Origin of the sequence: Thalassolituus marinus, from assembly GCF_020320395.1 — a bacterium.
In the GTDB taxonomy this organism is placed as follows: Bacteria; Pseudomonadota; Gammaproteobacteria; order Pseudomonadales; family Oceanobacteraceae; genus Venatoribacter; species Venatoribacter marinus.
This window is the reverse complement of the sequence record NZ_JAEDAH010000013.1, coordinates 1-97,110: the sequence shown is the minus strand read 5'-3', so window position 1 is coordinate 97,110 and position 97,110 is coordinate 1. Positions and strand designations below refer to the sequence as shown.

Annotated in this window: 92 protein-coding genes and 1 other RNA gene; 76 read left to right on the top strand and 17 right to left on the bottom strand. The window is 52.6% G+C overall.

Features of this window, described 5'->3' with window-relative positions; all coding sequences use genetic code 11:
- The first annotated feature begins 150 nt into the window (after positions 1 to 150).
- Positions 151 to 942, top strand: coding sequence for an MOSC domain-containing protein (locus I9W95_RS03405; protein ID WP_225671858.1), 792 nt, complete (start codon positions 151 to 153; stop codon positions 940 to 942).
- Here I9W95_RS03405 and I9W95_RS03400 read toward each other — a convergent pair.
- The 3 genes from I9W95_RS03400 to gltA all read right to left on the bottom strand — a co-directional run bounded on the left by I9W95_RS03400 (position 934) and on the right by gltA (position 3,800).
- Entirely contained in the window at positions 934 to 1,512 is a 579-nt protein-coding gene (locus I9W95_RS03400; protein ID WP_225671856.1) for a hypothetical protein, read from the bottom strand. The two genes, I9W95_RS03405 and I9W95_RS03400, sit on opposite strands and share 9 nt — an antisense overlap.
- A 44-nt stretch (positions 1,513 to 1,556) precedes the next feature.
- Positions 1,557 to 2,444, bottom strand: a complete 888-nt coding sequence (locus I9W95_RS03395) for an NAD(P)-dependent oxidoreductase (RefSeq protein WP_225671854.1) — start codon at positions 2,442 to 2,444, stop codon at positions 1,557 to 1,559.
- Between the two features lie 78 nt (positions 2,445 to 2,522).
- The gene (gene gltA, locus I9W95_RS03390; RefSeq protein WP_225671853.1) at positions 2,523 to 3,800 is read right to left on the bottom strand and encodes a citrate synthase; all 1,278 of its coding nucleotides are present in this window, start codon (positions 3,798 to 3,800) and stop codon (positions 2,523 to 2,525) included.
- Between the two features lie 391 nt (positions 3,801 to 4,191).
- On the opposite strand from gltA, the gene sdhC reads away from it, so the two are divergent.
- From sdhC to I9W95_RS03335, 11 genes are all read left to right on the top strand, one after another.
- The gene (gene sdhC, locus I9W95_RS03385) at positions 4,192 to 4,566 is read left to right on the top strand and encodes a succinate dehydrogenase, cytochrome b556 subunit (protein WP_225671851.1); all 375 of its coding nucleotides are present in this window, start codon (positions 4,192 to 4,194) and stop codon (positions 4,564 to 4,566) included.
- Entirely contained in the window at positions 4,560 to 4,910 is a 351-nt protein-coding gene (gene sdhD, locus I9W95_RS03380) for a succinate dehydrogenase, hydrophobic membrane anchor protein (RefSeq protein ID WP_225671850.1), read from the top strand. The genes sdhC and sdhD overlap by 7 nt, the downstream gene beginning before the upstream one ends.
- A gap of 3 nt (positions 4,911 to 4,913) precedes the next feature.
- Positions 4,914 to 6,689, top strand: coding sequence for a succinate dehydrogenase flavoprotein subunit (sdhA, locus tag I9W95_RS03375; protein ID WP_225671849.1), 1,776 nt, complete (start codon positions 4,914 to 4,916; stop codon positions 6,687 to 6,689).
- 15 nt (positions 6,690 to 6,704) lie between these two features.
- Entirely contained in the window at positions 6,705 to 7,415 is a 711-nt protein-coding gene (locus tag I9W95_RS03370; RefSeq protein WP_225671848.1) for a succinate dehydrogenase iron-sulfur subunit, read from the top strand.
- A 284-nt stretch (positions 7,416 to 7,699) separates the two neighbouring features.
- Positions 7,700 to 10,537 carry a 2-oxoglutarate dehydrogenase E1 component gene (locus I9W95_RS03365; protein WP_225671847.1) on the top strand — a complete coding sequence of 946 codons (2,838 nt, stop codon included), beginning with the start codon at positions 7,700 to 7,702 and terminating at the stop codon, positions 10,535 to 10,537.
- A gap of 33 nt (positions 10,538 to 10,570) precedes the next feature.
- Entirely contained in the window at positions 10,571 to 11,788 is a 1,218-nt protein-coding gene (gene odhB, locus I9W95_RS03360; RefSeq protein ID WP_225671845.1) for a 2-oxoglutarate dehydrogenase complex dihydrolipoyllysine-residue succinyltransferase, read from the top strand.
- Between the two features lie 22 nt (positions 11,789 to 11,810).
- Entirely contained in the window at positions 11,811 to 13,253 is a 1,443-nt protein-coding gene (lpdA, locus tag I9W95_RS03355) for a dihydrolipoyl dehydrogenase (RefSeq protein WP_225671844.1), read from the top strand.
- Positions 13,254 to 13,389: 136 nt separating this feature from the next.
- Positions 13,390 to 14,553 (top strand): ADP-forming succinate--CoA ligase subunit beta, encoded by a 1,164-nt coding sequence (gene sucC / locus I9W95_RS03350; protein ID WP_225671842.1) that lies wholly within the window; start codon positions 13,390 to 13,392, stop codon positions 14,551 to 14,553.
- A gap of 3 nt (positions 14,554 to 14,556) precedes the next feature.
- Positions 14,557 to 15,429 (top strand): succinate--CoA ligase subunit alpha, encoded by an 873-nt coding sequence (gene sucD, locus I9W95_RS03345; RefSeq protein ID WP_225671840.1) that lies wholly within the window; start codon positions 14,557 to 14,559, stop codon positions 15,427 to 15,429.
- A 143-nt stretch (positions 15,430 to 15,572) separates the two neighbouring features.
- A complete protein-coding gene (locus I9W95_RS03340; RefSeq protein ID WP_225671838.1) occupies positions 15,573 to 16,157 on the top strand; it encodes a hypothetical protein in 585 nt (194 codons plus the stop codon).
- An 89-nt stretch (positions 16,158 to 16,246) separates the two neighbouring features.
- Positions 16,247 to 18,133 carry a propionyl-CoA synthetase gene (locus I9W95_RS03335; protein WP_225671836.1) on the top strand — a complete coding sequence of 629 codons (1,887 nt, stop codon included), beginning with the start codon at positions 16,247 to 16,249 and terminating at the stop codon, positions 18,131 to 18,133.
- A gap of 62 nt (positions 18,134 to 18,195) precedes the next feature.
- Here the strand turns inward: I9W95_RS03335 and I9W95_RS03330 are convergent, their stop codons facing one another.
- From I9W95_RS03330 to I9W95_RS03320, 3 genes are all read right to left on the bottom strand, one after another.
- Entirely contained in the window at positions 18,196 to 18,672 is a 477-nt protein-coding gene (locus tag I9W95_RS03330) for a flavodoxin family protein (RefSeq protein WP_225671834.1), read from the bottom strand.
- 61 nt (positions 18,673 to 18,733) lie between these two features.
- Positions 18,734 to 19,654, bottom strand: a complete 921-nt coding sequence (uspE, locus tag I9W95_RS03325; protein WP_225671832.1) for a universal stress protein UspE — start codon at positions 19,652 to 19,654, stop codon at positions 18,734 to 18,736.
- 49 nt (positions 19,655 to 19,703) lie between these two features.
- Positions 19,704 to 20,618, bottom strand: coding sequence for a LysR family transcriptional regulator (locus tag I9W95_RS03320; RefSeq protein ID WP_225671830.1), 915 nt, complete (start codon positions 20,616 to 20,618; stop codon positions 19,704 to 19,706).
- Positions 20,619 to 20,737: 119 nt separating this feature from the next.
- On the opposite strand from I9W95_RS03320, the gene leuC reads away from it, so the two are divergent.
- From leuC to I9W95_RS03235, 17 genes are all read left to right on the top strand, one after another.
- The gene (gene leuC / locus I9W95_RS03315) at positions 20,738 to 22,156 is read left to right on the top strand and encodes a 3-isopropylmalate dehydratase large subunit (protein WP_225671828.1); all 1,419 of its coding nucleotides are present in this window, start codon (positions 20,738 to 20,740) and stop codon (positions 22,154 to 22,156) included.
- Positions 22,157 to 22,168: 12 nt separating this feature from the next.
- On the top strand, positions 22,169 to 22,810 hold the full coding sequence (gene leuD / locus I9W95_RS03310) for a 3-isopropylmalate dehydratase small subunit (RefSeq protein WP_225671826.1): 642 nt from the start codon (positions 22,169 to 22,171) through the stop codon (positions 22,808 to 22,810).
- Between the two features lie 77 nt (positions 22,811 to 22,887).
- Positions 22,888 to 23,973 (top strand): 3-isopropylmalate dehydrogenase, encoded by a 1,086-nt coding sequence (gene leuB, locus I9W95_RS03305; RefSeq protein ID WP_225671824.1) that lies wholly within the window; start codon positions 22,888 to 22,890, stop codon positions 23,971 to 23,973.
- 3 nt (positions 23,974 to 23,976) lie between these two features.
- A complete protein-coding gene (gene asd / locus I9W95_RS03300; protein ID WP_225671822.1) occupies positions 23,977 to 25,110 on the top strand; it encodes an aspartate-semialdehyde dehydrogenase in 1,134 nt (377 codons plus the stop codon).
- A gap of 255 nt (positions 25,111 to 25,365) precedes the next feature.
- On the top strand, positions 25,366 to 28,590 hold the full coding sequence (locus I9W95_RS03295) for a FimV/HubP family polar landmark protein (RefSeq protein WP_225671820.1): 3,225 nt from the start codon (positions 25,366 to 25,368) through the stop codon (positions 28,588 to 28,590).
- A gap of 104 nt (positions 28,591 to 28,694) precedes the next feature.
- Positions 28,695 to 29,516 (top strand): tRNA pseudouridine(38-40) synthase TruA, encoded by an 822-nt coding sequence (truA, locus tag I9W95_RS03290; protein ID WP_225671819.1) that lies wholly within the window; start codon positions 28,695 to 28,697, stop codon positions 29,514 to 29,516.
- A gap of 58 nt (positions 29,517 to 29,574) precedes the next feature.
- Positions 29,575 to 30,222 carry a phosphoribosylanthranilate isomerase gene (locus I9W95_RS03285; RefSeq protein ID WP_225671817.1) on the top strand — a complete coding sequence of 216 codons (648 nt, stop codon included), beginning with the start codon at positions 29,575 to 29,577 and terminating at the stop codon, positions 30,220 to 30,222.
- Positions 30,188 to 31,414 carry a tryptophan synthase subunit beta gene (gene trpB, locus I9W95_RS03280; protein WP_225671815.1) on the top strand — a complete coding sequence of 409 codons (1,227 nt, stop codon included), beginning with the start codon at positions 30,188 to 30,190 and terminating at the stop codon, positions 31,412 to 31,414. Before I9W95_RS03285 ends, trpB begins: the two co-directional genes overlap by 35 nt.
- Before the next feature lie 256 nt (positions 31,415 to 31,670).
- Entirely contained in the window at positions 31,671 to 32,474 is an 804-nt protein-coding gene (gene trpA / locus I9W95_RS03275; RefSeq protein WP_225671813.1) for a tryptophan synthase subunit alpha, read from the top strand.
- A gap of 6 nt (positions 32,475 to 32,480) precedes the next feature.
- The gene (locus I9W95_RS03270; protein WP_225671811.1) at positions 32,481 to 33,737 is read left to right on the top strand and encodes a bifunctional folylpolyglutamate synthase/dihydrofolate synthase; all 1,257 of its coding nucleotides are present in this window, start codon (positions 32,481 to 32,483) and stop codon (positions 33,735 to 33,737) included.
- Complete coding sequence (locus I9W95_RS03265) at positions 33,722 to 34,276, top strand: SPOR domain-containing protein (RefSeq protein WP_225671809.1); 555 nt, start codon at positions 33,722 to 33,724, stop codon at positions 34,274 to 34,276. Before I9W95_RS03270 ends, I9W95_RS03265 begins: the two co-directional genes overlap by 16 nt.
- 188 nt (positions 34,277 to 34,464) lie before the next feature.
- A complete protein-coding gene (locus I9W95_RS03260) occupies positions 34,465 to 34,959 on the top strand; it encodes a CvpA family protein (protein ID WP_225671807.1) in 495 nt (164 codons plus the stop codon).
- Positions 34,960 to 34,991: 32 nt separating this feature from the next.
- A complete protein-coding gene (gene purF / locus I9W95_RS03255; RefSeq protein ID WP_225671804.1) occupies positions 34,992 to 36,512 on the top strand; it encodes an amidophosphoribosyltransferase in 1,521 nt (506 codons plus the stop codon).
- 15 nt (positions 36,513 to 36,527) lie between these two features.
- The gene (locus I9W95_RS03250) at positions 36,528 to 37,742 is read left to right on the top strand and encodes an O-succinylhomoserine sulfhydrylase (RefSeq protein ID WP_225671802.1); all 1,215 of its coding nucleotides are present in this window, start codon (positions 36,528 to 36,530) and stop codon (positions 37,740 to 37,742) included.
- A gap of 149 nt (positions 37,743 to 37,891) precedes the next feature.
- Positions 37,892 to 38,815 carry an AAA family ATPase gene (locus I9W95_RS03245; RefSeq protein ID WP_225671800.1) on the top strand — a complete coding sequence of 308 codons (924 nt, stop codon included), beginning with the start codon at positions 37,892 to 37,894 and terminating at the stop codon, positions 38,813 to 38,815.
- On the top strand, positions 38,815 to 39,792 hold the full coding sequence (locus I9W95_RS03240; RefSeq protein WP_225671798.1) for a DUF58 domain-containing protein: 978 nt from the start codon (positions 38,815 to 38,817) through the stop codon (positions 39,790 to 39,792). Before I9W95_RS03245 ends, I9W95_RS03240 begins: the two co-directional genes overlap by 1 nt.
- Complete coding sequence (locus I9W95_RS03235) at positions 39,785 to 41,791, top strand: transglutaminase family protein (protein WP_225671796.1); 2,007 nt, start codon at positions 39,785 to 39,787, stop codon at positions 41,789 to 41,791. The genes I9W95_RS03240 and I9W95_RS03235 overlap by 8 nt, the downstream gene beginning before the upstream one ends.
- Here the strand turns inward: I9W95_RS03235 and I9W95_RS03230 are convergent.
- Positions 41,788 to 42,441, bottom strand: coding sequence for a DUF6436 domain-containing protein (locus I9W95_RS03230; protein ID WP_225671794.1), 654 nt, complete (start codon positions 42,439 to 42,441; stop codon positions 41,788 to 41,790). The two genes, I9W95_RS03235 and I9W95_RS03230, sit on opposite strands and share 4 nt — an antisense overlap.
- 116 nt (positions 42,442 to 42,557) lie before the next feature.
- On the opposite strand from I9W95_RS03230, the gene I9W95_RS03225 reads away from it, so the two are divergent.
- Both I9W95_RS03225 and I9W95_RS03220 read left to right on the top strand, forming a co-directional pair.
- Complete coding sequence (locus I9W95_RS03225) at positions 42,558 to 43,448, top strand: thioredoxin domain-containing protein (protein WP_225671792.1); 891 nt, start codon at positions 42,558 to 42,560, stop codon at positions 43,446 to 43,448.
- Positions 43,449 to 43,595: 147 nt separating this feature from the next.
- On the top strand, positions 43,596 to 44,630 hold the full coding sequence (locus I9W95_RS03220; protein ID WP_225671790.1) for an NADP(H)-dependent aldo-keto reductase: 1,035 nt from the start codon (positions 43,596 to 43,598) through the stop codon (positions 44,628 to 44,630).
- A gap of 14 nt (positions 44,631 to 44,644) precedes the next feature.
- Here I9W95_RS03220 and I9W95_RS03215 read toward each other — a convergent pair whose 3' ends face one another.
- Positions 44,645 to 45,922 carry a BaiN/RdsA family NAD(P)/FAD-dependent oxidoreductase gene (locus tag I9W95_RS03215; protein WP_225671788.1) on the bottom strand — a complete coding sequence of 426 codons (1,278 nt, stop codon included), beginning with the start codon at positions 45,920 to 45,922 and terminating at the stop codon, positions 44,645 to 44,647.
- Between the two features lie 64 nt (positions 45,923 to 45,986).
- Entirely contained in the window at positions 45,987 to 47,330 is a 1,344-nt protein-coding gene (locus I9W95_RS03210; RefSeq protein ID WP_225671786.1) for an MATE family efflux transporter, read from the bottom strand.
- A gap of 264 nt (positions 47,331 to 47,594) precedes the next feature.
- Between I9W95_RS03210 and I9W95_RS03205 the strand changes: the two genes are divergently transcribed.
- From I9W95_RS03205 to I9W95_RS03195, 3 genes are read left to right on the top strand one after another with little or no spacing between them, the layout of a single operon-like run.
- A complete protein-coding gene (locus I9W95_RS03205; RefSeq protein ID WP_225671783.1) occupies positions 47,595 to 48,149 on the top strand; it encodes an elongation factor P hydroxylase in 555 nt (184 codons plus the stop codon).
- A 12-nt stretch (positions 48,150 to 48,161) separates the two neighbouring features.
- Entirely contained in the window at positions 48,162 to 49,553 is a 1,392-nt protein-coding gene (gene rhlB / locus I9W95_RS03200; RefSeq protein WP_225671782.1) for an ATP-dependent RNA helicase RhlB, read from the top strand.
- A 34-nt stretch (positions 49,554 to 49,587) separates the two neighbouring features.
- Positions 49,588 to 50,088, top strand: coding sequence for a hypothetical protein (locus tag I9W95_RS03195; protein WP_225671780.1), 501 nt, complete (start codon positions 49,588 to 49,590; stop codon positions 50,086 to 50,088).
- Here I9W95_RS03195 and I9W95_RS03190 read toward each other — a convergent pair.
- The 3 genes from I9W95_RS03190 to I9W95_RS03180 form a co-directional block, all read right to left on the bottom strand.
- Positions 50,066 to 50,812, bottom strand: coding sequence for an alpha/beta fold hydrolase (locus I9W95_RS03190; protein WP_225671778.1), 747 nt, complete (start codon positions 50,810 to 50,812; stop codon positions 50,066 to 50,068). The genes I9W95_RS03195 and I9W95_RS03190 overlap by 23 nt on opposite strands.
- Before the next feature lie 5 nt (positions 50,813 to 50,817).
- A complete protein-coding gene (locus I9W95_RS03185; protein ID WP_225671776.1) occupies positions 50,818 to 51,537 on the bottom strand; it encodes a TorF family putative porin in 720 nt (239 codons plus the stop codon).
- Between the two features lie 99 nt (positions 51,538 to 51,636).
- On the bottom strand, positions 51,637 to 52,686 hold the full coding sequence (locus tag I9W95_RS03180; RefSeq protein ID WP_225671774.1) for a M14 family zinc carboxypeptidase: 1,050 nt from the start codon (positions 52,684 to 52,686) through the stop codon (positions 51,637 to 51,639).
- 56 nt (positions 52,687 to 52,742) lie between these two features.
- Between I9W95_RS03180 and I9W95_RS03175 the strand changes: the two genes are divergently transcribed.
- The 4 genes from I9W95_RS03175 to miaE all read left to right on the top strand — a co-directional run bounded on the left by I9W95_RS03175 (position 52,743) and on the right by miaE (position 56,425).
- A complete protein-coding gene (locus tag I9W95_RS03175; protein ID WP_225671772.1) occupies positions 52,743 to 54,557 on the top strand; it encodes an ABCB family ABC transporter ATP-binding protein/permease in 1,815 nt (604 codons plus the stop codon).
- A complete protein-coding gene (xni, locus tag I9W95_RS03170) occupies positions 54,554 to 55,327 on the top strand; it encodes a flap endonuclease Xni (RefSeq protein ID WP_225671770.1) in 774 nt (257 codons plus the stop codon). The genes I9W95_RS03175 and xni overlap by 4 nt, the downstream gene beginning before the upstream one ends.
- Before the next feature lie 61 nt (positions 55,328 to 55,388).
- A complete protein-coding gene (locus tag I9W95_RS03165) occupies positions 55,389 to 55,805 on the top strand; it encodes an acyl-CoA thioesterase (protein WP_225671768.1) in 417 nt (138 codons plus the stop codon).
- Positions 55,802 to 56,425, top strand: coding sequence for a tRNA-(ms[2]io[6]A)-hydroxylase (gene miaE, locus I9W95_RS03160; protein ID WP_225671766.1), 624 nt, complete (start codon positions 55,802 to 55,804; stop codon positions 56,423 to 56,425). The genes I9W95_RS03165 and miaE overlap by 4 nt, the downstream gene beginning before the upstream one ends.
- On the opposite strand, the gene I9W95_RS03155 is transcribed toward miaE, so the two are convergent.
- Positions 56,426 to 56,605 carry a hypothetical protein gene (locus I9W95_RS03155; protein WP_225671764.1) on the bottom strand — a complete coding sequence of 60 codons (180 nt, stop codon included), beginning with the start codon at positions 56,603 to 56,605 and terminating at the stop codon, positions 56,426 to 56,428.
- Positions 56,606 to 56,777: 172 nt separating this feature from the next.
- On the opposite strand from I9W95_RS03155, the gene I9W95_RS03150 reads away from it, so the two are divergent.
- The 5 genes from I9W95_RS03150 (at position 56,778) to I9W95_RS03130 (ending at position 61,059) form a co-directional block, all read left to right on the top strand.
- Entirely contained in the window at positions 56,778 to 57,695 is a 918-nt protein-coding gene (locus I9W95_RS03150) for an alpha/beta fold hydrolase (protein ID WP_225671762.1), read from the top strand.
- A 51-nt stretch (positions 57,696 to 57,746) separates the two neighbouring features.
- Positions 57,747 to 58,211: a DMP19 family protein gene (locus I9W95_RS03145; protein WP_225671760.1), complete on the top strand. Its 465-nt coding sequence runs from the start codon at positions 57,747 to 57,749 to the stop codon at positions 58,209 to 58,211.
- A 45-nt stretch (positions 58,212 to 58,256) separates the two neighbouring features.
- Positions 58,257 to 58,616 carry a diacylglycerol kinase family protein gene (locus I9W95_RS03140; protein WP_225671758.1) on the top strand — a complete coding sequence of 120 codons (360 nt, stop codon included), beginning with the start codon at positions 58,257 to 58,259 and terminating at the stop codon, positions 58,614 to 58,616.
- Positions 58,617 to 58,669: 53 nt separating this feature from the next.
- Positions 58,670 to 59,230, top strand: a complete 561-nt coding sequence (locus I9W95_RS03135; RefSeq protein WP_225671756.1) for a chalcone isomerase family protein — start codon at positions 58,670 to 58,672, stop codon at positions 59,228 to 59,230.
- Positions 59,231 to 59,442: 212 nt separating this feature from the next.
- Positions 59,443 to 61,059, top strand: coding sequence for a response regulator (locus tag I9W95_RS03130; RefSeq protein WP_225671753.1), 1,617 nt, complete (start codon positions 59,443 to 59,445; stop codon positions 61,057 to 61,059).
- A 4-nt stretch (positions 61,060 to 61,063) separates the two neighbouring features.
- Here I9W95_RS03130 and I9W95_RS03125 read toward each other — a convergent pair whose 3' ends face one another.
- Positions 61,064 to 63,451 (bottom strand): Lon protease family protein, encoded by a 2,388-nt coding sequence (locus I9W95_RS03125; RefSeq protein ID WP_225671751.1) that lies wholly within the window; start codon positions 63,449 to 63,451, stop codon positions 61,064 to 61,066.
- Between the two features lie 107 nt (positions 63,452 to 63,558).
- Here I9W95_RS03125 and ybfE point away from each other — a divergent pair, with 107 nt between their 5' ends.
- From ybfE to I9W95_RS03075, 10 genes are all read left to right on the top strand, one after another.
- Positions 63,559 to 63,828, top strand: coding sequence for a LexA regulated protein (ybfE, locus tag I9W95_RS03120; RefSeq protein ID WP_225671749.1), 270 nt, complete (start codon positions 63,559 to 63,561; stop codon positions 63,826 to 63,828).
- A gap of 96 nt (positions 63,829 to 63,924) precedes the next feature.
- Entirely contained in the window at positions 63,925 to 64,497 is a 573-nt protein-coding gene (locus I9W95_RS03115; protein WP_225671747.1) for a hypothetical protein, read from the top strand.
- Between the two features lie 73 nt (positions 64,498 to 64,570).
- Positions 64,571 to 64,667: signal recognition particle sRNA small type (gene ffs / locus I9W95_RS03110), an RNA gene on the top strand.
- Between the two features lie 82 nt (positions 64,668 to 64,749).
- A complete protein-coding gene (gene dnaX, locus I9W95_RS03105; RefSeq protein WP_225671745.1) occupies positions 64,750 to 66,711 on the top strand; it encodes a DNA polymerase III subunit gamma/tau in 1,962 nt (653 codons plus the stop codon).
- A gap of 18 nt (positions 66,712 to 66,729) precedes the next feature.
- A complete protein-coding gene (locus I9W95_RS03100) occupies positions 66,730 to 67,056 on the top strand; it encodes a YbaB/EbfC family nucleoid-associated protein (RefSeq protein WP_225671743.1) in 327 nt (108 codons plus the stop codon).
- A gap of 3 nt (positions 67,057 to 67,059) precedes the next feature.
- Positions 67,060 to 67,584, top strand: coding sequence for a recombination protein RecR (gene recR, locus I9W95_RS03095; protein WP_225671740.1), 525 nt, complete (start codon positions 67,060 to 67,062; stop codon positions 67,582 to 67,584).
- Positions 67,581 to 68,762 (top strand): ribonuclease D, encoded by a 1,182-nt coding sequence (gene rnd, locus I9W95_RS03090; protein ID WP_225671738.1) that lies wholly within the window; start codon positions 67,581 to 67,583, stop codon positions 68,760 to 68,762. Before recR ends, rnd begins: the two co-directional genes overlap by 4 nt.
- On the top strand, positions 68,743 to 69,027 hold the full coding sequence (locus I9W95_RS03085) for a YcgL domain-containing protein (RefSeq protein ID WP_225671736.1): 285 nt from the start codon (positions 68,743 to 68,745) through the stop codon (positions 69,025 to 69,027). Before rnd ends, I9W95_RS03085 begins: the two co-directional genes overlap by 20 nt.
- On the top strand, positions 69,024 to 69,464 hold the full coding sequence (locus tag I9W95_RS03080) for a YcgN family cysteine cluster protein (protein ID WP_225671733.1): 441 nt from the start codon (positions 69,024 to 69,026) through the stop codon (positions 69,462 to 69,464). Before I9W95_RS03085 ends, I9W95_RS03080 begins: the two co-directional genes overlap by 4 nt.
- Positions 69,452 to 69,805, top strand: coding sequence for a hypothetical protein (locus tag I9W95_RS03075; RefSeq protein ID WP_225671731.1), 354 nt, complete (start codon positions 69,452 to 69,454; stop codon positions 69,803 to 69,805). Before I9W95_RS03080 ends, I9W95_RS03075 begins: the two co-directional genes overlap by 13 nt.
- Before the next feature lie 80 nt (positions 69,806 to 69,885).
- On the opposite strand, the gene I9W95_RS03070 is transcribed toward I9W95_RS03075, so the two are convergent.
- On the bottom strand, positions 69,886 to 70,086 hold the full coding sequence (locus I9W95_RS03070; protein WP_225671729.1) for a hypothetical protein: 201 nt from the start codon (positions 70,084 to 70,086) through the stop codon (positions 69,886 to 69,888).
- Here I9W95_RS03070 and I9W95_RS03065 point away from each other — a divergent pair.
- The 16 genes from I9W95_RS03065 to I9W95_RS02990 all read left to right on the top strand — a co-directional run bounded on the left by I9W95_RS03065 (position 70,075) and on the right by I9W95_RS02990 (position 85,992).
- On the top strand, positions 70,075 to 70,746 hold the full coding sequence (locus I9W95_RS03065) for a YEATS-associated helix-containing protein (protein ID WP_225671727.1): 672 nt from the start codon (positions 70,075 to 70,077) through the stop codon (positions 70,744 to 70,746). The two genes, I9W95_RS03070 and I9W95_RS03065, sit on opposite strands and share 12 nt — an antisense overlap.
- 23 nt (positions 70,747 to 70,769) lie before the next feature.
- On the top strand, positions 70,770 to 72,989 hold the full coding sequence (locus I9W95_RS03060) for a vWA domain-containing protein (RefSeq protein WP_225671725.1): 2,220 nt from the start codon (positions 70,770 to 70,772) through the stop codon (positions 72,987 to 72,989).
- Positions 72,990 to 73,094: 105 nt separating this feature from the next.
- Positions 73,095 to 73,937: an AAA family ATPase gene (locus tag I9W95_RS03055; RefSeq protein ID WP_225671723.1), complete on the top strand. Its 843-nt coding sequence runs from the start codon at positions 73,095 to 73,097 to the stop codon at positions 73,935 to 73,937.
- Positions 73,938 to 73,942: 5 nt separating this feature from the next.
- A complete protein-coding gene (locus I9W95_RS03050) occupies positions 73,943 to 75,124 on the top strand; it encodes a vWA domain-containing protein (RefSeq protein ID WP_225671721.1) in 1,182 nt (393 codons plus the stop codon).
- A gap of 109 nt (positions 75,125 to 75,233) precedes the next feature.
- Positions 75,234 to 75,950, top strand: coding sequence for an SH3 domain-containing protein (locus tag I9W95_RS03045; protein ID WP_225671719.1), 717 nt, complete (start codon positions 75,234 to 75,236; stop codon positions 75,948 to 75,950).
- Complete coding sequence (locus I9W95_RS03040) at positions 75,947 to 76,558, top strand: hypothetical protein (RefSeq protein ID WP_225671717.1); 612 nt, start codon at positions 75,947 to 75,949, stop codon at positions 76,556 to 76,558. The genes I9W95_RS03045 and I9W95_RS03040 overlap by 4 nt, the downstream gene beginning before the upstream one ends.
- Positions 76,528 to 77,022 (top strand): peroxiredoxin family protein, encoded by a 495-nt coding sequence (locus I9W95_RS03035; RefSeq protein ID WP_225671716.1) that lies wholly within the window; start codon positions 76,528 to 76,530, stop codon positions 77,020 to 77,022. Before I9W95_RS03040 ends, I9W95_RS03035 begins: the two co-directional genes overlap by 31 nt.
- 7 nt (positions 77,023 to 77,029) lie before the next feature.
- Entirely contained in the window at positions 77,030 to 77,530 is a 501-nt protein-coding gene (locus tag I9W95_RS03030) for a hypothetical protein (protein ID WP_225671714.1), read from the top strand.
- 5 nt (positions 77,531 to 77,535) lie between these two features.
- The gene (locus I9W95_RS03025) at positions 77,536 to 79,521 is read left to right on the top strand and encodes a tetratricopeptide repeat protein (RefSeq protein ID WP_225671712.1); all 1,986 of its coding nucleotides are present in this window, start codon (positions 77,536 to 77,538) and stop codon (positions 79,519 to 79,521) included.
- An 88-nt stretch (positions 79,522 to 79,609) separates the two neighbouring features.
- Positions 79,610 to 82,342 carry a tetratricopeptide repeat protein gene (locus I9W95_RS03020; RefSeq protein WP_225671710.1) on the top strand — a complete coding sequence of 911 codons (2,733 nt, stop codon included), beginning with the start codon at positions 79,610 to 79,612 and terminating at the stop codon, positions 82,340 to 82,342.
- A complete protein-coding gene (locus I9W95_RS03015) occupies positions 82,323 to 82,952 on the top strand; it encodes a tetratricopeptide repeat protein (protein ID WP_225671708.1) in 630 nt (209 codons plus the stop codon). Before I9W95_RS03020 ends, I9W95_RS03015 begins: the two co-directional genes overlap by 20 nt.
- Complete coding sequence (locus I9W95_RS03010; protein ID WP_225671707.1) at positions 82,949 to 83,254, top strand: hypothetical protein; 306 nt, start codon at positions 82,949 to 82,951, stop codon at positions 83,252 to 83,254. The genes I9W95_RS03015 and I9W95_RS03010 overlap by 4 nt, the downstream gene beginning before the upstream one ends.
- A 104-nt stretch (positions 83,255 to 83,358) precedes the next feature.
- Positions 83,359 to 84,006 (top strand): MotA/TolQ/ExbB proton channel family protein, encoded by a 648-nt coding sequence (locus I9W95_RS03005; protein WP_225671705.1) that lies wholly within the window; start codon positions 83,359 to 83,361, stop codon positions 84,004 to 84,006.
- 11 nt (positions 84,007 to 84,017) lie between these two features.
- Positions 84,018 to 84,530: an ExbD/TolR family protein gene (locus tag I9W95_RS03000; RefSeq protein ID WP_225671703.1), complete on the top strand. Its 513-nt coding sequence runs from the start codon at positions 84,018 to 84,020 to the stop codon at positions 84,528 to 84,530.
- Positions 84,527 to 85,033 carry an ExbD/TolR family protein gene (locus tag I9W95_RS02995; protein WP_225671701.1) on the top strand — a complete coding sequence of 169 codons (507 nt, stop codon included), beginning with the start codon at positions 84,527 to 84,529 and terminating at the stop codon, positions 85,031 to 85,033. The genes I9W95_RS03000 and I9W95_RS02995 overlap by 4 nt, the downstream gene beginning before the upstream one ends.
- The gene (locus tag I9W95_RS02990) at positions 85,033 to 85,992 is read left to right on the top strand and encodes an AgmX/PglI C-terminal domain-containing protein (protein WP_225671699.1); all 960 of its coding nucleotides are present in this window, start codon (positions 85,033 to 85,035) and stop codon (positions 85,990 to 85,992) included. The genes I9W95_RS02995 and I9W95_RS02990 overlap by 1 nt, the downstream gene beginning before the upstream one ends.
- 53 nt (positions 85,993 to 86,045) lie before the next feature.
- Here the strand turns inward: I9W95_RS02990 and I9W95_RS02985 are convergent, their stop codons facing one another.
- Positions 86,046 to 86,519, bottom strand: coding sequence for a MaoC/PaaZ C-terminal domain-containing protein (locus I9W95_RS02985; protein ID WP_225671697.1), 474 nt, complete (start codon positions 86,517 to 86,519; stop codon positions 86,046 to 86,048).
- Positions 86,447 to 87,424 carry an alpha/beta fold hydrolase gene (locus I9W95_RS02980; protein ID WP_225671695.1) on the bottom strand — a complete coding sequence of 326 codons (978 nt, stop codon included), beginning with the start codon at positions 87,422 to 87,424 and terminating at the stop codon, positions 86,447 to 86,449. Before I9W95_RS02980 ends, I9W95_RS02985 begins: the two co-directional genes overlap by 73 nt.
- Positions 87,425 to 87,661: 237 nt before the next feature.
- Here I9W95_RS02980 and I9W95_RS02975 point away from each other — a divergent pair, with 237 nt between their 5' ends.
- The 7 genes from I9W95_RS02975 to I9W95_RS02945 all read left to right on the top strand — a co-directional run bounded on the left by I9W95_RS02975 (position 87,662) and on the right by I9W95_RS02945 (position 96,911).
- Complete coding sequence (locus I9W95_RS02975) at positions 87,662 to 89,341, top strand: AMP-binding protein (RefSeq protein WP_225671693.1); 1,680 nt, start codon at positions 87,662 to 87,664, stop codon at positions 89,339 to 89,341.
- A gap of 121 nt (positions 89,342 to 89,462) precedes the next feature.
- Entirely contained in the window at positions 89,463 to 93,380 is a 3,918-nt protein-coding gene (gene hrpA, locus I9W95_RS02970; protein WP_225671691.1) for an ATP-dependent RNA helicase HrpA, read from the top strand.
- 119 nt (positions 93,381 to 93,499) lie between these two features.
- Positions 93,500 to 93,904, top strand: coding sequence for an HvfA family oxazolone/thioamide-modified RiPP metallophore (locus I9W95_RS02965; RefSeq protein ID WP_225671689.1), 405 nt, complete (start codon positions 93,500 to 93,502; stop codon positions 93,902 to 93,904).
- Complete coding sequence (locus I9W95_RS02960; RefSeq protein WP_225671687.1) at positions 93,904 to 94,752, top strand: HvfB family MNIO-type RiPP peptide maturase; 849 nt, start codon at positions 93,904 to 93,906, stop codon at positions 94,750 to 94,752. Before I9W95_RS02965 ends, I9W95_RS02960 begins: the two co-directional genes overlap by 1 nt.
- On the top strand, positions 94,745 to 95,482 hold the full coding sequence (locus I9W95_RS02955; protein WP_225671685.1) for an HvfC family RiPP maturation protein: 738 nt from the start codon (positions 94,745 to 94,747) through the stop codon (positions 95,480 to 95,482). The genes I9W95_RS02960 and I9W95_RS02955 overlap by 8 nt, the downstream gene beginning before the upstream one ends.
- A gap of 1 nt (position 95,483) precedes the next feature.
- Positions 95,484 to 96,098: an HvfX family Cu-binding RiPP maturation protein gene (locus tag I9W95_RS02950; protein WP_225671683.1), complete on the top strand. Its 615-nt coding sequence runs from the start codon at positions 95,484 to 95,486 to the stop codon at positions 96,096 to 96,098.
- A 57-nt stretch (positions 96,099 to 96,155) separates the two neighbouring features.
- Positions 96,156 to 96,911: an MlaA family lipoprotein gene (locus I9W95_RS02945; protein WP_225671681.1), complete on the top strand. Its 756-nt coding sequence runs from the start codon at positions 96,156 to 96,158 to the stop codon at positions 96,909 to 96,911.
- The last annotated feature ends 199 nt before the right edge of the window (positions 96,912 to 97,110 follow it).

Genomic DNA, 97,110 nt, shown 5'->3' with positions numbered 1-97,110 from the left:
AGAGGGGTAAGGCCCCTCTATGAGGACAAGGGGCCTGGAATATCTCACAAAAGTTCAAATAAAAATTTGTGGGACAGCAGTGGCCGAATGGCGGTTTTTTTATGCCCATTTAAAATATGGGCGTGTATTGTTGTGGCATCAGGAGGACTAATGATGCTCACCGTTTCCCAGTTATTTATATATCCGATCAAATCCTGCGCCCCAGTGGCTGTTGAACAGTTGACGTTTGATGAGTACGGCCCTGAGGGCGATCGCCGTTTTATGCTGGTGGACGAATCCGGAAAGTTTCTGACTCAGCGCACATTGCCGGCGATGGCTTTTATTTCGCCGCAAGTCACCGATACTGGCTTGCTGGTGACTGCACCCGATCAGCCGGATTTAACGGTGTTGTATCCGCTGGATGGTGAGGAGCAGAGGGTTGTTGTGTGGAAAGACGAAATGTCTGCAGCGGATTGTGGTGAGGAGGCTGCGCTATGGTTCAGTCAGTATCTGGGAGTTCCTGCAAGACTGGTTGCCGTTTCTTCCGCTACCCAGCGTCAGGTGAGCAGAAAGTACGCTGAGGAAGGTGATATGGTGGGTTTTGCGGATGGCTATCCGCTACTGGTTGCCTTGCAGGAGAGTCTTGATTACCTGTCCGGTGTGGTTGGCAGAGCTCTGGATATAGAACGTTTCAGGCCAAATATTGTTGTTCAGGGGGCGGCTGCATTTGCTGAGCGGGAATGGCAGAGACTGCGTGTCAATTGCGGTGAGATACCCTTGGTTAAACCGTGCGAGCGTTGTGTTATACCGACGCGGAATCTGATTACTCAGCAGCGAGAGGCTGATGTTCTGGCGGCGCTGAAAGAATATTGCCGTCTGGATGGGAAAATTATTTTCGGCCAGAATGCGCTGCTGCGGAATATCGATGTACTGAGTGTCGGAGATAAACTGACCTCAGAATAACTCGATATCGTCGTCGGTTCCGAAGTTGTCGTCCGACTGTTTATCGAAATGATGATGGTAAATTTCCAGCGCTTCAGCGACGGAATGCCCGGCCATGATGTGCTCAAACATAATCCGTTCGGCTTCCATGGTGTAATTGCTTTTAATTTTGCTTTGCAGAAGACTCCAGGGTGCTGGCAGATAGCGTTGTCCGGGATCTGCTATCAGATGGCCCATCTGTTCAAGACTGTCACCAACATGATCCAGGCGCTGCGTCAGGCGGTCGTAAAACTGGAAGGCAATAATGGCCTGCTGAATCTCGGCCTGCAGGTCATGGGCAATTTTTCCAACCTCAACAGGGATGCTATCGGCAGCCTCTGTGGCCATTTTCAACAGGCGCTGGGTGTTGTCCGCCATTGCGGTAAAGCTGCCAGTCAGTTTGTCGATAGATTGGCTGCCTTCCTGCAATGATGTATCGATCTGGGCGATGGCGAGCGCCAGCATGGCCAGCGTTTCACTGACCTGACTCCAGTTCACTTCATTGTCATTTGCGGTGCGAATGGCGCCCAGCGAGTGCTTCTGTTGATTCATGGTCGTCCCATCAAAGTCCATAAATCAAGCATAGAAGATTTTTTCTATTCCGCACTGCCTGTCATGCTTTTCTGTAAGCGGTAGAGCAGGGCTGATGTATCGAACTCTCCGGCTCCCATAGCCTGTAATTCCTGATAGTAGCGATCGACCTGTTCTGTGACTGGCAGGCTGATACCCATCTGACTGGCTTCGCTCAGGCAGATTTCCAGATCCTTGTGCATCCAGTTGACGGCAAAACCATGGTCATAGCTACCATCGAGCATGGTCTGATAGCGGTTGCTCATTTGCCAGCTACCGGCTGCGCCCTGAGATAACAGTTTCATAACCTGCGGGACATCCAGTCCTGACTGCTGTGCGAAATGAACGCCTTCAGCCAGCCCCTGAATTAATCCGGCAACGCATATCTGGTTAACCATTTTAGCTTTCTGGCCGCTTCCTATCTCCCCCATATGCTCTATCGCACGAGTGTAGGGTGCGGTGAGCTGTTTAACTTGTTCAAAAACAGTCGCTGAGGCACCGCACATAATGGTTAACTGGCCGTTTACAGCACCCTGCTGTCCACCGGATACCGGTGCGTCGGCGAAACGCAGACCCAGAGAAGCACAGTGACGGCCGATGGACTGCGAGAGGCTGGCTGAGGTTGTGGTGTGGTCAACGATCAGGCAATGCTGCGGCAATTTACTCAGTAGTTTCTGCTCATCAATCAGAATGTTCTGCACGTCTTCATCGCGCCCAACGCAGAGGAATACGGCGTCGAGCTGAGTCGGAAGCTGACTGAATTCAGTTAGCTTTTGGCCGGAGAACTCACTGATCCACAGTTCTGAGCGACCGACAGTGCGATTAAATACCGTTACCTGGTGCCCGGCTTCAGCAAGATGCCCGGCCATGGGGTAGCCCATATTACCAAGGCCGATAAAAAGAATGTTTGCCATGGCTGCATGATTCCCTGAGGTTAAAAGAAACAAAAAAGCCGCTCTGAGGAGCGGCTTTCATGGTGCGTTACCTGACGATTAAGCCGGGTAGTCGCGCTTTGGATGACCAGTGTACAGCTGACGTGGACGACCAATACGGTAGTCGCTGCTGATCATTTCGTTCCAGTGAGCAATCCAGCCTGGAGTACGGCCAGTTGCGAAGATCACAGTGAACAGTTCGGTAGGAATACCGATCGCTTTCAGAATGATACCGGAGTAGAAGTCTACGTTCGGGTACAGACCACGCTTCACGAAGTACTCGTCTTCGGTAGCGATTTTTTCCAGTTTCATAGCGATTTTCAGCAGTGGATCATCTTCCATGCCCAGTTCAGCCAGAACTTCGTCACAAGTCTGCTTCATCACTTTAGCGCGTGGGTCGAAGTTCTTGTAAACGCGGTGACCGAAGCCCATCAGACGGAATGGATCTTCTTTATCTTTCGCTTTGGCAATGAACTTGTCGATGTTGGACTCATCACCGATTTCTTCCAGCATGTTCAGTACTGCTTCGTTAGCACCGCCGTGAGCAGGACCCCACAGAGCAGCAATACCAGACGCAATACATGCGAATGGGTTAGCACCGGTAGAGCCAGCCAGACGTACGGTAGAAGTAGAAGCGTTCTGCTCGTGGTCGGCGTGCAGCAGGAAGATGCGGTCCATGGCTTTGGCCAGAACAGGGCTGATCTTCTTCTCTTCACATGGAGTGTTGAACATCATGTGCAGGAAGTTTTCTGCGTAGCTCAGGTCATTGCGTGGGAACATGAATGGCTGGCCGATGGAATATTTGTAAACCATAGCTGCCAAAGTTGGCATTTTAGCGATCAGGCGGTGCGCTGAAACAACACGGTGATGTTCATCGTGAATGTCTAGAGAGTCGTGGTAGAACGCCGACAGTGCGCCAACAACGCCACACATAATTGCCATTGGGTGAGCGTCACGACGGAAGCCATTAAAGAAGTGGCTCAGCTGCTCATGAACCATTGTGTGGTTCTTGATGGTGTTAACGAACGTTTCTTTTTCCTCTGCAGAAGGCAGTTCTCCGTGCAGCAGCAGGTAGCAGGTTTCCAGGTAATCGGATTTTTCTGCCAGTTGTTCGATAGGGTAACCACGGTGCAGCAGTACGCCGGCAGCGCCGTCAATGTAGGTGATTTTTGACTCTGTCGCAGCGGTAGACATAAAGCCTGGGTCATAGGTAAAGAGGCCTTTACCGGAGAGGCTGCGCACGTCAACGACATCGGGTCCTACTGTGCCTTCATAAACAGGCAGTTCAAATTGCTCTTCAATGCCATCAACTTTCAGAGTTGCTTTTTTGTCAGCCATGGATAGGCCTCCTGCTGGTCAAAATTAAGCCTTAAAACTAAGGCAATACCTCAAATGAGCCTTAAAAATTAAGGCGTTACCTCAAAATAAAGCGCACAACTATAGGTGCTGAACTTCGTTTGTCAATTACCCAGCGGTCGAGCAGCGGGTTAGCCAAGGGTCTAGTATAGTCCCTATGCTGTGTAACTAAACAGCCTTCGCCGATGTTTGCACTGCGTCTGTGTCAGTACCAGACGATTTGTAAATCGGCGGGGTGGTGACTATAATTTGTCGCGCCCTGAAACCTGTGCAAAAGTTGTACAGCGTTTGGGGATTCTTCTTGAGCCTGCGCTTAACCCTCTGGCCAAAAGCCAAAACAGGAGGGCTAAGCCCATATGAGAGTGTAAGAGCCGTGAATAGCAATAGACCTAAAAATCTGGATCTGACTACTATTGAGCTCCCACTTCCCGCTAAGGCTTCCATCATCCACCGTGTGTCCGGTTTTATCCTGTTCTTCGCTGTAGCTTTCATGCTGTGCGCGTTGGCAGCATCTCTGGAGTCAGAGCAGTCTTTTGCTGATCTGAAAGCGGCGTTTGATAACGGTCTGGTTAAATTCATCACCTGGGGCATTCTGTCTGCACTGGGCTACCACTTTGTGGCGGGTGTTAAGCACCTGTTGATGGATATGGGAATTGGTGAAACCAAAGAAGGCGGTCGAACTGGTGCCATCATCACCCTGGTGTGTGGCGTGATCGTAATCGTTCTGGCGGGAGTTTGGGTATGGTAAACAGTGTTACCAATCTGGGCCGTAGTGGCCTGTATGACTGGGTTGTTCAGCGACTGACCGCTGTCATCCTGGCACTTTACACTCTGTTCCTGCTGGGCTTCGTTATCGCCTCTCCGGATCTGCAGTTCAGTCAATGGCAAGGTCTGTTTGCCCAGACCTGGATGAAAGTATTCAGCCTGGCTGCCCTGATTTCTTTGTGTGCACATGCCTGGGTCGGTATGTGGACTATTTCAACTGACTACCTCACTAAAAGCGCAGCTCTGCGTTTTGCCTTCCAGCTGGTATGTGCAGGTTTCCTGTTCGTATACCTGGTCTGGGGCATCGATATTCTCTGGAGCGTGTAAGTCATGAGCAGCAAAATCAGAACTATGTCGTTTGACGCCATCGTAATCGGTGGTGGTGGTGCGGGCATGCGCGCTGCACTGCAGCTGACTGAGTCAGGCATCAAAACCGCGTGTGTTACTAAAGTATTCCCAACCCGTTCGCACACTGTATCTGCCCAGGGCGGTATTACTTGTGCGATCGCGTCTGCTGATCCAAACGATGATTGGCGTTGGCACATGTACGATACCGTTAAAGGTTCCGACTACATCGGTGACCAGGACGCTATCGAATACATGTGTTCCGTAGGCCCTCAGGCTGTATTCGAGCTTGAGCACATGGGTCTGCCTTTCTCCCGTACGGAAGAAGGCCGTATTTATCAGCGTCCATTCGGTGGCCAGTCGAAAGGTCCAAACGATCCTACTCAGGCAGCCCGTACCTGTGCAGCTGCTGACCGAACTGGTCACGCGCTTCTGCACGCCCTGTACCAAGGCAACCTGAAAGGCGGTACTACCTTCCTGAATGAATGGTATGCCGTTGATCTGGTTAAAAATGCTAACGGTCAGGTAGCGGGCGTTATCGCTATCGATATCGAATCTGGCGAAACTGTTTACATCAAGGCCAAGGCCACTGTACTGGCTACTGGCGGTGCAGGTCGTATTTATCAGTCCACGACCAACGCTCTGATCAATACTGGTGACGGTGTTGGTATGGCGGTACGTGCTGGCGTTCCTATGCAGGACATGGAAATGTGGCAGTTCCACCCAACAGGTATTGCCGGTGCTGGTACTCTGGTGACTGAAGGTTGTCGTGGTGAAGGTGGTTACCTCATCAATAAAGACGGCGAGCGTTTCATGGAACGTTATGCACCTAACGCAAAAGACCTTGCTGGTCGTGACGTTGTTGCACGTTCTATGGTTATGGAAATCCTTGAAGGCCGCGGTTGTGGTGAAGAAGGCGATCACGTATTCCTGAAGCTGGACCACCTGGGTGAAGAAACCCTGAACGCTAAGCTGCCAGGCATTCTGGAGCTGTCCCGTACGTTTGCTCACGCAGACCCTGTTAAAGAGCCGATTCCGGTTGTTCCTACCTGTCACTACATGATGGGTGGTATTCCAACTAACATCGGTGGTCAGGCCCTGACTGTAGACGAAAATGGCAACGACGTTGTTATTGATGGTCTGTACGCAGCAGGTGAGATCGCGTGTGTATCTGTTCACGGTGCAAACCGTCTGGGCGGTAACTCACTGCTCGACCTGGTGGTATTCGGTCGTGCGGTAGGTCTGCAGGTAGAGAAAAACTTCCGTGAAGGCTTCGACTTCGTTGATCCGACTGACGAAGATGTAGAACGTGCCATGGCGCGTCTGGATCGCCTGAACAGCGCGTCAAGTGGAGAGAAGGTTGCAGAAGTCCGTGCTGATCTGCAGAAAACCATGCAGCTGTACTTCGGTGTATTCCGTGAAGGTCCAAGCATGGAAAAAGGCCTGGAAATGCTGAAAGCGATCGGCGAGCGCGTTAAGAACACTGTTCTTGACGACAAGAGCGGTCCATTCAACACGGCCCGTATCGAAGCGCTGGAGCTGGACAACCTGTTCGAGACTGCTTACGCGACTGCCGTTGCTGCAATTGAGCGTAAAGAGTCCCGTGGTGCCCACGCTCGTAACGACTACACAGAACGTGACGATGAGAACTGGCTGTGCCACTCATTGTACTTCCCACAAACCAAGACCATCGGCAAGCGTGCGGTTAACTTTGCTCCTAAGACAATGGAAGCATTCCCGCCGAAAGTCCGTACTTATTAATAGGGGAGTATTGAAATGTTAGTGAGTGTATATCGCTACAATCCTGAGAAGGATGAAGCTCCTTACATGCAGGACTACGACATCACGATCCCTGGCAACAAGGATGTGATGGTGCTGGACGTGCTGGCTCTGGTTAAAGAGCAGGATCCAACACTGGCTTACCGTCGTTCCTGTCGTGAAGGCGTGTGTGGCTCTGATGGTATGAACATCAACGGCAAAAACGGCCTGGCATGTATCACACCGATCTCTGAAGCTACCAAAGGTAAGATGGACAAGCTGGTGCTGCGTCCGCTGCCTGGTCTGCCTGTGATCCGTGACCTTGTTATCGACATGGCACTGTTTTACAAGCAGTACGAGAAGATCAAGCCATTCCTGGTGAATAACACACCAGCGCCGGCTATTGAGCGTCTGCAATCTCCAGAAGAGCGTGAAAAGCTGGACGGCCTGTACGAGTGTATTCTGTGTGCATGTTGTTCAACTTCCTGTCCGTCCTTCTGGTGGAACCCGGATCGCTTCGTTGGTCCTGCGGGTCTGCTGCAGGCTTATCGCTTCCTGGCGGATAGTCGTGATACCTCTACCGAGCAGAGATTGGCTGAATTGAGCGATCCATTCAGTGTTTTCCGTTGCCGTGGAATCATGAATTGTGTCAATGTGTGCCCGAAAGGTTTGAACCCGACGCGTGCGATTGGTCACATCCGCAATATGCTGCTGAACCAGCAGCTGTAAGGCGCGATCAATACTGTCCACCGACGGTATTAGACGTAAGTGGGCTGGACACACAGCCCGCTTACGTTAACAATTTTTCAAAAATACAGCTTACAAGGCTGTATTTTTAACTAAGCTAAAACAGTAGTTGAGGGGCGGGGTATCCCCGGTCACCTCAGAGGCCTGGCGACCTATCCGGTCGGCCCTCTAACTTGCGTGATGCCTTGCGGCGTCAGAAGAGTCGGTGCGCAGACACTCTGTGGGTGACTTCCTCTCGTTTTATACCAAAACAGGGTGGTCGTTACATGCACGAACAAACAATGGAGCAACTATGGAGCACCTCGCAGCTTGCGGGCGGCAACGTTGCTTACGTGGAGGAGCTCTTCGAAACCTACCTCAGAGATCCTAACGAGGTTCCGGAAGAGTGGCGCAATTACTTCGACAAGCTGCCACGGGTAGATGAGAACACATCTACTGATACCCCGCACAAACCCATTCGGGAACAGTTCCTTCTTCTTTCCAAAAATCAGCGTCGTGCACGTCCTGTTTCCCAGTCTGCTGTCAGCACCGATCATGAGCGCAAGCAGGTTCAGGTTCTTGCCCTGATCAATGCCTACCGTGGTCGTGGCCATCAGCACGCGAAACTCGACCCGCTGGGACTGATGGAACGTGAATCCGTACCGGATCTGGATATTGCTTTCCATGGTCTTTCCCGCGCGGATTCAGACACTGTTTTCCAGACCGGATCCCTGTTTATCGGTCAGGAAGAAGCAGCGCTCAAAGACATCATTAATGCACTCGAAACCACTTACTGCAGCACGGTTGGTGCCGAGTACATGCATATCGTAAACACTGCTGAACAGCGTTGGTTCCAGCAGCGTCTGGAAAGTGTTCGTGCACATCCAAAGTTCGGCCATGAAGTAAAAATGCACCTGCTTGAGCGCCTGACGGCTGCTGAAGGTCTGGAGAAATATCTGGGCTCGCGCTACCCGGGTGTTAAGCGCTTCGGCCTGGAAGGTGGTGAGAGCCTGATCCCGCTGATGGATGAGCTGATCCAGCGCAGCGGTACTTACGGCGCAAAAGAAATCGTTATCGGCATGGCCCACCGTGGTCGTCTGAATACTCTTATCAATACCCTGGGTAAGAAGACTTCAGATCTGTTCGACGAATTTGACGGCAAAGCTCAATACCACTCTCATGGTGACGTTAAGTACCATCAGGGCTTCTCTTCCAACGTGATGACGTCTGGCGGTGAAGTGCATCTGGCGCTGGCGTTTAACCCATCTCACCTGGAAATTGTTTCGCCGGTAGTCGAAGGTTCCGTACGTGCGCGTCAGGACCGTCGTAACGACCCTGCTGGTGAAAAAGTAATTCCGGTGAGCATTCACGGTGACTCCGCCTTTGCCGGTCAGGGCGTGGTAATGGAAACCTTCCAGTTATCGCAAACCCGAGCCTATAAAACCGGTGGTACGATCCATATCGTGATCAATAACCAGGTTGGCTTTACAACGAACAAACGTGAAGACGTGCGTTCAACCGAATACTGCACCGACGTTGCCAAGATCGTCGAAGCACCGATTCTCCATGTGAACGGTGATGACCCTGAAGCTGTGCTGTTTGTTACCCAGCTGGCAGTGGACTACCGCAACGAATTCCATAAAGACGTCGTGATCGACCTGGTGTGTTACCGCCGCCGTGGTCACAACGAAGCTGATGAGCCATCCGGCACCCAGCCGCTGATGTATTCCCAGATTAAAGTACAGAAAACCACCCGTGATCTGTACGCTGGTAAACTGATTGAAGAAGGCGTTATCAGCGCCGATGCCGCTAAGCAGCTGGAAGAAGACTACCGCCAGGATCTGGATAACGGTAATCACGTTGTGAAGAGTCTGGTAAAAGAACCAAACACTGAGCTGTTCGTCGACTGGACCCCGTACCTGGGGCACGAGTGGACCACCAAGGCCGATACCGGCTTTGATCTGAAACGTCTGCAGGAGCTGGCGGCCAAGCTGCAGGAAGTTCCGGAAGGTTTCTCTGTACAGCGTCAGGTAGGCAAAATTCTGGAAGACCGTACTCGTATGGCTGCTGGTGCTATGCCGGTTAACTGGGGCTTTGCAGAAACCATGGCTTACGCCACTCTGCTGGACCAGGGCTATCAGGTTCGTCTGACGGGTCAGGACGTGGGTCGTGGTACTTTCTCCCACCGTCACGCGGTACTGCACAATCAGAAAGATGGTTCTGCTTACGTACCGCTGCAAAACATCAGCGACGATCAGCCAGCCTTTGATATTTACGACTCTCTGTTGTCTGAAGAAGCAGTGCTGGCCTTTGAGTACGGCTACGCGACTACAGCACCTAATGCACTGGTCATCTGGGAAGCCCAGTTTGGTGACTTCGCTAACGGTGCTCAGGTGGTGTTCGACCAGTTTATTTCTTCTGGTGAGCACAAGTGGGGCCGTCTGTGTGGTCTGACCATGCTGCTGCCACACGGTTATGAAGGTCAGGGTCCTGAGCACTCATCTGCACGTCTGGAACGCTACCTGCAGCTGTGTGCTGAGCACAACGTTCAGATTTGTGTGCCATCGACTCCGGCTCAGGTTTATCACATGCTGCGTCGTCAGGTGATCCGCCCGCTGCGTAAGCCGCTGGTTGTTATGTCACCGAAGAGTCTGCTGCGCCATAAACTGGCTACCAGCACCATCGAAGAATTGGCACAAGGCCGCTTCCGCACAGTAATTGATGAAATTGATGAACTGAACCCGGAAAAAGTGGATCGTATTCTGCTGTGCTCCGGCAAGGTTTACTACGACTTGTTAGAACGTCGCCGTGCAGAAGAAATCGACAACGTGGCCATTGTTCGTATCGAACAATTGTACCCGTTCCCGGCGAAGCAGCTGGCTAAGATTCTGTCCAAATACGTTAACGTTAAACAGGTATTCTGGACGCAGGAAGAGCCGATGAATATGGGTGCATGGTACAGCAGCCAGCATCACATGCGTCGCGTACTGAATGAACTGAACCCATCACTGCATCTTGAATATGCAGGTCGTGATGCGTCAGCTTCACCAGCCGCAGGTTATATGGCGCTGCATATTCAGCAACTAGAACAATTGATCCGAGACGCTCTGGGTTTGCAGGGCTAGGTAGAACGCAGGAATTTCTAAGGAAAATATCGAATGAGCATCGAAATTAAAGCACCAACGTTTCCTGAATCCGTCGCAGACGGCACGGTAGCAACCTGGCACAAAAAACCAGGCGAGCCAGTGCAGCGTGATGAACTTCTGGTTGATATCGAAACCGATAAGGTTGTCCTGGAAGTGGTAGCTCCTGCAGACGGCACACTGAAGAATGTGCTGAAAGAAGAAGGTGACGTGGTACTGAGCGATGAAGTACTGGCCGTTTTCGAAGCGGGTGACGTATCGGCGGTTGCAGCACCTGCTGCGGCTGAAGCGCCAGCAGCCTCTGCATCAGATAACGCTGATGTGATCGCCAGCCCGGCAGCGAAGAAAATTGCTGATGAAAATGGTGTGGACGTGTCCTCTGTTGCGGCTACCGGCAAAGACGGTCGTGTAACCAAAGAAGATGTCGTTAACCACCTGAAAGGTGGTGCTAAGCCAGCGGCCGCACCAGCGCCAGCTGCTGCCCCAGCTCCGGCACCGGCCGCAGCGCCTGTTGCTGCGATTCCGGCTGGTGAGCGTATTGAAAAACGCGTTCCGATGACCCGACTGCGTGCCACTATCGCCAAGCGTCTGGTTGAAGCTCAGCAGAATGCAGCCATGCTGACTACGTACAACGAAGTCAACATGAAGCCTGTTATGGATCTGCGTAAAAAGTACAAAGACCAGTTTGAAAAAGCACATGGCGTGAAGATGGGCTTTATGTCTTTCTTCGTTAAGGCAGCTACTGAAGCTCTGAAGCGTTTCCCTGCGGTGAATGCTTCAATCGATGGCAACGATATGGTTTACCACGGCTATCAGGACGTAGGTGTTGCAGTATCAACCGATCGTGGTCTGGTTGTGCCGATTCTGCGTGATACCGATAGCATGAGCCTGGCTGAAATCGAGAGCACTATCGGTGACTTCGCCAAGCGTGGCCGTGAAGGTAAACTGGGTATTGAAGATATGCAGGGCGGTACCTTTACCATTACCAATGGTGGTATTTTTGGTTCCCTGATGTCGACTCCGATTCTGAATCCTCCTCAGACTGCTATTCTGGGTATGCACAAGATTCAGGAGCGTCCGATGGCGGTGAATGGTGAGGTTGTTATTCTGCCAATGATGTACCTGGCAGTGTCATACGATCACCGTATGATCGATGGTAAGGAAGCGGTACAGTTCCTGGTTACCATTAAAGAACTGCTGGAAGATCCAGCCCGTCTGCTGTTAGACATTTAATCCGGATAGTTAAGGAAAGAAGATGAGTAAGAAGTTTGATGTCGTCGTTATCGGTGGTGGTCCAGCCGGTTATGTCGCTGCTATCCGTTGTGCCCAGCTGGGCCTGTCCACGGCATGTGTCGATAAGTGGCTGAATAAAGAAGGTAAGGCAGTTTTTGGTGGTACCTGCCTTAACGTAGGTTGTATCCCTTCTAAGGCGTTGCTTGATACTTCTCATAAGTATGAAGAAGCCAAAGATAAAATGGGCCTGCACGGTATTTCAGTGGGCGATGTCAGCATCGACATCGCGACTATGCTGAAGCGTAAGGATCAGATTGTTAAAAACCTGACCATGGGTGTTGCCACGCTTTTTAAAGCAAATGGCGTGACAGGTCTGGAAGGTACGGCAAAGGTTCTGGCTGGTAAAAAGGTCGAATTTACAGCCCATGGCGGATCGAGTGAAATTATCGAAGCCGAGAACATCATTATTGCTACAGGCTCAGTGCCGGTGAATATTCCACCTGCACCTCTGACTGAAGGCGTAATCGTCGATTCAACCGGTGCTCTGGAATTCACAGAAGTTCCTAAGCGACTGGGTGTAATCGGTGCCGGTGTTATCGGTCTGGAGCTTGGTAGCGTCTGGGGCCGTCTGGGCGCTGAAGTTGTTGTTCTGGAAGCTCAGGATAAATTCCTGCACATGCTGGATCAGGCTGTGGCTAAAGAAGCACAGAAACTGTTCACCAAGCAGGGCATGGATATTCGTCTGGGTGCCCGTGTAACCGCAACGGAAGTAAAAGATGGTCAGGTGACTGTGACTTTCCAGGATGCCGAAGGCGAGAAACAGGAAGTCTTCGACAAACTGATTGTTGCTGTTGGTCGCCGCCCTTACACAGAAGGTTTGCTGGCAGCTGATGCCGGTGTGAATATGGATGAGCGTGGCTTTATTCATGTTGATGAAACCTGCCGTACCGATGCTCCGGGAATCTGGGCTGTTGGTGACGTGGTTCGCGGACCTATGCTCGCACACAAAGCGTCCGAAGAGGGTGTTATGGTGGCAGAGCGTATCGCTGGCCATAAAGCTCAGGTGAATTACGATGTGATTCCTTCTGTTATTTATACTCATCCGGAAATTGCTTCCGTGGGTAAAACAGAAGAGCAGATCAAAGCAGATGGCGAACCATACAATGTAGGTATGTTCCCATTCGCAGCAAATGGTCGTGCTATGGCATCTAACGATACCGATGGTTTTGTAAAAATCATCGCGCACGCTGAAACAGACCGTATTCTGGGTGCCAGTGTTATTGGCCCTAATGCGGGTGATCTGTGTCAGCAGGTTGTGGTTGCTATGGAATTCGGTTCCAGTGCTGAAGATATCGGTATGATGGTGTTCGCACACCCAACCGTGTCGGAGGCTGTGCATGAAGCAGCGCTGTCGGTGAACAACGCTGCGATTCACAAAGCGAATCGTAAGACCAAGAAAAAATAAGTTACTCTGGCCCGGAATTCCGGGCCATTGTTTATGGCCGTATGCTTCAGCTCAGGCTGTGTACGACACAATCGACATACGGTTGACTCAGGCTGTTGGGTCATCCCCAACAATATAAAGAGACAGGACGAAAGCGATGAACCTTCACGAATATCAGGGTAAACAGCTTTTTGCTCAGTATGGTCTGCCAGTATCCAAAGGTGTGGCGGCCAAAACTGCAGAAGAAGCTGCAGCAGCAGCGGACACCATTGGTGGTGACCGCTGGGTTGTAAAAGCACAGGTGCATGCCGGTGGTCGTGGTAAAGCAGGCGGCGTAAAGCTGGTTTCTTCCAAGGAAGAAATTAAAGCGTTTGCTGACCAGTGGCTGGGCAAAAACCTGGTGACCTATCAGACAGATGAAAATGGTCAGCCAGTAAGCCGTATTCTGGTGGAAAGCTGCACTGATATCGCAAGCGAACTGTATCTGGGCGCGGTAGTTGATCGCTCAACTCGTCGCGTTGTTTTCATGGCGTCTACTGAAGGCGGTGTGGAAATTGAAAAAGTGGCGGAAGAAACGCCCGAAAAAATTCTGAAAGCGACCATTGACCCGCTGACTGGCGCTCAGCCATATCAGGGCCGTGAGCTGGCTTTCAAACTGGGTTTGCAGGGCGATCAGATTAAACAGTTCACCAAGATCTTCATGGGTCTGGCTCAGCTGTTCGTTGAAAAGGATCTGGCGCTGATTGAAATCAACCCGCTGGTAATTAAAGAAGACGGTGATCTGCACTGTCTCGACGCTAAAATCGGCGTGGATGGCAACTCGGTATACCGTCACAAAGACCTGCAGGAAATGCACGATCCTTCTCAGGAAGATGCTCGTGAAGCAGAAGCTGCTGAATGGGATCTGAACTATGTCGCACTGGATGGCAACATCGGCTGCATGGTAAACGGTGCGGGTCTGGCCATGGGCACCATGGATATGGTTGCACTGCACGGCGGTTTCCCGGCTAACTTCCTCGACGTTGGTGGTGGCGCGACCAAAGAACGTGTTGCTCATGCGTTTAAACTGATTCTGTCTGACGAAAAAGTTAAGGCCGTCCTGGTTAACATCTTCGGTGGTATCGTTCGTTGCGACATGATTGCAGAAGGTATTATCGGCGCTGTTAAGGAAGTGGGTGTTAACGTTCCTGTGGTTGTTCGTCTTGAAGGTACTAACGCCGATCTGGGTAAAAAAGTACTGGGTGAATCCGGCCTCGACATCATCGCGGCTGAAAGCTTAACAGACGCTGCGGTTCAGGCAGTTAAGGCAGCGGGGAACTAAGTCATGTCCATTCTGATTAATAAAGACACCAAAGTTATCTGTCAGGGTTTTACTGGCGGTCAGGGTACTTTCCACTCTGAGCAGGCAATCGCCTACGGCACCAAAATGGTTGGTGGTGTAACGCCAGGTAAGGGCGGTACCGAGCATCTGGGTCTGCCAGTATTCAATACCGTAAAAGATGCGGTTGAAGCGACCGGCGCTGAAGCCTCCGTTATTTACGTACCGGCACCTTTCTGTAAGGATTCCATCCTGGAAGCAGCTAACGCTGGTATCAAACTGATCGTATGTATCACTGAGCACATTCCGGTTCTGGATATGCTTGAATGTAAGGTGAAATGCGACGAGCTGGGTGTACGCCTGATCGGTCCTAACTGCCCGGGTGTTATCACTCCGGGAGAATGTAAGATCGGTATTATGCCGGGCCACATTCACCTGCCGGGTAAAGTGGGCATCGTATCCCGTTCCGGTACTCTGACTTACGAAGCGGTTAAGCAGACTACTGACTACGGTTTCGGCCAGTCTACCTGTGTTGGTATTGGTGGTGACCCGATCCCGGGTTCTAACTTCATCGATATTCTGGAAATGTTCCAGAACGACCCACAGACTGAAGCCATCGTAATGATTGGTGAAATCGGTGGTACCGCAGAAGATGAAGCCGCTGCTTATATCAAAGCGAACGTGACTAAGCCTGTTGTGTCTTACATTGCTGGTGTTACTGCACCAAAAGGTAAGCGTATGGGTCACGCTGGTGCGATCATCTCTGGCGGTAAAGGTACTGCTGACGAGAAGTTTGCAGCTCTGGAAGACGCTGGTGTTAAAACCGTTCGCTCTCTGGCGCAAATCGGTGAAGCACTGAAAGAAGTAACTGGCTGGTAAGTTTTACCCGCTGATTGCTCTTTGAAAAACCCGCCTCGGCGGGTTTTTTTACGTCTGCTGATAGCCCTCAGCGCGGCCTGTACGGACCTGTTGCCGTTTATTGTCTGCCGCTACAGTACTGATAAAAAAATCAGGGCTGCTCCGTGAAAAATTATTCCAGCTGGATATCTGTTTGTTTGCTCGGCCTGTTGGCTGCTTCCGTTGCTACTTTCTGTGATGCAATTCATGTGGTTACAGGCACCCTCAGCTATCCGCAGCCGCTCTGGTTTGGTCAGGCGGCCTGGGTCTTTCCATTATTCTTTCTGGCCTTTGTGTCGATGGCTGTTGCCTATATTGCTCTTGCTAAGACGTTGGCTGGACCTCTCGGGCTTGAATTGAGTTCTTCCCCTGGCAGCTATCGCCAGATGGTGGAGGCGATTCTGACCTTTGCTTTCTGCTATCTGTTAAGCGGTTTTGGCAATGAAAGCCCGCAGTTCCTTGGCTGGGTCTTTTATGCAGGCTTTCTGTTTCGTCTGCTGTTTACCTATGAACGAGCTTTTCTGGCATTGCTGGCGCTGTTGCTTGCTGTGGGAGGAATGCTGGTCGAAGGAGGGCTTGGTGCCTTGTCGATGGTTGCCTACCGGGAACCTGAGATTTTCCACGTACCCTGGTGGTTGGGTGGTCTTTACGCTCATGGTGCCTTTGCGTTGCGTGAAGGCGTACGCGCGCTGGTACTGCGCAAGGATTAATCGACTTTCGTGGTATGACCCTTGGTCGAATAGTGCGGGTAACCCTGTTTCCCATATGGTGTATTTAATAAAAACAAAGGGGAGCTTGTATGAGTTACCAACATGAATATCAGGCCTCAATTGACCATCCTCAGGCTTTCTGGAAAAAGCAGGCGGACAAAATTCAATGGTTTAAAGAGCCGTCTCAGATTCTGGCAAAAGACGCCAATGGAATTGATCGCTGGTTTGTCGATGGTGAACTGAATACCGCTTATCTGGCACTGGATTATCACGTGCTTAATGGTCGCGGTGATCAGGTAGCCCTGATTTACGATTCCCCGGTTACTGGAAGCAAACGTACCTATACCTACAGTGAACTGACAGAAGCGGTTGCTCGCACTGCCGGTATGCTGGCGGCGCAGGGCGTTGAACAGGGCGACCGCGTTATTGTCTATATGCCAATGATTCCGGAAGCAGCTATCGCCATGCTGGCTTGTGCCCGTATCGGTGCAGTTCACTCCGTGGTCTTCGGCGGTTTCGCTCCACACGAACTCGCGGTGCGGATTGACGACGCAGAACCGAAAGTAATTATGACGGCCTCTTGCGGTATCGAAGTAGATCGTGTCATCGAATATAAGCCGATTCTGGATGCGGCCATTGATCTGGCTGCGCATAAGGTGGGCTGTTGTCTGATTTACCAGCGTGATACGAAGACCTGTGACCTGACATCCGGGCGTGATCTGGATTGGGCTGAAACGCTCAGGCATGCTCAGCCAGCGGATTGTGCGACAGTGAAAGCCACTGATCCACTGTATGTTCTTTACACCTCAGGAACCACTGGTAAACCAAAAGGCGTGGTGCGTGATAACGGTGGCCATGCAGTCGCGATGAAATACAGCATGGAAGTGGTGTATGACATGCAGGTTGGTGATGTGTTCTGGGCTGCATCCGATGTTGGCTGGGTCGTGGGTCATTCGTACATCGTCTATGCGCCGCTGATTGCCGGCTGTACTACCGTTTTCTATGAAGGTAAGCCGGTGCGTACGCCGGATGCTGGTTCATTCTGGCGAGTGTGTGAAGAGTACGGTGTCAAAGGTCTGTTTGCTGCTCCTACGGCGTTCCGAGCAATTCGTAAGGAAGATCCGGACTGTGCTCTGGCGAAGAAATACGATCTGAGCAAGCTGAAAACCGTATTTATGGCCGGTGAGCGTCTCGATCCACCGACCTATGACTGGGTGATTGAACATATCCAGCGTCCGGTAGTAGACCACTGGTGGCAAACGGAGACTGGCTGGGCCATTGCCGGTAACCACATGGGCCTGGAGCCTACCGCGGTTAAAGCGGGTTCTGTGACACGCCCATCACCGGGATACAACGTTCAGATTCTGGATTCTAAAGGTAAGCCGGTTGGCCGCAATGAGCAGGGCAGTATTGCCATTAAGCTGCCACTGCCTCCGGGTTGCTTGCCGACGATCTGGGGCAATCATGATCGCTTTGTCGCCGGCTATCTGGGCACATACGATGGCTACTACATCACCGGTGATGGTGGTTATCTGGATGATGATAACTATCTGTTCGTGCTGGGGCGTACTGATGACATCATCAACGTGGCTGGGCATCGTCTGTCGACCGGCGAGATGGAAGAAGTCGTCGCTGGGCACTCTGCGGTAGCCGAGTGTGCGGTGATTGGTCGTCACAGCGACCTGAAGGGTGAAGAACCTCTTGGGCTGGTGCTGCTGAAAGACGGTGTTGATGTCGATGAAGATACCCTGCGTCAGGAGCTGGTACAGCGGGTGCGCGATCAGATCGGTGCGGTAGCCAGTTTCCGCGATGCGGTCATTGTGCAGCGCCTGCCAAAAACGCGCTCCGGTAAAATTCTGCGTAAGGTGTTACGAAATATCGCCAATAACGAAGAGTACCAGACACCATCCACTATTGATGATCCGGCCTGCCTCGGCGAAATTGAGCAGACGCTGTCATCGAAAGGTTTACGCTAAGCGTGTAAGCCAGTAATAAAAAACGGGAGCACTTGCTCCCGTTTTTATTGATCGTGTGCTGGTCAGATAATGCCCTGATCCAGCGCCATGGCCATGGCAGTGGTCAGCTCGCCTGCGTGTGTCATAAAGTCTTCCTGCCAGTCTCCGCGCAGTACCAGTGGCTCCTGTACCCAGCGCCAGCGTAACCCCGTAGTAATGGTTTGTAATGCGCGACAGGTGCCGGTGCCGTCATGCCCGGCCCGTACAATCGCCGCACAGGGCAGTCCCTGTGTCTGTTCCAGGCAGGGGTAGTAAATACGGTCGAAGACGTCTTTCATCGCACCACTCATATAACCAAGGTTTTCCGGGGTCAGCAGAATGATGGCCTGGGCCTGCAGAATGTCCTGCGGGTGAGTATCGGCACAATTGCGAGTAATCAGGCGGGTCTGTTCACAGTTGGCATCTGCAAACGCCTGTTTACACTGAGTCAGCAGGCGCTGAAGGTTGTCGGATGGGGTGTGGGCAACAATCAGCAGAGTGCGTTGTTCGTAGGTGGTCATGGAGATTTATCAGAGCGCAATGGTATCTGCAGGGTAGCAGATACCATTCGGAGTGGCAGCGTCAGTCGGCGTCCGGGCGCACACCATCAGATGGTTTAATGACGATAACGTCACAGTTCACCTTGTCGACCAGCGATTCCGCCGTATTGCCAATCAGTACACCTGCCAGCCCTTCACGGCCAACGGTGCCAACGACGACCACATCCGCTTCAATGTCGTCGCAGATGCTGGCAACCACGCTATCGGCATCACCTTCGCCGATATGCACGTGGTCTGGCTGAATACTGAATTTCTTCGCCCAGCCTTCGCACGCTTCTTCGTGTTGTTCTGTAATGTATTTCTGTATGTCATCCGGTGCAGTGACTTCCGGCACCATGGCAAAAGCCACCGATACCAGTGGGTAAGAGTTAGCCAGATGCAGATCGGTTTCGAAGTGATCGGATAAGTGCTCGGCGTACGACAAAATGTTGTCATTAATCAGCTGATGGCCCTGATCTGAAGAGGTTGCATCAATGGCAGCCAGAACACGATTGTGCTGCCACGGACGGGCAGACTTAACCAGCATCACCGGCGCCGGGCAATGACGCATCAGGTTCCAGTCGGTGTGGGTGAAAATACGGTCCATGATGCCGTGTGGCTGAGTGCCTTTGATCACCAGGTCGTAGTCGTTGTGACGCATGGATTCCATCACTGCATCGTGCAGGTGTTTCTGCCAGTGAACTTCGCAGGACACCTTCAGTTCCCCGGTTTCGGGGGCAAGGCTGTTCAGCCACTGTTCGGCTTTATGCAGCAGTGCCTGTTTAATGCGCTCGCGGGTATCGGTATCCAGTGTGGAGCCGTCTTCGCAGTAGCTTTCGTAGGTGGACGTCATCAGTGTCAGGTCTGCGTCCAGTGAGGAGGCCAGCCAGATGGCACGGTCCAGTGCGATTTGCTCCGGGTGTTCATTGTCCAGAACAACCAGAATGTGATTGATGTCGAGCATGGCGGTCTCCCTGTTCCTGATGACGATAGCGATAACTTAACACTAGCGGTTATGCCTGTAATCCGGCTTGTTCTGCGTCAATGGCGGGTGAGTCCTTTTGCAGGATATCAATAAAGGCTCGTGCCGCATTGCTCAGGGTTCTGTGCTGCAGTCTTACCAGTCCCAGTTCCCGTGTCACCTCCGCCGCTGGCCAGTGCAGCGGGGTGAGCTGGTGGTCGAGCATGCTTTCCGGTAGCAGACTCCAGCCCATACCCACCGAAACCATCATCTTGATGGTTTCAAGGTAGTTGGTTGGCATGGGGGCCTGTAACGTCAGACCTGCCTGGCGGAATACCCGCTCAACCAGCTGAAAGGTGATGGTGTCCGGCTCCGGCAGAATAGCGGGCGCAGCTGACAGATCTTCCAGTGTCAGGGAGGCAGAGCGTTTCGCCAGGGGGTGGGCGTTACCGCAGACGCAGATCATGGTGTCGTTCCACAGGTGTTTTGTTTGCATGGCGTCCGGCATTGCCATATCAGCATCCAGTGTTGTCAGTGCCAGCTCGACCTGACGGGCTGCAATGGCCTGATAAGCACGTTCAGACCCCATAAAGGACAGATTGATATGTGCCTTCGGATAGCGTGCGGTGAACTCTCTGAGTACCGGTGGTAAGCGGTGTAAACCAATGTGATGACTTGTCGCCAGCGACAGTACGCCGGATACCTCGCCATCAAGGTTCATCAGCTGTAATTCTGTGTCGGCCACCAGATCCAGAATCTGTCGCGCCTTGGGCAGCAACGAGAAGCCAGCTTCTGTGAGGCTGATGGTGCGGTTATGGCGATCGAATAAGGCAGTATTCAACTGCGATTCCAGTTGCTGGATGCGTTTGCTGACTGCAGATTGTGTCAGGTGCAATTGCTCGGCAGCACTGGAGAACGACTGTTGTTCCGCTACAGCGAGAAATGCTCTGAGCCCTTGTGTATCCATTGGTATTCCTTTTTGGAATTCAAACTAGAAATAATATGAATTTGAGTTGTTTAACAGAAGGCGTATCCTTAGGCAACTGATTAAAGCTTGATAAGACCTGATAACGAGAGGAACTCCCCATGGCCGGGAAAACCCTGTACGACAAACTCTGGGAACAGCACGTTGTAAAAGAACGTGATGATGGCACTGCGTTAATTTATATCGATCGCCAGTTGCTGCACGAAGTAACGTCTCCACAGGCATTCGAAGGTCTGCGTATTGCAGGCCGTAAGCCGTGGCGTCTGGATGCCAACCTGGCAACGCCGGATCACAACGTACCAACCACATCCGTTGAGCGTGCCTCCGGTATCGCTGGTATCAAAGACCCGGTATCTCTGATTCAGGTGAAAACCCTGGACGAGAACTGCGACGATTTCGGCATCACCGAATTCAAGATGCAGGATAAGCGTCAGGGCATCGTACACGTTGTTGGTCCTGAGCAGGGGGCAACACTGCCAGGTATGACCGTTGTGTGTGGTGACTCCCACACCGCGACGCACGGTGCATTTGCTGCACTGGCGCACGGTATCGGTACCTCTGAGGTTGAGCACGTAATGGCTACTCAGTGTCTGATTCAGCGCAAAATGAAAAACCTGCTGATCCGTGTAGAAGGTGAGTTGGGTAAGGGTATTACCGGTAAAGACGTTGTCCTGCACATTATCGGTGTGATTGGTACTGCTGGTGGTAATGGTACTGCGATGGAATTTGGTGGTTCTGCTATCCGCTCGCTGAGCATGGAAGCCCGTATGACCATGTGTAACATGGCGATCGAAGCGGGTGCCCGTGTCGGTATGGTGGCATTCGATGAGAAGACCGCTGAATACGTTAAAGGCCGTCCATACGCACCGAAAGGCGAGCAGTGGGATATGGCACTGGCAGCATGGAAAGATCTGGTATCTGACGATGACGCCGTGTTCGACAAAGTGGTTGAGATTCGCGCCGAAGATATCAAGCCTCAGGTTACCTGGGGTACGTCTCCGGAAATGGTTACGACCATTGATGGCAGTGTACCGACACTGGACGATGCCAAAGACGATGTTGAGCGTTCTGCCTTTACTCGTGCGTACGAATACATGGGTCTGAAAGCCGGTCAGAAAATGACGGACATTCAGCTGGATCGCGTATTTATTGGTTCCTGCACCAACTCCCGTATTGAAGACCTGCGCGCTGCTGCGGAAGTCGCAAAAGGCCGTAAGGTTGCCGCTACCCTGAAACAGGCGCTGGTGGTGCCGGGTTCAGGTCTGGTGAAAGAGCAGGCGGAAGCCGAAGGTCTGGATAAGATCTTTGAAGAAGCTGGCTTTGAATGGCGTGAGCCGGGTTGCTCCATGTGTCTGGCGATGAATGCCGACAAACTGGGTAACGGCGAGCATTGTGCGTCTACGTCTAATCGTAACTTCGAAGGTCGTCAGGGTTACGGCGGTCGTACGCATCTGGTCAGCCCGGCAATGGCTGCAGCCGCTGCGATTGCTGGTCACTTCGTCGATGTACGCGAATTCTAACAGGAGCAGAACATGAAACCATTTACCGTACTCTCAGGTATCGTGGCTCCGATGGATCGCCCGAATATCGATACCGATATGATCATTCCTAAGCAGTTTCTGAAATCGATCAAGCGTTCTGGTTTTGGCCCGAACCTGTTTGACGAGCTGCGTTACCTGGATGAAGGCCAGCCGGACGCCGATAACTCCGGTCGTCCGCTGAACCCGGACTTCGTGCTGAATAAGCCACGCTATCAGGGCGCTTCTGTGCTGCTGGCACGTGAAAACTTTGGTTGTGGCTCCAGTCGTGAGCACGCGCCATGGGCGCTGGAAGACTTTGGTTTTCGAGCCATTATCGCGCCGAGCTACGCCGATATTTTCTTCAACAACAGCTTCAAGAATGGCCTGTTGCCAATCGTGCTGGATGAGAAAATCGTCGACGACCTGTTCAAAGCCGTGGCTGCGAATGAAGGTTATGAGCTGACCGTTGATCTGGCGGCTCAGGTTATTCGCACGCCGGAAGGCCAGGAAATTCCGTTCGAAGTAGATGCTTTCCGTAAGCACTGTCTGCTCAACGGTCTGGATGATATTGGTCTGACACTGCAGGACGCGGATGATATTCGTGCCTATGAAGAGAAGCGTCGTGCTTCTGCGCCGTGGTTGTTCGGCGCCTGATATTTACGGTCGTCGACGTTAAATAGAATTGATAAACGTCAGACGTCTTGCGTCTGACGTCTGACTTGGAAAACAAAATGTCTAAAAATATTCTGATTCTGCCGGGTGACGGTATTGGCCCGGAAATCGTTGCAGAAGCCGTTAAGGTTCTGAAACTGGCCAACGAAAAATTCTCCCTCGGCCTGGAGCTGGTGGACGGTCTGGTGGGTGGTTCCGCCTATGACGTTCACGGTACACCTCTGCCAGAAGAAACCATGGATAAAGCCCGTGCCGCCGACGCCATTCTGCTGGGTGCGGTGGGTGGTCCTAAATGGGATAACCTCGAAGATCGTGAACTGCGTCCGGAAAAGGGCCTGCTGGGTCTGCGTTCTGGTCTGGAACTGTTCGGCAACCTGCGTCCTGCCATCCTGTACCCACAGCTGGCGGATGCGTCTTCCCTGAAACCAGAAGTGGTTTCTGGTCTGGATATCCTCATCGTGCGTGAGCTGACTGGTGGTATTTACTTCGGCAAGCCACGTGGTATCCGTACTCTGGAAAACGGTGAGCGTGAAGGTTACAACACCTACGTTTACAGCGAGTCTGAAATCAAACGTATTGCTCACGTAGCGTTCCAGTCAGCGATGAAGCGCAACAAGAAACTGTGCTCTGTCGATAAAGCCAACGTACTGGAAGTAACCGTACTGTGGCGTGAAATCCTGGAAGAGGTGGGTAAAGAGTACCCAGAGGTTGAGCTGTCGCACATGTACGTTGATAACGCTGCGATGCAGCTGGTACGTGCACCTAAGCAGTTCGACGTGATGGTTACCGGCAACATGTTCGGTGATATTCTGTCTGACGCTGCAGCGATGCTGACTGGCTCCATTGGTATGCTGCCGTCTGCGTCTCTGGATAAAGACAACAAGGGTATGTATGAGCCATGCCACGGTTCTGCACCGGACATCGCTGGTCAGGGGATTGCTAACCCGCTGGCCACCATTCTGTCTGCATCCATGATGTTGCGCTACTCGCTGGGTGAAGTGGCAGCGGCAGATGCAATTGAAGTGGCAGTAAGCAAAGTGCTGGATAAGGGTCTGCGTACCGCAGACATTTTCTCTGCAGGCATGACTAAAGTAAGTACTGAAGAAATGGGTGAGGCGGTCGTCGCTGCCTTGCAAGAGGTTTAAGTTATGGCAATGCAAAAAGTAGGTCTGGTTGGCTGGCGCGGCATGGTCGGTTCCGTGCTGATGCAGCGTATGCAGGAAGAAAAAGACTTTGATCTGATCGAGCCGGTGTTTTTCACCACCTCTCAGAAAGGTCTGCCTGCTCCGCGGGTTTTGGATGGAAAGGGCGCCGGTAAAGATTGTGGCGTACTGGAAGATGCTTTTGATATCGATGCGCTGAAAGCTCAGGACGTTATCATCACCTGTCAGGGTGGCGATTACACCAAAGCCGTTTATCCGAAACTGCGCGAAGCTGGCTGGAACGGTTACTGGATTGATGCGGCATCTTCGCTGCGTATGGCGGATGATGCGATTATCGTGCTGGATCCGGTTAACCTGAATGTGATCAAAGACGGTATCGCCAACGGTGTGAAAACCTACGTTGGTGGTAACTGTACCGTGAGTCTGCTGTTGCTGGCTCTGGGCGGTCTGTTCGAGAAAGGTCTGGTGGAGTGGGTTGCTCCGATGACCTATCAGGCAGCATCTGGTGCGGGTGCGCAGAATATGCGTGAGCTGATCAGTCAGATGGGGGCCGTGCACGCTAACGTACAGGACAAACTGGCCGATCCGGCAAGCGCGATTCTGGATATCGATCGCCAGGTAGCAGACTTCATTCGCAGCGATGACATGCCAACTGCGCAGTTTGGCGCACCACTGGCGGGCAGTCTGATTCCTTACATCGACTCGCAACTGGAATCCGGTCAGAGTCGTGAAGAATGGAAGGCTCAGGTAGAAGCCAACAAAATCATGGGTCGCAGCGATGATCAGATCCCGGTTGATGGTATCTGTGTGCGTGTCGGCGCGATGCGTTGTCACTCTCAGGCGATCACCATGAAACTGAAGCAGGATCTGCCTGTCAGTGAGATCGAAGCGATTCTTGCCGCCCATAACGACTGGGTGAAGGTGATTCCTAATGAGCGTGAGGCGAGCATGCAGGAGCTGACTCCGGCTAAGGTAACCGGCACGCTGAGCATTCCGGTTGGTCGTATCCGTAAGCTGACCATGGGACCAGAGTATATCTCTGCGTTTACGGTCGGTGACCAGCTATTATGGGGGGCTGCAGAGCCTCTGCGACGTATGTTGCGCATCCTGCTCGGTTGAGCAGAGTTGTCGGAGAAACGGGGCTAAGGCCCCGTTTTTTCATACATTTTCTCTAAAATGTGATCTAACCCCTTATTTCGTATCGGATTTGTCTCTGACTCGGGCAGGCAAAACATTGCGTAAAGCTTTTTTATATTTGATACTTATGTCCGCTTATGAATGGAATCTATAAGTAAGCTGGGTTAGGAACATCTGGAAAATCGGTTTTCGATACTACACAGGCGAAGAATCGCCGAAGATAACAAGGAAGCACCAATGAAGCGCCTACTTGCGAACACCCTTATGCTGGCCGGAGGACTTACGGCCTCTAGTAATTTGCTGGCATTGGGTCTGGGAGAGCTGCAACTGAAGTCTGCTCTGAACCAGCCGCTGAGTGCAGAGATCGCACTGTTGGAATCTCAGGGCCTGTCGCAATGGGAAATCAAGCCTGCATTGGCGTCTGCGGCCGACTTCGAGCGCGCAGGGGTTGATCGTCTTTACTTCCTGACCAAATTAGATTTTAAAGTGGAAGGAAACCGCATTGTTGTTTCCTCCCGCGAGCCTGTAAATGAGCCGTTCCTCAATTTCCTGATTGAGCTTAACTGGCCTGCTGGTCGAGTGCTGCGTGAATATACCGTACTGCTGGATCCGCCAACTTTCGAAGAACAAAGCATTCAGCCTCTGGTCGCTACGCCTTATGGTGCCACGACAGAGACTGTTGCCATTCAGCCTCCTGCGCAGCCAGCGGTTGTAAACCGTTGGGAATCCGAACCGGCTGCCCCGGGTAGTTACAAGGTTCAGAAAGACGACACGCTTTGGGAAATCGCTCTTGCGACGCGCCCTGATCGTTCTGTCACTGCCCAGCAGATGATGCTGGCTATTCAGGCTGAAAACCCGAACGCTTTTATCGGCGGTAATATCAATCGCCTCAAAACTCATCAGGTTCTCTCCATTCCGGATGCCGATCGCGTCCGTGCTGTAGCCATGGGTACAGCAGTGCAGGAAGTTGAACGTCAGAACCGTGAGCTGAATTCCGCCGCGCAGATCGATGCTACTGGTCGCGCGGGTAAAAATGCTGTTGCTGGTACCGATCGCTCAGGTGGTGAAGTTCGCCTGGTTGCTCCGTCTTCTTCTGACGCAGAATCTGCGGGCGCCAGTGGCGATGTTGCTGCAACGCTGGGTTCTGGTCGTCAGCAGGCGCTGGAAAATGATCTGGCGATCGCTCTTGAAAATGTAGACAAGAGCCGTCGTGAGAATCAGGAATTGCGTCAACGCCTTGAGGCTCTGGAAGAACAGATCAATACGCTGCAACGACTGATCACGCTCAAAGATGATCAGTTGGCCAGTATGCAGGTTGAGCCTGCACAGACCGCTGAAGATACGGTCCAGCAGCCAGAGGCTGTTGTCGCTGAAACTGAGCAGTCAGTCGTTGAGACCGAGCAGGACGCAGCCGTCGAGTCTGAAGAGGCTGTAAACGAAGAAGCTCAGGCACCGGTTGACCAGGTTGCTGCCGGTACAGAAGAGGCGGCTGTTGATTTCAATTACGCTGGTGATGCAGAGCAGGCAGCAGAAGCCTCTGAGCCAGTGGCGGCAGAAGCTGAAGCGGCGAAGGCTGCAGAAAGTGCTGAAGAACGTCGTCAGCGTATTGCTGCTTTGATTGCTGAACAGGAAGAAGCTCGCCGTCCTGAGCCAACGCTGGTTGATCAGATGATGGCTCAGCCGCAGATTCCGCTCGCGGGTCTGGGTATTCTCGCCCTGATTGGTGCTCTGGTCGCTCGTATGCTGAAAAAGCGTAAAGAAGCGAAGGAAGAGCAGGAAGACGATCTGCTGGGCGAAGAACTGGCGTTTGCAGAAGGCGACGTTGATGCTGAGAGCCTGGAAGATCTTGATTTCGATGATGAGCTTGCAACCGGTGAGTTCGACGGTGAGCCTCTGGATGAGCTTGATCTTGGCTCTGATGAGGAAGAATCCGAAGAGCATTTTGAAACAATCGCGCAGACAGAAGACGTCATCAGTGAATCTGATATTTACATCGCATACGGTAAATTCGAGCAGGCCGTTGACCTGCTGACGGACGCGATTGCTAAAGAGCCAAGCCGTTCAGACCTGCGTCTGAAGTTGCTCGAAGTTTATGTTGAAATGGACGAATCTCAGTTGTTCGCAGCTGAAGAGGGCGAACTGCAGAAGCTGGGCGACCGTCAGGCATCTGAACAGGCTGAGATTATGCGCAATCGTCTGTCGTCTCCGTTAGCTCCACTGGCTGGCAGTGATGCGTCTGACATTGCAGATGGTGGTTTGTCTCTGGACGACGATATTCCATCTCTGGACGATGGTCTGGGCGATGAGTTTGCTGATGGAATCGACTTCGGCGATGCGCTCGATATGTCTGGCGACATGTCTGACGAGGCTGTTCTGGCCGAATCCGCTGAAGATGTTGAGCTGACGGCAGTTGATTCTGGTCTGGAAGAAGTTCCGACGCTGGATCTTGACGATGGCCTGGACTTCGACCTGTCTGAGGAAGCTCCGGTACTGGATGCACTGGATAGTGAAGAAGCTCCTCTGGTTGATGCACCGACAGAAGAAAATGATTCTCTGGATTTCGATCTGTCTGATTTCGATACACCTGCAGAGCAGGTTGTTGAGGAAGACATCCCGGCAGAGACAAATGAAGCCGCTGTTGCTGAAAGTGATGATGCACTGGAATTTGATCTGAGCAGCTTCGAAAGCCCGGTTGCAGAAGCCGATGACTCGGTTGTGGAGTTGGCAGCGGAAGATGTTGCTGAAGACGAAGCTCTGTCTCTCGACTTTGCTCTGGACTCGGATGATGCGGCTTCCGATCTGGAAGATCTGCTGGATGGTAAGACTGAAGGCGAAGAGCTGTCGGAACTGTCTTTCGATATGGAAGAAGAGACTGGCTTTGCAGCAGCGGAAGAAGATGACCTGCAGGCTCTTGAAGATGAGCTGACTGCGCTGTCAGGCGATGATGCTGTTGTTGCTGAGGAAGCACCGGTTGTTACCGAAGGTGGTTTTGATTTCTCTGCAGATATGGATGACCTGGATTCTGATCTGGGTGGTCTGGACGACGCGGATATTCCGCTTGCTGAAGAAACAGTCGCTGACGAAGCCTCAGCTTTTGATGTGGCTGACCTGGAAGAACTGGCTGGCGCTGATGAGGATCTGCTGGCACTGGACGATTCTGCAGAAACCGATGTCGATATTCCTCAGATTGATGAGGTTATCGAAGATCGCGTAGAACCAGTGGTGCCAGATGATCTGGATATTTCCACCGGTGAAATTGATCTTGATGAACTGGCTGCTGCGGAAGACGAGTTCGACTTCCTGGCAGGTACTGATGAATGTGCAACCAAGCTGGACCTGGCTCGTGCATACATAGATATGGAAGACGTTGATGGTGCTCGTGAACTGCTGCAGGAAGTGGTTCAGGAAGGTTCCGATCAGCAAAAAGCGGAAGCGCGTGAACTGATGGATAGTTTATCCTGACGTACCAGATCCGGTGTTGATCGCCGGATTTCGCTTAAGCGCTCAGGCCAGGCAGTGATGTCTGGCCTGATTGTTTTTAAACCCGGCAAAAAATTTTAGTGAACATGACTGAAACCCAACGCTATGCCGCTATCGTTGAATACAACGGAGCGCACTTTCACGGCTGGCAGAAGCAGAAGCATCATAACGAGCCTACGATTCAGGCGGCCATCGAAGCGGCCATATCGCGCGTGGCAGATCATCCGGTGGAGATTGTCTGTGCCGGAAGAACGGATGCCGGTGTGCACGCTACCCGTCAGGTGATTCACTTTGACAGCTCGGCACGGCGTAGCGAGTATGGCTGGTTGATGGGAATTAATACCAATCTGCCACATGGTGTGGCGTTGCAGTGGCTGGCACCGGTTGATGGTGAGTTTCATGCGCGCTTTCGTGCCCGCGCGCGCCGCTATCGCTATCTGATTAATAACTCGCCGTACAAGCAGGCGCTGCAGCATGATCAGCTGACCTGGTGGCGCTATCCGCTGGATGCCGACAAAATGCACGAGGCAGCGCAGGCTTTGCTGGGTGAGCACGATTTCTCTGCCTTCCGTGCCAAAGATTGTCAGGCTAAGTCGCCGGTCAAAACCATGCACCACATTCAGGTAAAACGCTGGGGTAATCTGATTATGCTGGAGCTGGAGGCCAGTGCGTTTCTGTACCACATGGTGCGCAATATCGTTGGTGTCCTGCTGCCAATCGGTGAGGGCAGTAAGCCCGTCAGCTGGATGGCCGAGGTGCTGGAAACCCGTGAGCGTAAACAGGCTGGTATCACTGCTCCCGGTGAAGGCCTGTACTTTGTCGGCGTGCGCTATCCTGAGGCCTTCGAACAGATTCCGTGCCAGCCGTACGGGCCTTTGCTGCTGGAGCCGGTGCTCGGGCAGGAATAAGCTGAAGCTGGCGGCCAGCCTTGGTAAAATTATGGCTTTCATTTAAACGGAAGCCGTTATGTCTGTTCGCCAAACTCGCACCCGTATCAAAATCTGTGGTCTTACACGGGCTGAGGACGCCGTTGCGGCGGTCAAGGCTGGTGCTGATGCAGTTGGCCTGGTGTTCTATGCGCCGAGCCCGCGTGCAGTAGATATTGAAACAGCTCGCGCGGTGATCGAGGCTGTGCCAGCGTTTGTCAGCGTGACAGCTCTGTTCGTTAATCCTGAGCCTGCTGAGGTGCAAAAGGTTCTGGATAGCGTTAGAATCGATTTACTTCAATTCCACGGTGATGAAGAAGATGACTTCTGCAGTCAGTTCAAACATCCCTACATCAAAGCCATCCGTGTCCGGCAAGCGTCGGATGTGGTGGCGTCGTGCATGCGCTTCCCAGGCGCACTGGCAATTCTTCTAGACAGTTATAAACCGGGGGTGCCCGGTGGTACTGGCGAGACCTTTGACTGGTCGCTGGTACCGGATGAATTACCAAAACCAATTATTCTTGCCGGTGGTCTGACCACTGAGAATCTCGCCCTTGGCATCTCCACGGTGAAACCGTTTGCGGTGGATGTGAGTGGCGGGGTTGAAGCCAGTAAGGGCATCAAAGATCACGGCAAAATCACAGAATTTGTTAATGAGGTGTATCGTGTCGACCAACAACCCATTTGATATCGACCTGCCGGATGCGCGTGGACATTTTGGTATCCACGGCGGCCGTTTCGTTTCTGAAACCCTGACCGCAGCGTTAGAAGAACTGACCGAAGTGTATGAAAAACTGCGTGATGACCCTGAGTTTCAGGCTGCGTTTGATAAAGACCTGGCACACTATGTCGGCCGTCCATCGCCATTGTATTTCGCTGAGCGTCTGACGGAAGAGTGCGGTGGTGCCCAGATCTGGCTGAAGCGCGAAGATCTGAACCACACCGGCGCGCACAAGGTGAACAACACCATTGGTCAGGCACTGCTGGCCAAGTTCATGGGTAAGAAGAAAGTGATTGCCGAAACCGGCGCCGGTCAGCACGGCGTGGCCTCTGCAACAGTAGCGGCGCGTTTCGGTCTGGAATGTAAGGTTTTCATGGGCTCTACCGACGTCGAGCGCCAGAAACTGAACGTTTACCGTATGAAGCTGCTGGGTGCTGAAGTTGAATCAGTTACCTCCGGCACCAAAACCCTGAAAGACGCTATGAATGAAGCTATGCGCCACTGGGTAACTAACGTCGACGACACTTTCTACATTATTGGTACTGCTGCTGGTCCTCACCCGTACCCGATGCTGGTGCGTGATTTCCAGAGCGTGATTGGCCGTGAAGTTCAGCGTCAGAGTGAAGAGCAGATTGGCCGTCAGCCGGATGCGCTGGTTGCCTGTGTCGGCGGTGGTTCAAACGCCATTGGTCTGTTCTATCCATACATCAAGTACCCGGAAGTGGCTATGTACGGCGTTGAAGCCGGTGGTCTGGGCCTCGATGGTGACCAGCACGCGGCACCGCTGAGCAAAGGTCGCCCGGGCGTTCTGCACGGCAACCGTACCTATCTGATGGAAGATGAGAACGGCCAGATCATGGGCACGCACTCGATTTCTGCTGGTCTGGATTATCCGGGTGTTGGCCCTGAGCACAGCTGGTTGAAAGATGTTAATCGTGCGAACTACGTAGCCGCTACCGATGATGAAGCACTGGATGCGTTCCATAAGCTGACTCAGCTGGAAGGCATTATGCCGGCGCTGGAATCTTCCCATGCGGTGGCTTATGCCATGAAGCTGGCGGCGACCATGGATAAAGACAAGGTCATCGTGGTGAACCTGTCGGGGCGTGGTGATAAAGACATTCATACCATTGCCGCTCTTGACGGTGTAACCGCTTAAGTTTGGTCGGAGCTGCTGCGCTTAGCCATTCGGAGCTACTGCGCTCGAAGCTACGGCGTTAAGAAACAGCTCAAGATGCTCATGTAGGTCAACTACACTGCGCTCTTTCGCTGTTTCTTGCCTTGTATCTTCAGCGCTCGTAACGCTCCGGGGTGTAAGAGTGTTCTCCCGGGGCGCTTCGATAGCAGCTGGAAATAAAAAAGATTAAATCGGCCTGGCTCAGAAGCCGGGCTGAAACCGAATTCAGGAGACTGAGATGTCCCGTATTAAAACTGCATTTGCAACGCTGGAAGCCGCAGGCAAAAAAGCGCTGATTCCATACATTACGGCGGGTGATCCGCAGAAAGAAGCCACTGTACCTATGATGCACGCGCTGGTTGCGGCTGGTGCTGATCTGATCGAGCTGGGTGTGCCGTTCTCTGATCCGATGGCTGATGGCCCGACCATTCAGCTGGCTTGTGAGCGCGCGCTGGCGCATAACACCTCGCTGCGTGATGTACTGCCGATGGTGGCGGAGTTCCGTAAAACCGACAACAACACCCCGGTGGTGTTGATGGGTTATCTCAACCCGGTTGAGCGCATGGGCTATGAAGCCTTCGCCGAAACGGCAGTAGCCGCTGGTGTGGATGGTGTGCTGATGGTGGATCTTCCACCAGAAGAAGCTGTTGATGTGGCGGATTTCTTTAAAACCCGCGATCTCGACATGATTTACCTGATTGCCCCGACCACCACCGACGCGCGCATTGAAGCGATCGGTAAGGCGGGCAGTGGCTATGTGTACTACGTGTCGCTGAAGGGCGTAACCGGTTCAAAAGCGCTGGATGTGGATGACGTGGCACGCAACCTCGACCGTATCCGTAAGCACGTTTCCATTCCCGTGGGCGTGGGCTTTGGTATCAGTAATGGCGAAACCGCGGCGGCAGTATCCAAAGTGTGTGACGGTGTTATCGTGGGCTCGGCGATTGTTAACCTGATTGCGACCAATGCAGAAGATTCTGCGGCGGCGCAGCAGGCAGTTTCTGCTCTGGTTAACAGTATGCGTACGGCACTGGATGCCTGATTCTGTATGACCTTTAACGCACAGACAGCGACGCTCAGTCAATGGCTCGAGCGTCTGGAATCGCTTCATCCTACCGAAATTGAACTGGGTCTTGGTCGTATCCGTCAGGTGGCTGACGTACTGGGATGCAGTAAGCCGGCACCGCTGACCATTGTAGTGGGGGGGACGAATGGCAAAGGCACAACGTCCGCACTGATTGCCGCATTATTGCGTGCCCAGGGCCTGAATGTCGGCGTCTACAGCTCGCCCCATATTCAGCGTTACAACGAACGGGTAGCGGTGAATGGCAGTGAGGTATCGGATGAAGCGCTGTGCGAAGGATTCAGGGCGGTTGAAGCAGCCCGTGGTGATGTGAGCCTGACGTACTTCGAGTTCGGCACACTGGCCGCTTTCAAATGGTTCTCTGAACAGAACCTGGACGCCTGCGTGCTGGAAGTCGGTCTTGGTGGTCGCCTCGATGCGGTAAATATTGTTGATCCGGATATTTCTGTGGTCACCAGTATTGGACTTGATCATCAGGCCTGGCTGGGTGATACCGAAGAGCTGATCGCCATTGAGAAAATGGGCATCGCCCGTCAGGGTAAATATCTGGTTTGTGGGCAGTCGAAGCCGCCGCAGACGGCTAAGCAAACGGTCGATACCATCGGTGGTTTGTGGCACTGCCGGGGCGAGCAGTTCGATGTGACTAAAACAGAAACGGGTCTTGAACTGCGTTTCCAGCAACAGGGCAGTGATGTGAACTGGTCGCTGCCGCTGGCGGCGATTCCTTACCATAATGTCGCCACGGCGATTCAGACACTGGCGCTGGTTGATCGCTTGCCTGATCTGCAAACAACGCAGAATGTAGTCGGCTCGTTACGTGTAGCGGGGCGTTTACAGTCATGGCAGCGCGGCAGTCTGACGCTGACTCTGGATGTGGCGCATAACGAGCAGGCTGCGGCATATCTCGGTCAGGTACTGGTAGAGGTGGATGGCCTGATTCTCGGCATGCTCGGCGATAAAGATGTACAGGCTGTTGCCCGGGTTCTGCCACGGTCGAAACAACGTTTACTGGTCGGACTCAGCTGCCCTCGCGGCCTGCAGGCAGCTGAACTGGCTCAGCGGCTGGGTGAAGACTCTGCCGACCGAGTTTTGGAAAATGTTGCTGCGGCAATGGATCAGTTACCGGATCAGGGCCATTGGTTGGTTTGCGGGTCTTTCTACACGGTAGAGGCTGCTATGGATGTCATCAGACAGGAGAAGGACGTTTGGAACAGCATCTGAAGAAGCGAATCCTCGGGGCATTCGTAACGGTTGTGGCAATTGCAATCGCGTTGCCGATTGTGCTGGATGGATCGCGCCGTCAGGCGGGGCTACAAACGGTACTGCCACCGATGCCGGCAACTGCTGATTCTGGCTATGTTGAGGATGAGCGACGGGTTCGTATTGAACTGGAGCAGCTGGCGTCGGGCGAAGCAGAAGCGCAGATAGCCGTTCCGGACAGTCGGGTCGTTATTCAGGATGATCCGCAGCCACCGGGTGTGCGGGTAGACCGAACGTCGCTTGATCAGGAGGGTGTGCCTTATGCCTGGACTCTGCAGTTAGGGGCATTCTCTGATCTGGATAACGCCAATGGTCTGCGTGATAAGCTGCGTTCCAAAGGGTACAAGGCCTATACCCAGACCTTTCCGGCAGACAACCTGACCCGCGTGTATGTTGGTCCGGAAGTGCAGCGTAGCGAAATTGAAGCGTTGCAGAAAAAACTGGTGAAAGATCTAGGCCAGAAAGACATTCATATCAAACGTTATCGTGCTGAGTCCTGAGTGATCGCGGTGGATGGAAAGTTCAGCTTTCCTCAACGCATTGCTTTGGTATACTTCGCGCTCCTGAGGGCTGGCGGTTGTTCGCGGCTCTCTCTCTTTGACTGGTTCAGGCCCGCCTGTGCGACTGAACGGTCAGGAACAGTTAATTTTGTATCGCCGTCTGGCGCTACTATCAATCGGGGCTATCCATGGCGGTAATTGATTGGGTGATACTGGCAGTTCTGGCCGTATCAGGACTGATCAGCCTTAAACGCGGCTTTGTTAAAGAAGCTTTGTCTCTGGCCAGCTGGATCGCAGCTTTCATCGTCGCCCGGTTGTTCAGCGGTAACCTCGCCACTCTGCTCGATGGCATGGTGGAAACCAATTCTCTGCGTTGGATTATCGCATTCGTTATCCTCTTTGCCGGCACGGTTGCAATCGGTGCTATGGTTAATCATCTGGTGGTCGAGATGGTCAGAATGACCGGCCTGGGTGGTACAGACCGTGTGTTCGGTATGGTCTTCGGTCTGATCCGCGGACTCATAATTCTGGTAGCCATTGTTTATGGGCTGCAGTTCACCATGGTTCCTCAGGACGTATGGTGGAAAGAATCAACATTTATCCCTCACCTTGAATCCGTTGCTGACTGGGCCCGTAAGACGTTGCCCGGAGCTGCAGATCAGGTGATGTCGATGACAAAATAGAATTCAGTCAGCTTGTTTGAGGTTTAACGCGCATGTGCGGAATAGTGGGTATCGTTGGCAAATCCCATGTGAATCAGGCTATCTATGATGCCCTGACAGTTTTACAGCACCGTGGGCAGGATGCTGCCGGTATCGTAACCAGCTATCAGAACAAGTTCTGTCTGCGAAAGGATAATGGCCTGGTATCGGATGTATTCCGTACCCGTCATATGCAACGCCTGATCGGTAATATGGGTATCGGCCACGTTCGTTACCCGACTGCCGGCAGCTCAAGCTCGGCAGAAGCTCAGCCGTTTTACGTGAACTCTCCGTACGGTATCGTGCTGGCGCACAACGGTAACCTGACCAACGCTGAAGAGCTGGCAGGTGACATCTACCGTGAAGACCTGCGTCACATCAACACCACTTCTGACTCCGAAGTACTGCTGAACATTTTCGCGCACGAACTTGCCGAGCAGAAACAGCTGCAACCAACGCCGGAAATGATCTTCAATGCGGTAGCTGAAGTACACAAGCGCGTACGTGGTGGTTATGCGGTCGTTGCTATGATCAGTGGCTACGGCATGATTGCTTTCCGTGATCCTAATGGTATCCGTCCGGCGGTATTTGGTCGTCGTGATACAGCCAAGGGTCCGGAATATATGGTGGCTTCTGAATCTGTTGCACTGGATGCGCTGGGTTTCAAACGTGAGCGTGATATCGCACCGGGCGAAGCTATCGTCGTAACCGAAAATGGTGAACTGTTTACGCAGCAGTGCGCGGAAAATTCACAGCTGGTGCCATGTATTTTTGAACACGTGTATTTTGCCCGTGCCGATTCCATTATCGACAGCATTGCGGTGTATAAAGCCCGTCTGCGTATGGGTGAAAAACTGGCAGAAAAAATTCTGCGTGAACGTCCGAATCACGATATTGATGTGGTTATTCCGATTCCGGATACCAGTCGTTCATCAGCGCTGGAATTAGCCAATCGCCTTGGTGTTAAGTACCGTGAAGGGTTTATGAAAAACCGTTACATCGGCCGTACTTTCATCATGCCGGGTCAGCAGCAGCGTAAGAAATCGGTTAAGCAGAAACTGAATGCTCTGGATCTGGAATTCCGCGGTAAAAACGTGCTGCTGGTTGACGATTCCATTGTGCGCGGTACTACCTGCGAACAGATTATTGAAATGGCGCGTGAAGCGGGTGCGAACAAAGTGTACTTTGCATCAGCCGCCCCAGCAGTGCGCTATCCGAACGTGTACGGCATCGATATGCCGGCGAAGGAAGAATTTATTGCTCATAATCGCACCACCGAAGAAGTGGCTGAAGCGATTGGTGCAGACTGGCTGGTGTATCAGGATCTGGAAGATCTTAAAGCAGCTTGTATTGAAGGCAGTAAGTCAAAAGTACGCGAATTCGATTGCTCGGTATTTGATGGTAAGTATGTCACCGGCGATATCGACGATGCTTACTTTGACCGCCTGCGCGAACTGCGTAACGATGCATCCAAAGGACAACGTGCAGCCATGGATAATGTGGCAATCGATCTTCACAACGAAACCGAATCCTGAGCGTAAGGCCTGAGCATGGCAGATTTTTCTGAATTTAATGCGCGCTACCAGTCTGATCTGGATGGTTGTGAGTTTGAGACACTGGCCGTTCGTGCCGGTCAGGTTCGTACTCACGAATGCGAACACGGTGAACCTATTTTCGCGACCAGCAGCTACGTATTTAACTCGGCTGCAGAGGCGGCAGCGCGTTTTGGTGGTGAATCCGAGGGGAATGTTTATTCCCGTTACACCAATCCAACCGTGCGTACGTTTGAAGATCGTCTGGCGGCACTGGAAGGCGGTGAAGCCTGTGCAGCAACGTCTTCCGGTATGGCCGCTATCTATGCAGTGGCGATCGCTCACCTGAAGGCTGGTGATCATGTCCTGTGTTCTGCCAGTGTTTTTGGCAGCACCATTGTGCTGTTCGAGAAATTCCTGCGTAAATTCAACGTCGATATCGACTATGTTGATTTGCTCGATCTCAACGACTGGCAGAATAAAATTCGCCCGCAAACCAAAATGCTGTTCCTGGAATCGCCGTCGAATCCACTGAATGATGTTGCAGATCTGGCGGCAATCGCCGGCATTGCACACAACGCTGGCGCTTTGTTTGTCGTTGATAACTGTTTCTGTACGCCGGCGCTGCAGCAGCCTCTGAAACTGGGTGCGGATCTCGTTGTGCATTCTGCAACCAAATATATCGATGGTCAGGGTCGTTGCATGGGCGGTGCAGTGGTTGGTTCAGCCGAACTGATTGAGCCGGTAATTGGTGTACTGCGTTCCGCAGGCCCGACCATGAGTCCGTTTAACGCCTGGGTTTTCCTTAAAGGTCTGGAAACGCTGGCTCTGCGCATGCGCGTGCACAGCGACAACGCACTGGCGCTGGCGCAATGGTTGCAGTCGCATCCAAAAGTGAAAAAAGTAAACTACTGTGGTTTAGCGGATCACAGTGGCCATGAACTGGCGAAAAAACAGCAGCGCATGTTTGGTGGTGTGTTGTCGTTTGAAGTTGAAGGTGGTCGGGAGGAAGCCTGGAAAGTGGTTGATGCTACGCGCATGATTTCTATCACCGCGAACCTCGGTGATGCGAAAACAACCATCACTCATCCGGGTACTACGACCCACGGTCGATTGTCAGAAGAAGAGCGTCAGAAAGCTGGTATCACGCAAGCATTGCTGCGGGTAGCGGTTGGGCTGGAGAATGTTGAAGACATTAAACGTGATCTGGCTGCAGGCCTGGATGCGCTCTGATTATTGAGTCAATGACGTGAATAAAAGGCGAAGCAAGCATGCTTCGCCTTTTTTATTTGTGATCTCTTTACAATCCTTACGCTCAGACCTTTGGCCGTCAGGCCGCAGTCTATTATCCTGACGACACGAGAATTTTTCAGGATAAGGTCATGACAGCGATTGCCCGGGTATTAGCACAACTCAATCAGGTCATTCTGGGTAAAGAAGAACAGGTAAAGCTGGCACTGAGCTGTCTGCTGGCTCGAGGACATTTACTGATCGAAGATTTACCTGGCATGGGTAAAACCACGCTATCACATGCGTTGGCAGGCACCATGGGACTGGACTACAAGCGCATACAGTTTACTTCCGATCTGTTACCCGCGGATATTCTCGGAGTCAGTATTTTTGAGCGCGAGGCAGGTTCAGATCAGGGCCGCTTCCGCTTCCATCCGGGGCCAGTCTTCAGTCAGGTGTTGCTGGCCGATGAAATCAACCGTGCCACGCCGAAAGCGCAGAGTGCATTGCTGGAGGCGATGGAAGAAGGGCAGGTGACGGTAGAAGGGGAAACCCGCCCCTTGCCACAGCCGTTTTTCGTTATCGCTACCCAGAACCCGGTATCGCAGTCTGGTACCTTCCCGTTACCAGAATCTCAGCTGGACCGTTTTCTGATGCGCATTCAGCTGGGTTATCCGGATGAGCGTGCAGAACGCGCTCTGCTCGAAGGTAAGGATCACCGGGCGCTGGCCAATCAGGTGCAGGCCGCTATCAGTATGCAGGAACTTCAGGCCCTGCAGCAGCAGGTCAATGAGGTTCAGGCATCAGCGACTGTGCTTGATTACTTGCAGCGCATCATTGCCTTTACCCGTTACGAGGGCGGGTATCAGTACGGTCTGTCTCCACGTGGTGCGCTGGCCTTATTACGCAGTGCCAAAGCCTGGGCGCTGGTCTCGGCCGGGCGCGGGCATCTGTTACCGGAAGATATTCAGGCAGTATTACCTGCGGTGGTTGATCACCGCCTTGCCGAAGCTGCGGAGGGCGGTTCTCATGCGGTTTCCCAACGCATCCTGAACAGCGTTGCGGTTCTGGTCTGATGTCGGTTAAGCAGCGCATACGTCAGCGGTGGCAACGATGGCTTGACCGGCGCATTCCACCTGCGTCGCAGGTAACGCTGAGTCATCGTTCTATCTTTATTTTGCCTACGGCAACCGGTGCGCTCTACTTGCTGATGCTGGTCGTGATGCTGATTACCGCCATTAATTACCAGAACAGTCTTATTTACGGCCTGACCTTCTGGCTGTTCAGTGTGGGTCTGGTGGCGATGATGTTCACTTTTCGCAATCTGTCCGGCCTGACGCTTGGTGCCGGGCATGTGAACCCGGTGTTTCAGGGCGATTCGGTCGGTTTGCCGCTGAGGCTGGAGGCCAGTCGTCGCTGGCACGAGTCTTTGGCGATAGGTTTTCCGGGTTATCCGCTATCACAGGCCGATGCGATTCCGGACAAGCCTGCCACTCTGATCCTCAGTTATGAGGCTCTGCAGCGTGGTCATCTGCGCACTGGCCGCCTGCGACTAGAAAGCCGCTACCCGTTGGGATTATTCCGCACCTGGACCTGGGTAGCACTGGATTTCAAAGGGCTGGTGTACCCGCATCCGGAATATGTGCCGTTCCAGTTTGTGGCCGGTGAATCCGGCGAACAGCTGGCCGGAGCACCGTCACTGGAATCCGGACAGCAGGACTTTCAGGGGTTGCGGCAGTATCAGCCTGGCGATTCGCTCAAACACATTGCCTGGAAACAACTGGCTCGTGGCCAGGGTTTGGTCAGTAAGGATTTCGACCATGATGAAGGCGCTTTGTGCTGGCTGGATTGGGAGGCGCTGGCGCCAGCACCGCTGGAGGTTCGTCTGTCGCGCCTGACCGGCTGGGTATTGCAGGCGCAGCAGCGCAACTGGCGTTACGGCCTGCGTCTGCCAGGGCGAGTTATAGAACCGGGCAACAGTGAAATACACCGTGACGAATGTCTGGCGTTGTTGGCGCTGTACGGTCTGGAGGAGGGTAACGAACGTGGCTGATATAAAACAGATTCCGCGCTTCTCCCTGCTGTGGTTGCTGGCCACTGCCGTCGCGGCTTTGTTACCCCATGCTCAGCATTTGCCGTTGTGGATGTGGCTGCTGGTGCTGCTGGCTACTGGCTGGCGCTGGCTCACGCACCTTGGGCGACTGCCTTATCCGGGCAAGGTCATCAAACTGGTAGCTGTGGTGTTGGCGTCACTGGCTGTGATAACTGCTTTTGAACGAACCTTATCGCTGGAAAGCGCTACGGCCTTCATGATTGCCAGTGCTGTGCTGAAAGTGTTTGAAATGCGCTATCAGCGAGATGGCTACATCGTCATTTTTCTCAGTTTCTTTGTACTGGCGGTCGCCTTTCTGTTTGATCAGGGCATTCTCTCGGCACTGTATGGCATTCTCTGCAGCTGGTTGCTGTTAACTGCACTGGTGGCCTTACACCGCAATCCTTTACGTGCTGATGACGTAGCGGATGGGCGGCGTACAGCGTCACTGGCGGCGAAAATTCTGCTGGCTTCAATACCCATGATGCTGGTGCTGTACCTGTTGTTTCCCCGACTGGCCCCTTTATGGAGTCTGAATCTTCACTCATCCAGTGCCATCACCGGACTGTCGGAGGAAATGTCGCCGGGAGATATCGCTCGGCTTGGCCAGTCTGACGAACTGGCATTCCGCGTGACCTTTAATGATGGCAGCTTGCCGCCGCGCGAGCAGTTGTACTGGCGTGCACTGGTGCTGGATCAGTATGACGGTCGCAGCTGGAAGCCAGCAGGGCTGGCGCGCACGGTTAAATGGCATCCGGCAGGTCGCATGCTGACCGAGGATGATGCCAACATCGACTATGACGTTATTCAGGAACCTTCTGGTCAGAAATGGCTGTACGCGTTACGTGGTATGAGTGCGCAACAGGTTTACACCGGTGTCAGCATTGATGAGCGTCTGGTGTCCAGGCGGGAGGTTCATAACCGCACTCGCTATCGTGTGATTTCGCGCCCGCAACTGGTTATCGACGGCGACTTTCTGCCGGAGCCATGGCGAAGTGTGAATCTCGAATTACCGGCTGAGGTTAATCCGCAGACCAGGACGAAAGCCGCCGTACTGAGGCAGCAGTCGGAATCTGCAGAGGCATACTTGCAGAGCGTCATGGAGAGCTTTAGCCGTGAACCGTTTTTTTACACCCTGCGGCCACCAATACTTGGCGACAATGATATCGACGATTTTCTGTTTAATACCCGGCGCGGATTCTGCGCGCATTACGCCAGTGCCTTCACCTTTATGGCACGCAGTGCAGGTATTCCTGCCCGGGTCGTGGTCGGTTATCAGGGCGGTAAGTGGAACGAAGAGGAGCAGTACCTGACTGTTCGCCAGTATGATGCTCATGCCTGGGCCGAAGCATGGCTCGAAGGTCAGGGGTGGGTGCGTTTCGATCCGACAGCGATGGTCGCGCCGGAGCGTATCCTCTACGGCCTTGAGCAGGCGGTCGCTGATGAAGGCAGTTTTCTCGAAGAACAGGGGCTAACCGCACGCGCGCTGCGCGAGATCGGTTGGCTGAATCGTCTGAGCCTGGAATTCGATAGCCTGAATTACTACTGGCAGCGTTGGGTGTTGTCGTATGACGGTCAGCGCCAGAAGAACTTCCTGCAAACTGTTATCGGCATACAGGATTACAAGCGCGGGCTGTACTTTCTTGGTAGCTCGTTTGGCGTGTTCTTTTTGCTGGCGACCCTATGGCTATGGTGGCGTGATCGGCCGCAGCCGAGATCAGCCTTTATCCGGGCATGGGGAGCGTTGCAGCAGCGAGCAAAGAGGCTTGGTCTTGAGCCAGTGGCTGGAGAGGCTCCGGGTCAGTACCTGCAACGTTTATCGGACGTTGTTGCTGAAGAATGCAGAGAAGACGTGATGAAGTTTGCCGGGCAACTGGAAATTACACTGTACGTTGAATCAGAGCCAGATATGGCGGCTTTGATTCGTGCGCTGAAACAATTGCGCCGGCGTCTGCGTTAACCGGACTGGTTGCTGGTCGGCCAGTGGCAAAAGCAGCCACTGCCTGCCACATTGGCAAACGGACCATAAGCCTCTGCTGCGCGCATTTTACGAATTATCGCTGGGAAAAAATCGTCGCTGGCAACCGTACATAACGCACCGAAGCCGTAGGCTCCGAAGTAGCCAAGTTCTCCCTGCGGATTGATCAGGGCCAGAGCTGGACTGGCGGGGAGGTTAAGGCCAGCGGGCTCACGTACGATCTGCATGCGCGCGCCGTTCAGGCGGGTAAATTCTTCAAGTTGCCTATCACTGGTAGTGGAGGGGGCCACCACCAGAATGCGCATCTGTGTCTCATCGAAGGCCGCAACCAGTCCATCGAAGTGACGCTGACTGAGTTGATTACACAGGCAGTCCGGATTCCAGAAGTGGATAAGCGTGGTCTGCTGCGCGCTGGCGGCTGGTAATAACGTAAGCAGCGGCTGAATACGCTCGCTGATAATGGCCGGGCGCAGATAACTTAGATCATCGTCGCTGGCGATAAACGGCCGTACATTCTGCTGCTGAAACCACCATAGTCCGGCCAGGGTTGCCAGCAGCCAGCCACCGATCATAACTGACAGAAGAAAGGTACGCGCAGCAGAGGCCTGGGGTTTAGGGCTGGATTCCGGCATAAGGCGTTAACACAAGCTGAGAATTCAGCGCAGTATAACGGTATCCTGTTGCCGGTAGTTGAAAGATATCAAGATTGACCGCATAAAGCGGTGCAGAAATATTCACCGGCATTCCCATGACAGAGAAAATAACCGCAGACTCGTTTGACCAGCTGGTATCTGAGGCGAGCAACGTATTGCTGGTTGATGTCTGGGCCCCCTGGTGTGCGCCATGCCGCGCCTTATTGCCGTTACTGGAGAAAGTCGCTGCGACTTTTTCGTCCGAACTCACACTGTTAACCCTGAACGCCGATGACTATCCGCAGTTGGTTGAACGGCTGGCGGTGCGCACTTTACCCACCTTATTGCTGATTAAGCAGGGCAACGAGCTGGATCGCCTGACGGGCGTGCAAAGTGAATCTCAGTTGCTGGGTTTTATTACCCCGTATATTGCTGAACCGCCATCGGATCTGCTGTTGCAGGCGGAAGCCTGTCGTCAGCAGGGGCTGGATGAAGAGGCGCTGCGCTTATGGCAGGTCGCCATTGCTGATGATCCCGGCAATAACACCGCCCGTATCGCTCTGATTACAGCCTTGCTGGAGGGTGGTAGCGATCAGGCGGGTGTTGATGAGGATATTGAACAGCGCTTAGCGCTGGCTCTGGAATGTCTGCAACAGGCACCTGCAGAGTGCCTGCGTGATCCTAAACTGGCCCAATTGCAAACCCGGGTGCGCCGTGCCGCGCGCCTGAGTGAAGAGGCGAGAGACTGGCAACAGATTGCACAGCGTGCGCAGCAGGGTGACCTGCAAGCGATTGAATTGTACAGTCACTGGCTGGCTGCCGGCGGCCGCTTTGATGAGGCGGGCGAATTTTTGTTGCAAAGGCTCGTTCAGGCCACCGATCAGGCTGCGCAGCTGGTTATCCGCGACGAATTAATTACTCTGCTCGACACCATGCCTGACAGGGCCCAGGCGAATGCTCTGCGCCGGCGCATGTTTGCGCTGACGGATCCTCGCGGCTCTGAATAATATTTACATTATACCGTTATCTGCTTTTACGTCGTAAGCGCGATAATCCCCGCTGCCGAGTCTGCCGGTTGGTACTGAGTGTTCCATTGTGGGCATCAGCTGTTCTGGCGTTTTGCGTTAACATGGCCGCTGCATTTGGAGGTAAATATGGAAAAACGACGTCTCGGTAACACCGACCTGATGGTGACTTCGCTGTGCCTGGGGACCATGACCTGGGGTGAGCAGAATAGCGAAGCACAGGCCCATGAACAGATGGACTACGCCCTTGAACGTGGCATCAATTTCTTTGATACCGCCGAAATGTATCCGGTACCGCCTAAAGGCGAGACCCAGGGCCGTACAGAGCAGTATATCGGCAGCTGGTTCGCTGAGCGCGGACAGCGTGACAAAGTTATTCTGGCCACCAAGGTTGCAGGCCCGGGGGACTGGATGACGCATATCCGTAATGGCCCGCAGTTGACGCGCGAGCATATCCGCGAAGCGGTAGAAGGTAGTCTGCGTCGGCTGCAGACCGACTATATCGATCTTTACCAGATTCACTGGCCGGCACGTCCGACCAACTTCTTTGGTCAGCTGGGGTACGTGCATCGCGAGTCCGACAGTACGCCACTGGAGGAGACGCTGGCGGCGCTGAATGAACTGATCACAGAAGGCAAAATCCGCCATTACGGCCTGTCGAATGAAACCGCCTGGGGCACCATGAAGGTACTGCAGATCGCCGAGCGCAATGGCTGGCCGAAACCGGTCAGTATTCAGAATCCGTATAACCTGCTGAATCGCAGTTACGAAGTTGGCTTGGCAGAAGTTTCCCATCAGGAGCAGGTGGGTTTACTGGCGTATTCACCACTGGCATTTGGTGTATTGTCCGGTAAATACCTCAATGGTCAGCAACCGCAGGATGCGCGTATTACCCTGTTCGAACGCTTCAGTCGCTACAAAGGTGAGCATGCCGATGCGGCGGTTGCGCAATACGTTGCTCTGGCGCAGGAGGCGGGGGTCTCACCGGCACAGATGGCGCTGGCGTTTGTGACTCAGCAGCCCTTTGTGACGTCGAATATTATTGGTGCAACCAGCTTGGCGCAGTTACAGGAAAATATTGATTCGGCGGCACTGCAGCTGGATGAATCCTTACTGCAGGCCATTGATGGCATTCACAAGGTGCATTCTAACCCTTGCCCATAAAGCCGGGCGCAAGGTTACTGCTGATTGTCCGCTGGCTGCGCCTGCAGCCAGTCGCACAGATGGCGGCCGGCCCAGCGGCCGGTGGCGAAACAGGCGGTCAGCAGGTAACCACCGGTTGGTGCTTCCCAGTCGAGCATCTCACCGGCAGCAAAAACTCCGGGGATTTTATTCAGCATTAATTGCGTATTTAATTCACTGAATTTAACCCCGCCAGCACAGCTGATAACTTCTTCTATCGGACGGGTAGCGGTTACCGCTGGCAGGCGCATATTTTTAAGTGCTCTGGCGACGGCAAGGTGATCACTGACATCCAGTTGTGGGTAGCATTCCCGTAACAGGGCGTTGGCGATGGGGGGCAGATTTAATTTCTTTTTTAATACGTTAGGAAAACTCAGTCCTTTTCGTGGCTGACTGAGTTTTCGGATCAGTTGTTCTTCGTCTGTATGTGGTAACCAGTCGAGGGTCAGGCAGGCAGATTCGGAATCGTGCAGCATGGACTCGCGCAGCGGTGCACTCAGGGCATAGACCAGGCTGCCTTCAACGCCGTAGTGGCTGACAATAAATTCACCGGTACGGCTCTCTGTCTGGCCCTGGGGATTGCTGACTGTAAGTTGTACATGTTTGACCGGTGTACCGGCAAAGCGTTGCTGAATGAAATTGCTCCATGGAATTTCAAAACCACAGTTGCTGGATTTCAGCGGTTCAATGTCGACCTGTAGTTGTTTCAAGGGAAGACACCAGCTGCCATCAGAACCCAGTTTCGGCCAGCTGGCACCACCGAGTGCCAGTACCACAGCATCAAACCGATAATCTTTTTTGCCATCCGTGTTTTCGATTTCCCAGATCAACTGATTATTTTCCCGACGCCAGCCTGTCCAGCGGTGACGCGGGTGAAAAACAACACCTTGCTGACGTAATCGCTGCAGCCAGGCACGCAATAGCGGGGCGGCTTTCATATCCTTGGGAAATACCCGTCCTGAAGTGCCGACAAAGGTCTCCACGCCGAGACCATGTATCCACGTGCGCAGTGCTTCAGGCGTAAAAGCATTGATCATCGGCTGCAGACAGTCTTCTGCTTCCCGATAGCGCTGCAGAAACTGTGGCAGGGCTTCCGAGTGGGTAATGTTCATGCCGCCGATTCCAGCCAGCAGAAACTTGCGTGCAACACTGGGCATCGCGTCGAACACCTCAGGCTGGTAGCCATGACGGGCAATTTCTTCGGCAGCCATCAGGCCAGCAGGACCAGCTCCGATAACAGCGACGCGGGTGACAGGGGCATTGTGTTCAGACATTCGGTCAGATTCAGTGTTCGCGGCGCGTCAGTGTATCATGCTGTGCGCCGCGGACAGAGAGCGCTTACTCGTATTGTGGACGGCGACTGACTCGATAGAGTCGGATTGCGAGTGCTATTGCGGCAGCAGTCAGGCCGAGAATCAGGCCGGTCCAGAAGCCCGGAGCGCCATACGGGGTGTCCGCATAGAAGGCCAGCCAGTAGCCACTGCCCAGACCAATAACCCAGTAGGCGACAAAGGTGATCAGCATCACCGCAAAAGTATCGTGATAGCCGCGTAGCGCACCGGCAGCTCCTACCTGCACGGCGTCTGACAACTGGAATATCGCGGCAAATATCATCAGGGTCGCTGCTGTCTTAACGACCGCGGGGTCTGGTGAATACAGCCCTGCCAGATGGGAAGCAAACAGTAGCATGAGGGTGGCATTAAATAAGGCAACGCCGAGGTTCAGACCAATGCCCAGCCAGGCGGTGCGTCTTGCCAGCGCGGTTTCACCGGAGCCGAGCCAGTGTCCCACGCGGACGGTCAGAGCCATACCGACGCTGAGTGGAATCATAAAGGTCAGCGAGCTGATATTCAGTGCCACCTGATGGCCTGCTACCACGCTCGGGCCAAGGCCCGTCAGCAGCAGAGCAATAACGGTAAACAGTGTCACTTCAAAGAAAATTGCAATGCCAATCGGAATGCCGATTTTCAGAATCTCGCGTACTTGCGGGTACAGCGGCTTAGCAACGTATTGCCACAGCGGATAGTCGGCGGGTAGGCGCTTGCGGCGGGTGTTGCGCGCCATGGCGAAGGCCATACCGGCGAAAATAATTGAACTGCCAATGCCACAGCCGACGCCGCCCAGCTCCGGCAGGCCAAACCAGCCATAAACAAAAACGGCATTTGCGGGAACATTAAGCAGTAACCCGCTCAGCATGATGCGCGTGACTTGGCCAGCTTCATTCAAGGCTTCGGCATAAAAGCGATAGGCGAGGAATATCCCCGCGCCAGGCATACCGACAGCAATGGCCATGGTGTAGTGCGAGGCGATACTGGCTGTTACCGGATCATCAACGATTGAGGTCAGCGCCAGTGAAGCCAGTGATAACAGGATGCCAGCAATAGAACCGAGCACAATGCCGACCCACAGCGCGGAGCTGAGCAAAACCGGCAAACGATCATGTTTAGCCGATGCATTCAGACGCGCGGCCAGCGGTGACAGGGCCACCAGCACACCAGCAAGAAACAGCCAGGTCGGCAGCCACAGGCTGGTACCAATGGCGACCGCTGCCAGATCACGGGTGCTGACATAGCCCGACATAAGAGTATCGATCGTGCCCATACCAATCTGCGCCAGCTGGGTGGCCAGAATCGGCATGGTCAGTTTCAGTAGTGCACGTAGTTCCTGGTTTCTGAACGTCATTACAAAAGCATCCGGCCCGGCGCAGGCCAGGCTGAAAAAATCATTAAAAAGGTGAAGGCAGCGGTTCCTCCAGAACGGAGCGCGACTGCGGAGAGGCGCTCATTCTGACTCTAAACGTTGACTGATGCCAGACTTATCCGACACTCAGGCCATGGAATAGAGAATCCCGCTGGTGCTGATCTGACCTGCGGGGTACCATGGCCTGACATTAACAGACAGTATGTGCCCAACATGTACCCCTCCGGAGGTATCCGGACCCGCACTATGATTCCAGCGCTGCATTTTCCTGATCTGATTCAGCTTTTTAACCAACTATTTCTCAGTACCGAAAACACCGAACTGGTGGCCGGCGATGATGAGCCCATCTATTTGCCAGCAGATAGTCAGAATCAACATCATCGTCTGATTTTTGCTCACGGCTTTTATGAGTCGGCGCTGCACGAAATCAGTCACTGGTGCATAGCCGGAAAAGCACGGCGTCAGTTAGTTGATTTCGGCTACTGGTATGAGCCAGATGGTCGTTCGGCAGACAAACAGCGTGAGTTCGAGCTGGTAGAAGTCAAACCGCAGGCGGTTGAATGGCTGTTGTCGGTGGCTTGCGGGCGACGCTTCTACGTCAGTACCGATAACCTGCATGGAGAGCCAGGGGCGGTTGAAGCGGGACTGCAGCGATTTCGTCAGGCCGTGTTTGAACAGGCACAGGTTTACCTGCGCTGCGGTCTGCCGCCAAGGGCAGAAGTATTAAAAAACGCACTGTTAGATTATTATCAACGACATTCTGAGTATGGCGCCTACCAATTTGCGCCGGAAAACATATAAACGGAGCAACGTTTGTTTAAAAAACTGCTGAAAGCCGTCTCTGGTAAGAAAGAGGCGCCGGCCCAGAAAACAACCCCAACAGGGCGTGGAAATAAGGCGAAACAAGCCAACCAGCCAGCCAGGGACACGCATAACGCCAAACACACGGCGCATAATGCTGAGGGTAAAAAGAAAAAGGGCAAAACCACGCAATCCCGTAAGCCAGAGAAGCCTGCGGTTGATGATACGCCATGGAGCCTTGACGATTTCAAGGTTGAAAAGGTCGAGGGTCAAACCCGTTTCCATGATCTGGATCTGCCGGATTCCGTAATGCGCGGAATTCATAAACTGGGTTTCAGCTACTGCACCCCGATTCAGGCCGAAGCATTGCCAGCGACGTTGCGTGGTCGTGACACCATTGGTCAGGCGCAAACGGGTACCGGTAAATCTGCTGCCTTCCTGCTGACCATTCTCAACAAACTGCTGACCGACGTTCCCGAAGAACGCTACGCCAGTGAGCCTCGCGCTCTGGTGGTTGCCCCTACCCGTGAGCTGGCACTGCAGATTGGTAAGGATGCAGAAGGTCTGGCGCGTTACACCGGCCTGAACATCGTTACCATCGTTGGTGGTATGGACTACGAGAAGCAGCGTTCGCAGTTGCGCAACCATGTGGTTGATCTGCTGGTCGCGACGCCAGGTCGTCTGATTGATTTTATGCGCAGTCAGGACGTTTATCTGGATCAGGTTGAAGTGCTGGTGCTGGATGAAGCAGACCGCATGCTGGATATGGGCTTTATTCCGGATGTACGCCGTATCGTGCGCGCTACGCCACCGAAGGAAGAGCGTCAGACGCTGCTGTTCTCGGCAACGTTTAACTATGACGTGCGTATCCTGATCGATCAGTGGACAAAAGATCCGATGCAGGTCGTGATTGAACCCGAGCAGGTTGCTACTGATCGCGTTGAGCAGCGTTGTTATCTGCTGGCCGACAGCGATAAATACAAAATGCTGGAGAGCGTATTGAGCGAAGAGCAACCCGAGCGTTGCATCGTGTTTGCTAACCGTCGCGACCTGACTCGTAACCTGTGTGACAAGCTGAATAAACACGGTCATAAGGCCGTTCTGTTATCGGGTGAAGTCAGTCAGGATAAGCGTATTAAAACGCTGGAACGTTTCCGCGCTGGTCAGGTCAGTATCATGGTCGCGACCGATGTTGCAGGTCGTGGTATTCACGTCGATGGTGTCAGTCACGTGGTGAACTACACCTTGCCGGAAGACCCGGAAGATTACGTACACCGTATTGGACGTACCGGACGGGCGGGTGCCAAAGGCGTTTCCATCAGTTTTATTTCTGAAGACGATGCGTTTGTGTTACCGGATCTGGAAAAATACCTCGGTACGAAACTGGAGCTGACTCAGCCCTGAGTATTTTGGCAGGCTTTGCCATTCAGGAGTGTTAATGCCAAAGCACAGATTACGGACAATCTTTCTGCTGGCAGCGTTATTGGTAACGCTGCCATCGCTCGCCTACAAAAAGCCACCCATTGAAAACCCGGTAACACCGGAATGGACGGAACAGTACCTGCATCAGACGGGGTCGGCGTTGCTGAATGACAGCGAGCAGGATCACGTTATGTCGTATTACTATTTCGGTGCCGTCAATGGTCGTACCCTGATGGGGCTGGAACGAGTCCGCGGCGACGATTACGACCAGTTTTTCAGTCTGATGGTATTTGAACAGCAAACCCTGCTGGGTTTTTATCAGAATGTTCCCAGCTTTCCGTCCGGTGTGGACACTGATGGCAACGTTTCTTTTCCGCGTGGCGTTGATGCGCATCCGCGTGGTTTGCATCAGCCTTTCAATATTCTCACCGACGAATTTCTCGCCCTATGTCAGGGCATTCGCGAAGATAATCGCTGCATAGAATGGCAGCCGGTTACGCCTGCAGAATCTCATTGATCAGCCACTCTGGGGCATCCAGAGGCAAGTCGTGTCCGGCTCGTTGATGGACACTGAGCGGTGACTGCCAGCGTTCAGCAATACGCGCCGTGCAGCGTGGGTTCACCAGCTGATCGCCCAGACTGTGATACAGATGAACGTTGCTGACAGGGGCCGACAGTGGCCCGTGATAGCGGCTTGCAGCTAACAGCTGTGCCAGTGCATTACGCAGGCTCAGAGGATGTCGCTGCGCATAATCTTTCCATTCTTTTGCCAGGGCATTGCGCGGCTGACTGCTGGTCCAGCGCAGAATAGCGGCCTCCAGATCTCTACCACTGAGCAGCGTTGCACTGAGGCTGAAGAAGGCTCGTGCGCGCATACGTGACCAGGGTGTCGACAAATTACTGAAGCTGGTATTAATCATGTGCAGTGCCTGCACTTCATCGGGAAAGCAGCGTGCCCATTCGGCGCCAATCATGGCGCCCATAGAAATCGTCACCAGTGTCAGCGGCTGATCGCTGTGGTGCTGGTTTTTAACCTGCTGGCGTAAGTCCAGCATCATTGCATGGATAGAGAAGGGCGTTTTTTCGCGCCAGCGCTCGCCGTTGCCTGCAAGTTCAGGCATCAGTAGTGGTGTTGACGCTGGAAGTTGTTGCTGCAGACGGGTGGGAAAATCACCCCAATGGTAGCGGGCGCGGATCAGGCCGCGAATCAGAATCCAGGGAGAAGGCTGATCAGCGGCCATGTTGGTTACCAGAGCTGGAAGTAACGCTGAAAGCCAAACTCGATTGCTGTGCTGGCATCATAGTCGGCAGACAGGTTGGTACGGTTAAGTGCTATGCGGATATCCCATGGCCCATAACTGCGATCGAGGGCGACACGGAACTGCCAGTAGCTGTCGCGTTGCGTGTCTTCATCAAAGTTGAAATCATCATCGTCGACTTCAAGCCAGCGATGTTGCGCTGTAAACAATTCCAGCGAGAAGTCGCTGAACTGCCAGGTGTAACCCAGCTCCAGGTGACGCATATCGAAACCGCTGCCAAGGTGGTCACCACTCTGGCGCCAGCCGAATGTCAGTGCGTCATTGATCAGCAGGCGCACAGCACCTTCGGTATAGGACTGATCTCTGATGTCTGTATCGCCAGCCCAGGTGTACCGGGTAACAGACAAATCTGCGGCGATGCGGTCAGTCAGTGGCAGGTAGTAGCCAGCAAAAGCATCATGCTCATAGGTTGCATGATCTTCTTTACGCTCAACGCCGGAAGACCAGATACCTGTGTACAGGCCGGTATTGCTCAGCCAGGTAACACCGCCTTGCAGAGCTGGTTGTCCCCGGGTTTCGCTGATGCCGTCACGGACGTATTCCGTTGTTGCGCCGATACTGGCAGTTATTTCTGCCTGAGAAGACAGGCTGGTAAAAAGCAGAACGGCTGCAGACAGAAAAGAAAATCGGCGTGGGTTTAACAGCATGAGGTAAAACTTTCCGGTGTATTGATCATTTTCGTGGCCGCTATCATACGATGTTTCGGCCCCGCTGTGATGTCTTTGGTTCATAAGCGCCGAAAAAGTTTAGTTTTGTCGTCCGTACCAGCGCTCTTCAGCCTCTGCCGTCAGCTGTTGACGTTCCACACCAGCCATAGGGCTCCAGCCGGGCATGCTGCGCACGGCGGACATGAGGAACTCAAACAGCGTGAAATGCCGGCGCAAAATACGTTTATGGCGATGTGGCAGAATCGGATTAAACAGGCTGTGATAGCGAAGCAGGTGACGCGGGTTCTTCTTTACCCACAGCCACGACCCCATTTCCAGTGTCAGTGGCAGGTAGGTACCCTCCGGTTGCTGTTCGCTGTATTGCGCGTATATGTGATCCCACAGGTCGCCATGCGTGGTGTAACTGTGAGCCTGGGGTTCGAACAGATACACGCTGTGGTCGGGATAGGTGCGTTCAAATAATTCTGTCAGCGCGTAGGCCTCGGCGAGGCCAGGCCAGGGCTGTACGCTCTTAGCCCAGGGAAACCAGATGCGGTCTTTGTAGCCAAAACCGGAATGACAGTCGAGACTGATGCAATGGCTCTGGTTGCGCAGTTCAGCCAGTACCGCATCGACCAGCGACTGACTTTCGGCGGCCATACCTTCTCCCTTGCGTCCGCGATACCACGGCAGTGACGGGCTGATGCGCTGGCCAGCCACCAGCCAGGGGGGACTACCTTCGGCCTCGACCGGCGCGTTGCGCATCAGGTCGATCCCCTGGGGATTGCAACGACTGTTCCGCCACATTCCGCCGGGGTTAACGATCGGAATAAGGCACAGACGAATCTGGCTCAGCATGTCCGTTGCTACCGGGTCCCAGCTGAGGCGTTCAATCAGGGTGCGCAGAAAGGCCAGAATGACCTGAGTGCCAATCCGCTCAATACCATGGACACCACCAGTCAGAATGAGCGTCGGAGCGAGAGGAGCTGTTGACCCCATTTCCAGCACGTAAAAGGGTAACTGATGTCCTTCCATTGGAATGTGTAACGGTACATTAATACGCAGGTGCTGACGGCCGCGCTTAATCAGCTCTTCCAGTTGTATCAGCTCCGGCAGCGCATGCTCTACCGGGGAAAGTCGTTGAATCACAGTGGTGGTGTCCTTATGCTCCTCCCCAATCTATAGCAGAACTGAGTAACAGTTAGATGAAATCTGCGCAGTTTGTCCCTGAAAATGCTCCGCAACAATATCGGGGCTGGCACTGGGTAAAGACCCTCTGGCCCTACCTGATGGAATACCGCGGTCGGGTTATTGCGGCACTCATGTGCCTGATCGCCGCCAAGGTTGCCAGTGTTTCTATGCCATTCCTGCTGAAACATCAGGTCGATCACCTGTCAGGTGTCGGGGACGCGGTTGCGACTGACTGGTGGGTCTGGTTCCCGCTGGGCTTGTTACTGGGCTACGGATTTGTGCGTTTTATGAGCGTATTTGCCGGTGAACTACGGGATTTATTTTTCGGCCGGGTTACCGAGCGAGCGATGCGGCGTATGGCATTGCGCGTGTTTGAGCATTTGCACAAACTCAGTCTGGAGTTTCACCTGAATCGCCAGACCGGGGCACTGCAACGCGATATTGAGCGTGGCACGAACGGCATCAGTTTTCTGATGCGTTTCATGATCTTTAATATCATACCGACCTTTCTGGAGCTGTTTCTGGTGATTGGCTTGTTGCTGGCCAATTACCCGCCGGTGTTTGGCCTGATTACGTCTGTGGCGGTAATCGCTTATGTTGCCTATTCGGTGAAAGTAACGGAATGGCGCACACAGTATGTGCGTGAAGCCAATCGCATGGATTCAACTACCCACGCCCGTGCGCTCGATAGTTTGCTGAATTACGAAACGGTTAAATATTTTACCGCTGAGCAGCGTGAAGCAGGATTTTACGATGACTCGCTGGCACGCTGGGAAAATGCCCGCCGTAAGAATCGTTTCTCCTTGTTTTCCCTGAACAGTGGTCAGGCGCTGATTATCAGTAGCGCCATGGCATCCATGCTGCTGTTTGCGGCGTACTATGTCATTGAGGGTAGCATGACCATCGGCGACTTTACGCTGATTAACGCTTTTATGTTTCAGCTGTTCCTGCCGCTGAATTTTCTCGGCTTTATCTACCGGGAAATTAAAGCGTCGATGGCCAATATTGAACGCATGTTTGAGTTGCTTGACGAGCAACCAGCGGTGCCGGATAGCGGGACGCAAACACTTAACATAAACCGCGGCGAAGTGCGTTTTGAGTCGGTGGGTTTCGCCTATCAGAATGGTCGCGAAATTCTGCACAATTTATCCCTGACGCTTAGCGCGGGAAAAACGCTGGCAATTGTTGGCGGTAGCGGGGCAGGAAAATCGACACTGACCAAATTGCTGTTCCGCTTTTACGATGTAGGTCGGGGGCGAATTCTGATTGATGGTCAGGATATTCGTGATGTGCCGCAACAGGCGTTGCGTTCGGTGCTGGGGATTGTGCCGCAGGATACGGTTTTGTTTAACGACACCTTACTGAATAACCTGTTGTATGCAAAACCGGATGCCAGCGAACAGGAAATTCAGGATGTGATCCGTATGGCGCATCTCGAGCATCTGGTGGCCAGTTGTCCTGATGGTCTGCAAACCGTTGTGGGTGAGCGCGGCCTGAAATTGTCCGGCGGCGAAAAGCAGCGTATTGCTATTGCCCGGATGCTGCTCAAACGACCAGCCATTATGGTATTTGATGAAGCCACGTCATCCCTCGATTCTCGTACCGAAAAAGGCATTATGGCAGCCATTCGCGAAGTAGCAGCTGGTCATACGGCGATGATTATTGCTCATCGCCTGTCGACGGTTGTGGATGCCGATTGCATTGCCGTGGTTGAACAGGGCGAAGTGGTGGAAAGTGGTACGCATCAGGCGCTGTTGGCGGCCAATGGATTTTACGCCCAGTTGTGGAGTGCTCAGCAGCAATCGTCTGTGGAGGGCGATCAGCCATGAAGTTGCTGATAATTGATGCGATGAATCTTATTCGGCGTATGTACGCAGCGGCGGAAGGTAGCGAGCTGGCACTGGAGGCAACACAGAGTCGTTGTCTCAGTGTTATTTCACGCAACGCGGCACAGCTGGACTCCACTCATGTGGCAGTGGTATTTGAGCAGAAATGCATCACCTGGCGGCATGAGGTGTGGCCGGATTACAAAAAGGGACGGCCGCCGATGCCGCAGGAGCTGGAGCAGGGGCTGGATTCTCTGCGCCGCTACCTTCAGCAAGCGGGATTATATTGTCTCGAACTGGCTGGCTGGGAGGGTGACGATGTGGTCGCGACGCTGGCCAGCAAAGCGGCTTTTGCCGGATTGCAGGTAGATATTCTGTCTACCGATAAAGGTTTTTGTCAGTTGGTCAATGGTCGCCTGAAGGTGCGTAACCATTTCGATCGCTTCAGCTGGGATGAGGAAATGGTCAGTCATCGTTTCGGCCTGCGACCGGAGCAGCTGCCTGATTTCTGGGGTATGGCTGGCGACACGACCAATCACTTACCGGGAGTTGAGGGCATTGGCCCGAAAACCGCTGGCCAGCTTCTGGATCGCTACCGCACGCTTGATCTGCTGCTCGCTCAGCTTGATACGCTGGATACCCGCAGTCGCAATGCACTGGAAAAACACTGGCAGTCAGCCCTGCTGACCCGTGCGCTGGCAACACTGCGTACCGATGTTCCGCTGGGTTTTAATCTGCATGACTTACGCTGGCAGTCTGGCCAGACAGGTTAGTCCTGTTAACAGATGCCGCAGGATTGATTAGAATCCCCGCCTTTTGTACAGAGATCTTCCTATGTCCGTTGATATCAAAGTTCGTGGTTATCACCTCGACATCTACCACCACGTAAACAACGGCCGCTACCTGGAATTTCTGGAAGAGGGGCGCTGGGACTACTTTGAACGCTATCGCTTTTTTGATCTGTTCGAGTCAGCCGATCTGGCATTTGTAGTGGCCAATATCAATATCAGTTACCGCCGTCCGGCTTATGCTGGCGAAGTGATCCGGGTTATCACTCGCATGAGCAAAATTGGTAATAAGAGCGCTCAGGCCATTCAGGAGGTCCGCCTGCTTGAAAATGGTGAGCCTACTGAGCTGATCGCCGACGCCATTGTTACTTTCTGCCTGATGGATGCCGAGTCGCAGAAGTCTGTGGTGATTGAAGGGCAGCTGCGTGACGTGCTGCAGAACATGATTGAGGAAGGGCAATGAGTGTAGAAGCGGTACTGGCCGAAATTAATGAATTTCTGGCCTGCCCCACACCAGACAGCTGGGTGGATGTGGCTTTGCAGAATCAGGATATTATGCTGATCGACCATGCCAACTGTGAAAAGAAGGCTGCGACAACAGCGATGAATCTGCTTTACAAACACATTGATCGTGAAGATCTGCTTAAGAAAATGAGTCAGCTGGCGCGTGAAGAATTGCTGCATTTCGAGCAGGTCGTAAACATCATGAAAGAGCGTGGTGTCGCGTATCGGCACGTATCATCATCACGCTATGCAGCAGGTTTACGTGACGCTGTGCGCAAAGGTGGTGTTGATGAGCTGATTGACGTGCTTATCGTCGGCGCTTTTATCGAAGCCCGTTCATGTGAACGTTTTGCCAAACTGGCGCCGTTTCTGGACGAGAAGCTGGCTAAATTCTACCGCTCGTTGTTGCGCTCTGAGGGGCGCCATTATCAGGATTATCTGACGCTGGCAGCGCAGTACGCCGACGCGCCGATTGATGAGCGCGTAGCGCAGTTCCGGGAGCTGGAACGTGATCTGATTGAGTCGCCAGACTCAGACTTCCGTTTCCACAGTGGCGTGCCTGAGTCGGCGGTCGCCTGATCAGTCCTCGCAGGAGCGGATGATTTTCACACACACATCGCAGATGTGTGTGTACTCCTCCTCGTCGATAACCCGGGCATCCAGATCCCGGCGAGCCTGAGCCATCGTGGCCTGGGCATCTTTCATGTCAGTGTATCGGCGGTTCGCTTCCAGTGCGCTGAGGGTCTTGGCTGACGTCATTGTTTTTCTCCTTGTCATGGCGTTGGTCAGGTAAAGCTAAACCGGTTTTTCTGCTTCTCATTCAAGACCACTTTTGGCAAAACTTCCTGTCGGGGCTTTCTATGGCGCGTTTTATTCCCTATAAAGTCGACCTTTGTTAACAATTTATAAAAAGCTGATCAGAGCAATAGAGATGACAGACAACAATAACAACGGACTCCAACCATGGAGTCGCAATGGTCTTGGCGGCTGGACTGCCAACGGAGAATCGTCCGCCCCTGCAATTCATGTACTGCACGGAAATGGCTTTTGCGCACGAACTCTCTGGCCCATGCTGCAGTCTCTTAACCCGGCTGGTGATGTCTATCTGACAGACGTTCCGGGTCACGGCCGCTCGCAGCAACCTAATCACGATATGCCGGACTGGCAGGCCATTGCTGAGAGCGTGTCTGAGGGTATTAAGGCCCGTGCTGGCGGGAAGCCTGTGATTGGTATCGGCCACTCAATGGGTGGCGTTCTGACGATGCTGATGGCGGCAAAACACCCGCAGCTGTTCGAGCGGATTATTTTGCTCGATCCGGTATTGTTCTCTCCGGAAGTCGTGCTGTTTCAACGTGTGGCACGCAAAAGCGGGTTGTGGAAGCGCTCTGCGCTGGTAAAAGCAGTAAGCGCACGTCGTCGTAACTGGCCGGATCGCGAGACGATGCGTGACGATCTGTGTCGTAAGTCGCTTTACCGACGCTGGACCAGCGAGGCTCTGGATGAGTTCATCAGTGGCGGCACCGAGCCCGTGGAGGAGGGTTTGACTCTGTCCTGCGATCCTGAGTGGGAAGCTTCAATTTTCGGTTCTTATCCTCGTGGGTTGTGGCGCGCTGTTCATAGTATTCAGGTTCCTGTCGACATACTGGTCGCGACCGAAAGTTATGGTTTTATTTCCCGCGCGGCCAAAAAAGCGCAAAAGGGGAATTCAAACATCCGCTGGCAGCAGGTTGAAGGTGGGCATTGTTTTCCTATGGAGCAGCCACAGTTGGCAGCCGATCTGATTGTCAACCTGTTGCAACAGAAGGGCCCCGATGGAGTTTTAAAACCTTTGTCAAAGGCTGAAGGGTAGGCTATTGTGACTTTTCCTTAAAGCCACCCAAGAGAGCGATGAGTAGGTTCTATGAACATGGAGATTCAGGCGGCGCTGGACGTTGCTGATGAAACTGATTCATTTCTTCAGATTACTGATGTCATTTACGCGAAAGAATCGGATGAGGGATATGAGGCCCTGAACGATGCAGAAAAAACGGTTTTCTGTATTGATGGGCTGCTCAGAGAGATGGAAAACGGCGGATTTGTGCAGTTTATTCATCATGAAGTCGGCGCTCTGGCCGAAGATACTCTGGAAGCTCTCGAACGAATCAAAGCGAAAGAAACCCATAGCCTGATGAACCGACTGATCGACTTCTTCGATGATCGTCGTGTTCCTGCTGATGAAGATGAACGCATTGAGTTCTTTGACCAGGTCGAAAGTGAATACGCCGATGAGATCGCAGAGCTGGATGACCGCTTCTACGATTCCGGTGAAAACCTGGTTGAAATGACTTTGCGCTTTGTCAGTCGCAACCTGAAAGACTTTCGTTGATATATGAGATGCCGGCTTTCAGCCGGCATTTTTATGGTTGCGGTTATGAGCTGGATTAGCGAGCGAGCCCGGGCTTTTACCTGTGCGGGTAATGGCTTGTTGCATATGATCGGCTCCGAGTCCCACGCCCGCATTCATGTGCTGGCTGTTGGTGCTGTGATCGTTGCTGGCGTAGTGACCCATATTTCCCGGTCTGAATGGATAATTCTGGTATTGGCCTGTGGCTTCGTCATTGCTTGTGAGGCCTTTAATACGGCGCTCGAACGCCTGGCTGACGCAACACATCCTGAGGACCATCCACTGGTCGGGCAAGCTAAGGATGTGGCAGCTGGCGCGGTGCTGGTATCGGCCTTGGCTTCTGTTATTATCGGTGCACTGATATTTCTGCCGTATTGGTTGAACTGAACACGGACAGACCTATCAGAATCAAATAACAACAATCACAAAGGACTTCTCACATGATCCGTATTCTGTTCGGTCTGGCTCTGATGCTGGGTCTCTCTTCCGCTGTGCAGGCTATTGAAGTCGGCGATATTGATGTCGGTGACAAGTTTTCTGTCGAGGGGCATAAGCTGGTGCTGAACGGTGCTGGTGTTCGGTCAAAGTTTTTCCTCGATGTTTACGTTGCAGCGCTGTATCTGCCAAATCAGATGACAGAGGCCAGCGAGATTATTGACTCCGATGAGCCAATGGCAATTCGCCTGTTTATTACCTCCGATATGATTACCAGCAAGCGTATGGCGGACTCCACCCGTGATGGTTTTGTACGCTCTACCGGCGGCAATCTGGCACCTATTGAGACGGAAGTGGAAGAACTGATTAAGGCCTTTCAGGAAGAAATTGAGAAGGGTGATATCTTTGATCTGGTATATGAGCCAGGTCAGGGTGTGACGGTTTACCGTGACGGTAAGGCAGCCTCCAATGTTAAGGGGCTGGAGTTCAAAAAGGCGCTGTTCGGCATCTGGTTATCTGAAGATCCTATTCAGAAATCACTTAAGAAGGCACTGGTAAGCAACTGATCGTTACTTACAGTAATCAGGTTGGCCTTAATTGTCCTGTGTGACGACCGCTGGCCAACCTGCACAAACGCTGCCTGAGTTCTACGCTTAAAGATGAATCCCGGGCTATTCGTGTGGGTTCAACTAAGGGTAAACTGCCGTTCAAGGGAATTCATGGCAGACATTGAAATGAAAACGCAGAATACAATGCCTCATAATCCGGAGTTCTCCGGGTGAACGGGCTCTCTGCATCAATGACATTCGACGACATCCTGCCAGAGCGCATCGTGCTGCTGGTTGTCGATGATGATCCTGCTGTCCTTGAAGTGACCCGGCTGATATTGGGCCGTTATCAGTATCAGGGACGCCCGGTAGAAATCCTCGAAGCATTGAGCGCCGCCGAGGCGCGTACCATTTTACAGCAGCGGGACGATATCGCCGTATTGCTGCTGGATGTGGTAATGGAATCCGATGACGCTGGTCTGCGTCTGGTTGAGTATATTCGTACCGACCTCAATAACTTCCGTTTACGTATATTGCTGCGTACTGGTCAGCCGGGTTATGCCCCTGAGCGTCAGGTCGTGCAGGACTACGATATAAACGACTACCTGATGAAGGCGGATGCCAGTCAGTCACGTATGATTATTGCCGTGACCACAGCCGTTCGGGGCTATTTCGATATTCTTCGCGCAGAAGCCATGGCGCTTAAGGCACAGGTATCACAGCAGGCATCAATGGCTAAAACCCAGTTTCTGGCGCACATGAGCCATGAGATCCGTACTCCGCTTAATGGCGTGGTTGGTTTGGTGGCCTTGCTGTCTGACACCAGCCTTTCAGATGAGCAGAAAGCACTGATTCAGGATCTTCGTCACGCTTCGGATGCGTTGATGGGAGTGGTCAATGATGTGCTCGATGTGTCGAAGATTGAGGCTGGTAAGCTTGAGCTTTACAGTGAGTCGTTCCGTATTTCGAATCTGATTGAGCGTGTTGCGGCCGTATTTATGGCACCACTCAAAGCGCGCCATATTCAGTTTGATGTCGACGCCGCCGAAGTCCCTGACCTTTGGATGCGCGGCGATGGTCAGCGTATTCAGCAGATTCTGATTAATTATCTGAGTAATGCGCAGAAGTTCACGCCCGATGGGGGCCGCATAGTCTTCAGAGTACAGTGTCGCCAGCAGGACAGCGGAAGCTGGTCGTTGTTCGCTGAAGTTGAAGATTCCGGTATTGGTATTCGGCCAGGACGACTTGCCAGTATTTTTGAAGCCTATGAGCAGGAAAGTGCGGAAACGTCAGCGCGTTACGGTGGCACCGGGCTGGGCCTGAGTCTTTCCCGCAGCCTCGCAGAGCTGATGGGTGGCAAGGTCGGCGCCGACAGTCAGCAGGGGCGGGGTAGTCGCTTCTGGCTGATGGTTCCTCTGAAAGAGGATGAAGCCTGTAGTGAAATCCCTGAAGCGCAGACAATGGACAATGTTACTGTGCTGGCGGGTGTTCATATTCTGTTGGCAGAGGATGATCAGACCAGTCAGAAAGTTTTGTGTCGGACTCTGCAGAATCATGGCGCTTCTATCGAGTGCTTCTTTGATGGTCAGGCGTTGCTCGATAGTGATGGTTTTATGGCAGCAGATGCCATTTTGCTGGACTACCATATGCCTCGGCTCGATGGCCCGGCGACCGCACGAGCGTTGCGCGGCGCAGGGTATGACGGCTTTATTCTGGCGTTAACCGGTGCCGTCACTGAAGACGATCGGGAGCAGTGTCTGATGGCGGGGATGAATGACGTTGTTACGAAACCCATCGACCGCCACAAATTGGTTGCACTGATCGCGGCGTACGATAAAAAGGACTGAACTATCAGTCCTTTTCTTTTTCACCCATGCGAGAAATCGCCTCCAGTCGGGCAATGATATCGCCATTGACTGTTCCTGCAGGGAAGTCTCCTTTTTCGTCAGCCTTACCGGCCTCCCGATGCATCAGTAATTCGATCGCCTGATCGACATGAGTCACGCAGTGGATGCTGAATAAACCTTTCTCAACGGCAGTGATTACCTCCGGTTTGAGAATCAGGTTGCGGCGGTTCGACTCAGGAATAATGACGCCTTGTTTGCCGGTTAATCCGCGCGCTTCACACAGGCGGAAAAAGCCTTCGATCTTCTCATTTACGCCACCAATGGCCTGTACTTCACCGTATTGATTCACAGAACCTGTCATGGCGAAGCTCTGATCTATCGGGCTGTGAATCAGGGCTGAGATCAGGCAGCAGAGTTCTGCTAATGACGCGCTGTCGCCATCGATGTAACCATAGGATTGTTCCATGGCAATGTGTGCTGAAATTGCCAGCGGAAACTTCTGCGCGTAGCGGTTACCCAGAAAGCCAGACAGAATCATCACACCTTTCGAGTGAATGGCCTGGCCCAGGGACACTTCGCGCTCAATATCAACCACGCCCTTGTGGCCAGGATAAACGGTCGCTGTAATGCGCGCCGGTGAACCAAAACTGGTGTCGCCCAGAGACATTACGGTTAAGCCATTCATTTTACCGATGGCTTCTCCGCTGCTTTCCAGTAATACCGTTCCGTCCATCATTTGCTCGAATAACTTATCGTAGACCCGGCCCGTGCGTTCGGTTTTCGCCTGCAGCGCACGATCGATATGACTGGCGCTTATGAGCTCATCTCCTGCCATGCGGCGTATAAAATCTGCCTCAGCCAACAAATCAAACTGATCGCCAATGCAGGCGCTCAAAACATTCTGTTGTTCAGCCAGGCGAGCACTGTAGCGCACCATACGTTCAATCGCGCTTTTATCCAGATCGGCATACTGCTGCTCATCGATGCGGCTTTTCAGCAAGCGGGCGTATGAGTAGAGGGTGTCGTCATTCAAGGGCAGATCACTGTCAAAGTCGACGACTGCGCGGAACAGGCGTTTGAAGTCCTCGTCGTATTCCTGCAGAAGATAATAAATATTGCGCGAGCCAATCAGCACCAGTTTGAAATCGAGTGGAATCACTGCCGGCAACAGCGTCGTGGTATTGATCAGGCCGAGTTCGGAATAGGGAGATTCCATTTTCAGTTGGCGAGACTGAATGGCACGTTTCAGGGCATCCCAAACCATGGGCTCTGAAAGTACTTTTTCAGCATCCAGGATCAGATAGCCACCATTGGATTTGTGCAGTGCACCCGGAGTGACGCGACGGTAGTTAGTTACCAGGGCTCCCTGCTCGTTAGCGTACTCTATGCGGCCAAACAGATTGGCGTAGCTCGGATGGGGTTCGTAAACGACCGGAGCGCCGCTGTCGGCAACATGGTTGGTAGCAATATTCGGCAGCAGTGATTCTTCAAGGCTGCTGCGCTTGGCGTATTCTTCGCGTAATTCGAGCAGTCGCTCTTCAACCAGCTCCTCCAGCACCAGACGGGGCAGGTGTTCTTCCATGGCGTCGAGATGACTGATAACACTGTCGTGGTGGTTGAAGCGTTCACGTATAGGCTGGATAAGTGGCGTAATGGCCTCTTTGATGGTTTCCTGGTTCAGCTGTCGCAGAGAGTTGCTGCTTTCGCGCTTCCACTGTGGCAGTTCGGCCAGCTGATCACTCAGCATCTGCTCCAGCTCGGCGATGTCGTTGTGGAATTCATCGCGCTCTTCTTCCGAAAGCTGCGCGAATTCGGTCTCATCCAGCGCTTTACCTTCCCGCATTGGTGTAAAGCTGATAGCGGATGAGTCGCGGTATACGGCGACGCCACGTTTATGCGCTTCACGCTCAACCAGCTCAATTGCTTTGTCGTAGCGACGATTGAAAACGTAATCAATGGCCGATTTTTTCTGCTGGTAGGTCGGGTGTTCCAGAGCGGCGGGGAAGGTAGCCAGCAGCTGGTCGATCAGATCACTGATCAGGCGCGAGAATTCATCTGCCTCGTCCGGCGCCAGTACTAGCGCTGCCGGCTCTCGAGGGTTTGTGAAATTGTTGACGTAGCACCAGATGTTCGGTGTCTGCTGGCGCTTGGCTTCACTGCGCAGGTAGTCGCGAACGTAGGACGAACGGCCAGTACCGGTCTCGCCCATGACAAAAATGTTGTAGCCGGGCTTCTGCATGGCGACGCCAAACTGAATGGCATTGACGGCGCGATCCTGACCGAGAACGCCCTGAAAAGGTTCCAGTTCCCGGGTGTCGGCAAAGTTAAATATCCGGGTATTGAAGGCGGGTGTCAGCTGGGAAGCGGGTACTGATGTGCTGTGATTATCCATTTCAACTACTTGATGACGCAAAAAGGTAACAGTATTGCCAGTCGACGGAGTTGGCAAGCGGGGAAGTCGGGGTGATAATTGCGCCGCTATTGTTTATTGGGGGATTCATGTCCATTCAGCCCGAAGATCGGACAACCATTGATATGTTCGCGCCCGCCCGCCCGGGCAGGCCGCGCAGCAATCCGTATGATCGCTCGCACCAGTGCAGAATCAATAAACGTATGCAGCGTCAGCGCGACAAGGACCGTGGATTGCAGCGTCTGGAAATCAAGCTGGACGGGGACATGATTAATGCAATGGATAAAATCTGCGACGAGCTGGGTCTGTCTCGGGCGGATGTCGTAGAAATGGCGCTTAAGCAGTGGCTCCATCTCTGAACAAGGTATGGCTTTTGGACGACCGGCGTTGCGATGGCAGGACAATGCCCCTAAACTGAGTTCTTAGTTTGAGCTGAATATCAGCCAGGAATTGATGTGCTAGGAAAGCAACTCTCCGCCAGGGCAGGGGTTTGCCTGTGGCTCTCAGTATTGACGTTGTCTGGCTGCGCAGCCACGCCAACAGTGTCTGATGACTCCCAGTTATCTTCTCCGGGTGCCGTTGTGCAGGCTGGTAGTGGTACGTTACTGGAACCTGTTGCGTTATATGGTTTACCCGAACTGTCTATTGGCGCGGAATCAAGCGCTGACCAGGGTGAATTTATTACGGTATGCGATCGAAAGTTTCGCCAGCTCGATCAGGATAAACCGTTGGTGATTTATCTGGATGGTGATCTGCAGATGCTTCGTTGGTATCAGGAGCAAACCAGTAGTCAGCGTCTCTGTCACCGGTTCGCAGCGTCAATGTCGGTTATTCGCGGTGTGGCGGATGCCCAGCGTGCCATTCTGCGGCTGTATTTCCGCAATGGTGAGCAGATTGAGCAGCGTATCTCCGGAACCATGTCGGATTATCTGTCCCGTCCTAAAATGCTCGGCCCGCAGCGGGGATTCAGCCGCTTTATCGAAGCGGTTGTCGATGTGACTCCTGCAGAAATGGTTGTTGTCGAGTAACTGCTTGATATTTCTGGCGGTTTTCGTTACTGTGCCGCCTCCCAACAATCGTTGGGGCCGTTATGGTGGCCTCTGTTGGTCCCCTCGCAACGATAAACCGCGAACCCCGCCAGGCCCGGAAGGGAGCAACGGTAGTGGTCGACTCGTGTGCCGGGGTGTGGCTGGCAGAGGTCATCTCCAATTTGCACTGACTTTCCCTCTCTGACACGGTATCATGCGCTTCATTGCGTAATCTCTGGTGCTGGAAAATACATGAGTTATCAAGTACTTGCCCGAAAATGGCGTCCCCGTTTCTTTGATGAAATGGTGGGGCAGGAGCATGTGCTGCGAGCGCTCATTAACGCTCTGAATGAACAACGCCTGCACCATGCCTACCTGTTTACCGGAACCCGTGGTGTCGGTAAGACTACGATCGCCCGAATTCTGGCTAAATGCCTGAATTGCGAGCAGGGCATCAGTGCCCGTCCCTGCGGTGAATGCAGTGCCTGTCGCGAGATCGCCGAAGGCCGTTTTGTTGATCTGATTGAGGTCGATGCCGCATCCCGCACCAAGGTGGAAGATACCCGCGAGTTACTGGACAACGTTCAGTACGCTCCGACACGTGGACGCTTTAAGGTTTACCTGATCGACGAAGTGCATATGCTGTCAACGCACAGCTTCAATGCCTTGCTGAAAACGCTGGAAGAGCCACCGGCCCACGTCAAATTTCTGCTGGCGACCACCGATCCGCAAAAACTGCCAATCACCGTACTCTCGCGTTGTCTGCAGTTCAGTCTGAAGAACATGACGCCAGAGCGTATTGTCAGTTACCTGGCCAAAGTGCTGGAAGCTGAACAGCTGAAGTATGAAGAGCCAGCTTTGTGGCAGCTTGGTCGAGCGGCTCAGGGCAGTATGCGTGATGCATTGAGCCTGACTGATCAGGCAATTGCCTATGGCGAAGGATCCGTTGGCGAGGCTCAGGTCAATGCCATGCTGGGTACAATGGACCGCGGACGGCTGTTCAAGCTGGCGGAAGTCATGGCCAGGGCGGAGGCTCCTGAGGTGATTGCCGAGATTGCTGCAATGGCCGAGCACGGTCCCGACTATGACGAAGTTTTACAGGGGTTACTGACCATCTGGCATCGCGCAGCGCTTGCTCAGGTGGTGCCCGATGCTATTGATAACGCAGAGGGCGATCGCGAAGCCATTCTGCAACTTGCGATGGCTATGCCCGCCGAAGATCTGCAGCTCTATTATCAGATCGCTTTAAATGGCCGTGCCGATCTGGCCATTGCCCCCGATCCTCGTCAGGGCTTTGAAATGGTGCTGCTGCGCATGCTGGCTTTCCGTCCGGCGCCAAATGCCCCCGTTGATCTCGACCTGACGACAGTACTCGAAAAAAAAAAGTCACTGACGCCTGATTGTTCGCAATCAACTCCTGTACAGAGTGCTGTAGCTGTTGCACCGGCGGTGGCCACTACCCCGGAAGCGGCGGTAGTCCCCGTTACGAACGTCTCGAATGATCAGTCCAGTCTTGCGGAATCAGAGGTCGTCGTTACTGCATCTGTTGAGAGTGAAGATCTGGCCGAGGCCGCTGATGTATCTCCTGCCATTGGTGTAAATGACTATGGCAGTGGAGCAGATGCGCTGAATAATGATTTGCCAGAGCCAGAGCCAGAGCCAGAGCCAGAGCCAGAGCCCGTTGCTGATAGTCAGCCACAACCGGGGGCTATGGCAGCATTACTGAATACCACCTCGTATGTATCAACTGAGTCCGGGCTTGCTGATGACGAAGCTAAGGCTGCAGAGTCAGTGGATGACACCATTGTGTCAGAACGAGATCAGTTGCCTCCTTTACAGCCTCATACCTGGTGGATGTGGGTGGGGCACCTCGCTCTTGCCGGTTTGCCGATGGCGATTGCACGCAACAGCGCATTAGTCAGTGTCAGTGCAGACAGTTACGAATTTGATGTTGATCCGGTGCAGGGGGCGCTTTTTAATCCGGGGCAGCAGCAGCGCATCCAGGATGCACTGCGGGAGTTGCTGCCTGCAGCAACCATTTCCATGGTGCTGCAGTCACCGCGCGGAGAGACGCCGGAGCAGCGCCGGCAACGATTGCAGGCTGAAGCACAATACGGTGCTCGTCAGGCCATTGATGGTGATCCGCTGGTGCAGCGGATTCTGAATGAATTTGAAGGCTTTGTGCTGGACGATACTGTTCGTCCGGTCAGTTAAACATAACAGGAGAACCTTATGATTAAAGGTGGAATGGGCAACCTGATGAAGCAGGCGCAGAAAATGCAGGAACAGCTGCAGAAGGCGCAGGCGGAACTTGCAGATGCTGAAGTAACTGGTGAATCAGGCGCGGGACTGGTCAAAGTCACTATGACTGGCCGTCACGATGTTAAGCGCGTCGAGCTGGATGATTCTGTGATGGAAGAAGACAAAGAAATGCTGGAAGACCTGCTGGCGGCGGCAGTGAATGATGCTGTTCGTAAAATCGAGCAGAATAATCAGGAGCAAATGTCCAAACTGACGTCGGGTATGGGTCTTCCACCAGGCATGAAGCTGCCATTCTGAGTTATGCCGCAGCCATCTGCATACCTGAATCTGATGAACGCTTTTGATGCATTGCCAGGGGTAGGCCCGCGCGCAGCCGATCGTTTGGCGCAGTTTGTCATTCAGGATGAAGCTGGCGGTAGACTGGCGGAAGCAATTGTTAAGGCGCGCAGCTCGCTGCAGTTGTGCGAACGATGCTTCTGTCTGGCGATGTCACCCTTATGTGAGCAGTGTTTAACGCCGTCTGACGATGCACAGCTTATGGTGGTTGTTGATCTCAATACTCATCAGCTCTTGCAGGATGCCGGGCACCACAATTTATTTGTCCTGCATGGTTTGTTGTCGCCATCGGCAGGCGTGGGTCCGGGTCAGCTGAAGCTGCAGGCGCTGCGTCAGCGGGTCGTGGATGAGCAGATTCAGTCAGTTTTTCTGGTGTTCCCGGGCGGTGTCGAAGCGGACGCCACTGAGTGGTTCATTGCCGATATGCTGGCTGATGTGCAGGTGACAAGAACCGATCAACAGGCGCTGATACAGGGAAAGGGTGTATGAGTCGGTTAAAAATACCTGAGCCCCGCTGGATCACAACGGACGAGCAGCTGGCTCAGGCTTGCTTATCGTGGTCATCCGAAGCTTATCTCGCGGTTGATACTGAGTTCGTCAGAACGAAAACGTTTTACCCGGAAGCAGGGCTGATTCAGATTGCCTGCAGCCAGGGTTCGGCATTGATTGATCCGCTGACTATTTCTGACTGGGCACCACTGGCGGAGCTTTTCAGCCACCCCATGGTGGTTAAAGTCTTTCATGCATGCGCAGAAGACCTTGAAGTGTGCAGGCGTCTTACCCGTGTCATGCCGTCACCACTGGTTGACTCTCAGATAGGTGGAGCGCTCGCAGGTCTTGGCGGCATTATGGGGTTTCAGCGTCTGGTAAAGGAAGTTCTTAATATCAATCTGCCGAAAGAAGAGACGCGCTCCGACTGGTTGAGCAGGCCATTGCGTGAAGAGCAGGTTGAATATGCAGTTGCAGACGTTCATTACCTCTACAAGCTTTATCCCAAACTGGTTTCCACGCTGCGTCAGCTGGGGCGTCAGGGGTGGGTAAGTGAAGACTCTGAACGTATGATCCGCGCTGCGGAAAAAAGTGAAAAAATCACCGCTTACTACCGGCGCGTTAAACTTGCCTGGAAATTGCGGCCACAGGAGTTGTTGCTGTTACAACAGCTCGTAATGTGGCGTGAAGAGCAGGCTCGTGAGCGCAATGTTCCGCGCAGCAAAGTGCTGGATGACAACACCCTGTGGAATCTTGCTCGATACAAGGCGGGTAATCGTGATCAGCTGGCCAAGGCTGGCGTGCCGCAGCCGGCTATTCGTAATGATGGAAAGGTATTGCTGAAAATTATCAGCGAAACCATGGCTGCAGATAAATCGGCGTGGCCGAAACAGCTTGATCGTCCATTGTCGCCTCAGGCGGGACAGTGGCTGAAAATCATGAAGGAAGCGGTAACTGAGAAAGCGGACATGCTGGGCATTCCGCCGGAAATGCTGGCGCGTAAAAAAGCGCTCGAAGCATTGCTACGCACTGGTTACCCCAATGGACCTTATCGTTTGCCGGAAAGTCTAAATGGCTGGCGTAAAGCCGAAATCGGTGACTATTTAATTGAAATGCTGCAGGACCAGACGAGAGTTATCTCGCTGAGAAAACAAAGTAATGACCAAAGTACTGTGTGATATCTATAAAAGTCGTAAAAAAGACGAAGCGTATCTTTATGTAAGCCGTAAAGACGGTCTCGAAAAAGTGCCGGAAGAACTTTACGAAATATTCGGAAAACCGGAACTGGCGTTGACTATGATGCTGAGCCCTGAGCGCAAGCTGGCTCGTGCGGATGCTGAAAAAGTACTCGCTGGCATTGAAGAAAAAGGCTATTACCTGCAAATGCCACCTCCGCGTGAAACCTACATGCTGGATCTGTTCTGTAAGCTGGATAAAGAATGAGCTCGCAGCCTTTCTGGCAGGTCAAAAAGCTGGGTGAAATGACTCGTCAGGAGTGGGAGTCGTTATGCGATGGTTGCGCTTTGTGTTGCCTTCATAAGCTTGAAGACGAAGACACGGGCGATGTGTATTACACCGATGTCCATTGCCGCTATATGGATACCAGCAATTGCCGTTGTACCGTCTATACCGAACGCAACAAAAAAGTTCCTGAATGTGTCTGGCTGACGCCGGAGCAGGCGCATCAGTTTTTCTGGTTGCCGCCGACCTGTGCTTATCGTTTGCTGGCGGAAGGTAAGCCTTTATTTGACTGGCACCCTCTGGTTTCCGGTGACCCGGATAGCGTTCACCAGGCGGGGGTTTCTATTCGAGGCAAGGGCATTGCCGACGACAAACTTAGTGAAGATGAATGGCAGGACCGGATTATATGGAAGGCGTAGTTGAATTTTTGCCGTTCTGGGTCGGCTATTTATTGTTTGCGATGATTGGTTACTGGTGCTGGAGAGGGTTGTTTTTCTGGCTATCTCCTGAATCTGATGTTCGCCGTTTTCTGAATATGCTGGGTGTTGTTCTGTTATTTACCCCGGCACCGATCGAGGCTGGCTCTGCTTTCTTTGCACCGGTATTTGTGGTTTTACCATTTACCATACTTGCACAGGGTATGACGGCGGCTATGTATTCGGTGACCTGGTTGCTTTCCGGTTTGTGTATCGGAGTGGTAGTTCTGGCGCTCAGACAGCTGGTCCGCTGGTTCAGAGCGCGTGGCGAAAATAATGATTAACAAATGTTAAATATACGTATCTGGCGATATTTAAAAATCAGATGAGGCCGGTTTGTGAAAACAATCCGGCCTTTATTTTGTCAATTCTCAACTTTTTTTATTCCATTTCTGGCTAACCGATAAAACTTTGCTAGTTTTAATGCAGGAGTGTTCAGTATTCCGGCTGGAAGCAGTTGCTGTACACAGACTTTAACTTGGGGGTTATCCGTCAGTGGAGTAATCGGATTAGGGGTGACATCGTCACGCTCTAATGGATGAGAGGTTGGAACATGGCTAATCATATCTTCATTCTGGCAACTGTCATGCTGTTGGCTGGCATTTTTGGGGGCTTGGTAAATTACTACCTGTATGGCGACAAAGATCGGGATGCAGCAAGTCTGCCGCGTTTTTTAGTAGTGGGTGTGGGCGCATCATTTCTGGTACCAGTGGTGCTGGATATGGTGAACAGCGAACTGGTTCTCGAAAGCCAGGGCGACCCAAGCCGTCTGCTTATTTTTACTGGTTTCTGTCTGATTTCGGCTCTGCTGAGTCGTTTCTTTATCGACAATCTGTCCGATCGTATTCTTAGTGAAGCTCAGGCAGCTAAGCAGCGCTCAGAAGAAACTCAACAGAATCTTCGTATTATCCAGAGTGAGCTGCTGCCGCTGATTGATACCGAAACTGAGCAGGATAGTGCTCAGGAAGAAGATCCTCACGTACAGATGGCAAACGATGAGCTGGATGTTACTTCGACACAGGTTCTGAAAATTCTGTCCAGTGGTCGGTTTATTTTCCGCTCATTGGCAGGTGTTTGCCGCGAGGCTAATCAGGAAGAGTCTACTGTGCTTAAAACACTGCACGTGCTGGTTAATCGCAGCCTGGCAGGCAAAGTCAGTGGCAAAAATGGCGTACGTTGGCATATCACCGAAAAAGGTCGTCGCGTACTCGAATCTTCGCTGTAAGTTTGTGACCCCCGGGAGCAGTTATGATGATTAATCGCTGGCTGTCGGGGGTGATGTTTTTATCACTCCTGCCATTCCTTTTCACTTATTCCTCTCTGATACAGGCAGCTGAAAAGCCGTCTGATGTGCGCATCATTGTCGATATTTCCGGCAGTATGAAAGAAACGGACCCCGCGAATCTTCGGGTGCCGGCACTGAATCTTCTGGTTGAGTTATTACCCGATAACGCCCGTAGTGGCGTGTGGACCTTTGGCCATTACGTCAACATGATGGTGCCACTGGATCTGGTAGATAAGGGGTGGCGTGAGCGCGCTAAGGAACAGGCAAAGTCCATTAACTCGGTTGGCCTGTATACCAACCTCACCGGGGCTCTTGAAAAGGCGAGCTGGCAGCTGGCAGCTGACAGCGGTTTTGATCAGAGCGTGATTCTGTTGACGGATGGCAGAATTGATATGCCAGCAGATGCTGGTCGGGATATCAATGAAGCCGAGCGCAAACGACTGTTCGATAAAGTGCTGCCGCGCTACACCGAGGCGGGAGTTCGGGTACATACCGTGGGGTTATCTGCAGCAGCAGATACTGAGTTGCTACAGCAGATTGCCCTTGAAACCGGTGGTATGTACCTGGAAGCATCCGATGCTGATGCACTGCTGAAGGCATTTCTTAAGGCGTTTGATCGTGCTGTGCCAGTTGAACAGGTTCCGATGGACGACAATCTGTTTGAAATAGACGCCAGCGTTTCTGAATTCACGGCACTTGTTTTCCGCAAGGCCGGTGGACGCCAGACACGACTGATTTCGCCTGCCGGGGCAGAGCTGAGTGCTGCAAGTGCGCAGGCGATGGACAATGTTCGCTGGCACGAAGATGTTAACTTCGATCTGATTACCGTTAGCGAACCAGAGGTTGGAAGCTGGCGAGCGGATGCAGATATTGATCCCGATAATCGTGTGCAGATTCTGTCTGATCTGACGCTATCGGTAGACGGCCTGCCTAATACGCTGTTTTCAGGTACACCTGTCGATCTGGCCATGGCGTTGTACAACGCCGGTGAAGTGGTGTCAGAGAAAGCGATTCTGGGGTTAACGGACTTTACTCTGAAAGTTACAGCACCCGATGGCCGGTCTGGAAGCAAACTTTTGTCCGATCCTGAGGCATTACCAGAAGATGGGGTTTTCAGGGAGTCTATGACGCGTCTGTCTCAGATCGGCGAATACCGCTTTGAAGTCACCGCTGTCGGAAGAACTTTTCAGCGCCGTCAGGTACTCACTGCGAGCCTGATGGAGCCTCTGTCTGTAGAGGTCATCGACGTTGCGGAGGAAGAGCGCGTACACGTACAGGTGCTGGCTAAGAGCGACAATGTTGACACCACGCTCAGTCGGGTGATTGCTAAGGTTACCTACCCTGATGCGAGCTCCCTGATCAATACCATGGCCTACGATCCCGCCTTAAAGGGCTGGCAGATGGATCTGACGGCTGAAAAAGGACCTGGCCGATATGAGCTGGTGCTGAATATCCGTGGTGTGACTGCCGGTGGTACTACCTTTAAAAGCCATCCGGAAGAGATCGTCAGGGATTTTCCACTGATAAAGCCTCAGGCGATTGCGCCTGAAGAGCTCCCTTCGGAGGAGGAGGCGAGTAATACGGCCGGTGCAGCGGACGACTCTGAGGCGGCGCAGTCGACTCCCGAACCGGGTGTTGAGGAAAAAACCGAGCAACCACCAGCAGAGAAGCCAGAGGAGGCGGCAGAGCCAGAGGCCGTTCAGCCGGAGCCGGAAATTGTCCCTGATCTTGCCAAGCGATTCGCCGAGCAGGCAGATGTGGTCGAGGAGGAGACTGAGGATGAAGGTATAGCCTGGTGGGTGTATCTGCTGCTCGCGCTGGGAAATCTGGCTATTTTCGGTGGCGCCGGGGCCTGGTGGTTTATGCGCCGTAAGAAAACAGCGAAAGCGGAGCCGGAAGCCGAAGTGAAAGGCGGTATCAGTGACGAACTTGCCGGAGATGATGGTTTGTCAGATGACGACTTCGCTGGCGATTTTGATGATTTCAGTGATGGTGGTGAGGAAGAGATCCCATTACCTGAGGATGACGCCCCGGCGGCGCCTGCCAGGGCTCCATCTACGATGGGCAGTGATGCAGACATTGACGTCTCGCTGGATGATGATTTTGACCTCGATGCGGGAGATGCCGAAGAAGCTTCGGACGATTGGGGTGAATTCGATGCTGATGAGGATAACAAAAGCTGATTCGTATGCGCTCCGCCGACTTCGGAGCGCGATACCTTGCCGATAATCACCCCCCTCCTTATACTGCTGGCCTGATTTGTCGAATATTTTGACCTAGAGGTTAGTATGAAGTTTCAGGGTACCAAGGAATACGTAGCCACTCCCGAGCTGCAGATGGCCGTTAACGCCGCGATCGCACTTAAGCGCCCGTTACTGCTGAAAGGGGAGCCAGGTACCGGTAAAACCATGCTGGCTGAACAGCTGGCAGAATCTCTTGGCACTGAACTGATTCAGTGGCACATCAAAAGTACGACCAAGGCACATCAGGGCCTGTACGAGTATGATGCCGTATCGCGTCTGCGAGACTCCCAGCTGGGTGTCGACAAGGTTCACGACATCTCCAATTACATCGTTAAGGGAAAGCTCTGGGAAGCATTCACCGCAGAAAAGCCAGTGGTACTGCTGATTGACGAAATCGACAAGGCGGACATTGAGTTCCCCAACGACCTGCTGCTTGAGCTCGATAAAATGGAGTTCTTCGTTTACGAGACGCAGGAGCGTATCGTCGCGAAACATCGTCCGATTATCCTGATTACCAGTAACAACGAAAAAGAACTGCCGGACGCCTTCCTGCGTCGCTGCTTCTTCCATTACATCGACTTCCCGGATCGTGAAACGATGAAAGCCATCGTTGATGTGCATTACCCGCAGGTGCAATCTGCGCTGGTAACTGAAGCGCTGGATGTTTTCTTTGATGTGCGAAAAGTACCGGGTCTTAAGAAAAAGCCGTCCACGTCTGAGTTAATTGACTGGCTGAAGCTGCTGATGGCCGATGAAATCGGCCCTGAAGCTTTGCGCAACAAAGACACTACTAAGGCTATTCCGCCACTGTACGGCGCATTGCTGAAAAATGAGCAGGACGTGCAGCTGCTGGAGAAACTGGCATTTATGAGCCGCCGTAAAGGGTAAGCCCGATGCTGATCGATTTTTTTCAGACGGTAAGAAAAGCCAAAGTTCCCTGTTCGGTTCCGGAATATCTGGATCTGGTGAACTGTGTGCGTGAGCATCTGGCATTCGGTGATCTGAATGACTTCTATGCCTTAGCCCGGCTTTGTCTGGTAAAAGACGAGCGCCACTACGATAAATTCGATAAAGCTTTTGCTGCTTATTTCAAAGGTCTTGATGAGCTGCCGGACTTTATGGATGAAGCCAATATTCCACAGGACTGGATGCGTAAAGAATTCGAACGCATGCTGTCAGAGGAGGAAATGGAAAAACTGGAGGCGATGGGTGGCCTCGACAAGGTGCTGGATGAGTTTAAAAAGCGCCTTGAAGAGCAGAAAAAGCGTCATCAGGGCGGCAATAAAATGATTGGGACCGGCGGTACGTCTCCTTTCGGTGCTAATGGCTACAATCCGGAAGGCATTCGTATTGAACAGGGGCAGTCCCGTCACAAGAAAGCCATCAAAGTCTGGGATCAGCGGAATTACAAAGATCTGGATGACAGCATTCAGCTGGGTATTCGCAATGTTAAGGTCGCTCTGCGCCGCCTGCGTAAGTTCGCTCGTCAAGGGGCGGCGGATGAGCTTGATCTTGGTGATACCATCAGTTCTACAGCACGTAATGCTGGTTTTCTTGATATCAAAATGGTTCCGCAACGCCATAACACGGTTAAGGTCCTGTTGTTTTTTGATATCGGCGGTTCGATGGACCCTCATGTTCGGGTGTGTGAGGAGTTGTTCTCTGCCGCCAGGACTGAATTCAAGCACATGGAGACCTTCTACTTTCACAACTGTCTGTATGAGCAGGTGTGGAAGAACAATATCCGTCGTATGAACGAGCGCTCAGACACCTGGGAGATCATTCGTAAGTACGGTCCCGACTACAAAGTTATCTTTGTTGGTGATGCCATGATGGCGCCGTATGAGGTAACGCATGTTGGCGGTAGCGTGGAGCATTGGAATGAGGAGCCGGGAGCGGTCTGGATGCAGCGTATGGCTGATCACTATGACAAGCTGGTCTGGCTTAACCCTGCACCGGAATCCTACTGGGGGCAGGGCGGTTCGCTGGGGGCGATCCGCGATATTGTTAAACAGCATATGTACCCGCTGACGCTCGAAGGTCTTGAGAAGGCGATGAAGGAACTCAGCAAGTAAAACGGTACGAATGTACTGATTGATTGTCAGCTGTGCTTTGTGGAAGAATGGCACTGATAAAAAGGCATGGATGCCCCATAACTAAAAAATATAAAGGGCTGTTGTACCCATGTTGGGTCCGGGGAATACCGCAAGTCGCCTGTTGTTACAGGCCGCTTTGATCACCACTCTGTTTTTTGGCACGTCGGCTTACGCTGCTGATGCTGTTTATCACCTGCGCAAGGGTCCGGGCGCAGCGTTTCCTGTCGTCTACGATATCTCTTCTTCTTCAGACTTATCGCTGCAATCTGCTCAGGGCAGCTGGGTACGTGTGTCTGATGGAACCCGCGAAGGCTGGCTGCCAGCTTCTGTTCTGCAGCCTGGTAAAGGACGGTCCGCCGCTCTGGTATGGTTCATTAACGAAGCGTCTGAACCAGGGCTCTGGTCACTGAGCCTTGGCCTGTCGACGGACGATAGCTACGAATTCAATCTTGCTTACGCGATGGCGAATGAGGTCGCGCTGGACGGTCGTATGCGTCGTGCCAGTAGTGGTCTTGCTGAATGGCAGACATACGAAATAGGTGCGAGCTTTCCGCTGCAGCGTTTCAGCCGACTGCATTGGCTGGGATATGCCGGCGTAGGTGTCGGTTCGGCCAATGGATACAGTGATCGATGGCAGGAAGCTGGAGAGTCGACCAGTGTGACGACGCTGTCCGTTTCGACTGACTTCGTCTGGCAGTTGGCTCAGCGTTTCGATCTTCGCCTGCGACTCAGGGCTGAACAGGCTTTTGGGGGCGATGACAAGGTTTCTACCGCCACATCACTTATCTGGAATCTGGCAATATGATGAAAAGACTGGCGCTGTTATCACTACTGCCAATATCTGCTTACGTTCAGGCTGAGGCTGTCAGTGATATTTATCAACCCGATACCCGCCAGGTACGGGTTAGCGGGCAGGAAGCAATTCCTGTCAGAAACGCAATGCTCGGAATTGGTGCGGTCTATCAATCACAGGACAATCTTGAATCCCGTCTTGGGGTGAATATGTCGGTTCGCTGGCTGGCGTCCGACCGCTGGTACGTCAGTGGCGAATATCAGCATGCCCCATTCAATCAGGATGCCGTAGTACAGGATGGAGCAGTAGTTGTAGAGGCAAACGAGAATGCATCTGTACTGGCTGCGGGTATGGGCTATGCGGTTATGCAGGGCAATGCCAGCTTTAACGGACGTCGCAGCTACCCCTGGCAACTTGCTGTCGAGATGTTTGCTGGCGAACAGTTTACTGGTGATACCAGTGGTCGCTATACCGCGCTGGGATTTTCCTGGCAAATTATTGAACGTGATTATTGGGTTGCTATGGGATGGCGTATTTACCAGACCAATGATGAGCGACTGAGCAAATTAGATGTTAATTCGGGGGCGCAATGGGGCGTTTCATTCGGTTTCTGGTTCTGACCCTGACTGTCGGTGCGACTTCGGCGCTCGCCCAGACCATAGCCCCGGGTGAGAAGGTTGATGATTTCTCTCTGCCTTCGGCCAATGGCGGCTGGGGACAGCGGCTGGCAGAGCAAAAGGGCCTGCCGGTTATGCTGATCTGGACTGATTACTGCGATGGTTGTGAAGAGCGTCTTTCAGCCTATCAGTTGCTGGCTGAGAGTCATGCCATAGACGGCCTGGTAAGCTGGGTGATCTGGACACCAAAAGGTAATGCAGAAGCCCCGAGGATGCGTTTGCCCGTACTGAGTAATAACGGTCGTCTGAAAACGGCCTGGCAACTGGAACCAAAGCCAGCAGTAATGCTGATTAATCGTGATGGGGTGCTGGATCATCTGTTTACAGGCAGCCTGTCACGTCGTTACGACGATGTTGAATCTGTGATGGCTGGCTGGCTGGCCGCTCAGTCACAGAAAGAGCACTGAGGTTTATATGATGAAGCTGGTTATTCTGACCTGTCTGTTATTTCCGTTTACCGTTCAGGCGGAGGATGCACGAATCTCCGCAGATATTGCCGACGTTAAGCGATCCGTACTGGAGCTTAACAAAGACCTTTACGAGCTTGAAGAAGCTTTGATGAGTCCGGCGACGACCCGTGCGGAAGTATATTTTTCACTGCTGCATGGTGAGTTCTTCGAACCTTTATCGGTGGAAGTAACAGCTCGGGGCATCGATCCGGTTCACCATATCTACACCGAGCGTCAGGTGTCAGCCTTGCGTATGGGCGCTGTGCAGCCGCTGGCCAAAATGACGTTCGGGCCTGGTCGCCACAATCTGCATGCCGTTATCCGAGGCGTTGACCATATGGGACAACCGCGTGAACTGGTGGTGGATGAAAACGTTGAAAAATCGGACAAACCATTGCTGATGGAAATTGTAATCAGCGACAACAGCGAGCGGCAAAGTGCCGAGGCCGAGCTGAGAGTCTGGTAACGTTAATGCGCTTCTGTTCCGTCGTTAAGCATTGGCTGGTTGTTCTCTGTCTGATTCAGACAGGGACCGCTGGTGCGCAGCCTGATTTAACCAACCCTGTGTACCGGTTATTGCGTGGTGAATTCCAGTATCACTACCTGAATGATGACTATCAGCGCGCATTGAACAGTCTGCGCGAACTGAAAATGTATCAGGAGTCTCTGGCCGATGACGAGCTGGCTCTTATGGAAGCAGCTGTTTATCTGGGATTGGGGCTGACAGACGATGCCGATGACATCTTCCGTGCAAACAGCCAGGTCACCGCTTCGGGTAATTTCTGGTTTTATCTGGCGCGTGCATGGTGGCAGGATGGCCGCTGGGAAGAGACCGAATGGGCTGCCGAAAGGGCATTGAAAACACGGTCCGATGCGGACAATAAGCCATTGGCTGCTGCCTATGTTGAAGAAGCACGCTTTCTGCTGGTCAGTTCAATGGCCCGTCAGGATCGTATTACTGATGCATTAACGGCATTGCAGAAGATGCCGGACAGCGCCCTCTGGACAGGGTTTGCCCGTTACAACCTGATCATTGCCCGGATGCGTCTTTATAGCCCGGGACGAGACATTGAAAAGTTAGTTGAAGAAGCGGTTTTCTACGCTCCGCAAAGCTATGAAGGTCAGGCGCTGAGGGATCGGGTACTGCTGGTCGCCGGTATTCATGCGCTGGAAATTGGCAAGTCACGCGAAGCTGAGATTTATCTCAGTCAGGTCAGTCAGAACACAGCCTTTACCGCACCAGCGTTATTGCAGTATGGCTGGGCGCTGATCGAGCAATGGAAATATGAAGAAGCGATGCAGCCATGGCGTGTACTGCAGCAGAAATACAGAGCATTCCATCCGGCGGTGATGGAGTCCATTCTGGCTGTCCCGCACGCATTGGAATTACTGAATGCCACTACGCAGTCTCTCAAAACCTATGAAATGGTGGAGGGGCGTCTGCAGACCATGCTGAAGGATCTGGCACAACAAAATCAGGCTGATGAAATTCAGAGCTGGCTGGATCGCTGGCTGGAACAACAGGATACTGAGTGGGGTTGGCAGCGTACTTCTGTCACGGATATGCCGGACGAAGAATTCAGCGCTACGGTACAGGGCTTGCTGGATGACCCCACTTTTACCTCTGCTGCGTTCCGCCTGCATGAGCTGACGGCAATGCAGATTCAGATTCAGCGCAAGCTGGATGACATGGCGGCCTGGATGACAGTTGTAGAGCGCCGTCAGCAAACACTTAAGTCTATGAATGGCGAGCAGCGTCTGCGCGATTTACAGCGTCGCGAGCAGCAACTTAGCGATAAAGTGTTTCACCTGGGTAAGGCGCTGCAGGCAGAAGACGAAAAGGTATTTGCCTTTGCTTCTGATGATGATCTGGACAATGTACAGAATCTGTTAAATGTCGTTCCGCGCGTCGAGTTTCTTCAGCGGATAAATACCCCGACCCGTGACCTGACAATGTACAAAGAACGCTGGCGTCGAGCGCGTGGCATTCAATTCTGGAAAATTTACGAAAACCGTCCACAGCGGGAATGGGATTCTCAGAATGCGTACTGGGCATTACAGTCGGAAGTATCGGACCTGCAGACGCAGCTGACCAATACCCGCACCGCAATTTCCTGGGCTGACAGCAGCTGGCAAGGGTTCCCGCAGCGCATTGAGCGCGCAGTTGCGGCGTTGAATCAGACAGCATCTCAATTGCAGGCTCTGCAGCACAATGAGCGGCAATTTCTGCAGCAGCAGATCAGTGGCTATCTGGACGAATTGACCGTTCGCGTCACCGACTACCAGGCTCAGGCGCGTCTCTCTATTGCCCGCTTGTACGATGATGCACTGCAGATCAATGTGGCAGGGCAGCCGGAGATCATTGCTCCGGAACAGACACCAGAAGCAAACGAGGTGGAATCCGCTGTTGAAGATGAACAGATACAGCAGCAAACGCCGGAGGTAGCCGGTGAATAATTATCTGGCTAGAGCCATCGCGTTAATATTGTCCGTGACTTTGTCCGGGTGCAGCCTGTTCGGAAAATCGCGTGAAGCGGAAAATACATTGGCTGCGATTCCAGCGTTAAAAGTTCGCTTACTGTCGAACGATCCATTGGAAGTCGACCATGACGATGTGATCAAGCGGTATCAGGAATATCTGGAAGTTGCCACCGATCCGGAAATGCGTATTCGCGTTGCGCATCGGATGGCGAACCTGAAATTGCAGCAGGAAGAACGGGCGCTGGATGAAGAGACGGCAACGGATGAACTGTCTCAGCAAAATGTGGCCGTTGATAAAGCTTTTACGCTGCAGGCTATTCGTGATTATGAAGCCCTGTTGCAAGCCTATCCGGACCGCGCGGATAACGATGCATTACTGTATCAGCTGGCGAAGGCTTACAGCATGGCTGGTCAGAACCAGATGACGATTGCGACACTGGAGCAGCTTGTTGGCGAGTTTCCGCGCTCAGACTATTACCTCGAAAGCGAATTTCGCCTTGCACAGTTGTTGTACGCCGTTGGTGATTACGAAGCGTCAGAAGCGACGTATCAGCGTCTGGTGAATTACGGACCAGAACAGAACCAGTATTACGTCAGTGCCGCTTATCTGAAAGGCTGGGCCGTATTCAAGCAGGATCGACTGGAAGACAGTCTGCAGGCGTTTACTGAATTTCTCGATGAACAGTATCCGGACAACAGCAGCCTGGCCAATGCCAGTGGCGGTGATCTGGATATGCTCAACGATGTGCTGCGTATTATGGCGATCATGTTTGATGATCTTGGCGACTGGGAACAGATTGCTCTGTTCTATGATGCCCGCGGTAAACGTCACTATGAGTATCTCATTTACGATCGTCTGGCGACGCTTTACTACGACAAACAATACTACAAAAGCGGAGCTTCAACTCTGCGCGCATTTGTACTGCGTTACCCCAATGACATTCTCGCACCTCGCTACTATGAGCGTCTGATTGACGGTTACAGCAAAGCCCGGTATCCGAACCTGGCACGTAAGCATAAACAGATTTATAACGAGATGTTTGGGGTGGGCACCGGTTTCTGGTTGTCTCATGATGATGCAGTGCGTGAAACACTGGTTAAACCGCTCTCTACCTATATCTGGGATCTGGCCGGGTTCTGGCATGCATGGGGTCAGAATGCGAAGAAGGCCAAAGACAAAAAAGAACGCCTGGCTGAGTCGCAGGTCTGGTACAAGGAATACATTCGCAGCTTCCCGGCAGCAGAAGATACAGTTAAAGCACATTTTCTGCTGGCTGAAGTCGCATTTGAATTGCGTGATTACCCACTGGCAAAAGATCACTACGAAGTGGTTGCCTATCAGTATCCGCAGTATGAAAAAGCGAGTGAAGCAGGTTACGGCGCAATTCTGGCGTTTAATAAATATCGCCCGGCGAAAAATGACGCTTTAGCCTGGCGCCAGGCGACAGTAGCCAGCGCTATGCGTTTCGTGCAGGAATTCCCTCAGGATGAGCGCAGTGGCACTGTGCTGGTTAATACGGCCGAAATGCTGCTCAAGGATAAATACTATCGTCAGGCACTTACGACATCACGCCTGGCGTGGGACGTTGCTGATCAGCTACCAGAGCGCTATCGCTATGGCGCAGCTCTGGTACGAGGTCATGCCGGATTTGAGTTGGGTCTCTATGAAGAGGCTGAAAGCTCACTGCTGCAGGCACAAACCTACAGTAAGATTAAACGTAAGGAAAAAGCCGATATTCGTGACAAGGTAGCGGCCAGTATTTATAAGCAGGGTGAGCTGGCGAAAGCCTCTGGCGATTTCCCGACGGCAGTAAAACACTGGCGTCGGCTGGCATCCGTTATTCCGGAGAGCGATACGCGTATTATCGCTGAGTACGATGCTGCAACTTTGCTGATGGAAAGCAAGGATTATGATCAGGCTATTGAGGTTCTGCTGGCGTTTCGTGAGCAGTATCCGCAACACAAACTGACGGCTGATATTCCTTCCAAGCTCATTGTTGCCTATGAGGATAAAGGCGAGTGGCGCATGGCAGCGTTCGAATTGCAGAACATCTGGAAGAACAGCACTGATGCTGAACATCAGCGAATTGCCTGTTTCCAGGCGGCGGAGTACTTCGAGAAAGCAGAAGATATTGATAATGCTGTGGTGATGTATAAACGCTACGCTCACAGCTATAAGCGTCCTTTCGACGCGGCGATCGAAGCCCATTACAAGCTGGATCAGATTTATGCTGGCCTGGGTGATGAAGAAAAGCGTCGTTTCTGGCTGGATAAAATTATTACCCTGCACAATAAAGCCGGTAAGGATCAGTCTGATCGCTCGCGTTATCTGGCAGCCAAGGCAGCCTATGATCTGGGTGAGTTCGAGCGTGTGCGTTACGAATCTGTAGCACTGACACTGCCGCTGGATAAGAGTGTGACGCGTAAAAATAATCTTATGCAGGCAGCGCTGAAACGATATACCCAGGCGGTACAGATCGGCTCACTTGAATATACAACCTCTTCAACATTCCGTATTGGTGAACTGTATCGTCAGCTCAGTGTGGCACTGATGACATCTGAACGTCCGGCCGGCATGGATGAGGTTGAGGAAGAGGAATATCAGTTCCTGCTGGAAGATCAGGCCTTCCCACTGGATGAGGCGGCTATTGAGATTCATCAGACCAATGTTGGCCGTACCTATGATGGCCTATACGATCAGTGGATTAAACAGAGTTATCGCTCTCTCGGTAAGCTGATGCCGGGGCAGTACGATAAGCCGGAAAAGGTGGTGACCTATGTCGATCAGATTCGCTGATTCTCTGCGCGCCTATGTTGTGCTGCTTGTTTTTTCTATGTTGATGACCGGCTGTAGTCTGTTTAAACCCGCTCCGGAAATCGTTGATAGCGATCCGACTCAGCAGCCACTTCCAGCCGAGCTGGTAAGTGCATACAACGACGGTTTGTCGTTACTTGAGGATGGCGAATATCTGGCAGCAGAGACCCACTGGCAGGCATTGGCAGAACAATACGGAATGTTTCCGGGAGTAATGCTTAATTACGCCCTCAGCTTATATCGTCTGGAAAAATACGAAGACGCGCTGACACAGGTTTCTGCTGCGCAGGCGGTTAATGCAGAGTTTTGTCCTGCGTTTTCTGTGCGTGCATTGATCGAACGTGAGTTAGGACAATTTCGTGAGGCAGAAAGCAGTTATCTTTCAGCCATCAGTTGTAATCCACAGAATGCCGATGCGCGCTATAACCTGGGAATTCTTTACGACCTGTATCTGCATGATTTGCCTAAAGCATTAGAGCAGTACACACAGGTGCAATCGATGCAGTCATCATCTGATGAACGGCTGTCGATCTGGATTACCGATCTTGAACGCCGGGCGTCTGCCGAGCAGGTTGCAGGGGAGGGGTCATGAAGTATGCTCTGACGCTGCTGGCTTTGCTGGTCGGACAGCTATCGCTGGCAGAAAATGTTGTCCGTCTGGAAGGTATATCCATTCAGGGTAACAGTGAAGAACCGAATGTCATGTATATTACTCCGTGGCGTCCGCCTCCGGGCACTGGCCGCCTGTATCAGCCGGTAAGCAGCTATCGTCTGCAGTGGTTGACGGAGACTGACCGGGAAAGCTTCACACGGGAGCTGCGCTACGCAGAGCGTTATGCGCCACAGCAACCCGATACAGAACGATTGAGACAGCTGTCTCAGTCTGAACAATAAAACTGCAGTAAAAAGGCCGTAAGGCCATGCCGGTATCGGCACCATAATCAAAAAATACCGCTGCTCGAACAGCGATGCTAAACAACATTGGGGGATCGACATCTATGGACACTATCGTTCGCTTTTTTCAGGAAGGTGGTACTTTTATGTACCCAATCGCCTTTGTTATGGCGATTGGCCTGGCAATTGCGCTGGAACGCCTTTTCTTTCTGATGAAAGAAAAATCCAGCAATCGCAAAGCATTTGAAGAAATGCTGCCAATGCTGCAGAAGCGTGATCTGCGCAGCGCCCTGAATTATGCCAATAGCTCGGGTTCTAAAATCGGCGATATTTTCTCTGCAGCCATTGCTCGTATTCCGGGTAGCCAGCGTCGCGAAGAAATTGAGTACGCGCTGGAAGAAGGTCTGATGGAAGCAATCCCACAGCTGGAAAAACGCACGCAGTATGTTGCCATGCTGGCCAACATTGCCACGCTGATGGGACTGCTGGGTACCATTATGGGTCTGATTGCCGCCTTTACCGCTGTTGCTAACGCTGCGCCTGCTGAAAAAGCAGCGCTGCTGTCGCAGAGTATTTCCGTGGCGATGAATACCACGGCCTTCGGTCTGATGGCTGCTATTCCTCTTATTCTGCTGCACAGCTATCTGCAAACCAAGACAAATGAAATTGTCGACAGCATTGAGATGGCCGGTGTGAAATTCCTGAACATCATCACTGAGCGCAAACCAGGTCAGACCTCCAACGGCAACTGAGATGTAACGCGATGAGACGCCAAAGACGAATACAGGAAGAGGCGGAACTCAACGTAACATCCTTTATGAACCTGATGATCGTGCTGGTGCCGGTACTGCTGATGAACATGGTGTTCTCGCAGCTGGCGGTACTTGATCTCAAGTTGCCATTGGGTGATCAGCCGGGGGCTGTGAATCCAGAGGATGTTTCGCTTGAAGTTGTGATTCGGAAGGATGGGTTTGAAGTAACCAGAACCTATCAGGAAAAATCTGAGTCACTGGCGCTTTTGCCGAAGAAAAATGGAACGTTCGACTACAGTGGTCTGTCGTCCGCTCTGCAGGATATTAAGAAAAATCCTGGATTTGAGGACAAAAAAGATATCAGTCTGCTGTCGGAGTCGGATATTGATTATCAGACACTGATTACAGTGATGGACGCTGTGCGGGTATACCCTGCAGTGGTTGCTGCCTCACTGGTTGACGCTACTCTGTTTCCGGAAATCTCTCTTGGGGATGCTCCGACAGGTCAGGAGGTGACGCCATGAAGATGTCACGCCGTGCCAAACGGATGCAGCGCAACCACAAGCGCAACGCTGGAAAGAACGGTCTCAACCTGACAGCACTGATGGATATTTTCACCATTCTGGTTTTCTTCCTGATGGTGAACCAGTCTGAAGTGGAAGTTCAGAACAACGACGCTATTGAGCTGCCGGTTTCTCTTGCAGATAACAAACCTGCAGAGAATGTAACGGTACTGATCAGCAAAACGGATATTCTTGTTCAGGGACGCCCGGTGGTTTCAACTGCGGTTGCTGCGTCGACTGAGCAGGAAGAAATCGAGGCGTTAAAGAAAGAACTGGAATACCTGGCCAGTCGTTCGCCGATGTCTGCCGAGCAGCGTGAGCAGGGTCGTCCTGTCACAATTATGGGTGACAAGGATATTCCCTATACCTTGCTTAAGCGGGTCATGAACACCTGTGCTAAAGCCGAGTTCAATAATATTTCTCTGGCTGTGAATCAGAAGCAACCCGGCAAGGGAGGCGCGTGATGACCGTTTATTATCGCACCCCTCAGTTACCCTGGTCGGATGGTGGTGATCAGCATCGGTTTATTCCGATTCTGGTGGGCTTTCTGCTGTTTGTGATGGTAGTGGGTATTATTATTCCTTTTATGGATGTGCCTCAGCTTGATCGTAAAGACCTTGAGAAACTGCCGCCGCAGTTAGCGAAAGTGATTGAACGTAAAAAGCTTGAAAAGCCCAAGCCGCTGCCACCTAAAAAAGAGGAAAAAAAGCCTGAGCCTAAGCCCGAACCAAAACCGGAGCCAAAGCCCGAGCCTCCAAAGCCTAAACCGGAGCCTCCAAAGCCTAAGCCTCAGCCTAAGCCAAAACCTAAGGTAGAAGCGCCGAAGGAAAAACGTGAACAGGCAAAGGAAACAGCGAAAAAGGCCTTCGGTAACGATGCGTTGAATGCGTTGAGCAGTATTCGTAGTCAGGTACCGATTGCAGCCCTGAATACATCAAGCAAAGGCTTGAGCAATGCAGGTAAGCAGGCAACGAATATCGGTACGGTGGTTGATCGCAATGCGGCGACTCGCGGTTCTGGTGGGGTCGATGTGGCCACGCTGACGACTGCGACGGTTGGCGAGCAATTGACCGAACGTGAAGTCACTGCCGTGGAAATGACTGCCGAACAGCAGGAAGCCGAAGCCGCAGCGACGACTCGTTCGCAGGAAGAACTGCGTTTGGTGCTTGAGCCTTACAAGGTGCATTTCGATCGTCTGTATCGTAGTGCTCTGCGTAAGAATCCTGCTCTGTCTGGTTCTCTGACACTGAAAGCGGAAATTCAGCCGAACGGTACGGTTTCCAGCTGTAGTGTCATTAACAGCGAACTGAAAGATGAAGCGTTGCATAAACGTCTGGCATCCAAGTGTCGTCAGATGCAGTTTGCAGATCGTAAAGGAATTGATGTCACCGTGGCGGAATTCCCGATCAACTTCATGCCCTGACAGGCAATAAAAAAGGTCGCATCAGCGACCTTTTTTATTTGTCCGAACGGCTGTCAGCCTAACGATATTGCTGGCAGGTCCGGAGCATTAACCGTCAGTTTTTCAGTTGGTGCCATCACTGTCGCTTCGCCGGTCGCCACGGTTTTACCATCCTGATTGGACACCGTGCATGACAGCGTCACAACGGGTTTGCTTTCGTGCTTCGACGTAACTTCCAGTACAACGGTGAGTTTGTCGTTGATCATAACAGGTTTTCTGAATGACAGGTTCTGACCCAGATAGACTGTTCCTGGTCCTGGCAGATCCATTGCCAGTGCGGCGGAAATCAGTGCGCCGGTAAACATGCCGTGCGCGATCTGGCCTTTAAATGGCGTGGTCGCGGCATACTCTGCATCGAGATGAACCGGGTTGTGATCACCGGAGACGGCGGCAAACAGAATCAGATCCTGTTCTGTTACCTGATGCATTCTTTCGCAGCGGTCTCCGATAACAAGTTCGTCGAATGTGCGGTTGGTGATTGTTTCCATACAACTTCCTTTAACCATTGAATAACGTCTGAGATAACCTGCTGGCGGTTGATTTCATTCAGCATCTCATGACGGCCGTCAGCGTACAGCCGCATTGTGACCTTGTCATGACCTGTTTGAATATAATGTCGCTCCAGTTTCGGCACGCCTTTACCCATCATACCAACCGGATCACGGTCGCCACCAAACAGATATATTGGCAGCTGTTGCGGAATCTTTCGCAGGTTAGCGCTGTTGTTGATTTCAATTAAGCCATCAAACAGATCACACCAGAGCTGTAGCGAGCAGGGATGACCGCAGTGCGGATCGGCAATGTAGCGATCTACCTGTTCGTCGTCGCGTGACAGCCAGTCGAAATCAGTACGATTCGGACGGAAGTGACGGTTGAACTCGCCGAATGACAGGAAATCCATCACGCCCGATAAATGGCGCTGTCCCTGAAAGACCTTGAGTATTCTGGCCACCATACGACCGCTGTAGACCAGTGGCAGTGGGTGGCGGTTTGAGCCTGATAAAATCAGTGCATCCTGTTTGTCAGGGTGACGGATAGCATAGCTCTGGGCGATAAATGACCCCATGGAGTGGCCGAATAAAACCAGTGGCTCATTGCCGCGCACGGCTTGCTGAACCCGACTGATATCATCGAGTAACAATCCCCAGCCGCCCAGGCCCGCCTGGTTCTGATCACCATAGTGACCCATAGGCTGGCGGCCGCCATGGCCGCGGTGATTGTGCATCACAACCCGGTAACCTTCAGCGTTAAGCTGTTCGGCCAGCGGCTGGTAGCGCAGGCAGTGCTCTGCCATACCATGCATTAAGTGAATAGTGGCGATTGGTGAGCTGTGCTCAGCAACCCATGCGTCGAATACGGTGTTATCGGCGGCTTTGATTGTTATTTTGTTCATTTTATGATCATGCCGGTGAGACTGTTCTGAGTTGGCTCTACAGGCCAGAGTGCTACCATGTCCCGAGTGTGACATTTTGTAAATAGGCAGGGTCACACTTTTGCTGATATCCCGGAAAACAGGTAAACTCCGGCTGCATTTTTGGTCTGGATTCGCAAATGGGGAGCCTTATCCAGCCCGTAGTTATTCAAACTAGTCCCGAATAAAACGATAACCCGGGGCTTTAGAGGAGGCGGTATGAACGAACAATTCTTCCAGGAGCGCTATCCGGAGGGATATCCGAGTTCAATTGATCCGGATAAATACGAATCCGTTGTTGAAATTTTCGACAGCTTTGTAAAACGCTTTTCAGCTAATCCTGCGTTCACCTGTCTGGGACAGACCCTGACGTATGCTGAACTGGACGAGAAAAGCGCGGCGTTCGCTGCCTATCTGCAGAACAACACCACGCTGCAGGCGGGTGATCGTATTGCAGTGCAATTGCCAAACATTCTGCAGTATCCGATCGTTGTTTTCGGTGCCATGCGCGCAGGTATGGTTGTTGTTAACACCAACCCGCTGTACACCGAACGTGAGATGGAACACCAGTTCAACGACTCTGGTGCGAAAGCTCTGGTAGTTCTGGCAAACATGGCTGATAAAGCCGCCAAGGTTGTTCCGAATACCGGCATCAAACACGTGATCGTGACCAACGTAGGTGACATGCACGGCACCGTTAAGCGCGTACTGATCAACAGCGTGCTGAAATACGTTAAGAAAGAAGTCCCGGCGTTTGATATCCCAGGTGCTGTTCCTCTGCGTAAAGCCCTGGCTCAGGGCGCAAGCCGCAGCTTCAAGCCAGTAAAAGCAGATCGTAACGACGTTGCTGTTCTGCAATACACAGGCGGCACCACGGGTGTTGCTAAAGGCGCCATGCTGACTCACCGTAACCTGATATCCAACATGCTTCAGTGTCATGGCCTGTTCACCATGGTTCTGAGCGAAGGTCAGGAAACGGTTATTGCACCTCTGCCGCTGTACCACATTTATGCATTCACCGTGCATTGCATGGTGCTGCTGCAGACCGGTAACCACTCCGTACTGATTCCTAACCCACGTGATATTCCAGGCTTTATCAAAACTCTGGAGAAAGAGAAGTTCAGTGGCTTCGTTGGTCTGAATACTCTGTTCGTGGCGCTGTGCGGCCAGGAATCTTTCCGCAACATTGATTTCAGTGCTCTGAAACTGACTATCTCTGGCGGTATGGCTCTGACCAAAGATGCTGCTGATCAGTGGAAGCAGGTAACAGGCTGCGATATCGCAGAAGGTTTCGGTATGACCGAGACTTCTCCGGTGGTTTCCTTCAACCCGCCAGGTCACATCAAACTGGGTACCATTGGTATGCCAGTAGCGAGCACTCTGTGTAAGGTGATCGACGAAGAGGGCAACGAGTTGCCGATTGGTGAAGCCGGTGAACTGTGTGTTAAAGGCCCTCAGGTTATGAAAGGCTACTGGCAGCGTCCGGAAGCCACTGCTGAAACCATCACTGAAGATGGCTGGCTGAAAACCGGTGATATGGCGGTAATCAGTGAAGATGGCTACATGAAGATTGTTGATCGTAAGAAAGACATGATCATCGTATCCGGCTTTAACGTTTACCCGAACGAAGTTGAGGATGTTGTGGTATCTCATCCGGACATCGTTGAAGCGGCAGCCATTGGTATTCCTGATCCTAAGAGCTCCGAAGCTGTTAAAGTGTTCGTTGTTTCCAAGAATCAGGACCTGACCGCCGCAGCGGTTAAAGACTGGTGTCGTGAGCGCCTGACTGCTTACAAGGTGCCACGTCACATTGAGTTCCGTGATGAACTGCCAAAAACCAACGTTGGTAAGATTCTGCGTCGTGAACTGCGTGATGAAGAGCTGGCTAAACATAACTAAGGTTTAGTTTGCTTTACTCCAACGCCCTGTATTTTCGGATACGGGGCGTTTTTGTTAGTGCCCGGCTGCCTCGGCCGGACCGGTTGTACAGAGGAAATATCCTCTGCTGAAGGAGATTCGAGTGAGTTCAGAAACGTTCAACCCTGACTGGAAAGCCTTGCATCAGGCAATTGAACAGTGCCTGTTGAAAGACCGTTTTCCATTGCGTCGTCAGGTTACCCAGATCCGCTCATTGCTGGAGCAGAACAAGCCTTTCGATGGCCTGTTGGCAAAGCTGGTGAAACGTATTGAGCGCAGCCAGCAGATGGTGGCTGTTCGCTCTGGCGCGCTCACTCTGAATTACCCCGAGGCATTGCCTGTCAGTGGCAAGCGCGACGATATCCTTGCTGCGATTCGTGAGCATCAGGTTATTGTGATTGCTGGTGAAACCGGCTCTGGTAAGACCACTCAGTTACCGAAAATGTGCCTTGAGGCGGGCTTCGGGCGATTTGGTCGAATAGCACATACTCAACCGCGTCGACTGGCGGCCCGTGCGGTTTCTCAGCGAATTGCTGAAGAGCTCGGGACCAACCTTGGCGATGTGGTTGGTTATCAGGTTCGCTTCACCGATAACAGTTCGGATCAGACGCGGGTCAAACTCATGACTGACGGTATCCTGCTGGCTCAGACTCAGCATGACCGTTACCTGAATGAATATGATGTCATCATCATCGACGAGGCTCATGAGCGAAGCCTGAATATCGACTTCCTGCTCGGCTATCTGCGCCAGCTATTACCCAAGCGTCCGGATCTGAAAGTTGTTATCACTTCAGCAACCATCGACTTGCAGCGATTTTCAGAGCATTTTCGCGATGCCAGTGGTAAGCCTGCGCCTGTGATTGAAGTGTCGGGCCGAACCTTTCCAGTGGAAACCCGCTATCGATCACTGGTGCGGGAAACGGATGAAGAAGACGACCGTTCCCTGTTTGAAGGCGTCGCCGATGCGCTGGCGGAACTGCGCGATGACGATCGCAAAAAAGGGCGCCATGGTGATGTACTGGTGTTTCTGCCGGGAGAACGTGAGATTCGTGAGTGCGCTGAGCATCTGCGTCGACAGCAGTTACCGGCCACTGATATTTTGCCACTGTATGCCCGCCTCAGCGCGGCCGATCAACAGAAAATTTTCCGCCCCCACGGTGGACGCCGTGTGGTGCTGGCAACCAACGTTGCGGAGACATCGCTGACCGTTCCCGGTATTCGCTATGTTATTGACAGCGGTGTTGCGCGTATAAGTCGTTACAGCTATCGCAGTAAGGTTCAGCGCCTGCCGATTGAAGCCATTTCCCAGGCCAGTGCCAATCAGCGCGCCGGCCGCTGCGGCCGTACTGAACCGGGTATTTGTATCCGTCTGTATGAAGAGAGTGATTTCCTGGGGCGCAGTGAATTTACCGACCCGGAAATTCGCCGCACCAATCTGGCAGCGGTTATTTTACAGATGCTGCATCTTAAGCTGGGTCGATTACAGGATTTTCCATTTATTGATGCGCCGGATGAGCGCTTTATTAAAGATGGCTTTAATTTATTAAGCGAACTGGAAGCGGTAGATGCCCGCGGACAAATGACCGACCTCGGCCGGCAAATGGCGCGTTTGCCGGTGGATCCGCGTATCGCTCGTATGCTACTGGAAGCAAAAAAACAGAATGCCTTAAAAGAAGTGCTGGTGATTGCTGCGGCATTAACCGTGCAGGACCCGCGAGAACGTCCACCGGAAAAGCAACAGGCAGCGGATGAAAAGCACCGCATCTGGCAACACGAAGAGTCGGATTTTTTAAGTCTGGTCAATCTCTGGTTTGGTTACGAAGAACAGCGCCAGGATCTGACCCAGAACCAGCTGCGTAAATGGTGCAGCAAGCATTTTCTGTCGTTTATGCGCTTGCGCGAATGGCGTGATACGCATCGCCAGTTGCATATTCTGTGTAAAGAACTCGACCTTCATGAAAATGAAGAAGCCGCTTCCTATGAATCTGTCCATAAAGCATTGCTGGCCGGTATGCTTAGCCAGATTGGTTTTAAATCAGAAGGTGCGGAGTATCTGGGTGCGCGTAATCGCAAACTGCACCTTTTTCCTGCGTCTGGTCAGTACAAGAAGAAGCCTAAATGGATTATGGCGGCGGAGCTGGTCGAAACCAGTAAATTATTCGCCAGAACGGTCGCTGCAGTGCAGCCTGAGTGGATCGAAGAAATCGGTAAGCCTCTGCTGAAATATCAGTACTCAGACCCACACTGGCAGCGTCAGCGTGGTCAGGTCACGGCTTCTCAGCAAAGTTCACTGTATGGACTTATTGTTAATCCACGCAAAGCGGTTAACTACGCCACCATTAAGCCCGAAGAAGCCAGAGAGATCTTTATTCAGGAAGCGTTGGTCGAGCAGGGGCTGCAAAGTAAGCTGGCTTTTTATAAACATAACGTTCGCCTGCTGAAAGAAGTTACTGAGTACGAAGAAAAAGCCCGACGCCGGGATCTGGTCATTGACGACGCCTGGCAGGCTGCATTTTACGCAGAGCATTTACCCGGTGAATTTATTTCCCAGCGTCATCTGGAGCGCTGGTATGAAAAAGCCAGTGCAGCCGAAAAGAAAGCATTGGAATTTACCCGTGAGCAACTGTTAAGCCCGGAAGCATCCGGTATTGGTGCAACGGATTTTCCGTCTGAACTGGAATGGCAGGGCATGGCCTTTCCTCTGAGTTATACCTTCGCTCCGGGGGCCGAAGACGATGGTGTAACCCTCAGTGTTCCTGCCGCTATGCTGCAGCAGGTACCGGAGGCTCAGGTTGAATGGCTGGTACCGGGTTTTATTCAGGAAAAAGTTGTTACGCTGATTAAAGGCTTACCAAAAACTATTCGTAAGCAGTTTGTGCCGGTGCCCAATACGGCCGAGGCATTTCTGCGCAGTTGTTCGGCGGCACAGGGCGGACTCTATGCTCAGCTGCTGAACTACCTGAATAAAACGCTGCGACCAGCGTTATCCTTACCGGAATTACAGGATATAGAATTGCCTGCCCACCTGCAGATGAATATTCGCGTCTTGTCCGGTAGTAAGGTGCTGGATCAGGGGCGTGACCTGAATGCCCTTAAGGCCCGCTGGCAGGACGCGGCCAGTGATCAGGTGCAGAGCCTGACCCACGGCGACTATCAACGTTCTGGTATACGGGAATGGGACTTCGGTGATCTGCCAGAAAGTATTCAGAGTGATGTAAATGGTCTGCCAGTACGGGCGTTTCCATGCCTTAAGGTTGACCAGGGTGAAGTTGAGCTGACGGTCGAAGCCAATGAAAATCAGGCACGGCGTAATCATCGCCAGGCACTCGCGCGACTGATTCGAACGGCATTGCCGGAGCAGGAACGTATGTTGCGTTCCATCGTACAGAAAACCATGAGCAATCGCTGGCTGCTGGCCAAAGGGATGGGGTCTCAGCAGGAGCTGACGGGTGACCTTATCGAAGCAGCTTTCGCTCATGTATTTCTGCCGCTGGACGAAGGCCTGCCGCGCACTCAGCAGGATTTCGCCGAGCGCGTCGAGCGCCGTGGCTCCCTTATTGAACATGGTGAGAAGCTGCTTGCTCAGTTCTGTGAATGGCTGGATATCCGCCATAAGGTTCTGAAGAGCCTTAATGGTGCGGTCAGCCTGGATAGAGCGATGGCTTACAGTGATGTGAAGGCCCACCTGGAGCGCTTACTGCAGCGCGGATTCATGGTACGCGAACCCTGGCATCAGTTGCAGTGCTATACCCGCTATCTGCGTGCGATGGAGTACCGTATCGACAAGTTGCAGGGCAATCTGCCTCGTGATCGACAGTCGATGGCCGAATTTGAGTCGTTATGGAAGCCGTACACTGACCTGATTTCTCGTACCGATCTGGATGACCACCCTGAATTGCGCGAGTTCGGCTGGTTGCTGGAAGAGTTCCGGGTATCCTTGTTTGCTCAGCCACTGGGAACCCGGGAACCGGTGTCACTTAAGCGTCTGGATAAGCGCTGGCTGGAAATTCGCGATATCTGATTTTTTTCAGAAAGTCTGTAAGAAACCCTCAAGGGTGGCGACTAAGGCTATGTAAGGCATGTGAAGTGCCTTGAATATAGCCCGCCACCGGCGGTTAACAGACCGAAAGGAAGAAAATCATGAAAACTCTCAACACCTCTTTTGCTGCAATTGTTGGTTCACTGTTAGTTGCTGGTGCATCACACGTCTCTGCAGCACAGCCTGTCGAAAACCCTTTCGCCTCCACTGAATTGAGTGCCGGTTACCGCGTGGCAGATAACCATGAAGGTAAGTGTGGCGAAGCGAAGTGCGGTGGCGACAAGAGAGCATCGAAGTCGGACGAAGGTAAATGTGGCGAAGCCAAGTGTGGTTCCTCTGCAAAGAAAGCTGATGAAGGCAAATGTGGTGAAGCGAAATGCGGTGCCGACAAGAAAGCACCCAAGGCTGATGAAGGTAAATGTGGCGAAGCCAAGTGTGGTGCAGAAAAGTCTTCCAAGCGCAGCGAAGGTAAGTGTGGCGAAGCTAAATGCGGAGCTAACGGCTGATGAATGCATCGACTTCAGGGTGGATCACAGGAGCCGGTCTGGGGTTACGTCGCGACTTTGCAGCACAACTGCTGCAAAGTCCGGCACAGCATGCCGACTTTCTCGAAATCGCTCCGGAAAACTGGCTGGGGTTTGGTGGTCGTTATCAACGTCAGTTGGAGGCGCTGGCTGAACGCTACGATTTTGTACTGCATGGGCTGTCGTTGTCGGTCGGAGGACCAGATCCCCTGGACACGGCCTTTATTCGTCAGGTCCGTGATTTTAAGCAGCGCTACGGTATCAAAGCGTACAGTGAACATCTGAGCTATTGCAGCAGTCAGGGGCATTTATATGACCTGTTGCCATTGCCTATGAGCGAGGCATCCGCACGTTATGTCGCTGAACGAATTCAGCAGGTGCAGGATATTCTTGGCGAGCGTCTGATTATCGAGAACGTTTCGGCTTATGCTCAGCCGGGTAAGCAAATGGAAGAAGCGGATTTCATCGCCGATGTGGTACAGCGCGCCGATTGTGACCTGTTGCTGGACGTGAATAACGTTTATGTGAACTGCTTTAACCATGGTGGCGATAGCCGTCAGTTTATTGCCACTATGCCCGCGCAACGAATTCGCTATCTGCACGTTGCTGGTCATTTTCATGAAAGTGATGAACGCCTGATTGATACTCATGGTACCGACGTTTGTAAGGATGTATGGGATCTTTTAGGTTTCACTTATCAGTGTCATGGCGTTATTCCGACCCTGCTGGAACGTGATTTTAATATTCCTGCATTAAGTGTTCTCGAGCAGGAGTTGGCCATAATTCGCGATTTACAGCAGGGGACTCAAGCGGAGGTCTCCTATGGCTGATTTTCTTCATCAGCAAAGGCAATTTGCTCAGGCGGTCAGGCAAACGACAGATGCTCCGGCAGGAGTGTCTGAAGAGCAGATGCAGGTGTATCGCGAACTCTGTCGCAATAATATTTTCTCATTTATTGACGGTGCTTTTCCGGTTTGTCGTGAAGTCATCGACCAGGGGCTGTGGTCACAATTGAAAGAGGAATACTTTTCAACTGCGGCTGCGGAATCTCCATTTTTTCGCGATATATCGCAACAGTTTTTTAACTGGTTAGATGCACGGCCGCAGACAGATCGGTGGCTTGCTGAGCTGGCGCAATATGAGCTGGCTGAGATGAAAGCGGATATTGCCGTGGAAATTTACGACTACATCTCCTGTCCGCAAGAGATTGACGCAGAGCAATGGCTGAATCAGCAAGCCGTTATCAGTCGCAGTGCGATGATGAACAATTACTGTTTTGCCGTGCATACCGTCAGTGCAGAAAATCCCCACGCAGAACAACAAGAAACTCCGCTTGTCGTTTTTCGTGATACGCAAGACGAAGTGCGTTTTCTGCTACTTAACCCATTGTCCTTTTCACTATTGCAGGCTTTGTTACACGATCAGACGACGATAGGTGACGCTATTTTGCAGTGCCTGCAGCAGCACGGTTTGCTGTCTGAAACCGCAGTGTCCGGCGCATTTTCTCAAATTCATACCTGGTGGTCCCAAGGGCTGATCCGCCAGCTGAGGGTTATCTGACATGACTATGATTTTACGTTTGCACGAACTTTTTCTGAATGCGATTAAGCAGTTGGACGTGGTTGCTCTGCCTGCACTGCGGATTTATCTGGCGGCAGTTTTCTGGGTCGCAGGTATGAATAAAGTGAATGGCTTTGATCAGGTGGTCGAATGGTTCGGTAATCCGGACTGGGGGCTGGGACTGCCGTTTCCATGGTTGATGGCTTTCCTGGCGACCGCCAGTGAAGTGGCAGGGGCAGTATTGCTGACGCTGGGGCTGGCAACACGTTATATCTCTGTGCCTCTGATGATCACCATGCTGGTTGCGGTATTTTCCGTTCACTGGCCCTATGGCTGGCAAGCGGTCGCTGATTTGCAGTCGGCTGGTGCAACCGACGCGACTCAGGAAGCGATCACCCGTTTGCAGCGGGCGCGTGAAATCCTGCAGGAGCATGGTAATTACGATTGGCTGACGGACTCAGGGCGTTACAGTTTTGTAGTGTCTAATAATGGTATTGAGTGGGGTGTCACTTATTTTCTGATGCTGGCTGTACTGGCGTTTTCCGGGGGTGGTCGCTGGTTCAGTGCAGACTACTGGATAGCAAAACACTTTGTTCGCTCAGCTGATCGGGTTTAGGTTGGCTTTGTTGCGGTTTTTCTTTTTAATAGCCCCATACTCAAAGAGGAATCGCTGATGCGTGCTACATGGCTGAAAACTCTGATGCTGACATCGGTACTGGCAGCGCCAGCCGGATGGGCGGAAGAAACGCAGGACCCGGACCCATGGGAGGGTTTCAACCGTTCTGTATTCGCTTTCAATGAAACCATTGATCAGTACATTGCCAAGCCGGTAGCACAGGGTTATCAGTACGTTACGCCGAAGGCGGTTGACGATTCGGTTACGCATTTTTTTTCCAATATCGGCGACCTGATGGTGATTGCCAACGATCTGGGCCAGCTTAAGTTCGGACAGGCATTATCAGATAGCGCACGATTTCTGGTGAACACCACGGTCGGTTTTTTCGGCGTGTTTGATGTGGCAACTCATATCGGTCTGCCTAAGCACAATGAAGATATCGGTCAGACTCTTGGCTACTGGGGCGTTGGTACAGGGCCGTATCTGGTATTGCCGGTTCTCGGGCCCAGTACCTTGCGCGACTCTGCCGGTATGGCCACGGGTTACGTTTACGGTGTTGGCATCAGTAACCTGGCTGAAAGCGATGCCCAGTCATACGCGGCCTATGGCGTATATGGCGTCGATTTACGAGCTGATCTGATTGCTTCCGAAGCGTTGATCTCTGGTGATAAATACACCTTCCTGCGTAGCTTCTATCTGCAGCGCCGTGAGTATCTGATTAACGATGGTCAGGTTGAGGCGACATTCGAAGATGACTGGGAAGACTTTGACGACTATGAAGACGAAGAATGGGGCGATGACTGGGATCAGTAGTTAGCCGCTTTTTCGGATGTAATAAAAGCCCGCTATTGCGGCACTGCTGTCCCACAAATTTTTATTTGAACTTTTGCGAAATATTCCAGGCCCCTTGTCCTCATAGAGGGGCCTCCCCCCTCTCGCCGGACGGGCTATCTCCCCGCTTCGCGCTGTCCTGGCTCGTTTGCCCTTGAAACCTCGATATTTCCTGACCTCG

Coding starts and splice junctions, on each gene's coding strand:
- I9W95_RS03405 (WP_225671858.1), top strand. CDS start 151: ATGATGCTCACCGTTTCCCAGTTATTTATATATCCGATCAAATCCTGC.
- I9W95_RS03400 (WP_225671856.1), bottom strand. CDS start 1,512: ATGAATCAACAGAAGCACTCGCTGGGCGCCATTCGCACCGCAAATGAC.
- I9W95_RS03395 (WP_225671854.1), bottom strand. CDS start 2,444: ATGGCAAACATTCTTTTTATCGGCCTTGGTAATATGGGCTACCCCATG.
- gltA (WP_225671853.1), bottom strand. CDS start 3,800: ATGGCTGACAAAAAAGCAACTCTGAAAGTTGATGGCATTGAAGAGCAA.
- sdhD (WP_225671850.1), top strand. CDS start 4,560: ATGGTAAACAGTGTTACCAATCTGGGCCGTAGTGGCCTGTATGACTGG.
- sdhA (WP_225671849.1), top strand. CDS start 4,914: ATGAGCAGCAAAATCAGAACTATGTCGTTTGACGCCATCGTAATCGGT.
- I9W95_RS03370 (WP_225671848.1), top strand. CDS start 6,705: ATGTTAGTGAGTGTATATCGCTACAATCCTGAGAAGGATGAAGCTCCT.
- I9W95_RS03365 (WP_225671847.1), top strand. CDS start 7,700: ATGCACGAACAAACAATGGAGCAACTATGGAGCACCTCGCAGCTTGCG.
- odhB (WP_225671845.1), top strand. CDS start 10,571: ATGAGCATCGAAATTAAAGCACCAACGTTTCCTGAATCCGTCGCAGAC.
- lpdA (WP_225671844.1), top strand. CDS start 11,811: ATGAGTAAGAAGTTTGATGTCGTCGTTATCGGTGGTGGTCCAGCCGGT.
- sucC (WP_225671842.1), top strand. CDS start 13,390: ATGAACCTTCACGAATATCAGGGTAAACAGCTTTTTGCTCAGTATGGT.
- sucD (WP_225671840.1), top strand. CDS start 14,557: ATGTCCATTCTGATTAATAAAGACACCAAAGTTATCTGTCAGGGTTTT.
- I9W95_RS03335 (WP_225671836.1), top strand. CDS start 16,247: ATGAGTTACCAACATGAATATCAGGCCTCAATTGACCATCCTCAGGCT.
- I9W95_RS03330 (WP_225671834.1), bottom strand. CDS start 18,672: ATGACCACCTACGAACAACGCACTCTGCTGATTGTTGCCCACACCCCA.
- uspE (WP_225671832.1), bottom strand. CDS start 19,654: ATGCTCGACATCAATCACATTCTGGTTGTTCTGGACAATGAACACCCG.
- I9W95_RS03320 (WP_225671830.1), bottom strand. CDS start 20,618: ATGGATACACAAGGGCTCAGAGCATTTCTCGCTGTAGCGGAACAACAG.
- leuC (WP_225671828.1), top strand. CDS start 20,738: ATGGCCGGGAAAACCCTGTACGACAAACTCTGGGAACAGCACGTTGTA.
- leuD (WP_225671826.1), top strand. CDS start 22,169: ATGAAACCATTTACCGTACTCTCAGGTATCGTGGCTCCGATGGATCGC.
- leuB (WP_225671824.1), top strand. CDS start 22,888: ATGTCTAAAAATATTCTGATTCTGCCGGGTGACGGTATTGGCCCGGAA.
- asd (WP_225671822.1), top strand. CDS start 23,977: ATGGCAATGCAAAAAGTAGGTCTGGTTGGCTGGCGCGGCATGGTCGGT.
- I9W95_RS03295 (WP_225671820.1), top strand. CDS start 25,366: ATGAAGCGCCTACTTGCGAACACCCTTATGCTGGCCGGAGGACTTACG.
- truA (WP_225671819.1), top strand. CDS start 28,695: ATGACTGAAACCCAACGCTATGCCGCTATCGTTGAATACAACGGAGCG.
- I9W95_RS03285 (WP_225671817.1), top strand. CDS start 29,575: ATGTCTGTTCGCCAAACTCGCACCCGTATCAAAATCTGTGGTCTTACA.
- trpB (WP_225671815.1), top strand. CDS start 30,188: ATGAGGTGTATCGTGTCGACCAACAACCCATTTGATATCGACCTGCCG.
- trpA (WP_225671813.1), top strand. CDS start 31,671: ATGTCCCGTATTAAAACTGCATTTGCAACGCTGGAAGCCGCAGGCAAA.
- I9W95_RS03270 (WP_225671811.1), top strand. CDS start 32,481: ATGACCTTTAACGCACAGACAGCGACGCTCAGTCAATGGCTCGAGCGT.
- I9W95_RS03260 (WP_225671807.1), top strand. CDS start 34,465: ATGGCGGTAATTGATTGGGTGATACTGGCAGTTCTGGCCGTATCAGGA.
- purF (WP_225671804.1), top strand. CDS start 34,992: ATGTGCGGAATAGTGGGTATCGTTGGCAAATCCCATGTGAATCAGGCT.
- I9W95_RS03250 (WP_225671802.1), top strand. CDS start 36,528: ATGGCAGATTTTTCTGAATTTAATGCGCGCTACCAGTCTGATCTGGAT.
- I9W95_RS03245 (WP_225671800.1), top strand. CDS start 37,892: ATGACAGCGATTGCCCGGGTATTAGCACAACTCAATCAGGTCATTCTG.
- I9W95_RS03240 (WP_225671798.1), top strand. CDS start 38,815: ATGTCGGTTAAGCAGCGCATACGTCAGCGGTGGCAACGATGGCTTGAC.
- I9W95_RS03230 (WP_225671794.1), bottom strand. CDS start 42,441: ATGCCGGAATCCAGCCCTAAACCCCAGGCCTCTGCTGCGCGTACCTTT.
- I9W95_RS03225 (WP_225671792.1), top strand. CDS start 42,558: ATGACAGAGAAAATAACCGCAGACTCGTTTGACCAGCTGGTATCTGAG.
- I9W95_RS03220 (WP_225671790.1), top strand. CDS start 43,596: ATGGAAAAACGACGTCTCGGTAACACCGACCTGATGGTGACTTCGCTG.
- I9W95_RS03215 (WP_225671788.1), bottom strand. CDS start 45,922: ATGTCTGAACACAATGCCCCTGTCACCCGCGTCGCTGTTATCGGAGCT.
- I9W95_RS03210 (WP_225671786.1), bottom strand. CDS start 47,330: ATGACGTTCAGAAACCAGGAACTACGTGCACTACTGAAACTGACCATG.
- I9W95_RS03205 (WP_225671783.1), top strand. CDS start 47,595: ATGATTCCAGCGCTGCATTTTCCTGATCTGATTCAGCTTTTTAACCAA.
- I9W95_RS03195 (WP_225671780.1), top strand. CDS start 49,588: ATGCCAAAGCACAGATTACGGACAATCTTTCTGCTGGCAGCGTTATTG.
- I9W95_RS03190 (WP_225671778.1), bottom strand. CDS start 50,812: ATGGCCGCTGATCAGCCTTCTCCCTGGATTCTGATTCGCGGCCTGATC.
- I9W95_RS03185 (WP_225671776.1), bottom strand. CDS start 51,537: ATGCTGTTAAACCCACGCCGATTTTCTTTTCTGTCTGCAGCCGTTCTG.
- I9W95_RS03175 (WP_225671772.1), top strand. CDS start 52,743: ATGAAATCTGCGCAGTTTGTCCCTGAAAATGCTCCGCAACAATATCGG.
- xni (WP_225671770.1), top strand. CDS start 54,554: ATGAAGTTGCTGATAATTGATGCGATGAATCTTATTCGGCGTATGTAC.
- I9W95_RS03165 (WP_225671768.1), top strand. CDS start 55,389: ATGTCCGTTGATATCAAAGTTCGTGGTTATCACCTCGACATCTACCAC.
- miaE (WP_225671766.1), top strand. CDS start 55,802: ATGAGTGTAGAAGCGGTACTGGCCGAAATTAATGAATTTCTGGCCTGC.
- I9W95_RS03155 (WP_225671764.1), bottom strand. CDS start 56,605: ATGACGTCAGCCAAGACCCTCAGCGCACTGGAAGCGAACCGCCGATAC.
- I9W95_RS03150 (WP_225671762.1), top strand. CDS start 56,778: ATGACAGACAACAATAACAACGGACTCCAACCATGGAGTCGCAATGGT.
- I9W95_RS03145 (WP_225671760.1), top strand. CDS start 57,747: ATGAACATGGAGATTCAGGCGGCGCTGGACGTTGCTGATGAAACTGAT.
- I9W95_RS03140 (WP_225671758.1), top strand. CDS start 58,257: ATGAGCTGGATTAGCGAGCGAGCCCGGGCTTTTACCTGTGCGGGTAAT.
- I9W95_RS03135 (WP_225671756.1), top strand. CDS start 58,670: ATGATCCGTATTCTGTTCGGTCTGGCTCTGATGCTGGGTCTCTCTTCC.
- I9W95_RS03125 (WP_225671751.1), bottom strand. CDS start 63,451: ATGGATAATCACAGCACATCAGTACCCGCTTCCCAGCTGACACCCGCC.
- ybfE (WP_225671749.1), top strand. CDS start 63,559: ATGTCCATTCAGCCCGAAGATCGGACAACCATTGATATGTTCGCGCCC.
- dnaX (WP_225671745.1), top strand. CDS start 64,750: ATGAGTTATCAAGTACTTGCCCGAAAATGGCGTCCCCGTTTCTTTGAT.
- I9W95_RS03100 (WP_225671743.1), top strand. CDS start 66,730: ATGATTAAAGGTGGAATGGGCAACCTGATGAAGCAGGCGCAGAAAATG.
- recR (WP_225671740.1), top strand. CDS start 67,060: ATGCCGCAGCCATCTGCATACCTGAATCTGATGAACGCTTTTGATGCA.
- rnd (WP_225671738.1), top strand. CDS start 67,581: ATGAGTCGGTTAAAAATACCTGAGCCCCGCTGGATCACAACGGACGAG.
- I9W95_RS03085 (WP_225671736.1), top strand. CDS start 68,743: ATGACCAAAGTACTGTGTGATATCTATAAAAGTCGTAAAAAAGACGAA.
- I9W95_RS03080 (WP_225671733.1), top strand. CDS start 69,024: ATGAGCTCGCAGCCTTTCTGGCAGGTCAAAAAGCTGGGTGAAATGACT.
- I9W95_RS03075 (WP_225671731.1), top strand. CDS start 69,452: ATGGAAGGCGTAGTTGAATTTTTGCCGTTCTGGGTCGGCTATTTATTG.
- I9W95_RS03065 (WP_225671727.1), top strand. CDS start 70,075: ATGGCTAATCATATCTTCATTCTGGCAACTGTCATGCTGTTGGCTGGC.
- I9W95_RS03070 (WP_225671729.1), bottom strand. CDS start 70,086: ATGATTAGCCATGTTCCAACCTCTCATCCATTAGAGCGTGACGATGTC.
- I9W95_RS03060 (WP_225671725.1), top strand. CDS start 70,770: ATGATGATTAATCGCTGGCTGTCGGGGGTGATGTTTTTATCACTCCTG.
- I9W95_RS03055 (WP_225671723.1), top strand. CDS start 73,095: ATGAAGTTTCAGGGTACCAAGGAATACGTAGCCACTCCCGAGCTGCAG.
- I9W95_RS03050 (WP_225671721.1), top strand. CDS start 73,943: ATGCTGATCGATTTTTTTCAGACGGTAAGAAAAGCCAAAGTTCCCTGT.
- I9W95_RS03045 (WP_225671719.1), top strand. CDS start 75,234: ATGTTGGGTCCGGGGAATACCGCAAGTCGCCTGTTGTTACAGGCCGCT.
- I9W95_RS03040 (WP_225671717.1), top strand. CDS start 75,947: ATGATGAAAAGACTGGCGCTGTTATCACTACTGCCAATATCTGCTTAC.
- I9W95_RS03035 (WP_225671716.1), top strand. CDS start 76,528: ATGGGGCGTTTCATTCGGTTTCTGGTTCTGACCCTGACTGTCGGTGCG.
- I9W95_RS03030 (WP_225671714.1), top strand. CDS start 77,030: ATGATGAAGCTGGTTATTCTGACCTGTCTGTTATTTCCGTTTACCGTT.
- I9W95_RS03025 (WP_225671712.1), top strand. CDS start 77,536: ATGCGCTTCTGTTCCGTCGTTAAGCATTGGCTGGTTGTTCTCTGTCTG.
- I9W95_RS03015 (WP_225671708.1), top strand. CDS start 82,323: ATGTCGATCAGATTCGCTGATTCTCTGCGCGCCTATGTTGTGCTGCTT.
- I9W95_RS03010 (WP_225671707.1), top strand. CDS start 82,949: ATGAAGTATGCTCTGACGCTGCTGGCTTTGCTGGTCGGACAGCTATCG.
- I9W95_RS03005 (WP_225671705.1), top strand. CDS start 83,359: ATGGACACTATCGTTCGCTTTTTTCAGGAAGGTGGTACTTTTATGTAC.
- I9W95_RS03000 (WP_225671703.1), top strand. CDS start 84,018: ATGAGACGCCAAAGACGAATACAGGAAGAGGCGGAACTCAACGTAACA.
- I9W95_RS02995 (WP_225671701.1), top strand. CDS start 84,527: ATGAAGATGTCACGCCGTGCCAAACGGATGCAGCGCAACCACAAGCGC.
- I9W95_RS02990 (WP_225671699.1), top strand. CDS start 85,033: ATGACCGTTTATTATCGCACCCCTCAGTTACCCTGGTCGGATGGTGGT.
- I9W95_RS02985 (WP_225671697.1), bottom strand. CDS start 86,519: ATGGAAACAATCACCAACCGCACATTCGACGAACTTGTTATCGGAGAC.
- I9W95_RS02980 (WP_225671695.1), bottom strand. CDS start 87,424: ATGAACAAAATAACAATCAAAGCCGCCGATAACACCGTATTCGACGCA.
- I9W95_RS02975 (WP_225671693.1), top strand. CDS start 87,662: ATGAACGAACAATTCTTCCAGGAGCGCTATCCGGAGGGATATCCGAGT.
- I9W95_RS02965 (WP_225671689.1), top strand. CDS start 93,500: ATGAAAACTCTCAACACCTCTTTTGCTGCAATTGTTGGTTCACTGTTA.
- I9W95_RS02960 (WP_225671687.1), top strand. CDS start 93,904: ATGAATGCATCGACTTCAGGGTGGATCACAGGAGCCGGTCTGGGGTTA.
- I9W95_RS02955 (WP_225671685.1), top strand. CDS start 94,745: ATGGCTGATTTTCTTCATCAGCAAAGGCAATTTGCTCAGGCGGTCAGG.
- I9W95_RS02950 (WP_225671683.1), top strand. CDS start 95,484: ATGACTATGATTTTACGTTTGCACGAACTTTTTCTGAATGCGATTAAG.
- I9W95_RS02945 (WP_225671681.1), top strand. CDS start 96,156: ATGCGTGCTACATGGCTGAAAACTCTGATGCTGACATCGGTACTGGCA.